This is a genomic window from Xanthobacter wiegelii, from assembly GCF_043193855.2.
Taxonomy (GTDB): Bacteria; Pseudomonadota; Alphaproteobacteria; order Rhizobiales; family Xanthobacteraceae; genus Xanthobacter; species Xanthobacter flavus_A.
Window position 1 is genome coordinate 3,840,390 of record NZ_CM195529.1, and the last position, 111,932, is coordinate 3,952,321.

At 68.1% G+C, this 111,932-nt stretch carries 105 protein-coding genes and 1 riboswitch (2 of these 106 cut by a window edge); of the genes, 70 read left to right on the forward strand and 35 right to left on the reverse strand.

What is annotated here, in order from left to right; genetic code table 11:
- Together V5F63_RS17920 and V5F63_RS17925 are read right to left on the reverse strand one after the other, a co-directional pair.
- A protein-coding gene (locus V5F63_RS17920) for a hypothetical protein (protein WP_394100706.1) crosses the window boundary here: on the reverse strand, window positions 1–38 show its 5' portion. The gene continues 448 nt to the left of window position 1, outside the view; the window shows 38 of its 486 coding nt (coding positions 1–38); its start codon is at window positions 36–38; its stop codon lies beyond the left edge, outside the window.
- 174 nt (window positions 39–212) lie between these two features.
- Entirely contained in the window at window positions 213–1,079 is an 867-nt protein-coding gene (locus V5F63_RS17925; RefSeq protein ID WP_394100705.1) for an NADPH-dependent oxidoreductase, read from the reverse strand.
- Between the two features lie 438 nt (window positions 1,080–1,517).
- Between V5F63_RS17925 and V5F63_RS17930 the strand changes: the two genes are divergently transcribed.
- The 3 genes from V5F63_RS17930 to V5F63_RS17940 all read left to right on the forward strand — a co-directional run bounded on the left by V5F63_RS17930 (window position 1,518) and on the right by V5F63_RS17940 (window position 7,374).
- The gene (locus V5F63_RS17930; RefSeq protein WP_394100704.1) at window positions 1,518–2,573 is read left to right on the forward strand and encodes an aldo/keto reductase; all 1,056 of its coding nucleotides are present in this window, start codon (window positions 1,518–1,520) and stop codon (window positions 2,571–2,573) included.
- 135 nt (window positions 2,574–2,708) lie between these two features.
- The gene (locus tag V5F63_RS17935) at window positions 2,709–4,754 is read left to right on the forward strand and encodes an NAD(+) synthase (protein ID WP_394100703.1); all 2,046 of its coding nucleotides are present in this window, start codon (window positions 2,709–2,711) and stop codon (window positions 4,752–4,754) included.
- Window positions 4,755–5,127: 373 nt separating this feature from the next.
- Window positions 5,128–7,374 (forward strand): fibronectin type III domain-containing protein, encoded by a 2,247-nt coding sequence (locus tag V5F63_RS17940; RefSeq protein ID WP_394100702.1) that lies wholly within the window; start codon window positions 5,128–5,130, stop codon window positions 7,372–7,374.
- 21 nt (window positions 7,375–7,395) lie between these two features.
- Here the strand turns inward: V5F63_RS17940 and V5F63_RS17945 are convergent, their stop codons facing one another.
- On the reverse strand, window positions 7,396–8,445 hold the full coding sequence (locus tag V5F63_RS17945; protein WP_394100701.1) for a GlxA family transcriptional regulator: 1,050 nt from the start codon (window positions 8,443–8,445) through the stop codon (window positions 7,396–7,398).
- A gap of 150 nt (window positions 8,446–8,595) precedes the next feature.
- Between V5F63_RS17945 and V5F63_RS17950 the strand changes: the two genes are divergently transcribed.
- The 6 genes from V5F63_RS17950 (at window position 8,596) to phnE (V5F63_RS17975) (ending at window position 16,039) form a co-directional block, all read left to right on the forward strand.
- Window positions 8,596–9,942, forward strand: coding sequence for an L-serine ammonia-lyase (locus V5F63_RS17950; protein ID WP_394100700.1), 1,347 nt, complete (start codon window positions 8,596–8,598; stop codon window positions 9,940–9,942).
- A gap of 156 nt (window positions 9,943–10,098) precedes the next feature.
- A complete protein-coding gene (locus V5F63_RS17955; protein ID WP_394100699.1) occupies window positions 10,099–11,373 on the forward strand; it encodes an amidase in 1,275 nt (424 codons plus the stop codon).
- Between the two features lie 753 nt (window positions 11,374–12,126).
- Window positions 12,127–12,939 carry a phosphonate ABC transporter ATP-binding protein gene (gene phnC / locus V5F63_RS17960; RefSeq protein ID WP_394027942.1) on the forward strand — a complete coding sequence of 271 codons (813 nt, stop codon included), beginning with the start codon at window positions 12,127–12,129 and terminating at the stop codon, window positions 12,937–12,939.
- A gap of 86 nt (window positions 12,940–13,025) precedes the next feature.
- The gene (gene phnD, locus V5F63_RS17965; RefSeq protein WP_209484567.1) at window positions 13,026–13,934 is read left to right on the forward strand and encodes a phosphonate ABC transporter substrate-binding protein; all 909 of its coding nucleotides are present in this window, start codon (window positions 13,026–13,028) and stop codon (window positions 13,932–13,934) included.
- Between the two features lie 363 nt (window positions 13,935–14,297).
- Entirely contained in the window at window positions 14,298–15,182 is an 885-nt protein-coding gene (phnE, locus tag V5F63_RS17970; RefSeq protein WP_209489861.1) for a phosphonate ABC transporter, permease protein PhnE, read from the forward strand.
- Entirely contained in the window at window positions 15,179–16,039 is an 861-nt protein-coding gene (gene phnE / locus V5F63_RS17975; RefSeq protein ID WP_209484569.1) for a phosphonate ABC transporter, permease protein PhnE, read from the forward strand. The genes phnE (V5F63_RS17970) and phnE (V5F63_RS17975) overlap by 4 nt, the downstream gene beginning before the upstream one ends.
- A gap of 84 nt (window positions 16,040–16,123) precedes the next feature.
- Here phnE (V5F63_RS17975) and kce read toward each other — a convergent pair whose 3' ends face one another.
- The 5 genes from kce to V5F63_RS18000 all read right to left on the reverse strand — a co-directional run bounded on the left by kce (window position 16,124) and on the right by V5F63_RS18000 (window position 23,712).
- Window positions 16,124–17,092 carry a 3,5-dioxohexanoate:acetyl-CoA acetone transferase gene (gene kce / locus V5F63_RS17980; protein ID WP_245327210.1) on the reverse strand — a complete coding sequence of 323 codons (969 nt, stop codon included), beginning with the start codon at window positions 17,090–17,092 and terminating at the stop codon, window positions 16,124–16,126.
- A 46-nt stretch (window positions 17,093–17,138) separates the two neighbouring features.
- Entirely contained in the window at window positions 17,139–18,086 is a 948-nt protein-coding gene (locus tag V5F63_RS17985; protein ID WP_394100698.1) for a 3-hydroxyacyl-CoA dehydrogenase, read from the reverse strand.
- 418 nt (window positions 18,087–18,504) lie between these two features.
- Entirely contained in the window at window positions 18,505–21,030 is a 2,526-nt protein-coding gene (locus tag V5F63_RS17990) for a branched-chain amino acid ABC transporter ATP-binding protein/permease (RefSeq protein WP_394100697.1), read from the reverse strand.
- Window positions 21,031–21,104: 74 nt separating this feature from the next.
- Complete coding sequence (locus V5F63_RS17995) at window positions 21,105–21,980, reverse strand: branched-chain amino acid ABC transporter permease (protein WP_394028244.1); 876 nt, start codon at window positions 21,978–21,980, stop codon at window positions 21,105–21,107.
- Window positions 21,981–22,431: 451 nt separating this feature from the next.
- The gene (locus tag V5F63_RS18000; protein ID WP_348634234.1) at window positions 22,432–23,712 is read right to left on the reverse strand and encodes an ABC transporter substrate-binding protein; all 1,281 of its coding nucleotides are present in this window, start codon (window positions 23,710–23,712) and stop codon (window positions 22,432–22,434) included.
- A 144-nt stretch (window positions 23,713–23,856) separates the two neighbouring features.
- On the opposite strand from V5F63_RS18000, the gene V5F63_RS18005 reads away from it, so the two are divergent.
- Together V5F63_RS18005 and V5F63_RS18010 are read left to right on the forward strand one after the other, a co-directional pair.
- A complete protein-coding gene (locus V5F63_RS18005) occupies window positions 23,857–24,600 on the forward strand; it encodes a GntR family transcriptional regulator (RefSeq protein WP_394027937.1) in 744 nt (247 codons plus the stop codon).
- A gap of 72 nt (window positions 24,601–24,672) precedes the next feature.
- Entirely contained in the window at window positions 24,673–25,449 is a 777-nt protein-coding gene (locus tag V5F63_RS18010) for an SDR family oxidoreductase (protein WP_394100696.1), read from the forward strand.
- A 66-nt stretch (window positions 25,450–25,515) separates the two neighbouring features.
- Here the strand turns inward: V5F63_RS18010 and V5F63_RS18015 are convergent, their stop codons facing one another.
- A complete protein-coding gene (locus V5F63_RS18015) occupies window positions 25,516–26,958 on the reverse strand; it encodes an NAD-dependent succinate-semialdehyde dehydrogenase (RefSeq protein ID WP_394100695.1) in 1,443 nt (480 codons plus the stop codon).
- Between the two features lie 292 nt (window positions 26,959–27,250).
- Between V5F63_RS18015 and V5F63_RS18020 the strand changes: the two genes are divergently transcribed.
- The 3 genes from V5F63_RS18020 (at window position 27,251) to V5F63_RS18030 (ending at window position 29,719) form a co-directional block, all read left to right on the forward strand.
- Window positions 27,251–27,544, forward strand: a complete 294-nt coding sequence (locus V5F63_RS18020; protein ID WP_209484580.1) for a hypothetical protein — start codon at window positions 27,251–27,253, stop codon at window positions 27,542–27,544.
- A 137-nt stretch (window positions 27,545–27,681) separates the two neighbouring features.
- Window positions 27,682–28,662: an HlyD family secretion protein gene (locus V5F63_RS18025; RefSeq protein WP_394027934.1), complete on the forward strand. Its 981-nt coding sequence runs from the start codon at window positions 27,682–27,684 to the stop codon at window positions 28,660–28,662.
- Between the two features lie 4 nt (window positions 28,663–28,666).
- A complete protein-coding gene (locus V5F63_RS18030) occupies window positions 28,667–29,719 on the forward strand; it encodes an FUSC family protein (RefSeq protein ID WP_394100694.1) in 1,053 nt (350 codons plus the stop codon).
- 97 nt (window positions 29,720–29,816) lie between these two features.
- Here the strand turns inward: V5F63_RS18030 and V5F63_RS18035 are convergent, their stop codons facing one another.
- From V5F63_RS18035 to V5F63_RS18050, 4 genes are all read right to left on the reverse strand, one after another.
- Entirely contained in the window at window positions 29,817–30,512 is a 696-nt protein-coding gene (locus V5F63_RS18035; protein WP_394100693.1) for an FkbM family methyltransferase, read from the reverse strand.
- A gap of 181 nt (window positions 30,513–30,693) precedes the next feature.
- The gene (locus V5F63_RS18040; RefSeq protein WP_394100692.1) at window positions 30,694–31,446 is read right to left on the reverse strand and encodes a response regulator; all 753 of its coding nucleotides are present in this window, start codon (window positions 31,444–31,446) and stop codon (window positions 30,694–30,696) included.
- A 365-nt stretch (window positions 31,447–31,811) separates the two neighbouring features.
- Window positions 31,812–32,714, reverse strand: a complete 903-nt coding sequence (gene rpoH / locus V5F63_RS18045) for an RNA polymerase sigma factor RpoH (RefSeq protein WP_209484591.1) — start codon at window positions 32,712–32,714, stop codon at window positions 31,812–31,814.
- Between the two features lie 160 nt (window positions 32,715–32,874).
- Window positions 32,875–33,945, reverse strand: coding sequence for an RluA family pseudouridine synthase (locus V5F63_RS18050; RefSeq protein ID WP_394100691.1), 1,071 nt, complete (start codon window positions 33,943–33,945; stop codon window positions 32,875–32,877).
- Between the two features lie 29 nt (window positions 33,946–33,974).
- Here V5F63_RS18050 and V5F63_RS18055 point away from each other — a divergent pair, with 29 nt between their 5' ends.
- Complete coding sequence (locus V5F63_RS18055) at window positions 33,975–34,322, forward strand: hypothetical protein (RefSeq protein ID WP_209484595.1); 348 nt, start codon at window positions 33,975–33,977, stop codon at window positions 34,320–34,322.
- Between the two features lies 1 nt (window position 34,323).
- On the opposite strand, the gene V5F63_RS18060 is transcribed toward V5F63_RS18055, so the two are convergent.
- The gene (locus V5F63_RS18060) at window positions 34,324–34,995 is read right to left on the reverse strand and encodes an LON peptidase substrate-binding domain-containing protein (RefSeq protein ID WP_394100690.1); all 672 of its coding nucleotides are present in this window, start codon (window positions 34,993–34,995) and stop codon (window positions 34,324–34,326) included.
- 110 nt (window positions 34,996–35,105) lie between these two features.
- Window positions 35,106–36,032 carry a thioredoxin gene (gene trxA, locus V5F63_RS18065; protein ID WP_209484599.1) on the reverse strand — a complete coding sequence of 309 codons (927 nt, stop codon included), beginning with the start codon at window positions 36,030–36,032 and terminating at the stop codon, window positions 35,106–35,108.
- Window positions 36,033–36,365: 333 nt separating this feature from the next.
- Here trxA and smc point away from each other — a divergent pair, with 333 nt between their 5' ends.
- The 10 genes from smc to V5F63_RS18115 all read left to right on the forward strand — a co-directional run bounded on the left by smc (window position 36,366) and on the right by V5F63_RS18115 (window position 46,583).
- On the forward strand, window positions 36,366–39,818 hold the full coding sequence (gene smc / locus V5F63_RS18070) for a chromosome segregation protein SMC (protein WP_394100689.1): 3,453 nt from the start codon (window positions 36,366–36,368) through the stop codon (window positions 39,816–39,818).
- 254 nt (window positions 39,819–40,072) lie between these two features.
- Window positions 40,073–40,456: an AtpZ/AtpI family protein gene (locus V5F63_RS18075; RefSeq protein WP_209484603.1), complete on the forward strand. Its 384-nt coding sequence runs from the start codon at window positions 40,073–40,075 to the stop codon at window positions 40,454–40,456.
- 172 nt (window positions 40,457–40,628) lie between these two features.
- Window positions 40,629–41,381, forward strand: coding sequence for a F0F1 ATP synthase subunit A (locus V5F63_RS18080; protein ID WP_394100688.1), 753 nt, complete (start codon window positions 40,629–40,631; stop codon window positions 41,379–41,381).
- 61 nt (window positions 41,382–41,442) lie between these two features.
- Window positions 41,443–41,670 (forward strand): F0F1 ATP synthase subunit C, encoded by a 228-nt coding sequence (locus tag V5F63_RS18085; RefSeq protein WP_209484607.1) that lies wholly within the window; start codon window positions 41,443–41,445, stop codon window positions 41,668–41,670.
- A gap of 111 nt (window positions 41,671–41,781) precedes the next feature.
- Entirely contained in the window at window positions 41,782–42,495 is a 714-nt protein-coding gene (locus V5F63_RS18090; protein ID WP_245327212.1) for a F0F1 ATP synthase subunit B, read from the forward strand.
- 143 nt (window positions 42,496–42,638) lie between these two features.
- The gene (locus tag V5F63_RS18095) at window positions 42,639–43,130 is read left to right on the forward strand and encodes a F0F1 ATP synthase subunit B family protein (protein ID WP_209484609.1); all 492 of its coding nucleotides are present in this window, start codon (window positions 42,639–42,641) and stop codon (window positions 43,128–43,130) included.
- A gap of 219 nt (window positions 43,131–43,349) precedes the next feature.
- Complete coding sequence (locus V5F63_RS18100) at window positions 43,350–44,609, forward strand: SGNH/GDSL hydrolase family protein (RefSeq protein ID WP_394100687.1); 1,260 nt, start codon at window positions 43,350–43,352, stop codon at window positions 44,607–44,609.
- 137 nt (window positions 44,610–44,746) lie between these two features.
- Complete coding sequence (locus V5F63_RS18105) at window positions 44,747–45,646, forward strand: HpcH/HpaI aldolase/citrate lyase family protein (protein ID WP_394027926.1); 900 nt, start codon at window positions 44,747–44,749, stop codon at window positions 45,644–45,646.
- A gap of 7 nt (window positions 45,647–45,653) precedes the next feature.
- Window positions 45,654–46,358 (forward strand): DJ-1/PfpI family protein, encoded by a 705-nt coding sequence (locus V5F63_RS18110; RefSeq protein WP_394100686.1) that lies wholly within the window; start codon window positions 45,654–45,656, stop codon window positions 46,356–46,358.
- A gap of 21 nt (window positions 46,359–46,379) precedes the next feature.
- Window positions 46,380–46,583: a DUF1737 domain-containing protein gene (locus V5F63_RS18115; protein WP_209484617.1), complete on the forward strand. Its 204-nt coding sequence runs from the start codon at window positions 46,380–46,382 to the stop codon at window positions 46,581–46,583.
- Between the two features lie 33 nt (window positions 46,584–46,616).
- Here the strand turns inward: V5F63_RS18115 and V5F63_RS18120 are convergent, their stop codons facing one another.
- Window positions 46,617–47,531 carry a cation diffusion facilitator family transporter gene (locus tag V5F63_RS18120; RefSeq protein ID WP_394027924.1) on the reverse strand — a complete coding sequence of 305 codons (915 nt, stop codon included), beginning with the start codon at window positions 47,529–47,531 and terminating at the stop codon, window positions 46,617–46,619.
- A 193-nt stretch (window positions 47,532–47,724) separates the two neighbouring features.
- Here V5F63_RS18120 and V5F63_RS18125 point away from each other — a divergent pair, with 193 nt between their 5' ends.
- Entirely contained in the window at window positions 47,725–48,777 is a 1,053-nt protein-coding gene (locus V5F63_RS18125; protein WP_394100685.1) for a MaoC family dehydratase, read from the forward strand.
- Here the strand turns inward: V5F63_RS18125 and V5F63_RS18130 are convergent.
- The gene (locus V5F63_RS18130; protein WP_394100684.1) at window positions 48,753–49,871 is read right to left on the reverse strand and encodes a CE1 family esterase; all 1,119 of its coding nucleotides are present in this window, start codon (window positions 49,869–49,871) and stop codon (window positions 48,753–48,755) included. The genes V5F63_RS18125 and V5F63_RS18130 overlap by 25 nt on opposite strands.
- A 366-nt stretch (window positions 49,872–50,237) precedes the next feature.
- Between V5F63_RS18130 and V5F63_RS18135 the strand changes: the two genes are divergently transcribed.
- The 6 genes from V5F63_RS18135 (at window position 50,238) to V5F63_RS18160 (ending at window position 55,332) form a co-directional block, all read left to right on the forward strand.
- Window positions 50,238–50,924, forward strand: coding sequence for an OmpW/AlkL family protein (locus tag V5F63_RS18135; protein ID WP_209484624.1), 687 nt, complete (start codon window positions 50,238–50,240; stop codon window positions 50,922–50,924).
- 304 nt (window positions 50,925–51,228) lie between these two features.
- Window positions 51,229–51,630 carry a succinate dehydrogenase, cytochrome b556 subunit gene (gene sdhC / locus V5F63_RS18140; protein WP_209484626.1) on the forward strand — a complete coding sequence of 134 codons (402 nt, stop codon included), beginning with the start codon at window positions 51,229–51,231 and terminating at the stop codon, window positions 51,628–51,630.
- Window positions 51,631–51,640: 10 nt separating this feature from the next.
- Window positions 51,641–52,045, forward strand: a complete 405-nt coding sequence (sdhD, locus tag V5F63_RS18145; protein ID WP_245327214.1) for a succinate dehydrogenase, hydrophobic membrane anchor protein — start codon at window positions 51,641–51,643, stop codon at window positions 52,043–52,045.
- 3 nt (window positions 52,046–52,048) lie between these two features.
- Window positions 52,049–53,884 carry a succinate dehydrogenase flavoprotein subunit gene (sdhA, locus tag V5F63_RS18150; RefSeq protein WP_209484628.1) on the forward strand — a complete coding sequence of 612 codons (1,836 nt, stop codon included), beginning with the start codon at window positions 52,049–52,051 and terminating at the stop codon, window positions 53,882–53,884.
- Between the two features lie 99 nt (window positions 53,885–53,983).
- Window positions 53,984–54,769: a succinate dehydrogenase iron-sulfur subunit gene (locus tag V5F63_RS18155; protein ID WP_209484630.1), complete on the forward strand. Its 786-nt coding sequence runs from the start codon at window positions 53,984–53,986 to the stop codon at window positions 54,767–54,769.
- A gap of 308 nt (window positions 54,770–55,077) precedes the next feature.
- Entirely contained in the window at window positions 55,078–55,332 is a 255-nt protein-coding gene (locus tag V5F63_RS18160) for a hypothetical protein (protein ID WP_209484631.1), read from the forward strand.
- Window positions 55,333–55,397: 65 nt separating this feature from the next.
- Here the strand turns inward: V5F63_RS18160 and V5F63_RS18165 are convergent, their stop codons facing one another.
- Window positions 55,398–55,841 (reverse strand): hypothetical protein, encoded by a 444-nt coding sequence (locus V5F63_RS18165; protein WP_209484634.1) that lies wholly within the window; start codon window positions 55,839–55,841, stop codon window positions 55,398–55,400.
- A gap of 301 nt (window positions 55,842–56,142) precedes the next feature.
- Here V5F63_RS18165 and V5F63_RS18170 point away from each other — a divergent pair, with 301 nt between their 5' ends.
- The 7 genes from V5F63_RS18170 (at window position 56,143) to V5F63_RS18200 (ending at window position 65,355) form a co-directional block, all read left to right on the forward strand.
- Window positions 56,143–57,441 (forward strand): lipopolysaccharide biosynthesis protein, encoded by a 1,299-nt coding sequence (locus V5F63_RS18170; protein WP_209484636.1) that lies wholly within the window; start codon window positions 56,143–56,145, stop codon window positions 57,439–57,441.
- A gap of 171 nt (window positions 57,442–57,612) precedes the next feature.
- Window positions 57,613–59,733, forward strand: coding sequence for a GumC family protein (locus V5F63_RS18175; protein ID WP_209484637.1), 2,121 nt, complete (start codon window positions 57,613–57,615; stop codon window positions 59,731–59,733).
- A gap of 315 nt (window positions 59,734–60,048) precedes the next feature.
- Window positions 60,049–60,864: a polysaccharide biosynthesis/export family protein gene (locus V5F63_RS18180; RefSeq protein ID WP_245327215.1), complete on the forward strand. Its 816-nt coding sequence runs from the start codon at window positions 60,049–60,051 to the stop codon at window positions 60,862–60,864.
- A gap of 73 nt (window positions 60,865–60,937) precedes the next feature.
- A complete protein-coding gene (locus V5F63_RS18185; protein ID WP_394100683.1) occupies window positions 60,938–61,747 on the forward strand; it encodes a WecB/TagA/CpsF family glycosyltransferase in 810 nt (269 codons plus the stop codon).
- Complete coding sequence (locus V5F63_RS18190; RefSeq protein WP_394100682.1) at window positions 61,747–63,231, forward strand: hypothetical protein; 1,485 nt, start codon at window positions 61,747–61,749, stop codon at window positions 63,229–63,231. Before V5F63_RS18185 ends, V5F63_RS18190 begins: the two co-directional genes overlap by 1 nt.
- A 17-nt stretch (window positions 63,232–63,248) precedes the next feature.
- Window positions 63,249–64,301, forward strand: a complete 1,053-nt coding sequence (locus V5F63_RS18195) for an acyltransferase family protein (protein ID WP_394027919.1) — start codon at window positions 63,249–63,251, stop codon at window positions 64,299–64,301.
- Between the two features lie 208 nt (window positions 64,302–64,509).
- The gene (locus V5F63_RS18200; protein WP_348634235.1) at window positions 64,510–65,355 is read left to right on the forward strand and encodes an FkbM family methyltransferase; all 846 of its coding nucleotides are present in this window, start codon (window positions 64,510–64,512) and stop codon (window positions 65,353–65,355) included.
- A 54-nt stretch (window positions 65,356–65,409) separates the two neighbouring features.
- Here V5F63_RS18200 and V5F63_RS18205 read toward each other — a convergent pair whose 3' ends face one another.
- Window positions 65,410–66,183, reverse strand: a complete 774-nt coding sequence (locus V5F63_RS18205; RefSeq protein WP_209484649.1) for an FkbM family methyltransferase — start codon at window positions 66,181–66,183, stop codon at window positions 65,410–65,412.
- Window positions 66,184–66,444: 261 nt separating this feature from the next.
- Here V5F63_RS18205 and V5F63_RS18210 point away from each other — a divergent pair, with 261 nt between their 5' ends.
- Entirely contained in the window at window positions 66,445–66,972 is a 528-nt protein-coding gene (locus V5F63_RS18210; protein ID WP_394100681.1) for an HAD family hydrolase, read from the forward strand.
- Here V5F63_RS18210 and V5F63_RS18215 read toward each other — a convergent pair whose 3' ends face one another.
- The 6 genes from V5F63_RS18215 to V5F63_RS18240 all read right to left on the reverse strand — a co-directional run bounded on the left by V5F63_RS18215 (window position 66,973) and on the right by V5F63_RS18240 (window position 72,821).
- Window positions 66,973–68,019: a glycosyl hydrolase family 18 protein gene (locus V5F63_RS18215; protein ID WP_509210805.1), complete on the reverse strand. Its 1,047-nt coding sequence runs from the start codon at window positions 68,017–68,019 to the stop codon at window positions 66,973–66,975.
- Complete coding sequence (locus V5F63_RS18220; RefSeq protein ID WP_209484656.1) at window positions 67,953–69,368, reverse strand: exopolysaccharide biosynthesis polyprenyl glycosylphosphotransferase; 1,416 nt, start codon at window positions 69,366–69,368, stop codon at window positions 67,953–67,955. Before V5F63_RS18220 ends, V5F63_RS18215 begins: the two co-directional genes overlap by 67 nt.
- Before the next feature lie 228 nt (window positions 69,369–69,596).
- Entirely contained in the window at window positions 69,597–71,003 is a 1,407-nt protein-coding gene (locus V5F63_RS18225) for an NAD(P)(+) transhydrogenase (Re/Si-specific) subunit beta (protein WP_209484658.1), read from the reverse strand.
- Window positions 71,004–71,013: 10 nt separating this feature from the next.
- Window positions 71,014–71,469, reverse strand: coding sequence for a proton-translocating transhydrogenase family protein (locus V5F63_RS18230; protein WP_209484660.1), 456 nt, complete (start codon window positions 71,467–71,469; stop codon window positions 71,014–71,016).
- A complete protein-coding gene (locus V5F63_RS18235; protein WP_209484663.1) occupies window positions 71,469–72,632 on the reverse strand; it encodes a Re/Si-specific NAD(P)(+) transhydrogenase subunit alpha in 1,164 nt (387 codons plus the stop codon). The genes V5F63_RS18230 and V5F63_RS18235 overlap by 1 nt, the downstream gene beginning before the upstream one ends.
- Window positions 72,633–72,668: 36 nt before the next feature.
- Window positions 72,669–72,821, reverse strand: coding sequence for an aa3-type cytochrome c oxidase subunit IV (locus V5F63_RS18240; protein ID WP_024280402.1), 153 nt, complete (start codon window positions 72,819–72,821; stop codon window positions 72,669–72,671).
- Between the two features lie 370 nt (window positions 72,822–73,191).
- Between V5F63_RS18240 and V5F63_RS18245 the strand changes: the two genes are divergently transcribed.
- Together V5F63_RS18245 and V5F63_RS18250 are read left to right on the forward strand one after the other, a co-directional pair.
- Complete coding sequence (locus tag V5F63_RS18245) at window positions 73,192–74,361, forward strand: PA0069 family radical SAM protein (protein ID WP_394100958.1); 1,170 nt, start codon at window positions 73,192–73,194, stop codon at window positions 74,359–74,361.
- Between the two features lie 8 nt (window positions 74,362–74,369).
- Window positions 74,370–74,819 (forward strand): VOC family protein, encoded by a 450-nt coding sequence (locus V5F63_RS18250; protein ID WP_209484669.1) that lies wholly within the window; start codon window positions 74,370–74,372, stop codon window positions 74,817–74,819.
- Window positions 74,820–74,821: 2 nt separating this feature from the next.
- Here V5F63_RS18250 and V5F63_RS18255 read toward each other — a convergent pair whose 3' ends face one another.
- Complete coding sequence (locus V5F63_RS18255; protein WP_394100680.1) at window positions 74,822–75,535, reverse strand: TetR/AcrR family transcriptional regulator; 714 nt, start codon at window positions 75,533–75,535, stop codon at window positions 74,822–74,824.
- Between the two features lie 667 nt (window positions 75,536–76,202).
- On the opposite strand from V5F63_RS18255, the gene V5F63_RS18260 reads away from it, so the two are divergent.
- The 3 genes from V5F63_RS18260 (at window position 76,203) to V5F63_RS18270 (ending at window position 78,429) form a co-directional block, all read left to right on the forward strand.
- Complete coding sequence (locus V5F63_RS18260) at window positions 76,203–77,171, forward strand: lipid kinase (protein WP_394100679.1); 969 nt, start codon at window positions 76,203–76,205, stop codon at window positions 77,169–77,171.
- Entirely contained in the window at window positions 77,172–77,915 is a 744-nt protein-coding gene (locus tag V5F63_RS18265; protein WP_394100678.1) for a TerC family protein, read from the forward strand.
- 160 nt (window positions 77,916–78,075) lie between these two features.
- Window positions 78,076–78,429, forward strand: a complete 354-nt coding sequence (locus V5F63_RS18270; protein ID WP_394027912.1) for a hypothetical protein — start codon at window positions 78,076–78,078, stop codon at window positions 78,427–78,429.
- A 43-nt stretch (window positions 78,430–78,472) separates the two neighbouring features.
- Here the strand turns inward: V5F63_RS18270 and V5F63_RS18275 are convergent, their stop codons facing one another.
- From V5F63_RS18275 to V5F63_RS18285, 3 genes are all read right to left on the reverse strand, one after another.
- The gene (locus V5F63_RS18275; RefSeq protein ID WP_394100957.1) at window positions 78,473–79,774 is read right to left on the reverse strand and encodes an NAD(P)/FAD-dependent oxidoreductase; all 1,302 of its coding nucleotides are present in this window, start codon (window positions 79,772–79,774) and stop codon (window positions 78,473–78,475) included.
- Between the two features lie 38 nt (window positions 79,775–79,812).
- Entirely contained in the window at window positions 79,813–81,216 is a 1,404-nt protein-coding gene (locus tag V5F63_RS18280) for a glutamine synthetase family protein (RefSeq protein ID WP_209484677.1), read from the reverse strand.
- Between the two features lie 266 nt (window positions 81,217–81,482).
- A complete protein-coding gene (locus tag V5F63_RS18285; RefSeq protein ID WP_394100677.1) occupies window positions 81,483–82,298 on the reverse strand; it encodes a DUF3108 domain-containing protein in 816 nt (271 codons plus the stop codon).
- 393 nt (window positions 82,299–82,691) lie between these two features.
- Here V5F63_RS18285 and infC point away from each other — a divergent pair, with 393 nt between their 5' ends.
- Window positions 82,692–83,216, forward strand: a complete 525-nt coding sequence (gene infC, locus V5F63_RS18290; protein WP_209484678.1) for a translation initiation factor IF-3 — start codon at window positions 82,692–82,694, stop codon at window positions 83,214–83,216.
- 124 nt (window positions 83,217–83,340) lie between these two features.
- On the opposite strand, the gene V5F63_RS18295 is transcribed toward infC, so the two are convergent.
- Complete coding sequence (locus V5F63_RS18295; RefSeq protein ID WP_394027910.1) at window positions 83,341–84,051, reverse strand: BA14K family protein; 711 nt, start codon at window positions 84,049–84,051, stop codon at window positions 83,341–83,343.
- A 170-nt stretch (window positions 84,052–84,221) separates the two neighbouring features.
- Between V5F63_RS18295 and V5F63_RS18300 the strand changes: the two genes are divergently transcribed.
- The 9 genes from V5F63_RS18300 to V5F63_RS18340 all read left to right on the forward strand — a co-directional run bounded on the left by V5F63_RS18300 (window position 84,222) and on the right by V5F63_RS18340 (window position 93,020).
- Entirely contained in the window at window positions 84,222–84,761 is a 540-nt protein-coding gene (locus V5F63_RS18300) for a BA14K family protein (protein ID WP_394027909.1), read from the forward strand.
- Window positions 84,762–85,019: 258 nt separating this feature from the next.
- Window positions 85,020–85,220: a 50S ribosomal protein L35 gene (gene rpmI, locus V5F63_RS18305; RefSeq protein WP_121622521.1), complete on the forward strand. Its 201-nt coding sequence runs from the start codon at window positions 85,020–85,022 to the stop codon at window positions 85,218–85,220.
- Between the two features lie 28 nt (window positions 85,221–85,248).
- Entirely contained in the window at window positions 85,249–85,611 is a 363-nt protein-coding gene (rplT, locus tag V5F63_RS18310; protein ID WP_024280414.1) for a 50S ribosomal protein L20, read from the forward strand.
- A gap of 183 nt (window positions 85,612–85,794) precedes the next feature.
- Window positions 85,795–86,907, forward strand: coding sequence for a phenylalanine--tRNA ligase subunit alpha (gene pheS / locus V5F63_RS18315; RefSeq protein WP_209484682.1), 1,113 nt, complete (start codon window positions 85,795–85,797; stop codon window positions 86,905–86,907).
- Window positions 86,908–86,919: 12 nt separating this feature from the next.
- Window positions 86,920–89,334, forward strand: coding sequence for a phenylalanine--tRNA ligase subunit beta (pheT, locus tag V5F63_RS18320; protein ID WP_394100676.1), 2,415 nt, complete (start codon window positions 86,920–86,922; stop codon window positions 89,332–89,334).
- Between the two features lie 234 nt (window positions 89,335–89,568).
- Window positions 89,569–89,703, forward strand: coding sequence for a 50S ribosomal protein L34 (gene rpmH / locus V5F63_RS18325; RefSeq protein ID WP_024280417.1), 135 nt, complete (start codon window positions 89,569–89,571; stop codon window positions 89,701–89,703).
- Window positions 89,704–89,747: 44 nt separating this feature from the next.
- Complete coding sequence (rnpA, locus tag V5F63_RS18330; protein ID WP_209484686.1) at window positions 89,748–90,287, forward strand: ribonuclease P protein component; 540 nt, start codon at window positions 89,748–89,750, stop codon at window positions 90,285–90,287.
- Entirely contained in the window at window positions 90,280–92,121 is a 1,842-nt protein-coding gene (yidC, locus tag V5F63_RS18335) for a membrane protein insertase YidC (RefSeq protein ID WP_394100675.1), read from the forward strand. Before rnpA ends, yidC begins: the two co-directional genes overlap by 8 nt.
- A gap of 116 nt (window positions 92,122–92,237) precedes the next feature.
- On the forward strand, window positions 92,238–93,020 hold the full coding sequence (locus tag V5F63_RS18340; RefSeq protein WP_394100674.1) for an ArsR/SmtB family transcription factor: 783 nt from the start codon (window positions 92,238–92,240) through the stop codon (window positions 93,018–93,020).
- Between the two features lie 67 nt (window positions 93,021–93,087).
- On the opposite strand, the gene V5F63_RS18345 is transcribed toward V5F63_RS18340, so the two are convergent.
- Entirely contained in the window at window positions 93,088–94,050 is a 963-nt protein-coding gene (locus V5F63_RS18345; protein ID WP_209484691.1) for a LysR family transcriptional regulator, read from the reverse strand.
- Window positions 94,051–94,144: 94 nt separating this feature from the next.
- Between V5F63_RS18345 and V5F63_RS18350 the strand changes: the two genes are divergently transcribed.
- The 8 genes from V5F63_RS18350 to rpe all read left to right on the forward strand — a co-directional run bounded on the left by V5F63_RS18350 (window position 94,145) and on the right by rpe (window position 103,655).
- Window positions 94,145–95,611: a form I ribulose bisphosphate carboxylase large subunit gene (locus V5F63_RS18350; protein ID WP_394027904.1), complete on the forward strand. Its 1,467-nt coding sequence runs from the start codon at window positions 94,145–94,147 to the stop codon at window positions 95,609–95,611.
- Between the two features lie 11 nt (window positions 95,612–95,622).
- Window positions 95,623–96,024: a ribulose bisphosphate carboxylase small subunit gene (locus tag V5F63_RS18355; RefSeq protein WP_209484695.1), complete on the forward strand. Its 402-nt coding sequence runs from the start codon at window positions 95,623–95,625 to the stop codon at window positions 96,022–96,024.
- Between the two features lie 70 nt (window positions 96,025–96,094).
- Window positions 96,095–97,048 (forward strand): CbbX protein, encoded by a 954-nt coding sequence (gene cbbX / locus V5F63_RS18360; protein ID WP_394100673.1) that lies wholly within the window; start codon window positions 96,095–96,097, stop codon window positions 97,046–97,048.
- An 89-nt stretch (window positions 97,049–97,137) separates the two neighbouring features.
- A complete protein-coding gene (locus tag V5F63_RS18365; protein ID WP_394100672.1) occupies window positions 97,138–98,226 on the forward strand; it encodes a class 1 fructose-bisphosphatase in 1,089 nt (362 codons plus the stop codon).
- A gap of 35 nt (window positions 98,227–98,261) precedes the next feature.
- Window positions 98,262–99,137 carry a phosphoribulokinase gene (locus tag V5F63_RS18370; protein ID WP_209484701.1) on the forward strand — a complete coding sequence of 292 codons (876 nt, stop codon included), beginning with the start codon at window positions 98,262–98,264 and terminating at the stop codon, window positions 99,135–99,137.
- Between the two features lie 242 nt (window positions 99,138–99,379).
- On the forward strand, window positions 99,380–101,443 hold the full coding sequence (tkt, locus tag V5F63_RS18375) for a transketolase (protein ID WP_394100671.1): 2,064 nt from the start codon (window positions 99,380–99,382) through the stop codon (window positions 101,441–101,443).
- 208 nt (window positions 101,444–101,651) lie between these two features.
- Window positions 101,652–102,716: a class II fructose-bisphosphate aldolase gene (gene fba / locus V5F63_RS18380; protein WP_394027901.1), complete on the forward strand. Its 1,065-nt coding sequence runs from the start codon at window positions 101,652–101,654 to the stop codon at window positions 102,714–102,716.
- Between the two features lie 246 nt (window positions 102,717–102,962).
- Window positions 102,963–103,655 carry a ribulose-phosphate 3-epimerase gene (rpe, locus tag V5F63_RS18385; RefSeq protein WP_394100670.1) on the forward strand — a complete coding sequence of 231 codons (693 nt, stop codon included), beginning with the start codon at window positions 102,963–102,965 and terminating at the stop codon, window positions 103,653–103,655.
- Window positions 103,656–103,724: 69 nt separating this feature from the next.
- On the opposite strand, the gene cysW is transcribed toward rpe, so the two are convergent.
- From cysW to V5F63_RS18400, 3 genes are all read right to left on the reverse strand, one after another.
- Window positions 103,725–104,597 carry a sulfate ABC transporter permease subunit CysW gene (gene cysW, locus V5F63_RS18390; protein WP_394100669.1) on the reverse strand — a complete coding sequence of 291 codons (873 nt, stop codon included), beginning with the start codon at window positions 104,595–104,597 and terminating at the stop codon, window positions 103,725–103,727.
- Window positions 104,597–105,463 (reverse strand): sulfate ABC transporter permease subunit CysT, encoded by an 867-nt coding sequence (gene cysT, locus V5F63_RS18395; protein ID WP_209484711.1) that lies wholly within the window; start codon window positions 105,461–105,463, stop codon window positions 104,597–104,599. Before cysT ends, cysW begins: the two co-directional genes overlap by 1 nt.
- A gap of 197 nt (window positions 105,464–105,660) precedes the next feature.
- On the reverse strand, window positions 105,661–106,014 hold the full coding sequence (locus V5F63_RS18400) for a hypothetical protein (protein WP_245327219.1): 354 nt from the start codon (window positions 106,012–106,014) through the stop codon (window positions 105,661–105,663).
- 244 nt (window positions 106,015–106,258) lie between these two features.
- Here V5F63_RS18400 and V5F63_RS18405 point away from each other — a divergent pair, with 244 nt between their 5' ends.
- Entirely contained in the window at window positions 106,259–107,293 is a 1,035-nt protein-coding gene (locus V5F63_RS18405) for an aspartate-semialdehyde dehydrogenase (protein ID WP_209484713.1), read from the forward strand.
- 61 nt (window positions 107,294–107,354) lie between these two features.
- On the opposite strand, the gene V5F63_RS18410 is transcribed toward V5F63_RS18405, so the two are convergent.
- Window positions 107,355–108,242, reverse strand: coding sequence for a DMT family transporter (locus V5F63_RS18410; RefSeq protein ID WP_209484715.1), 888 nt, complete (start codon window positions 108,240–108,242; stop codon window positions 107,355–107,357).
- 191 nt (window positions 108,243–108,433) lie between these two features.
- Here V5F63_RS18410 and V5F63_RS18415 point away from each other — a divergent pair, with 191 nt between their 5' ends.
- From V5F63_RS18415 to V5F63_RS18440, 6 genes are all read left to right on the forward strand, one after another.
- A complete protein-coding gene (locus V5F63_RS18415; RefSeq protein ID WP_024280433.1) occupies window positions 108,434–108,646 on the forward strand; it encodes a Trm112 family protein in 213 nt (70 codons plus the stop codon).
- A gap of 60 nt (window positions 108,647–108,706) precedes the next feature.
- A riboswitch (TPP riboswitch) is annotated at window positions 108,707–108,806 on the forward strand.
- Window positions 108,795–110,000, forward strand: a complete 1,206-nt coding sequence (gene thiO, locus V5F63_RS18420) for a glycine oxidase ThiO (protein ID WP_394100668.1) — start codon at window positions 108,795–108,797, stop codon at window positions 109,998–110,000. It overlaps the preceding riboswitch by 12 nt.
- 5 nt (window positions 110,001–110,005) lie before the next feature.
- Complete coding sequence (gene thiS / locus V5F63_RS18425) at window positions 110,006–110,212, forward strand: sulfur carrier protein ThiS (protein WP_209484719.1); 207 nt, start codon at window positions 110,006–110,008, stop codon at window positions 110,210–110,212.
- Between the two features lie 53 nt (window positions 110,213–110,265).
- On the forward strand, window positions 110,266–111,057 hold the full coding sequence (locus V5F63_RS18430; protein WP_209484721.1) for a thiazole synthase: 792 nt from the start codon (window positions 110,266–110,268) through the stop codon (window positions 111,055–111,057).
- Window positions 111,058–111,094: 37 nt separating this feature from the next.
- Window positions 111,095–111,694, forward strand: a complete 600-nt coding sequence (locus tag V5F63_RS18435; protein ID WP_509210837.1) for a thiamine phosphate synthase — start codon at window positions 111,095–111,097, stop codon at window positions 111,692–111,694.
- A 92-nt stretch (window positions 111,695–111,786) separates the two neighbouring features.
- A protein-coding gene (locus V5F63_RS18440) for a carbonic anhydrase (protein WP_394100667.1) crosses the window boundary here: on the forward strand, window positions 111,787–111,932 show its beginning. 607 nt of this gene lie beyond the right edge of the window; the window shows 146 of its 753 coding nt (coding positions 1–146); its start codon is at window positions 111,787–111,789; the stop codon falls past the right edge of the window.

Sequence of the window (111,932 nt, forward strand, 5' to 3'; positions counted from 1 at the left end):
GCCGTCGTTGCGGGATGGGCCGGTCGGGGTGCCGCCATGGCTTCCTCCTCGCGCTTGCATGTCTGGGCTTCTCCCCGGCGCGCCGCGCACAGACCGGGGATCAGGAGACAAGCCATGGGGGCACGAAGAGTTCCCCAACGCGGGGGCCGCCCTGGCGAGAACGACCGGCTCGCCGCTCTCGCTGCCGCCCGAACCCGCTGCGCCGAAAGCTCTCAGCGCAGGCCGAAGCCCAGCGCGGTGAGCGCATCACGGATGCGGTCGCGACCTGCGAGGGATTGCGCGCCGCGCACGCGCGGCAAGGCCGCGGCGATCCAGCCGATCTCGGGGAGTTTCTGCCCCTTCTGGAACGCCTTAAGCGCCGCCTCGTAATGGTCCAGCGCATCCTGCGGCAGGCTTGCGTCATAGCGCTCGCGGTGGAGCACGAGGCGCTGGGAAAGGCGCGGTTTCACGTCCGCCGGGCGGGCGGGGTCGGGGTGGCCGATGGCAAGGCCGAACACGCCCACCACGTTGGGCGGCAGGCCGAGCAACTCGGCGAGTTCCTCCGGCCGGTTGCGCAGCGCGCCGAGATAGACCCCGCCGAGGCCGAGGGATTCCAGCGCCACCAGCGCATTCTGCGCCCCCAGCGCCGCATCGATCATGCCGACGAACAGCGCCTCCAGGAAGGAGAGCGCGTCTGTGGGCTGGGCGTTGCGGCGGCCGATCTCCTCCAGCCGCGAAAGGTCGGCGAGCCACACCAGCACCAAACGCGCCTCGACCACATGCTTCTGCCCGCCGGCGATCTCGGCGAGGCGCGCCTTGGTGGCCGGGTTCTCCACCGCGACCACGCTGAAGGTCTGGAGGTTGGAGGAGGACGGCGCGGATTGCGCCGCCGCCACCAGCGTCTCGATCAGCCCTTCGGGCAGCGGCTCCTTGGTGAAGGCGCGCACGGTGCGGTGGTTCAGCAGGCCGGCGATGGTGTCGTTGAGAAGGATTGAGGCGGGCGCCTCGGCCGCGCCGTAGCGGGCCTCCAGCAAAGCCCGGGCGGCGGCGGCTTCATCGGGCGCGAGGGTGGCGCCGGTGGAATCGGCAGTCTCGGTCATCAGCGGGCAAACTCCATGGGACGGCGCGCGAACGCCCTCAAGCGATCAGGCCGTGGCGCGCGGCTTCTCGGCGACGGCCCCCGCAGTCCGGCGGAAGCCGGCGGCGGGGTGGGCGTCGGGCAGGAGAGGGCCACGGCGGAACAGCTTCTCGCGCAGCGTACCCTCTTCGCAGGAGGTCTTGTAGACCGGGGGAGCCGACGATGAAGCCGGGCGATGCCGTGGGCATGCCAGCCGAGCTTCGTCGCCTGCAGCGCGAGGTTGGCCCGGGCGGCACCCGAGGGAATGGCTCCGCGCCGGCACGGCGTATTGAGCGCGCCCTTCACCCGCCGCATCCTGGAGCTGATCGCCGAGCGCCACGGATTGCCCTTCCCGCATTGACGCGCCGGCCCCGCCCGGCCACCTTCCGCCCCAGCTCACCTTCCGGATTCCCATTCCCCCATGCTCGAATATCGCCCCCTCGGGCGCACCGGCATCTCGGTGCCGTCCATCGCGCTCGGCACCATGACCTTCGGCCAGCAGAACACCGAGGCCGAGGGCCACGCCCAGCTCGACGTCGCCCGCGACCGTGGCATCAATCTCATCGACGCCGCCGAACTCTATCCCATCCCGCCCAAGGCGGAGACGCAGGGGGCCACCGAGCGCATCATCGGCTCCTGGCTGAAGGCGCGCGGCGGCCGCGACAAGGTGGTGATCGCCACCAAGGTGGTGGGCCGCTCCGACGCCACCTATTTCCGCGCCGACGGCAGGCGCACGCGGCTCGACGCGAAGAACATCAACGAGGCCGTCGAGCGATCGCTCAAGAACCTCGGCACCGATTACATCGACCTCTACCAGCTCCACTGGCCCGACCGCGCCGTGCCCCTGTTCGGCCAGAGCGACACCACCCGCGCCCGCGGCGACGGCGACGGGCCGGAAGTGCCCATCGAGGAGACGCTGGCGGCCCTCGATGGGCTGGTAAAGGCCGGCAAGGTGCGCCACATCGGCCTCTCCAACGAAACCGCGTGGGGCCTCTCGGCCTTCCTCGCGGCGGCGGAAAAGGGCATCGGCCCGCGCGTCGCCTCGGTGCAGAACGCCTACAACCTCGTCAACCGGACCTATGACACGGGCCTCGCCGAATTCCACCAGCGCGAGGGCGTGGGGCTGCTGGCCTATTCGCCGCTGGCGCAGGGGTTCCTCACCGGCAAATATCTCGACGGTGCGCGTCCGCCCGGCGCCCGCCACACGCTGTTCAACCGCGGCCAGCGCTATGAGAAGCCGGGCACGGAACAGGCGGTGCGGGCCTATGTGGCGCTCGCCCGCGAAGTGGGACTCAAGCCGGCGCAGCTTGCCATCGCCTACGTCACCAGCCGCCCGTTCGTGACCGCCAACATCATCGGCGCCACCACCCTCGCGCAGCTGGAGGAGAATCTCTCCTCGCTCGACGTGACGATCACGCCCGAGATCGAGCAGCGCATCGCCGCCCTGCACCAGCTGCACGGAAACCCCGCGCCCTGAAGGGCCGGCGCGCCGGCAAAGGCGCGTCGTCGCCTTTCGCTGGCAATCGCCGGCCCGCGCCCTATTCTCCTGCCGGAGATTTCACCGGAGAGTCCGGCCCGCGCCGCCGCGCGGAGCCCGGACGACAGGGACGCGATGCGAGACTTCCGCTGCCTCTACCGCCACGACTTCCTGCGCATCGCCTCCTGCGTGCCGCGCGGGGCCGTGGCGGACCCGAGCTTCGCCGTTGCCGAAACGCTGGAGATGGCGACGCAGGGCCATGAGGCGGGCACCGCGCTGATGCTCTTTCCCGAGCTGGGCCTGTCCGCCTACGCCATCGACGATCTCCTGTTCCAGGCCCCGCTCCTCGATGCGGTGGAGGGCGCGCTCGCGACCCTCGTCGCGGCCTCGGAGGATCTCTCCCCCGTGCTGGTGGTGGGCGCGCCGCTGCGCCATCAGGGCCGGCTCTACAACACGGCGGTGGTGATCCATGCCGGCACCATCCTCGGGGTGGTGCCCAAGAGCTATCTGCCCAACTACCGCGAGTTCTACGAGCGCCGCCACTTCACCCCCGGCCTCGACGAGCACGGCGGATACATCGCGCTGCTCGGCGCCGAAGTGCCGTTTGGTGTGGACCTGCTGTTCCGCTCGGAAGGCGAGGTGCCCTTCACCTTCCATGTGGAGATCTGCGAGGACGTGTGGGTGCCCCTGCCGCCCTCCACGCGCGGCGCGCTCGCCGGCGCCGAGGTGCTGCTCAATCTCTCCGCCAGCAACATCACCATCGGCAAGGCGGAATCCCGCCGGCTCCTGTGCGGCTCGCAATCCGCCCGCTGCGTCGCGGCCTATGCCTATTCGGCGGCGGGGCCGGGGGAATCCACCACCGATCTCGCCTGGGACGGGCATGCCGCCATCTTCGAATATGGCGACACCCTCGCCGAGGCCGAGCGCTTCGCCCCCGACGCGACCATGGCGGTGGCGGACATCGACCTCGGCCGCCTGCGGCAAGAGCGGATGCGCCTCAACACGTTCGGGGAGTGCGCCCGGCTGGAGCGCGACACCGCCCCGCCCTTCCGCACCGCCCATTTCGCCTATGCGCCGCCGGCCGAGCCTGTGCCGCTGAACCGCGACGTGGCGCGCTTCCCCTTCGTGCCCAACGATCCGGCGCGGCTCAGGGAAGACTGCTACGAGGCCTACAACATCCAGGTGCAGGGCCTCGCCCAGCGCCTTGCCGCGACCGGCATGTCGCGGGTGGTCATCGGCGTCTCCGGCGGCCTCGATTCCACGCAGGCGCTGATCGTCGCCGTGCGCGCCATGGACCGCGTCGGCCATCCCCGCTCCAACGTGCTGGCCTATACCCTGCCGGGCTTCGCCACCTCCGACGAGACCAAGGGCAACGCGTGGGCGCTGATGCGCGCGCTCGGCGTGAGCGCGGAGGAGATCGACATCCGCCCCGCCGCGCGGCAGATGCTGGCGGACCTCGGCCACCCCTTCGCGGAGGGCCAGGCGACCTATGACGTGACCTTCGAGAATGTGCAGGCGGGCCTGCGGACGGACTATCTCTTCCGCCTCGCCAACCACCATCGCGGCCTCGTGGTGGGCACCGGCGACCTGTCCGAGCTGGGGCTGGGCTGGTGCACCTATGGCGTCGGGGACCAGATGTCCCATTACAACGTCAACGCCTCGGTGCCGAAGACGCTGATCCAGCACCTCATCCGCTTCGTCGCCGCCTCCGGCGACGTGAGCGAGGAGACGGCGCGCATCCTCCACGCCATCCTCGCCACCGAGATCTCGCCGGAACTGGTGCCGGCGAGCGCGGGCGGCCCCATCCAGTCCACCCAGAGCATCATCGGGCCCTACCCGCTGCAGGACTTCACGCTCTTCTATTTGACCCGCTACGGCTTTCCGCCATCCAAGATCGCCTTCCTCTCGGAGCACGCCTGGGCGGATGCGGACAAGGGCCGCTGGCCGCAGGGCATCCCGCAGGCGGAGCAGCGGGCCTATGACCTTCCCGAAATCCGCCGCTGGATGAAGGTGTTCCTCTCCCGCTTCTTCACCAGCCAGTTCAAGCGCTCGGCGCTGCCCAACGGGCCGAAGATCTCCTCCGGCGGCTCCCTCTCCCCGCGCGGCGACTGGCGCCAGCCCTCCGACAGCGGGCCGGGCGTGTGGCTGGCCGAGCTGGAGCGCAACGTTCCGGAAGCCTAAGGGCAGGCGCCGATCAGGTTTGCGTCGCAATCTGATCGGACGATGCCTCTCGTCGCGTGGCGTGGAACCCGCGCGCCATCTGCCCCGGCAAAACAACCTCCTCGCCCCTGGCTGAATCCGGCCCGACCCGGCGCGTCCCGCGGGGCTGCGCGGCATGGTGCCGGCCATCCATTCAATCAGAGGCTGCGCCCCAAGACCCGTGCCCGCGACACCCGATGGAATCCATCGTTGTTTTCGCATTTTGCGACGATTTTCCTGATATTTATCAAGCCTTTATTGCGGATTCGGCTCCATTTTCCCCTATCGCGAAACGAGCGCGGCGGTATGCTGTGAAGCTCCCGCCCTGGCGGCGGAAGACCAGGTGGAGGGCTGCATGGCAACCGTCTCGATCAACTGGTCGTGGGGCGCCCACGACACAATCGATTTCGACCCGGCCACCGACACGCTCGATTTCGGCTGGATCGGCGCGGACAGCTTCACGATCACCGAGGTCAACGGCTCGGTGGTCATCGACCTGCCCGCCAACAACCACAGCTACACGCTGACGGGCGTCACGCTCGCGGACCTCTCCCTCGCGAACATCACCGGCCATGACGCCTCCATGTTCGCGGAGTGGAGCGATGCCCTCGCCGCGAGCCACGTCATCACCGGCGGCGTCAATACCGTGATCACCGTGGCGCGCAGCACCGACACGGTGCTGGCCTTCGACCCGCAGCACGACACGCTCGACTTCTCCGGCCTGACGGCGGACGACATCGCCATCGCCGAGGCCAACGGCTCGGTCGTGATCTTCCTGCCCAAGTCGCAGCAGACCTACATCCTGGAGGGTGTCAGCCTTCAGGACCTCGCCATCGGCAACATCAAGGGGGCCGACGGCGCCCTGCTCGCCGAGTGGAATGCCGCGCTGAAGGGCGCCGGCACCCCCGCCAGCGCCAGCGCGAGCGCGGGCGCCACGGAGGGCACCACCTATACGGTGGGCTGGCAGTGGAACACCCAGCAGGTGATCGCTTTCGACCCCGCCCACGACACGCTCGATTTCGGCTGGCTCCAGCCGCAGGATTTCTCGCTGGCCGAGGTCAATGGCTCCCTCGTCATCATCCTCGCCTCCAGCCAGCAGACCATCACGCTCGCGGGCGTGACCCTCGCCGATCTGTCGCCGGACGACATCATCGGCAAGACCCGCTTCGTCACCGACGCCTGGGCCGAGGCCATCGCCGAGGCAAAAGGAGAGACGACCGGCGACACCACGGGCACGGTCCCGCCGCAGGTGATCGAGGCGCCGGACTGGTCCGCCGACACGGTCTATACGGCGGGCGATCAGGTCACGGTCGGCCATGTGGTCTACGAGGCCAAGTGGTGGACCCTCGGCAGCGATCCCGAGCACGATTACGGCCCCGCCGGCTCCGGCCATGTGTGGACCCGCGTCGGCTACTCGGACCTGACCCCGGTGGCGCCAGAGACGCCGGAAGATGTCCATGCCGCCACCACCACCGAGACCTCGGTGACGCTGACCTGGGACGCCGCCGAGGTGTTCGGCGTCGGCACGATTTCCGGATATGCCGTCTATCAGGATGGCGAGCTGATCGGCACCACCACCGACCGCAGCTTCAAGGTGGCGGGGCTGGAGGCGGATACGTCCTACAGTTTCTCCATCGTCGCGCTGGACGAGGCTGGAGCCTCGCACCCCTCCCCGGCCGTCTCCGTCACCACCGATCCGGTGGGCACCGATGCGGCGGACCATCAGGTGTTCTCGCCCTATGTGGACCTCTCCATGGTGTCGAGCGCGGCGGACCTGGTTCAGGACGTGAGCGCGGCCGGCATCGATGCCGTCACCCTCGCCTTCGTCGTGGGCACCGGGAGCAACACGATCGGCTTTGCCGGCCTCGGCTCCGGCAATACCCTCGCCGACGGCAGTTCCGTCGCCTCGGTGGTCCACGATCTTCAGGCGCAGGGCGTGGACGTGACCATCTCCTTCGGCGGCGGCCACGGGGAAGAGCCGGCGCTCTATTTCACCGACGCCACGGCCCTCACCGCCGCCTACCAGTCGGTGATCGACACCTATGGCGTGACCTCCCTCGATTTCGACGTGGAAGGCGACGCCCTCACCAACGACGCCGCCAACGCCCTGCGCAACGAGGCGCTGGTGGCGCTGGAGCAGGCCAATCCGGACCTCTCCATCTCCTTCACTTTGCCGGCGCTGACCACCGGCCTGACGCAGGACGACATCGAGCTGCTGCAGGCGGCGCATGCGGCGGGCGTGGACATCGACACCGTCAACATCATGGTGATGAACTACGGGGCGGAGAACGATTCCGGCGACATGGGCCAGGACGCCATCGACGCGGCGGAAGCCACCATCGCCCAGCTCGAAGCCCTCGGCATCGATGCCAAGGTGGGCATCACGCCCATGATCGGCATCAACGACGTGCGCAGCGAGGTGTTCACCCTCGAGGACGCGCAGCAGCTGGTGGACTATGCGGACGGCAACGACCACATCGCGTCCATCGCCATGTGGTCCCTCGGCCGCGACCATGGCGACGCGCCGGGCCATCTGACCAACGACAGCAGCGGCGTGGCCCAGCACGACTGGGACTTCGCCAAGATATTCGCGACAGTCTGATCCTCGCGAGGAACGCGCGGCCTACGGCGTCTCGAACACCCGCCCCTCGCCATCGGCCGCGCCCCGCCCGGGGCGCGGCGCCGCCGTGCGGCGGAAGGCGGCGGGGGTTGCGCCGAAGCGGGCCTTGAAGGCGCGGCCGAAATGGGAGCCGTCGGCAAAGCCGAGGTCGGCGGCGATGCGGGCGGCGGAAAAGCGCGTGTTGGCCAGCATCCAGCGCGCATGGCGCAGGCGCAGCGCCAGATAGCTCTCCTGCGGGCTCTCGCTGAGGCGATCCGCGAACAGCCGCTCCAATTGGCGCACGCTCAGCCCCAGCGCATCGGCGATGGCGGCGATGGCCAGCGGCTCGGCGAGGTTCTGCTCCATCAGCAGCAGCGCGCGGGAGACGCGGGCATCGTCCACCGTGCCTTCCGCGAGGCGCGGCGCCGGCTGGGCGCTCTCGGCCGCGCGGGGGCGGTCGATGAGGAGGATGTTGAGCGCCTTCTGGGCCGTGGCCGCGCCGAGATGCTCGGTGACGAGGCGGGCGGCAAGGTCCGCGACGCCCGCCCCGCCCGAGCAGGTGATGCGGTCGCCATCCACCACGAACAATTGGTCCGCCACCGGCACGAGGGTGGGGAATTCGTCGAGAAAATCGCGGTAGTGATACCAGCTCACGCAGCATTTGCGCTGCGCCATCAGCCCCAGCCGGCAGAGCAGGAACGAGCCGGTGCACACGCCGATGAGCGGCACGCCCGCCACCGCCGCGCGCTTCAGATAATCCCCCAGCGGATCGGCCTGCGCCGGCACCCCGCGCAGCAGGCCGCCCACCGCCACGATGTAGTCGAACTCCCGCGGGTCGAGCAGCTCGGAGGTGGGCTGGATGTCGATGCCGCAGGAGGAGCGCGCGGGCCGCAGGCGCGGGCTCATCACCTGCCACGAGCAGTCGATGGGGCGCGAGCGGTCGCCCTTGTCGGCGGCGAGGCGCAGCACGTCCACGAAGCTGGAGAAGGCCGTCAGCGTGAAGTTCGGCAGGAGCACGAACCCCACCCTGAGCTTGGCGGACGGCGTGGCGCGGGCGGAGAAAACGTGTCGCATCTGTTCCAGACGAAAGTCGCAAGGGGACGAGCGGTCGCCCTCGCCGGCCAGCATGATGGAGCTTCGCCCCGGTGCCTGAGCGGGTCAAGACGGGCGCGACAAGTCCTTGGGATACCGATAGAACAAGATCGCCGCCCCTGGAGGGACCGGATGACCAGCGTGTTCGACCTGTTCAAGATCGGCATCGGGCCGTCCTCGTCCCACACGGTCGGCCCCATGGTGGCGGCGCGCCGCTTCCGGGAGGCGCTGCCCGCCGGCACCCGTCGCATCACCGCCGAGCTGTTCGGCTCTCTGGCCTGGACCGGCAAGGGCCACGCCTCCGACCGCGCCATAGCGCTCGGCCTCATGGGCGCGCGGCCTGAGACGCTGGAGCCGGACGACGTGCCGGGGATGGTGGCGCGGCTCACCATCCGCAAGTCCATCGAGGTCAACGGCGCGCGGATCGCGTTCGACCCCGAGGCCGACCTGATCTTCGATTTCGACGCGCTGATGCCGCTGCACTCCAACGCCATGCGCTTTCGGGCCTATGGCGAAGACGGCGCCCTCATCGATGAACAGATCTTCTATTCCGTCGGCGGCGGCTTCGTGGTGGCGGAGGGTGAGGCGCGCGAGCCGGAGGCGGTTGAGGTGCCCCACCCGTTCGCGAAAGCCTCGGAGCTGCTCTCCGCCTGCGCCCGCACCGGGCTTTCCATCGCCGGCCTGCAGATGGCCAATGAATGCGCGCTGCGTCCGGCGGACGAGGTGGAGGCGCGGCTGGACGCGCTCCTCGCGGCCATGTTCGCCTCCATCGATCGCGGCCTCGCGCAGGAGGGCACCCTGCCCGGCCGGCTGCGCGTGCGGCGACGGGCCAAGGCCATCCGTGACCAGTTGGAGGCGGACCGCCTCGCCAACCGCCGGCCGCCGCACGAGATCATGGACTGGGTCTCCGTCTTCGCCATGGCGGTGAACGAGGAGAATGCGGCCGGCGGGCGCATCGTCACCGCCCCCACCAACGGCGCGGCGGGCATCGTGCCGGCGGTGCTGCGCTATGTGCGCGACATCTGCCCGGACACCACCCACGCCCAGTTGCGCGACTTCCTGCTGACGGCTGCGGCGGTGGGGGCGCTCATCAAGCGCAACGCCTCCATCTCCGGCGCGGAGGTGGGCTGCCAGGGCGAGGTGGGCTCCGCTGCCGCCATGGCTGCGGCGGGGCTCGCCTGCGTGCTCGGGGCGAGCCCGGCGCAGATCGAGAACGCCGCCGAGATCGCCATGGAGCATCATCTCGGCATGACGTGCGATCCCATCGGCGGGCTGGTGCAGATCCCCTGCATCGAGCGCAACGCCTTCGGCGCCAACAAGGCCATCGCCGCCGCCTCCCTCGCGATGCGGGGCGACGGCGTGCACCTCGTCTCGCTGGATCAGGTCATCGAGACCATGCGCCAGACGGGGGCGGACATGCAGTCCAAATACAAGGAGACCTCGCAAGGCGGCCTCGCGGTGAACGTCCCGGAGTGCTGAGGGGGGCACCGCATTCAAACGCGCTGCCGTCACCCTCCGGTCTAGCCGGAGGACGACGCGGATCGGCCGAGCATCTTCCTCACCGCGCCCCCCACCATTGCCTCCGCCGCCCGCCTTGCGCATGGTGGCGGCCCTTCGATGCCGCAGAGTGAGCGTATGAGCCTGCCGTCCCCCCTGTCCGCCCGTGATCTCGCCCACGCCATCCGCTCCGGCCGCACCACGCCGCAAGCCGTGCTCGAACAGGTCGCGGAGGCCATCGCCGCGCGGGAAGGCGAGGTGGGCGCGTTCGTCACCCTCGCGCTCGACGAGGCCCGCGCCGCCGCCCGCGCGCCGGGCCTTGCCGCGAGGCCGCTCGCCGGCCTGCCGGTGGGGGTGAAGGACATCATCGACACCCGCGACATGCCCACCACCTACGGCAGCCCCATCTATGACGGCTATCGTCCGCGCACCGACGCGCCCGTGGTGGCGATGACGCGCCGGGCCGGCGGCCTTGTCGTGGGCAAGACCGAGACCACCGAGTTCGCCTTCCTGGAGCCGGCGCGCACCCGCAACCCGCGCCACCTCGGCTTCTCACCCGGCGGCTCTTCCGCCGGGTCGGCGGCGGCGGTGGCGGCGGGGATGCTGCCGCTGGCGCTCGGCACCCAGACCGGCGGATCGGTGATCCGCCCGGCCGCCTTCTGCGGCGTCACCGGCTACAAGCCCACCTTCCGCCTGCTGCCCACGCTGGGCATGAAGACCTTCTCCTGGCATCTGGACACGATCGGCCTGTTCGGCGCGCGGGTGCGCGACGTGGCGTTCGCCGCCGATGCCATCGCCGGGCGTGGCCTCGACATCGGGGACGAGACCGCCGTCGCGCCCCGCATCGCCATCGTGCGCACCGCCCGCGCCGGCGCCGCCTCGCCCGACGCCCACGCCGCGCTGGAGACGGCTGCCCGCGCCGCCGAGGCGAAGGGCGCGCGCATCTTCGATCTGGAATTGCCCGAAGCGCTGGAGGCGGCCGACGCCATCCACGGCACGGTGCAGGATTTCGAGGCGGCGCTCGCCCTTGGCGACGAACTGACCTATGACGCCGATCGCCTCTCGCCGCTGCTGCGCGGCCATCTGGAGGCCGCGCGCACGATCCCGCCCGATCTTTATGACGGCGCCCGGCGCACCGCGAAGCGGGCGCGGCACGCGCTGGGCGACGTGTTCGCGGACGTGGACGCGCTCCTCACCTTCTCCGCCCCCGGCCCGGCGCCGGAGGGATTCGCCAGCACCGGCTCGGCCATCTTCAACCGGCTGTGGACCCTGATGGGCTGCCCGGCGATCAATGTGGCGGGCCTTTCCGCCGCCAACGGCATGCCCGTGGGCGTGCAGGTGGTAGGGCGTTTTGGCCGCGACCGGCAGGCGCTCGGCGTCGCGAACCTCGTGGAAGCCGCCATCGCGCTCTGAAATGCAGTATTCCACCGCCGCGTACCGTGCGCCGCAGCGGAAGGGAAAGCATAGAGGCAGGCTGCACTTGGCCCGTGCTGCACTGCGGAAAGTCATGCGCTGCAATAGTTTGCAGCGGCGATGCAGCACAACTTACCTCTTTTCGCAGTCTGAGAGTTTGTTAAGCTTCTCTCAAGATCGACCCTGCGAGGCACAAGGTGACATTCGGCCATCTCCTCACCGTGATCGAGACGTGCGCAGCCTTCGGCTTTGTCGGCGCTGTGCTGCTCGGTCTGGTCTGAGGTTCGGACCCGCCACCGCCCTTAGGGACCCGAGAACACAAAGAACCGAGGTCCGGTCGATCGAGGGCGCCGGGGAGCCAGACTCCCCGGCGCCGCTCGTTTCAGGGTCCGGACTCGCGGGCAGTCGCGCTACCGGATACCGTCCCCCTTCTGGCCGCCCTTCATGACACGCCTTTGACAGCACGCTTGGACCCCGTGGGGCACCGTCACAAACGGCCTGTCACACCGGCGCCCCCACCGCCGCCAGCGTGATTGCGTCCGCGCGCCCCGCATCCCCTCCTCCAAACATCGTCAATCCTTCCGCCATCGTCATATGGGTGTTGCGGAGCAACGCTATCGATCGGTCCGACGCGCCGGTGTGCGATCGGTCCGGGTCCGTCCCCCCGCTCCACCACCGGCCACTGGATCGAGACTGCGCTGTCCGGCCGGCTTGCCCTGCAAGCCGGCCGTCGCGTGCTCTGGGAGCCTGCGGATGCTGGTGATCGAGGGCCTCACCCGACGCTTCGGCGACAAGGAGGCCGTATCCAACGTGAATCTCGAGATCGGCCAGGGCGCCTTCGTGGGCGTCATCGGCCGGTCGGGCGCCGGCAAGTCCACCCTGCTGCGCATGGTGAACCGCCTGCAGGACCCCTCCTCCGGCCGGATCTCGTTCGACGGACGGGACGTGACCGCCCTCAAGGGCCGCGCGCTGCGCGAGTGGCGCGCCGAGGCGGCGATGATCTTCCAGCAGTTCAATCTGGTCGGCCGGCTGGACGTGCTGACCAACGTGCTCATGGGCCGCCTCGCCACGGTGCCCGCGTGGCGCGCCCTCACCAAGAGCTGGAGCGCGGATGACCGGGCCATCGCCCTCTCCGCCCTCGACCAGTTCGACATCGCCACCCTTGCCGCGCAGCGCGCCGACAGCCTCTCCGGCGGCCAGCAGCAGCGCGTGGCCATCGCCCGCGCGCTGGCGCAGGAGCCGGCGCTGATCCTCGCCGACGAGCCCATCGCCTCGCTCGACCCGCGCAACACCAAGATCGTGATGGATGCGCTTTTGCGCATCAACAAGCACTTCGGCATCACCGTGCTGTGCAACCTGCACTCGCTCGATCTCGCCCGCGCCTATTGCGACCGCCTCGTGGGCATGGCGCAGGGCCGCGTGGTGTTCGACGGCGCCCCGGCGGCGCTGACCAATGCGGTGGCGCACGACCTCTACGGCCTCGAGGCCGGCGAGGTGATGGACATGCCGGCCGGACGGCCCGCTGCCGTCCAGGACGGTATCCCCGAAGCGGCCGCCCTCGCCTGAGCGCGCGCCTCCCGCGCCGACCCGCGACCGCGGGCCGGCCGCATCGCCTTGTTCACGTTCGATTTCGTCCGACAGGAGCACCAGACATGCTGAACCGTCGTAGCCTGATCGCGGCCGCCGCCGCGCTCGTGATGTCCGCCGGCACCGCCGCAGCGCAGGACTGGAAGGCGAAGTATCCCGAGCTGGTGTTCGCGGTGATCCCGGCCGAGAACGCCTCGGGCGTGACCGACCGCTACCAGCCGCTCATGGACTATCTCTCCAAGGAGCTCGGCACCAAGGTGACACTGCGCGTCGCCAACGACTACGCGGCCGTCATCGAGGGCCAGCGCGCCGGCAACATCCAGATCGCCTCCTACGGCCCCTCGTCCTTCGCCCGCGCGCTGATGACCGGCGCCAAGATCGACGCCTTCGCCATCGAGGTGAACCTCGACGGCACCAAGGGCTATCACTCGGTGCTCTATGTGAAGGCCGACAGCCCCTACAAGTCCATCGAGGACCTGAAGGGCAAGAACCTCTGCCTGGTCGATCCCAACTCCACCTCCGGCAACAACGTGCCGCGCTTCGCCCTGAACAAGATGGGCGTCAAGCCCGACGACTTCTTCGGCAAGGTGGTCTACGCCGGCTCGCACGAGAACGCCGTCATCGCCGTGCAGCAGGGCACCTGCGATGCCGCCTTCAACTGGTGGAACGACGCGCAGGAATCCAACCTCAAGCGCATGGAGCGCAAGGGGATGGCGAAGTACGACGACTTCCGCATCATCTTCACGTCCGACCAGATCGTGAACTCGCCCTTCGCCTATCTCTCGGACCTGCCGGCCGACCTGAAGGCCAAGATCCGCGACGCCTTCTTCTCGATCCAGACCAAGGACAAGGCCGCCTTCGACCGCATCTATGAAGGCAAGCAGCAGCCCTGGCAGCCCATCGACAACGAGGCCTATGTGCAGATCATCGAGCTGAACAAGTTCGTCGACGAGCTGCGCAAGAAGAAGAGCTGAGGCGCGCTCTCCGCCTCTCCTCGGCCCGCGTGCCGCAGGCCCCTCTCCCTGTCGTCCTCCGGCTTGACCGGAGGACCCATGGCAGGAGCGGGCAAGCTGCCCGGGGGAGAGATGGATGCTCCGGTCAAGCCGGAGCGTGACGGCGGGTAGAAACCCCTTCCCCGGACAAGCGACGGCGCGGCCGGGGCGTAGATCCGGGGTCTCCAATCTGGGGCCCTGGATCAGGTCCGGCGAAGCCGGCAATGGCCCGCCGGCCTTTTCGTTTGAGCCGCCTCCGGCGCAGTGTTGCGCTGGGCCCCGGCTCTCCTTCCACTGCGCTCCCGCTCCGTTCCAGTCGGCCGGGGCGCGAGGGAGAACATGGTCTTGTCCCACGCCATCACCCGGCTGCCCGACGAGCAGATCGCTCCGCTGATCGCCCATTACGATGCGGCGGTGCAGGCGCGGCGGCGGCATACGCTGATCGTCGCCGGCGTGATCGCCGTGTGCATCGTGCTCGCCGCCTGGATGGGCGAGGTGAAGCCGGCGGTCTTCTTCGCCCATGCCGACCGGCTGCCCAATTACTTCTGGAGCATCACCCCGGTCCTGCGCTGGGACACCCTCGGCGCCGACCTCGCCGAGTGGTACTGGAACCTCGATCACTGGCTGAAGCTGCTGGCGGATACGATCCTGATCGCCTATCTCGGCACGCTCATGGGGGCCATCGGCGGCTTCTGCCTGTGCTTCCTCGCCAGCGCCAATCTGGTGCGGAGCCCTTGGATCCGGCTCGGCGCGCGGCGCTTTCTCGAATTCTGCCGCACGGTGCCGGAGCTGGTGTTCGCGCTGCTGTTCGTGGTGGCCTTCGGCCTCGGCCCGCTGCCGGGCGTGCTGGCCCTCGCCATCCACACCATGGGCGCGCTGGGCAAATTGTTCGCCGAGGTGGTGGAAAACATCGACATGAAGCCGGTGGAGGGCGCCACCGCCTCCGGCGCCTCCTGGCTCACCACCGTGCGCTTCGCCGTGGTGCCGCAGGTGCTCTCCAACTTCGCCTCCTACGGCCTGCTACGCTTCGAGGTCAACGTGCGGGAGGCCTCCATCATGGGCTTCGTCGGCGCCGGCGGCATCGGGCAGGATCTCGTGGAGGCCATCCGCAAGTTCTATTATTCGGATGTCTCCGCCATCCTCCTCCTCATCATCGCGACGGTGATGGTGATCGATCTCGTCACCGAGCAGGTGCGCCATCGCCTGCTCGGCTTCGGAGCGCAGCGATGAGCCGGGCGCGCATCACCCTCTCGGGCGAGGAGCGCGCGCGCCTCGCCGCCGCCCATCCGCACCTTGTCGCGCCGCCCGTCGACACGCGGGTCCGCGTGGGCGTCATCATCGCGGTGTTCGCCGGCATCGCCGCCTTCGGCTTCTGGCAGCTCGGCTTCAATTTCGACCGGCTCGGCACCGGCATCGGGCAGCTCGCCCATTTCGTCACGCTGATGATGCCGCCCGATCCCGGCACCCAGCTGCCGCTCTATATCCACGCGCTGGGCGAGACGCTGGCCATCGCCTTCCTCGGCACGCTGGGCGGGGCACTCATCGCCTTTCCCTTCGGCTTCCTCGCGGCGAAGAACGTCATCCCCAACATCTTCGCCCATTTCACTGTCCGCCGCGTGCTCGACACGGTGCGCGGCGTGGACCGGCTGATCTGGGCGCTGATCTATGTGACGGTGGTGGGCCTCGGCCCGTTCGCCGGCATCCTCGCCATCGCCACCGCGAGCTTCGCCGAGCTGGGCAAGCTGTTCTCCGAGGCCGTGGAGGCGCTGGATCGCAAGCCCGTGGAGGGCGTCGTCTCCACCGGCGGCTCGCCCGTGGAGGCGGTGCGCTTCGGCATGCTGCCGCAGGTGCTGCCGGTGCTGGCGAGCCAGCTGCTCTATTATTTCGAATCCAACGCCCGCCAGTCCACCATCGTCGGCATCGTCGGCGCGGGCGGCCTCGGCCTTCACCTCGCCGAGCAGATCCGCGTGCTGGAATGGCAGAAGGTGTCGTTTCTCATCCTGATGATGCTCATCATGGTGGCGGTGATCGACTTCATCTCCTCCCGCCTGCGCTTCGCCATCATCGGCAAATCCCGCATCGGCTGACGCGCGCATCCGCTGAAACGCATCGTGCGCCGGCGCGAAGCCGACGCACGATGGCGGAACCGCGTGGGGGCGCCCCGCGCGGCCTCAGATGTTGGTCTTGTCCGCGCCCTTCAATTCGAGGATCTCGCGTGCCTCGTCGGGGCTCGCGACTTCCAGGCCCAGGCCCTCGATGATCTTGGCGGCGAGCTTCACCTGATCGGCGTTGGAGGTGGCGAGCTTGCCGCGCCCGGCCCAGAGCGAATCCTCCAGCCCCACGCGGATGTTGCCGCCCATGGAGGCGGCCATGGCGGCGATGGGGAGCTGGTTGCGGCCGGCGCCCAGCACGGACCAGCGATACTGATCGCCGAACAGCCGGTCGCAGGTGCGCTTCATGTGCATCACGTCCTCGGGATGGGGACCGATGCCGCCGAGAAGCCCGAACACGGACTGCACGAACAGCGGCGGCTTCACCAGCCCGCGCTCCAGGAAGTGCGCGAGATTGTAGAGATGGCCGATATCGTAGCACTCGAACTCGAAGCGCGTGCCGTTATCGTAGCAGGTGGTCAGGATATATTCGATATCCTTGAAGGTGTTGCGGAAGACGAGATCGCGCGTGTTCTCAAGATGCGTCTTCTCCCACGGGTGCTTGAACTCCTTGTACTTGTCGAGCAGGTGGAACAGCCCGAAATTCATGGAGCCCATGTTGAGGGAGGCCACTTCCGGCTTGAAGGTGGCGGCGGGCAGCACGCGCTCCTCCACCTTCATGTAGGGGCTGCCGCCGGAGGTGATGTTGATGACCGCGCTCGTCGCCTGCTTGATGCGCGGCAGGAAGGGCGCGAAGGCCTCCGGCGTCTGGTCCGGCTGGCCGGTCTCGGGGTTTCGGGCATGCAGATGCAGGATGGCCGCGCCGGCCTCGGCCGCCTTCAGCGCATCGGCGACGATCTCGTCCGGCGTGATGGGCAGGTAGGGCGACATGGTGGGCGTGTGGATCGCCCCCGTGATGGCGCAGGTGATGATGACCTTGCGATTGGATTTCTTGGCGGGGGCGGCCTCGGTCATGACGGTCTCATTCATGGCGGTCTTGCCTCGTTTCTCGGGAATGTCGAAGGGTCGGAAAGGGTCAGGCGCCGATATCCTTGTCGGCCTTGCGCTTGTGGGCGGCGAGCGCCATCAGCCGGCGGTCGCGCCACACCTGCCGCTCCTGAAGCGCATCGTGGGACAGGCGCGCGCGGCGCTCCGCCAGCACGGTCTCCAGCACCGGGCCGGCCCAATCCACCCGGCGCCACTGGTCGGGCGAGATGCGCTCATAGATCTGCTGGTAGCGCGCCACATAGTCCGCGACGCCGCCGGGCGCGTTGAGATCGATGGTCTCGAACGGCCCCATGAAGGACCAGCGCAGCGCCAGCCCCTCGCGGATGCCGATGTCCACGTCCTCGACGCTGGCGTATCCATCGGCGACGAGGCGGAACGCCTCCTCCAGCAGCGCGCCCTGCATGCGGTTCATCACGAAGCCGTCCAGCTCGCGCTTCATCACGATGGGCGACTGACCGGCGGCGCGCATGAGATCGGCGGCGCGGGCCATGGTCTCGGCCGCCGTCCAAGGCGCGGGCACCACCTCCACGGCGGGGATCAGATAGGGCGGATTGATGGGGTGGCACACGCACACCCGCTCGCGATGCTTCAAGCCTTCCGAGAAGCGCGAGGGCAGGATCGCCGAGGTGGAGGAGGCGAGCACGGTCTCCGGCGCCGCCAGCGCATCGAGTTCGGCATAGAGCGCCTGCTTGAGGGCGAGGTCTTCCGGCGCATTCTCCTGCGCATGGACAGCGCCTTCCAGCGCTTCGGCATAAGAGCCGGCGGCGGAGAGGCGCGCGCGCACGGCCTCGGGGGTGTTGCCGTTGAGCAGATCGTTGGCGGCGAGGTCCGGCAGCACGCCCTCGATATAAGCGAGCGCCGCCTCGGGCGCGCCCTGCGCCTTGTCCGCCAGCGCCACGTCGAAGCCGGCGCGGGCGAAGGTGATGGCCCAGGCCCGGCCGATGAAGCCGGAGCCAATGATGGCGATCTTGGTCATGGAAGCCTCATTGCGGAGGAAAATCCCTTCTCCCCTCGCGGGAGAAGGTGGATCGCGGCATAGCCGCGAGCCGGATGAGGGGGGCTGCCCCGGACCAGCGACGGCGCAGCCGGAGCGCCGAGCCGGGGCCCAGGGGAAAAGTCGGCGCAGCTGGCGATGCCCGAAGGCCGCCGTGCGAGAGCCGGACGACCCTTCTCCCCCCGCGGGAGAAGGTGGATCGCGGCAAGGCCGCGAGACGGATGAGGGGGTGGTGTCGTTCGGCCGATGAGTGCGAGGGTGGAGAGGCCCCTCCCCCTCACCCCCGCCCCCTCTCCCGCCCGCACTCGGCAGTTGCCGAGTGCGGTTGGTGGAAGTCGAAGTCGGCAACAGCCGACTTCGAGGGGAGAGGGGAGGATCGCGGAGATCACACGGCCGCCCCTCACAGCCACAGCACTTGCCTTCTCAGATCGAGGTCGCGCGCCAGCGGGCGGGCGGGGCCTTCGTGGACCACCTCGCCGCGCTCCAGCACCACGGCGCGGTCGGCGAGGTTCAGCACCACGTCGAGATGGTGATCCACGATGACGAGCGTGAGCGCATGGCGCAGCCGGTCGAAGGCGTCGAACAGCTCTTCCGTGACCGCCGGGGACAGGCCCTCGAAGGGCTCGTCCAGCAGCAGCACGCGGGTGTCGCCCATCAGCGCGCGGGCCACCGCCACCATCTGCTGCTCGCCGCCGGAGAGGAGGTCGGCCGGCGTGTCGATGCGCTCCTTGAGGCGGGGGAAGAGGTCCAGCACCTCGTCCTCGCTGAAGTGCCGGCCGGCGCCGGTGATGCGCTTGAGGCGCCCCAGTTCGAGGTTGTGGCGCACGCTCATGCCGTGGAACAGCGCCCGGCCCTGCGGCACGTAGCCGACGCCGCGCCGGGCGATGGCGGCGGAGGAGAGGCCCATGAGTTCTTCGCCCGCCAAGGTCAGGGAGCCGTTCATGGGCTTGACGATGCCGGTGATGGCCTTGAGCAAGGTGGATTTTCCCGCCCCGTTGCGGCCGAGCAGCGCGAGGATCTCGCCCTCCTTCGCCTCCAGCGAGACGCCGGCGAGGATGCGGCTCTTGCCGTAGAAGGCGTCGATGCCGTGGAGGCGCAGCATCGTCTTCTCGGTGGCGGCGGATTCAAGGTCGCGGGCGGCGAGCGCCGCGGCACCGGAGCCGATGTAGACCTCCTGCACGCGCTTGTCGGACCGCGCATCCTCCACCGTGCCGTCCACCAGCACGGCGCCATCGGCCATCACGGTCACGGCGTCGGCCAGTTCGAACACGCGGTCGATGTCGTGCTCCACCAGCAGCACCGGCACCTCGGCGGAGATGTCCTTGATGAGGTTGGAGACGCGCGTGCGCTCCGCCGCCGCGAGGCCCGCGAGCGGCTCGTCCAGCAGCAGCACGCGCGGGCGGGAGGTGAGCGCGAGGCCCATGTCGAGCAGCCGCTGCCCGCCATAGGAGAGCGCGCCGGCCTCCGCCTTCTCCATGCCGGCGACACCGAGGAACGCCACCATCTCCGCCGTCTCGGAATTGATCTCGGGGATGGCGGCGGCATCGCGCCAGGGATTGAGCCGGCTCTTGTGGGTGGCCTGCACGCCGAGGCGCAGGTTTTCCTCCACGCTGAGCGTCGGGAACAGGTTGGTGATCTGGAAGGAGCGCGCGAGGCCCTTCATGCACACGGCGTTGGGCGCGAGCCCGTCGATGCGCTCCCCGGCGAGGCGGATCTCGCCGGCATTGGGGGCGAACATGCCGGAAATCATGTTGAAGGTGGTGGTCTTGCCCGCGCCGTTGGGGCCGATGAGGGCGTGGAGCGTCCTGTCCTTCACCGCCACCGCGCCGGCCCGCACCGCCTTGATGGCGCCGAAGCCGAGCGCCAGGTCCTTCGCCTCCAGGAGCGGCGCGGCGCTCTCCCACCGCGCGCGGGCGGTGAGGGAGGAGGGCAAGGGCCGCTTCTCGGCGGAGGAGCGCCGGCCCATGGCGGCGGCCTCGATGGTCTTCTTCCTCAGCGGCGCCAGCAGCCGGCCGGCGACGCCCACGAGCCCGGTGGGCGAGAAGACGATGAAGGCCATGAACAGGAGGCCGAAGAAGAACAGCCAGTTCGGCGTCCACATGGAGAGGAATTCGCGGAACAGCACGAAGAACAGCGCGCCCAGCGCCGGCCCGAGGAAGGAGCGCATGCCGCCGATGACCACCATGGCCAGCAACTCGCCCGAGAAGGCGATGGCGATGGGATCGGCCGAGGCGAAGCGGTGGTTGAAGGCGACGAGCGCGCCGGCGAACGCTGTCAGCCCCGCCGAGAGGGTGAAGCAGGCGATCTTGTAGGCCCGCGTGTCGTAGCCGATGAAGCGCGCCCGCTGCTCGTTCTCGCGGATGGCGACGAGCACCGTGCCCACCGGCGAGCGCACGAAGCGCTGGAGCTTGTAGATGATGACGAAGGCCACCGCCGCCACCACCCAGTAGAAGGTGGCGTTGCGGTCGAGGTCGAGGCCGAAGAAGGGTCCGCGATTGACGCCGCCGAGCCCGTTCTCGCCGCCCGTCACCGCCGTCCAGCGGAAGGCGACGGTATAGAGGAGCGCGGTCAAAGCCAGCGTCAGCAGCGAGAAATAGACGCCGCGCCGGCGCAGCACCACATAGCCCACGGGGATCGCCGCCAGCGTCACCAGCGCCGCCGCCGGCACCGCGAGGGCGACGCCCCAGTCGGGAAACAGCCGCTGCTGCAGCAGCGCCGCCGCATAGGCGCCGAGGCCGAACCACGCGCCATGGCCGAAGGAGACGAGGCCGGTGTAGCCGACGAGCAGGTTCAGCGCCATGCAGGCGAGCGCGAGGATCACCACGTCGGTGGCGGAGGTCACCGTCAGGCCGAGGGCGGACAGCAGCGCCGGCAGCACAGCCAGAGCCACCGCGGCGACGATGAGGTTGGCATTGCGAGCGAGCATCGCGGCTCCTGAAGAGGAAGGTGTCGCAGTCACGGCGGGAGCGTTGGGGGCGGCGGAGGTCTTCAGCATGGCGGTCACTCGAAGCGCAGGATGCGCTCGCCGAACAGGCCGCGCGGACGGGTGAGCAGCACCGCCAGCATGAGCACGTACATGGACGCCTCGGCCGCCGGCGGGATGAAATAGACCGTCAGCCCGCGCACGAGGCCCACCAGCAGCCCGGCCGCCACCACGCCCCAGAACGAGCCGAGGCCGCCGATGACCACCACCACGAAGGCGGCGGTGAGGATTTCCGAGCCCATGGCCGGATGCACGCCGGAGATGGGCGCGAGCATGATGCCGGCGAGGCCCGCGAGGCCGATGCCGATGGCCGCCACCGCCGTGAGATAGGGCGTGAGCGAGATGCCGAGCGCGCCCACCATGTCCGGGTTCTGCACGCCCGCCCGCACCACGCGGCCGAAGGCGGTGCGCTGGAGCAGCAGCCACAGGCCGAGCACCGCCACCGCCGCCACCACCAGGATGGCGAGGCGATAGCGCGAATAGATGAAGTCGCCGAGGAAGATCTGGCCGCGCAGGAATTCGGGGATCGAGAAGGGAATGGGCGTCGCGCCGAAGGCCATGCGCAGCGCCTGCTCGATCACCATGGCGAGGCCGAAGGTGAGCAGCAGCGAGAGGATGGGATCAGCCCGGTAGAAGCGCGAAAACAGGGTGCGCTCGATGACCATGCCGATGAGCGCCACCGACAGCGGCGCCGCGACGAAGGCGGCGGGAAAGCCGAAGCGGTTGCCGACCTCGACGCCGATATAGGCGCCGATGGCATAGAAGCCGCCATGGGCAAGGTTCACGATGCCGCCAAGGGAAAAGATGAGCGAGAGGCCCAGCGCGATCAGCAGATAGGCGACACCCACAAGAAGCCCGTTGAGCAATTGCTCGATGAGGAAGACGAGTTCCATGGGCATGAAGTCTTCTCCGGCCTGAGGCGCTTTTACTGACAGACATCGACGGCGGACCCCGCGCCGCTCGCCCCCCTCTCCCCTTGCGGGAGAGGGCTGGGGTGAGGGGTACGGCGCCGCAAGAACGGTTGGCCGGCACCTGTGGAGACATCCCCACCCCTCACCCCCGGCCCCTCTCCCGCCCGAACTCGGCTCTTGCCGAGTTCGGTTCGTGAAAGTCGAAGTCGGCAACAGCCGACTTCGAGGGAGAGGGGAGGAGAACGCAGGCGGCCCGACGTGGATGCCCGGCACACGGCCGGGCATGACGGCGGTGAAAGGAAGCCTCTCCCGATGAAAGCGGACCTCCAGACCCGAACCGGCCAAGCCCCCTCTCCCCTTGCGGGAGAGGGTTGGGGTGAGGGGTACAGCGCCGCAAGAGCCGTCGGCCGGCACTGTGGAGGTGCGCGCCCCCTCACCCCGCGGGGAAGGTGCAGGCGTTCTCTTCCGGCGTCGGGGCGATGGCCGAGAGGGCGGTTTCCGCGCCGGGCACGGCGGGGCCGAGGATCATGAGATCCCACTGGTCCTTGACCTCGGCCACCGGGCGGGCGGTCACCGTGTACATCTCCTGGATGAGCTGATGGTCCCAGGAGCGGAAATAGCCCTTGCGCGCCTTGAGGATGTCCAGCTCCGGCTCCTTCTCGAAGAAGGCGATGAGGTCGGCCGCCGCCGTGCTCTTGGTCTCGATCATGGCGCGGGCCACGCTCTTGGTGGCGACGTAATCGCCCCAGGCCTGGTTCTCCGGCGGCTTGCCGAACTTCTTCACGAAGGCCGCGACGAAGGCCTTCGAGCCGGGGGTCGGCACGTCATGGTGCCAGATCATGGGCCAGATGCCGCCGAAGGTGCCCTTGCCGGCGCCCCAGGCCACCGCCGTATCGAAGCCGAAGCCGCCGAACGGATACTTCAGGCCGAATTCCGAATACTGCTTGATGAAGTTGGTGATCTGGTTTCCGGCGAGGTTGGAGATCACCACGTCGGGACGCGACTGGCGCACCTTGAGAAGATAGGGCGAGAAGTCCGTTGCGTCAGTGGGCACCAGTTCGTCGGCGATCACCTCGCCGCCATTCTGGCCGATAAAGCGCTTGGCGACGCGCGACAGATCATGGCCGAAAGCATAGTCGGCGGTGAGGAAGAAGAGTTTCTTGCCCTTGATGAGGCCATCGCGCAGCATCGCCGCGCCCACCGCCTTCACATATTGGGTATTGGCGCCTTCCACATGGAACATGTAACGGTTGCAATCCTTGCCGCGCAGCGCATCGGAATTGCCGCCCGTGTTCACGAACACCACCTTGTTGCGCGCCACAACCTGGGCAATGGCCAGCGCAGAGGCGGACGAGATCTCGCCGATGATGACCGCCGCCTTCTCGCGCTCGATATAGCGCTCCGCCTTCGAGGAGGCGGTGGCGGGGTTCACGCTGTCTTCCATCACGAGGTTGATCTTGCGGCCGTTGATGCCGCCGGCCGCGTTCAGTTCCTCCACCGCGAGCTGCACGCCCATCTGGCCATAGGCCCCGAGCGGGCCAAGGAAGCCGGTGAGCGGCGTGAGATGGCCGAAGGTCACCGTGTCGGCCTGCGCCTTCACGATGGCCGGCATGCCGACGCCGCCGAGAAGCGCGGCCGCGCCGGCGCCCTTCAGGAGCGTGCGGCGGCCGATGGATGCGGACGCAATTCGGGCGTGAAGCGGAAAGTCAGTCACGGCGTCGTCTCCTCCCATGGATCCGGCTTGGATGTTGCGGTGGCAGGATTTTTCCCGTCCGGACCGCACCGGAATGATTGCCGAATGGCTCGGCTATCTGTTATCTGTGATCACACATAGCAGACGCGGAACATGGAACACAAGATGCGATCCGCCACCGATGGCGATGCCCCCGAGGCCCGCGGCGAGGCGCCGGCGGAAACGCTCGATGGCCGCGTCGGCCGCATCGTCCGCCAGACGCTGGCGGATCAGGTCTATGGCGATCTGAAGGAGCTGCTGCTCTCCGGCCGCGCCGCCCCGGGCGAGCGCTTCACTTTGCGCGGGCTCGCCGCCGCCATCGGCACCAGCGCCATGCCGGTGCGCGAGGCCGTGTCGCGCCTCGTCGCCGAGAACGCGCTGGAAGTGCTGCCCAACCGCGCCGTGCGCGTGCCCCTCATGCCCCGCGCCCGCTTCGCCGAATTGCGCCTCATCCGCACGAGCCTCGAAGGCCTCGCCGCCTCCACTGCCGCCCGCGAGGCGACGGCGGACGAGATCGCCGAGGTGGTCCGCTTTGAGCGCGCCTTCGCCGCCGAGCGGGGCAAGAAGAGACCGGACGGCGCCGCCGCCATGCGCCACAACAAGGACCTGCACTTCGCCCTCTACCGCGCCGCCCACCTGCCCACCCTCATGGGCATGATCGAGGGCCTCTGGCTGCAGATCGGTCCCGTCCTCAACCTCGATTTCCGCGCCGGCCCGGAGCGGGTGCGGCAGGGGGAGGCCCACCTCCACCACGCCCGCCTCGTCGCCGCCCTCAAGGCCCGCGATCCGGAGGCGGCACGCGACGCGCTGGTGGCGGATATCTGGAGCGCGGGCGACTTCATCCTCTCGCGCGACGTGCTGCCGGACTGACTCAAAGCTGAATGCGCCCGAATCGGCACCTGACAGCACCGATACCCCACTAGAAAACCTAGGGAGAACGCCATGGACCTCGGCATCGCCGGCATCCGCGTCATCATCACCGCCGGCGCCGGCGGCATCGGCCTGGAGATCGCCCGCGCCTTCCTGAAGGAGGGGGCGAAGGTCGAAGTCTGCGACGTGGACGCCGCCGCGCTGGAAGCCCTGGGCGACACCGCGCCGGGGGCCGTCGGCACCTGGTGCGACGTCTCCGACCGGGCCTCCGTCGCCGCCTTCATGGAGGGTGCGCTGGGCCGCCTCGGCGGCCTCGATGTGCTTGTGAACAATGCGGGAATCGCCGGCCCCACCGGCCGCGTGGACCAGATCTCGCCGGAGGACTGGGACCGGACCCTGGCGGTGGACATCACCGGCCATTTCAACGTCACCCGCCTTGCCGTGCCGGCCCTGAAGGAGAGCGACAACGCCTCCATCATCGGCCTCTCCTCGGCCGCCGGCCGCTTCGGCTTTCCCCTGCGCTCCCCCTATGCGGCAGCGAAGTGGGGGGTGGTCGGGTTCATCAAGTCCCTGGCCATGGAGCTGGGCGAATTCGGTATACGCGCCAATGCCATACTGCCCGGATCGGTGGACGGCCCGCGCATCCGCTCGGTGTTCGAGAACAAGGCGCGGGAGCGCAACATGTCCATGGAGGAGGTGCAGGCGATGGCCCTCTCCGCCACCTCGCTGAAGCGCCTCATCCCGCCGCAACACCTTGCCAATGTTGCAGTTTTCCTGTCGTCCCCGATGGGCTCCACCATCTCCGGCCAGGCCATCGCGGTGGACGGCGACATGCAGATGCTGGTGTAGGCGCCAATACCGCCGCCGCCCTCCAGCCCAGCCGGAGGGCGGCGAAAGTCATTTCCGGCCTGAGGGTTAGATCCCGGCCTGCGACACGAACTTGGGGTTCAGATAGGCCTCGATGGCCTCCGAGCCGCCCTCCGAGCCATAGCCGGAATCCTTGATGCCGCCGAACGGAACCTCAGGCAGCGCAAGGCCCAGGTGGTTGATGGTCATCATGCCGGCCTGCACCCGGTGCGCCACCTGCTGGGCGGTCTTGGCCGAGCGGGTATAGGCATAGGAGGCAAGGCCATAGGGCAGCCGATTGGCCTCGGTGACGGCCTCCTCGAAGTCCGAGAAGGGCAGCATCATGGCCAGCGGGCCGAACGGCTCCTCATTCATCATCCGCATGTCGCGGGTGACGCCGGTGACGACGGTCGGCTCGAAGAAATAGCCCTTGTTGCCAATGCGCGCGCCGCCGGTCGCCACCTCCGCGCCCTTCTGGCGCGCATCGGCGATGAGGGCCTCCATGGCCGGGATGCGGCGCTCGTTGGCAAGCGGCCCCATGGTGGTGCCGGCCTCAAGGCCGTTGCCCACTTTCACCCCCTTGGCGACGGTGACGAAGGCGTCCACAAACTCCTCGTAGACGTTCTCCTGAATGAGATAGCGGGTCGGCGAGACGCACACCTGACCGGCATTGCGGAACTTCGCAGCGGCGATCTGCTTGGCTGCGGCGGTCACGTCGGCATCGTCGAACACGATCACCGGCGAGTGCCCGCCCAGTTCCATGGTGGCGCGCTTCATGTGCTCGCCGGCGAGCGCCGCCAGCTTCTTGCCCACGGGCGTGGAGCCGGTGAAGGTGATCTTGCGGATGGTGGGATGCGGGATGAGATACTCGCTCACCTCAGCCGGCACGCCATAGACAAGCCCGATGACCCCGGCCGGAACGCCCACGTCCACGAAGGCGCGGATCAGCTCGGCGGGCGAGGCCGGCGTCTCCTCCGGCGCCTTCACGATGATGGAGCAGCCGGCCGCCAGGGCGCCGCACAGCTTGCGCACCACCTGGTTGATGGGGAAGTTCCACGGCGTGAAGGCCGCCACCGGCCCCACCGGCTCCTTGATGACGAGCTGGTAGACGCCGGGCGCGCGGGCCGGAATGACCCGGCCATAGGCGCGGCGGGCCTCCTCGGCGAACCAGTCAATGATGTCGGCGGCGGCCAGCGTCTCCATCCGCGCCTCGACCAGCGGCTTTCCCTGCTCCAGCGTCATCAGGCGGGCGATGCCGTCCGCGCGCTCGCGCAGCAGGTCCGCCGCCTTGCGCATGAGCTTGGACCGGTCGAACGCCGACATCTTGCTCCAGGTGGCGAATCCGCGCTCCGTCGCTTCCAGCGCCGCGTCGAGGTCGGCGCGCGAGCAATGGGCGACCGAACCGATCTCCTCCTCCGTGGCGGGATTGATGACCGGGATGCGGCGGCCACCCTCGGCATCGCGCCAGACGCCGTCGATGTGGAGCTGGACGTTCGGATAGGCATCGGACATTGGGTTTTCTCCCTGGGCGTCGCGCGGCAGAGTGCACGGGCGCCAATCGAATCGCGTCTTCGTATCGGTCTTTGCGCCCCGACGTGCCGGTGGCCGCCATCCGGCAAACCGGCTGGAGCGCTGCGGGACTGAACATCGGAACAGGGCGTGGCGGGCAGGCGCCGGGGCGGGCTGACATCCTATGCGGCAACGGTGCAATTGAGAACCTGCGGTGCGCGCGGGGAAACCGGGGGGAGGTCCGCAGCGTTGGCATGGCTGGACGGCGAAACGCCGGGCCAGTCCGGAGGACCCCATGAACACCGCGAACCTGCAATTGGAAGGCGTGCTCCTCGCCTTGTCACGCCTACTCGAGACCATGCGGCACAAGGGCCTCCTCACATCCGGCGAGATCGAGACGGCGCTCGCCGAGGCGGAGGACGCCTGCCGCCGCGATGCCGCCTGCCGCACCATCAGCCCGGGGCAGGCCGAAGGGGTGCTGTTTCCCATCCGCTTCCTGCGCGCAGCCACCAATCGCCAGGAAGGCCCGGCCCCGACCTTCACCGACATCGCCACGTCCATCGGGGAGAACAAGGACAGGAACGGCTGAGCCGGCGTAGGGCGCCGGAGCTTCTCAAGTCCGGCTCTGGCGCCGAGGGGTTCCCAAAGGGTATCAAGCGGCGGCACGCCCCAGCGCGGCGGGCGGTTGACCTCCGCGCCCTGCGGAGGTCATGTGGGGAGGCGCCTTTGCTGTCCTTTGTCGAACGCCATGTGATCGCCTCGATCCTCGGCTCCGTGGTGCTGGCGTTCCTCGTCTACGAAACCTCGGTGCGGTTCTTCGCCTACACGGGCGATGCCTATGTGGCGACGGATGTAATCTTCGTCGCGCCCGAGGTGTCGGGCCCCCTCGCCAAGGTGGCGGTGGGCGATGACGCCCAGGTCGCGGCCGGGGCGATGCTCGCCGAGATCGAGCGGGAGCCGTTCGCGCTGGCGGTCAGCGCCGCCGAGGCGCAGGTCGCGCTGGCGGCCGAGCGCATTCGCCTTGCCGAGGCGGCGATCGACGAGAGCACGGCCATGGTGTCCGCCGCCCGCGCGTCCCTCGACAACGCCCGGCGCCAGCAGACCCGCTCCGAATCCCTCTCCCAGACCGGCGACATCTCCGCCGAGGCGCTGGATATGGTGCGGCGGGACGCGGTGGTCGCCGCCGCCGACCTTCAGAAGGCGGAAAGCCTCGCCGCCGTGGCGCAGACCCTCGTCACCGTGCGGCGGGCGGAGCAGGCGACTGCCGCCCAGGCCCTCGCCAAGGCCAGCTACGAACTCTCCCGCACCCGCATCGTCAGCCCGGTCAAGGGACGCGTCGCGCCGCTCACGGTGCGCACCGGCGATTACGCCACCGCCGGCAGGCCCCTCGCGGCCGTGGTGTCGGATCTGAATTGGCACATCGTCGCGGCGGTGGACGAGCGCCATCTGGCGCGGCTGAAGCCCGGCCAGAGCGTGCTGTTCAGCATCGGCTCCGATCCCTGGCGGCCGCACTGGGGCACGGTGCGCTCCATCTCGCCGGGCATCTCCCGCACCGCCGGCGAGGATGGTGCCCTCCCCTACGTGCCCCTGAGCACCGACTGGATCCGCCTGCCCCGCCGCTTCCCCGTGCTCATCGACATGGGCGACCTGCCGGCGCGCGCGCCGCTCTACCGCGGCGCCGACGCCCGCGTGCTGATCTGGTTCTGACCCCATGGCCGCGACAGGCTGGAGCGCGCGGCAGGGCCTCATCACAGCCGCGAGCGTGGTGCTCGCACTGCTGATGGCGGCGGCGCTCGGGCTGCAGGGACTGTGGTGGGCCGCGATCTCGGCCTGGGTGGTGTCGAACCCGGATTTTTCCGCGCTCTGGCGCAAGGCCGGCATGCGCCTCGCCGGCACCGCGGTGGGGCTTTCCGCCGGCTATGTCCTTGCGGTGGCACTGGAGGGCATTCCGCTCTTCCAGGCGCTGGCCCTGTTCATCATCTGCGGGGTCGGCTCCTATTTGCGGTTCGTGAGCCGCTACGGCTATGCGTGGTTCTACGGCACCATCACGCTCATGCTGATGCTGGCGGTGAGCATCGTCGAGACCGGCGCGCTCTTTTCCTTCGCGCAGAACCGTTTCCTGGAGATCGCCTGTGGCGTGGTGGCAAGCGCCGTCATTCACGCCGCCGCCCGCCCCCGGAGCGACCGGGCCGCGACCGCGTTGCCTGCCTCATCTGGTGAACCGGCAGCGCCCGCGCAGCCGGCTGATCTCGACCTCGTGCATATCGGGCTCGTGGCGGGCACATCGGCGGTGGCGATGGTGGCGCTGTGGTCCTGGTTCGACCTGCCATCGCTGCCGCAGGCCATCGGCTCTTCGCTGGCGGTGCTGGACAAGGACTTCGGCGCCATGCGGGTGCGCGGACGCCAGCGGGTGCTCGGCTGCATCCTGGGCGCGCTTGCCGGGCTTGCCGCGCTGCTGCTCCAGCTCGACAATCTGGTCGTCTATCTGACCGTGCTGGCGGGCGGCATCTTCTATTTCTCCCGCCTGCACAATGGCGGCGGGCCCCAGAGCTATATCGGCACCCAGGGCGGCGTCGCCTTCATCACCGCACTCATCACGGACGGCGGGCCACCGGATGCGCTGATGCCGGTGCTTGAACGTCTCGCGGGGATATTCATCGGCGTCGCGCTGATGCTGGCTGCGTCGTTCGTGCTGTCCGCGCTGAAGCGCAGGCAGATCGCCCGAGAGACCGCGACCGGGCCGACGACCGGGCCGGCCGGCTAGATGTCGAAGCTATGAAGGTTGTTCATCCGGGGCTTGGGTGAGAGGCTTGGGTTGTTTCACCTTGATCGGATCAGGACCAGCGCCCCCTCGCCCAGCCTCAGGCCAAGGCGCGTCGCAACAGCCGCCGCCCGAGGCGGGCCGGCCCGTAGTGCCATGCCAGGGCCATCCGGTCCGCGAACGCCATGCCGCTGTCGGCACGGGGCACGAACCAGGCATTGTGACCGGTGCGACGCACCAGCACATAACCCTGCGCCCGGAGCAGGCGGCGGCTGCGGCCGAACTGCACCCGATCGTCAACCAGGACAAGTCGCGGCCGGAACCGCGAGGCCGTGAAGCCGGAGAGCACATCCGCCTCCGTGCCGCCCACGTCGATGGAGAGGAAGTCGAAGCCGGTCACGCCCGCATCCGTCAGGATATCGTCGAGCCGTCGGGCCTCGACCTGCATCACGCCGCTCGGCTGCTCGCCCGGAAACAGGTGCGACCGCGCCTCCCATCCCAAGAGCCAGAGCTGAAGCGTGGCCGGGCCTCCGGGACCGGCGCAGGCGACCGGGACGACCTCGGCCTTCCGCGTCGTCCTGAGGGCTCTGGCAAGCTCCGCGGAGGGCTCGATGAGCAGACCGCGCCAGCCATTCAGTTCGAGATGATAGGTCTGGCTGCCGCGAATGGGGTCACCCGCGCCGACCTCGACAAACGTCCCGATGGCATTTCCGAGCCAGGCCGCAACGAGACCTCGCTCGTGATGAGAAGGATTGATGACACGACCGCCATCATCAGCAATCACGGCTGCACGCATGGCACCCCACCCAATTAGCTGAGCGGAAAGTGCCTCTATACCTAAATTTTCACAATGGTAATCAGGTCCATATTTCTGTCGTAACATCCAGAACTGGAGCTAAATTTTTAGGCATAGCGGAACTTATTTGTAATTATCGGATATCGTGGCGAAATAATACAGACACATATTGAAATTTACTTCATACCATCGCCCGAAGTGTCTCGGCGAAGCGCCGTCCGGCCTGCCGGACGGACGCGCCGCCCTTGTGGGTGAGTTGGAGCCAGACCCTTCGCCGGTCTTCGGGGTCGGGGCGCCGCTCCACCAGCCCCTCCTGCTCGAGCGCTTCCAGGCGACGCAACGCGGTGGTGGTTGAGGTTCCGGCACCCGCACACAGTGCCGAGACGGAAACCTGCCGGCCGGCAGCCTGCGCCATGGCGAGATCGAGCAGCATTTCCCAGGCGGCATCCCCGCCGGCCACGCTGGGAAGCACGCGCTTGCGGTCCATGCGCAGGCGATCCAGCAGACGCAGCAGCGCCAGGGGATCGTCGAGCAGGGTCGCCGCCCGCCACTTCTGCAGGGAAAGATCGAGCGCCCGCCGGATGGCTGCCGCGAGACTGGCGATTTCCAACGGCTTCTGGAGAAAATCCACCGCGCCCATCCGCAGGGCGGCAATGCAACTGTCCAGCGATCCGTTCCCCGTGAGAACGATGGGCAGGATCTGCGGCGCCTGACGCAGTTCGCCCACGCGACGGATCAGTTCCAGCCCGTCGAGACCGGGCATGGAGAGGTCGGTGACCAGGACGCGGATGGCAAGATTCTGCTCGATGATGTCGAGCGCGGTCAGCGGAGACGAAGCGCAGACCACCGACAGGTTCTCAAGGGCAAGTCCTTGCCGCACCTCACCAAGGAAATCCTTGTCGTCATCGACGATAATGACCGCAACGTCCAGCATACCCGAGTGCCATCCCGCCGCCGCGGCTGACGCTCCTAACGCCAGGAAACAATCAGCAGGCACGGCGGGCCTCTGTCGAAGCCGATCAAAGTTGAGCTAGGCAGGTATCATGCTAGGTGGGACCGATCCAGATCAGATCGATCCAAACCTTGCCGTTTTGGACCGATTTTTCTTCGAGGAGCAATTACTTAGAGTTGATCGACTGCCGTATGCGTCAATTCAGGCGAACCCTGGCCGAAGCAGCCCTAATGTGACAGCGTGACCCGGCAAGGATTCTCAGCACGAACGCGACAGCCCCCAAAGGACATGGGCCGCGCTCTGCGGACCCCGCCCGGCGACGAAGACGCGACTCGCGAGGTCAAGGATCAGGCGGAGATCGCCTCCGCCTCATGGGCCTCGATCTTGCGCACCCGGTCCACGACCGCCTTTTGCACCTTCTCGAAGGCGCGCACCTCGATCTGGCGCACACGCTCGCGCGAAACGCCGAACTCGGAAGCGAGGTCCTCCAGCGTCATCGGATCATCGGAGAGGCGGCGCGCCTCAAAGATGCGGCGTTCGCGATCGTTGAGAACGGACAGGGCGCCGGACAGGGCTGTGCGGCGATTGTCCAGTTCCTCGCTCTCCGCAAGTTGCTCCTCCTGGTCGAGGCGCTCGTCCACCAGCCAGTCCTGCCACTCGCCGCCCTCCGACTCCTCGCGGATGGGGGCGTTGAGGGAGGCGTCGCCGGAGAGGCGGCGGTTCATGTCCACCACGTCCTGCTCGGTGACGCCGAGCTTGGTCGCGATCTGCTTCACCTGATCGGGGCGAAGGTCGCCCTCCTCCAGGGCGGAGATCTGGCTCTTGGCCTTGCGCAGGTTGAAGAACAGCTTCTTCTGCGCCGCCGTGGTGCCCATCTTCACGAGGCTCCACGAACGCAGGATGTATTCCTGTATGGAGGCGCGGATCCACCACATGGCATAGGTGGCGAGGCGGAAGCCCTTCTCGGGCTCGAACCGCTTCACAGCCTGCATAAGGCCCACATTGCCTTCGGAGATCACCTCGGAGATGGGGAGGCCATAACCGCGGTATCCCATGGCGATCTTGGCCACGAGGCGCAGATGACTCGTCACCAGCTTGTGAGCGGCGTCGCGGTCCCCGTGCTCGCGCCAGCTTTTCGCGAGCATATATTCCTCCTGCGGCTCCAGCATGGGGAACCGCCGGATTTCCTCCAGGTACCGCGAAAGCCCGCCCTCTGCGGAGGGAATGGACATGGACTTCTGCTGGGCCATCACGAGGCCTCCTTCTCCCGCGGCCCCCGTCCGGGCAGCCGCCTGTGCGGCCGCATGACGCCGACCGCGACGCATGATGATATAGATACGAATGGGGCGCGGATAGGTTTCATCCTCTCACGTCGCTGCGAGAGCGGATTGCGTTTCTGCACGCTCGCGATCAGTCGCGCAGCGCCCCCTCCAAATCCGCAAGATCCTGCGGCAGCGCGCTTTCAAACGACAATTCCTCGCCCGTCACCGGGTGCGCGAAGCCGAGCCGCGCCGCATGCAGCGCCTGCCGGCCGAGGGCGGCGAGGCAGGCCCGAGCCTCGTCCGGCAGCAGCGAGACCTTGGTGCGGAAGCCCTGGCCATACACTTCGTCGCCGAGGAGCGGGTGGCCGGCGTGGGCCATATGGACGCGGATCTGGTGGGTGCGCCCGGTCTCCAGACGGCATTCGATGAGGCTCGCAACCTCCGCGCCGTTCTTGCCGACGAAGGTGCCCAGCACGTCCCAATGGGTCACCGCATGGCGGCCGGACCCGCGCACCGCCATCTTCTGGCGGTGCGTGGGATGGCGGTCGATGGGCGCATCCACCCTGCCCTTCGGCTCGGGCACGCCCCAGACGAAGGCGAGATAGGCCCTCTCCAGCGGCCCGGTGCGGCCGTGGTCGGCGAACTGGGCGGCAAGGCCCTTGTGGGCGGCGTCCGACTTGGCGACCACCAGGAGACCAGACGTATCCTTGTCGATGCGATGCACGATGCCCGGACGCCGCACTCCGCCAATGCCCGACAGGCTGTCGCCGCAATGGTGCAGCAGCGCATTCACCAGAGTGCCCGAGGCATGCCCCGGCGCCGGATGCACCACCAGTCCCGCCGGCTTGTCGATGACGATGAGGTGATCGTCTTCGAAGGCGATGGTGAGAGGGAGGTCTTCGGCCACCGGCTCGGCCGGCTCGGGGGGCGGCAGGGTGAGAGTGTAGACCTCGCCGGCATTGACCCTCGCGGCCGCGTCCCCTACCACTCCCCCGCCGATGGACACCTGCCCTTCCGCAACGAGACGCTGGATGCGGGTGCGGCTGAGTTCGGGCGCGAGGCGTGCCAGGACGCGATCCAGCCGCTGGCCCGCATCCTCGGGCGCGACGGCGAGGATAAGGCTCGCGCCTGCGTCCTGACCGGTCTCGTCCGGCCCGATCTCATCGGTGAGGTCGTCGAAGCCGTCGGCAAGGGCAGCTTCGGTCGTCTTCGCGTTCATTCTTGTCCCGTCAGGAGCCCCGGCCCCTCATGTTCCACCGCCCGCCCCAGATCGACACCCCCGAAGAGGCGCTGACGCCGGAGCAGGAGCGCGTCATCCGCAAGTTCCGCCGCTTCTCCAGCATCTCCATGCTGGTCATGGTGCTGGGGGTGGCGGCCGTGTTCGGCGTGATCGGTTATCGCATGATCCGGGCGAAACCGCTCGCTTCCGGCGAAATGACCGCGCTTCTTCCCAAGGGCAGCCGCATCGTCTCCACCGCCGTCTCCGGCGACGTGGTGGTCGTGGCCATCGAGCTCAACGGCGCGACGGAGATCCGCACCTTCGACGCCCGCACGCTTGCGCCGGCCGGACGGCTGCGCTTCGCGGTGGAACCCTGAGCTACTGGAGCGAGCCTTCGCGGTCGCCCGGCATGCGGGCCAGCATCATCTGGGTGATCGCGACCAGCATGTCCGCGCGCGCCTTGAGATTGTCCGCCTCCAGCAGCGCCTGCTTCTCCAGCGCCCCATAGGGCGACATCACCGAGAGCGCATTCACCAGCGTCTCGGTGCCGGCCTGGCGGATGCCATCCCAGTCCGCCTCCAGCTTGTTCGCGTCGAGAAAGGCCGCGAGGGCGGCAAGCACGGCATCCCGGTCCACCTCCGCCTCGCCGGCCGAGACATCGAAATCTTCGGCGAACGTGCCGGTATCGATGCGGAACTGGCGGTACGGCGTCGTCACCGGCATCTCCTCGACCACCCGGAAGCGACAGATGCCGCTCAGGGTAATTAGGTAGCGCCCGTCCCCGGTCTCGCCGAACTGGGTGAGCCGCCCCACGCAGCCGACCTTATGAACAGCCGGGCCGCGCGCGCTGGCCGGCGCCGCCTCGTCCGGCTGGATCATCCCGATGAGCCGCGCGCCCCCGAGCGCATCGTCCACCATCGCCAGATAGCGCGGCTCGAAGATGTTGAGCGGCAGCTCCGCCCGCGGCAGCAGCAGCGCGCCGGTGAGCGGAAATACGGGTATCACCAGCGGAATGTCCGCCGGCGCCAGGTAATTGCGGTTGGCAGCCACGAAAAAAATCCTTTTCGATCGCCTGCGAGCGAAATTCCATCCGCATCGGGAAAGCGCATCGACCCAAACGATCGAAAGACGCGCCCGCCCCGGACAGGAAGGCCGCGCTCTCAGGCGAACATGATCGCTGACAATTTCTTACGGCCTGAAAGGGTGAGTGGATCGGTCGGGCCCCACGCCTCGAACAGCTGAACCAGCTGCTTGCGCGCCGCATCCTCGTTCCACGAGCGGTCGCGCTTGACGATGTCGAGCAGGTGGATCAGCGCGTCCTCCCGCCGGCCCTTGGCATTGAGGCCGAGCGCGAGGTCGAAGCGGGCCTGATGGTCGGCGGGGTCGAGATCGAGCTTCGCCTGAAGCGTCGCGAGGTCGCCGAGAGAGGCCGCCTGCTCTGCCACATCAAGGGCGGCGCGGGCGGCGGCGATGGACGGATCGTTCGCCTTGTCGGCGGGCGCCAGCGCCAGCGTCGCCTTCCCCTGCTCCAGCGCGCCGGCCGCCACCTGGGTACGCACGAGCCCGGCGAGCGCCTTCAGATTGTCCGGCTCTTCGCCGAGCACGCCGGCGAAAATTTCCGCGGCTGCGGTGAGGTCGCCGTCCGCCAACGCGCCCTCGGCGGCCGCGAGGGCTTCCTCAAGCCCGTCCGTGGCGGGACCGAGGAGGCGGTCGATGAACGCCTTCACCTGCCCCTCGGGCAGCGCGCCCATGAAGCCGTCCACCGGCTGGCCGTTCACGAAAGCATAGACGGTGGGCACGGACTGGATGCCGAGCTTGCCGGGGATCACCGGATGATCGTCGATATTGAGCTTGGCGAGGCGCACCTTGCCCTTGGCGGCCTTCACCACCTTCTCGATCACCGGGGTCAGCGTCTTGCACGGGCCGCACCAAGGCGCCCAGAAATCCACGAGGACCGGACGTCGCTTCGATTCCTCCATCACCTCGGCCATGAAGGTCTGGGTGGTGGTCTCGATGATGTCGCCGCCGGCGCTGTCCGAACCCGCAGCCGGTTTGGCACCCATGGCGCCTGCCTGATTGAGCAGCATGTGTCGCAATCCCCGAAAATCGTTCCCCGCGGCGCCCGAAGGCGCGCAGCCGGGGGGCTCCCCATAAATGGGGCGCCGGCGCACCGACGCAATGCGGCGCTTGCCGCCTTGTACCCCTTTCGGGCCGGGAAGGTAAGGCAGGAGGCGTCAGCGCAACCATGAGGCGCATCTGCGTGCATCTCCCGCCGCCACAGCGATGACCCTTTGTGGATCGTTGGCGGGACAAGGCTTGCGCAGGGGCGACGGCCCATGCACGCTGGTTTGACCTCCACCGGAAAGGCTGGCACACCCCGCGCCGATGACCGTCCCCGTTCCCACAGCCAAGATCGCGGCATGAAGTTCGACCGCCTGCGGCTCGTGGGCTTCAAGACCTTCGTTGAGCCCACCGATCTCCTGATCGAGCCCGGCCTCACCGGCGTCGTGGGGCCGAACGGCTGCGGCAAGTCCAACCTCGTCGAGGCGCTGCGCTGGGTGATGGGCGAAAGCTCCTACAAAGCCATGCGCGCCAACGACATGGAGGATGTCATCTTCTCCGGCACCACGGGGCGGCCGGCGCGCAATTCCGCCGAGGTGGTGCTGCACCTCGACAATTCCGACCGGACGGCCCCGGCCGCGTTCAATGAGTGGGACCAGCTGGAGATCGTCCGCCGCATCGAGCGCGGCTCCGGATCGAGCTACCGTATCAACGGTAAGGATGTGCGCGCCCGCGACGTGCAGCTCATCTTCGCTGACGCCTCCACCGGCGCCCGCTCCCCGGCCTTGGTGCGGCAGGGGCAGATCGGCGAGATCGTCGGCGCCAAGCCCAATGCCCGCCGCCGCATCCTGGAAGAGGCCGCCGGCGTCGCCGGCCTCCACGCCCGCCGCCACGAGGCGGAGACCCGGCTGAAGGCGGCAGAGCAAAATCTGCTGCGGCTGGAAGACGTGATCACCCAACTCGGCACGCAGGTGGACAGCCTGCGCCGCCAGTCGCGACAGACCGTGCGCTACAAGTCGCTGGCCGCCGAGATCCGCCAGTGCGAGGCGACCCTGCTCTGGCTGCGCTGGCAGGACGTGACGAAGGCGCTGGCCGACGCCGAGCAGGCCGTCGAAGCCGCCAGGCACGACGGCGCCGAGCACACCCGCCTTCAGGCCGAAGCCGCGCGCCTCCAGGCCCTCGCCGCCCACGCCCTGCCCGCTCTACGCCAGAAGGAGGCGGAAGCCGCCGCCGCGCTGCAGCGCCTCACCCATGCCCGCCAAGAGCTGGACGCCGAGGAGGCCCGCCTCGCCGCCCGCAAGGGAGAACTGGAGCGCCGCCTCGTCCAGCTGGCACAGGATACCGCCCGCGAGGAGGCACTCTCCCACGATGCCGAAAGCGTGCTGGAGCGTCTCGCCACCGAGGCCGAAAACCTGCGCTTCGAGCAGGAGGAGGCGGCCGAGCGCGAGGCCATCGCCACCGACATGCAGGAAGAGGCCGCCGCCTTTCTGGAGGAGGCCGAGCGCGCGCTGGAGGAGAAGACCGCGCACTTCGCCGATCTCGGCGCCCGGCGCGCCTCGCTGGAGCAGCTTCTGCGGGAGACACGCGACCGTTTGGCTCGAAACGCCGCCGAGCGCGCCTCGGTGGAGGCCGAGGAGACCCGCCTCAAGCAGCAGGCCGGCACCGACGCCCTCGAAGGCTTGCGCATGGAGGCAGAGGCCGCCCGCGACGCTTTGGCCGAGGCCGAGGAATCCAGCATCGACGCCGAAGTGGCGCACACCCTCGCCCGCCGCGCCATGGAGGAACTGCGCCCGACTTTGGCTGAGGCGCAGGCCCGCTTCGGCCGTCTGGAGACCGAGGCGCGGACGCTGGCGAAGGTGCTCCAGTCCTCCGACGCACGCTTCCCGCCGGTGGCCGACCTCGTCACCGTCGCCAAGGGCTATGAGACGGCGCTGGGTGCGGCCTTGGGCGACGATCTCGATCTGCCGGTGGACGGCGCCGCCCCCGCCCGCTGGGCCGGCGCAGCACTGGACCCGTCCGACCCCGCTTTGCCGCCGGGTGCCGAGCCCCTGTCGCGCTTCGTCTCTGGCGCCCCGGCGCTGGCGCGTCGGCTAGCACAGGTGGGCATCGTGGCCCGCGCCGACGGCCCGGCGCTGGCGGCGCGACTCAAGGCCGGGCAACGCCTCGTCTCGATGGAGGGCGACTTGTGGCGCTGGGACGGCGTGGTGGCCGCCGCCGACGCCCCCACCGCCGCCGCCCGCCGCCTCGCCGAGCGCAACCGGCTCGCCGACATCGAGGCCGAGGCGGCCGTGGCGGAAGCGCATCTCGACGAGGTGCGCGCAACCCTCGCCGATCGGGAGAGCGTGCTGCGGCAGGCCGCCGAGGCCGAAACCATGGCCCGCGAGGCCCGCCGCACCGCCCAGCGCGCCGCCGAGGCGAGCCGCGCCACGCTGGAAGCAGCCGAGCGCCGCGCCGCCCAGCATCTCGCCCGCCTTTCCGCTTTGGCCGAGGCGCGCAACCGCCTCGCCGCCGTGCGGAGCGAATCGGAAGCGGCCCTCGCGGACGCCGAGCGCCAGCTTGCCGCGCTCGACACCCCGCAGGTGCTCGAATCGGATCTGGCCCGCGCCCGTGCCGAGACGGCCGAGCGACGCGCCGCCGTGGCGGAGGCCCGCGCCCGGCTCGATGCCTTGCGGCGCGATGCCACCCAGCGCATGCGTCGCCTGGAAGCCATCGCCGCCGAAGAGCGTTCCTGGCGCCAGCGCGCCGGCGGTGCCGGGGAGCGCCTCGCCGCCGTCGCCGCCCGCGAGGCGGAGGCGCAGGCCGAGCTGGCCGAGATCGAGGAAGCGCCCTCCGAATTCATCCGCCGCCGCCGCGCCCTAATGAATGCGCTGGAAGAGGCGGAGGCCGCCCGACGCGAGGCCGCCGACCGCCTCGCCGAGGGCGAGGAGGCGCTCGCCGCTGCAGACCGGGTCGCCCGCGAGGCGCTGGAGGCCATGTCCGGCGCCCGCGCCGAGGCCGCCCGCGCCGACGCCCGGCTGGAAGGCGCCCGCCAGCGCCGCGACGATCTCCAGCGCGAGATTGCCGACATCCTTGACGGTCCGCCGGACCTCGCCCGAGAGCAGGCCGGAATCAGCGATTCGTCCCCTCCCCCGAATGTCGCGGCCATCGAGGCGACGCTGGAGCGGGCGAAGCGCGACCGGGAGCGCCTCGGCGCCGTGAACCTGCGCGCCGACGTGGAGCTGGAGGAAGCCGAAGCCCAGCACACCCGACTCACCACCGAACGCGACGACCTGAACGAGGCCATCCGCCGCCTGCGCGCCGCGATCCAGAGCCTGAATCGCGAGGCGCGGGAACGGCTTCAGGCCTCCTTCGCCGTGGTGGACGGGCATTTCCGCAAGCTGTTCGACACGCTGTTCGGCGGCGGCGAGGCGCAACTCGTCCTCACCGATGCGGACGATCCGCTGGAAGCCGGCCTCGACATCATCGCGAAGCCGCCCGGCAAGAAGCCGCAAACGCTGATGCTGCTCTCCGGCGGCGAGCAGGCGCTGACCGCCATGGCGCTCATCTTCGCGGTGTTCCTGACCAATCCCGCGCCCATCTGCGTGCTGGACGAGGTGGACGCGCCGCTCGACGACGCCAACGTCGAGCGATTCTGCACCCTGCTGGAGGAGATGACGCGCCTCACCGACACACGTTTCCTCACCATCACGCACAATCCCATCACCATGGCCCACCAGAATCGCCTGTTCGGCGTGACCATGGCGGAGCGGGGAATATCCCGTCTGGTGTCGGTGGATCTGCAGAGCGCCGAGCGCCTGCGCGAGGCCGTCTAGCAACCCCGCAGAGGCTTGAGCGCGGCCTTTCCTGCGCGGCCTGGCCGCCCATGCGGAAGGCGGTGGGCGCACGCTTTCGCCCGGAACGGCAGCACAGCGGCGAAGCACGATGTCGCAGCCACATTTTTCTCTTTTATTTTCAAAAACTTGATACCTAGTGCGGCTGCCTTGACACCCAATTTTGACGCAACTATGGTGCGCCGCGGTTCGAGGGGGAGGGCTGCTGTCCTCCACCGGAGCCAGGAACTTGCGCCATGTCCGGACCTGACGACACCTCCTCGCGAGGCAAAAGCGGACCGGACGGGGCGGCAGGCTCCCGGCCCAGCGATACCGAGCTCTCCGCGAGGCTTGAGCAGCTCAACTCTTCGTTGGGCCAGGTGCGTGCCAAAACCGAGGTGCCGGCCCCGAAAGGGCAGGATACTTCGTCCAAATCTGGCGTCGCGCTTGCCTTCCGGCTGGGTGCCGAATTTGTGTCGGGCGTTCTGGTGGGATCTCTCATCGGCTACGGAATCGACCGCTTCTTCTCGATCACGCCCTGGGGGCTGATCGTGTTCACGCTGGTCGGCTTTGCCGCGGGCGTGGTGAACATGCTGAGAGTCTCCGGCGAAGGCCGGAAGATCGGCTCCGGCAAGTCCTGACGGGCGCTCCTCGACGGAAGCGCGGGCGGGACGAGTTTTTCGGGGTGGCGCGAGCCGCCCGGGTCATTGGGGTGGGTCCGGCGACGGATTGCGTCCTGTTGATGTATTTGGCGGCTTCGGCCGTGATCTTGGGTTCAGCGGCCGAGGCCGCGATGGCAGGGGGCGTGTTCGGATGACCGTCGATCCGATCCACCAGTTCGAGATCAAGCGCTATGTCGACCTGCTGAATTTCAGCAGCGTGCAATTCTCGTTCACGAATGCCGCCGTGTTCATGTTCGGCATCGTGGCGATCATCTTCTTCTTCCTCACCTACGCCACCCGCGGCCGCACCCTCGTACCGGGCCGGGCGCAGTCGGCGGCGGAGATGAGCTACGAATTCATCGCCAAGATGGTGCGCGACAGCGCCGGCAACCAGGGCATGGTGTTCTTCCCCCTGGTGTTCTCGCTGTTCATGTTCGTGCTGGTGGCGAATGTGGTGGGCCTCATCCCCTACACCTTCACCGTCACGGCCCACCTGATCGTCACCGCCGCTCTGGCGCTGCTGGTGATCGGCACCGTGATCATCTACGGCTTCATGAAGCACGGCACCCACTTCCTGCACCTGTTCGTGCCGTCTGGCGTCCCGGGCTTCCTGCTGCCCTTCCTGGTGGTGATCGAGGTCGTCTCGTTCCTCTCCCGCCCCATCAGCCTGTCGCTGCGTCTCTTCGCCAACATGCTGGCCGGCCATATCGCCCTGAAGGTGTTCGCCTTCTTCGTGGTGGGCCTGGCCTCGGCCGGTGTCGCCGGCTGGTTCGGCGCGACCCTGCCCTTCCTGATGATCGTGGCGCTCACCGCGCTGGAACTTCTGGTGGCGGTGCTGCAGGCCTACGTGTTCGCGGTGCTCACCTCGATCTACCTCAACGACGCGATCCATCCGGGTCACTGACCCGGACGTCGCCTCGCCGTTCCGCCGTTTCCCCAACTCGAGTTTTCTGAAGGAGCAGTCCATGGATCCCGCAGCTGGTAAGTACATTGGTGCCGGTCTCGCCTGCCTCGGCATGGGTCTCGCCGGTGTCGGCGTCGGTAACATCTTCGGCAACTTCCTTTCCGGCGCCCTGCGCAACCCGTCGGCGGCCGACGGCCAGTTCGCCCGCGCGTTCATCGGCGCGGCCCTCGCGGAAGGTCTCGGCATCTTCTCGCTCGTCGTCGCCCTCGTCCTGCTGTTCGTGGCCTGATTTTCAGGCGCGCGACGGAAGAGGTCTCCCGGGCGCCAGGCGCCCGGGCGTAGTGATTGACACCATGTGCCGAGGCGCCGTTGCCTCGACAGGTGCGAAGGCGGGCAAGCCATGATGAAGTCGTGGAAAGTGACTGTCGCGCTGGCGTTTGCGGGTGCGGTCCTGATGGGCGCTCCCGTCTCGGCGGCGAGCGATCCTGCCGGCAAGCCGGCCGTGGTCGCGCAGGCGGCTCCGCCCACCGGCGCAGCCGGGCACGGAACACACGAGCCTGCCGCCGCAGTTCCCGGAGCGGGGCATGCGGATGCGGGCCATGGCAACAAGAGCCATTTTCCGCCCTTCGACGGCACCACCTTCGCCTCGCAGCTGCTGTGGCTCGCCCTGAGCTTCGGCCTGCTCTACTTCCTGATGAGCCGCATCGCCCTCCCGCGCATCGGCCGCATCCTGGAAGAGCGTCACGACCGCATCGCCGATGACCTTGAGGAGGCGGCGAAGCACAAGGCCGACAGCGAGGCCGCCCAGGCGGCCTACGAGAAGGCCCTCGCCGAGGCCCGCGCCAAGGCCAACTCCATCGCCGGTGAGACGCGCAACCGTCTCAGCGCCGAGCAGGACACCAATCGCAAGTCTCTGGAAGCGGATCTCGCCAGCAAGCTGGCCTCCGCGGAAGAGCGCATCGCCTCCACCAAGACCGAGGCCCTGACCCATGTGAAGGGCATCGCCGTGGACGCCACCGGCGCCATTGTTTCCACCCTCATCGGCACGAGCCCCGCTCAGCACGAGGTGGAGCAGGCGGTCGATGGCGCCCTCGCCAAGAAGGACGCGGCCTGAGGGCCGCGATGCCCGCGGCCGTCACGGCTGCCGGGCCTGGAATTCCGAACGCGCCGGATCGGGTTGCGTTCTTGACGAGCCCCTGACGTTTCAACGTCGCGCAGGCCGACCGGGCTGACGCAGACGGACCCGAGGACCACGTTATGAACGAGATGTCACTGGCTGAACTTTGGGTCGCCATCGCCTTCGTGGTCTTCGTCGGCATCCTCATCTATGCCGGCGCGCACCGCGCGATCGCCTCCGCGCTCGACAGCCGCGGCCAGCGTATCTCGGCCGAGCTGGAAGAAGCGCGCCGCCTCAAGGAAGAGGCGCAAAAGCTCGTCGCTGAGTTCAAGCGCAAGCAGCGCGAGGCCGAGGCCGAGGCCGAATCCATCGTCACCGCAGCCAAGGCAGAGGCCGAGCGTCTCGCCGCCGAGGCCAAGGCCAAGCTTGAGGATTTTGTGTCCCGTCGCACCAAGATGGCTGAGGACAAGATTGCCCAGGCGGAGCATCAGGCCGTGGCCGACGTGAAGGCCATCGCTGCCGAAGCCGCCGCCAAGGCCGCCGAAGTGCTTCTCGGCCGCGCTGCCACGGGCGACGTGGCCGACCGGCTGATCTCGAACGCCATCGGCGAGGTCAAGACCAAGCTGAACTGAGTTCGGCTGAAGCCATCTTCCGATTTCCAATGTTCTCGAAGGCCGCCTCTGGCGGCCTTTTTCATGTCCGCGCCGTCCAAGGCCGCGCGATAGACTCCAGCCGGGACCCCGCCTCCTTGCCTGCCGCCACCGGCCGACAAGCACGGATTGCCCCCGCCCCCGCGAGCCCCGCTTCGCGGACGCCTTGATTGAGCCGCCGCGCTGGTCCATTGCTAGGGCATGTGGCGCGCCGCAGACATTCGTTCTTTCAACCATGGCCGGGCGCGCGCCCGACTGCGCGCACGGCCGACCCGTGCCGCCCTCGTCCTCCTGGCCCTGTTCACTGGCCTGATGCTCTGCGCCGATGCCTCTCGCCCGGCCTTCGCGCAAAACGATTTCTTCTTCTTCCTGCGCCCCCCCGCCAACGTGCCGCGCGGCAATCCGCAGCCTCAGCAGCGGCAGCAGCAGCAGCAGCGGCCACCCCAGAATTCCGGCTGGTGGCCCTTCCAGCCCCAGCCCGATCTCCTTCCCCCGCCGCCCCAGCAGGCCAAGCCCCAGGCTCCGGCCGAGCCGACGGGCGTGGTCTATGGCTCCGCCGATGCCGCGAGCCAGGGCAAGCGCGTGCCGCCGAGCCAGTTCGTGCTGGTGCTGGGCGACCGCCTCGCCGGCCAGCTGGCGCAGGGCCTCGCCGATTCTTACGTGCCCGAGCGCCAACGCATCGCCATCGTCGATAATACGGTGGACGAAAGCGGCTTCCTGCCGACTCAGGTGGACTGGCTGACGCGCCTGCCCGACGCCATCGCAGCCGCCCGCCCCTCGGTAACCGTAGTGGCCCTCGGCTCGGACGATCTCCAGCCCATCAAGGACGGGGACAGCCAGGCCGAGCCGCTGACCGAGCGCTGGAACGAACTCTACGGCAAGCGCGTGGACGAGGTGCTCGCCGCCCTGCGTGAGAAGGCCGGGCGGGTCATCGTGGTCGGCCTCGCCCCCGTCGCCAGCGGCCAGCTCTCCGACGATTATGCCAAGCTGAACGAGATCCTGCGGGCCCGTGTGGCCCGAGCCGGGTTCACGTTCGCCAATGTGTGGGACGGCTTCGTCGACGAGGACGGGAAATACATGGCGAACGGCCCGGCGGTGGATGGCCAGCGCCGGCGCCTGCGATTCAATGACGGCGTGCGCTTCACCCGCGCGGGCGGGCGCAAGCTCGCTTTCTTCGTGCAGAAGGACGTCAACCGCATGCTGGAGGAGAGCGCGGGCGCCAAGGCCGCGCCGACGCCGGACGCCACCAGCGGGCCGGCACGCCCCGCCGCTCTGGCCGGCGCCCCCACGACCGGCCGCGACGCGCCGCGCCCCGATGCGGTGCAGGTATCCACCAGCGCGATGTCGGCGGCGAAGGTGCTCAAGGATGGTGTCGCACCGCCCCCCGTGCGGGGACGGGCGGACGATTTCACCTGGCCGCCGCCGGGTGCCGAGCCGCCTGTAGCGCCGCCCGCACGCTGAGCACCGGCGGGCCGGGCACCGCCAGCCGGAGCGGTGCCGCAGCGCGGCAAAATCCGCTTTTCAAAGCCCAAGCGGCGCTTTACCGATTTGCTGAGAGAAGTGCGGGCGCCGCCCGCCGCATCGGTCGAGGAGCCGTCATGTCCGAGGGAAATTCCGCCGCGTCCATCCGTCCGCGCCGCAGCGTCCTCTACATGCCCGGCTCCAACGCCCGCGCGCTGGAAAAGGCGCGCACCCTGCCCGCCGACGCGGTGATTCTCGATCTTGAGGACGCGGTTGCGCCCGACGCCAAGGTGGAAGCCCGCGGCCGCATCGTGGAGACGGTGAAGGCCGGCGGGTTCGGCCCGCGTGAGGTGGTCATCCGCATCAATGGCCTCGATACGCCGTGGGGTTCGGACGACCTCGAAGCCGCCGCCTCCGCGACGCCCGACGCCATCCTGCTGCCCAAGGTGCAGTCGGTGGAACAGCTCGTCACGGTCGGCCGCCGCCTCAAGGCGCTGGACGTGCCCGCCACCACGCGCGTGTGGGCCATGATCGAGACGCCGCTGGCGATCCTCGACATCAAGTCCATCGCCGCCGCCGCGCAGGACCCGCTGACCCGCCTGTCCGTGTTCGTGCTCGGCACCAACGATCTCGCCAAGGAAACCCGTGCCGCGCTCGTGCCCGGCCGCGCGCCCATGGTGGGCTGGCTGAGCCTGGTGGTGGCCGCCGCCCGCGTCTATGGCGTGGACGTGCTCGATGGCGTGTGGAACCAGTTCCAGGATCTCGACGGCTTCAAGGCCGAGTGCGCCCAGGGCGTCGAATTCGGCATGGACGGCAAGACGCTGATCCATCCGAGCCAGATCGAGCCCTGCAACAGCGCCTTCAGCCCGCCCGAGGCGGAAGTGGCGCGCGCCCGCGCCATCATAGCCGCCTTCGCGCTGCCGGAGAACGCCGGCAAGGGCGTCATCACGCTGGACGGCCGCATGGTGGAGCTGCTGCACGCCGAGATGGCCAAGCGCACCGTGGCGCTGGCCGACGCCATCGCCGCCCGCGGCTGACCCCGTCATGAGCACGCCTGCGGCACCCCCTCCTCCTCCGCCCCTGCGCATCGTCATGCTCGCCTATCCCGACATGACCCAGCTCGACCTCACCGGCCCGTTCGAGGTGTTCGCCCGGCTGCCGGGCGCGAAGATCGACATCGTCTGGAAAACGAGCACCACGCCGGTGAAGGACGCGGCGGGCCTCGCCATCATGCCGACGGCTGCGTTCAAGGAAATCCACGGCTGCGACGTGCTGTTCGTGCCCGGAGGACCGGGCCAGCTCGAGCTGATGGAGGATCGGGAGACCCTCGGCTTTCTCCAGGAGATGGCGGCCGGCGCGCGCTATGTGACGTCGGTCTGCACCGGCTCGCTGATCCTCGGTGCCGCCGGGCTGCTGAAGGGATACCGCGCCACCTGCCACTGGCTGTCGCTGCCGCAGCTCGCCCACCTCGGGGCGATCCCGGTGGAGGAGCGGGTGGTGGTGGACCGCAACCGCCTCACCGGCGCCGGCGTTTCCTCGGGCATCGACCTTGCGCTGGCTCTGGCGATCGAGATTGCCGGAGCGGACGAGGCGCGGCGCATCACCCTCGCCATCGAATACCAGCCCGAACCGCCCTTCCCGCCCCGCGACAAGGAGGATCCCCGCCTTGTGGAGGAGGTGCGTGGCCGGACGCAGGGCTTCCAGGACAGACGCGACGCCGTCGCCCGTCGCATCGGCGCGCGGCTCTGACACCCGAGGGGGGACTGAACCATGAAGCTCTATCGCTACCTCACCGGCCCGGACGACGCCGCCTTCTGCAAGCGCGTGTCGGCCGCCCTCAACCGGGGCTGGCAGTTGCACGGCGCGCCGACGCTGACTTTCGACAGCGTGCAGGGGCGCGTCATCTGCGGTCAGGCGATCGTCAAGGAGGTGGAGGGCGAGTGGTCGGACGCGGTGGTGCTCTCAGAGCACTGAGGCCGTGGACGCGGCTGCGGATACGGGTGGGGATCAGGCCGTCGTCGCCTCGGCCGCGGCGGCATGGCCCGGCATGAGCACGATGGACACGTCCACCTCGTCGCCCGCCTCGCGGAATTCCCGCTTCACCGACTCGGTGAGCTTGGCCACCACCGCGCGGGCGTGGGCGACCGTCCAGTCGCTCTCGAAACCGAGATGCAGCTCCACGAACATCTTGCCACCAAACTGGCGGGTACGGATGTCCCCCAGTTCGTCGAAGTCGTCGAAGTGGGTGGTCAGCACCTTGAGGATGCGCAGCTGCCCCGCCTCGTCGATGGCCTGGTCGAGCAGCGAGGCCACCGAGTTCGAGAGCATGGCGTAGATGTTGTAGATCATGAACCCGATGACCACGAACGAGCCCATCGGATCGAGGTAGTACAGGATCGGGATGTCGTTGAAGATCGACAGGATCACCGTGACGGTGAACACCGAGCCCGAGGCGATGGCCGAGACAAGGTGAACCCGCGCCTGCGCCGCCAGAACCGGCGAGTGGGTCTCGTGGGCGAGGCGGGTCGCCTTGCGGTTCAGGATCACATTGCCGATCACCGCCAGCGCCGCCACGAAGAGGCCAAGCTCGGCGCCGTCCACGCCCTCCGGATGCATCACGCGGATGATGGCGCGGGTGCCGGCGATGACCACCAGAATGGTCTGCAGCAGCGCGATCATCAGCTCGGCGAGGTTTTCGAGCTTGCCGAGGCCGTAGGCATATTTGCCGGCATGGGCATTATGGGCGAGCTTCAGCACCAGCCAGCAGGCGGTGAGCGCGGTGAGGTCGAAGGAGGTGGCGAGGAGGTCCGTGAGGATCGCCGCCGAATTGGTGAGCGTCGCGGCGAGGATGTAGAAGGGGAAGAGGCAGGCCGTGAAGATCATGGCCTGAAATGACAGCTTCTGGCTCGCCGAACCCGACACGAACGCCCCCTCTTTCCGCTTCGCCTTCCGGAGCGGCCCAGCACCTCTCCGGAACGCACCCATGAGGACCATGAGGGGGGCATGCGTCAAGCCGAACCGGCATTGCGGCCGCAATTCGGCACCTTCTCCCTTCGGCCTGTTGCGTCGCACCCACGCGCTCTGCAACATGCGCCGACAAACGGGGGGACCCTAGATGAGCAAGACCAACCGGGGCAATTTCTTCGAGGATTTCAGCGTCGGCCAGGTGATCCGCCACGCGACGCCGCGCACCGTGACGGTGGGTGATGTGAGCCTCTACAGCGCCCTGTACGGCACCCGCTTCGCGGTCCAGTCGGCCGACACTTTCGCCCAGGACATCGGCTATCCCGCCGCCCCGGTGGACGACCTGCTCGTGTTTCACACCGTGTTCGGCAAGACGGTGCCGGACATCTCGCTCAACGCCGTGGCGAACCTCGGCTATGCCGGCGGGCGCTTCCTCGCTCCCGTCTATCCCGGCGACACTCTCACAGCCGTCTCCGAGGTCATCGGCCTCAGGGAGAATTCCAACGGCCAGAGCGGCGTCGTCTATGTCCGCTCGGTGGGTTTCAACCAGGACGGCACGGAGGTGCTGGACTATGTGCGCTGGGTGATGGTGCGCAAGGCCGACCCCTCCCTCCCCGCCCCCGAGCCGGTCGTCCCCACCCTTCCGGCCGCGCTGGCGCCCGATGCGCTCGGCGGTGCCGTGCCGGTGCTCGACATCGAGGGCTGGCGGGATGACCTCTCCGGCTCCACCGCCCGCTTCTCGGACTATGCGGTGGGCGAGCGCATCGATCATGTGGACGGCATGACGGTGGAGGAGGCGGAGCACATGATCGCCACGCGCCTCTACCAGAACACGGCGAAGGTCCATTTCAACCAGTTCACCGAGGGCCAGGGCCGCTTCGGCCGCCGCCTGATCTACGGCGGGCATGTGATCTCGATCGCCCGCGCCCTGTCGTTCAACGGCCTCGCCAACGCCTTCCACATTGCCGCCATCAACGGCGGCCGGCACGTTGCGCCGCTGTTTGCGGGCCTCACCGTGCATGCATGGAGCGAGGTGCTGGACGCGCAGGAGCTGCCGGGCCGCGACGACGTGGGCGCGCTGCGCCTGCGCACTGTCGCCACCAAGGACCAGCCGACCGCCGACTTCCCCCTGAAGGCGGAGAACGGCGATTACGACCCGAGCGTGATCCTCGATCTCGACTACTGGGCGCTGATCCCGCGCTGACCGGTCGCGCCGGACGCTCCCCCGGCAGAGGCTGCGGGGGGTGCAGCGCTGGCGCCTTGTGGCTTGGCCGCGGGCGGTCTGGCTTCCGGCGGCTTGGCTGCCGGTGGCTTGCCCCCGTCGGCCGGCGTGGCGCTCGCCGGAGCCGGCTTGGCCGCCGCGCCGGACGCGGCAGGCTTCGGCTTCGGCTTGCGCGGGGGCACGACGGGTGGCGGGGCGGCGGGCAGACCGCCATAGACCGACATGAAGCGCCAGATCTCCTCGCCGGCATCGATGTCGTGACTGCGCAAGCCGAGAAACGGCGTCGCAAGGTCCGGCTTAGTCTCGACCATGGCCGGGGACTGGTGGCCGCCGCGCTCGATGGTGATAAGTTCCACGGCGCTGCCGTCCCGGCACTCATCCCAGCGGCTGACGACGGCGGTGGTGCCGTCGCCGGGCGCGAGGTCGGGCAGCTTGCTGGCCTTGGCCGGCCCGCATCCGTCCAGTGAGGCATAAAGGCGGGCGCTGTCGGGCGCCGAGAGGGTCGAGCCCAGCGGCGTCCAGAAGCCGCCATAGCCGATCACCGAATCCCCCGTGCCGTGAATGAACTGGATGGAGATCGGCCGCGAGGGCTGGCACTCTTCCCTGTAATTGGCCGGGGCGGTGGACATGATGGCCGAGTAGGCGGCGAACAGCTCGGTGTGTTCGCAGGCCATGCGCTGCACCATGAAGCCGCCGTTGGAGATGCCGGTGAGATAGATGCGGTTCGGATCGGCGATGCCGTCCGCCGCCAGCCGCCGCGCCAGCGCCACCAGGAACGCCACGTCATCGCCCGGCCGCAGCATCATCTTCAGCCGCATGGCTGCCGGCCGCCCGTCGTTCCAGGTGCGGCCCTCGCCCTCCGGATACACCGCGACAAAGCCGTGCTTCGCCGCTGCGTCGTCGAGGCCGAAATAGGCGCGGAAGCTCTCTGGGGTCTGCGCCGCGCCGTGGAGCGCGATCACCGTGGGCGCCGGCGTGGTCACGCCGTCGGGCGTCACCACCACATAGCGGCGGGTCTCGCCGTTGACCGACAGCCGCAGGTCCTTGACCGATTCCGCGAGGACGGGTGCAGACACGGACCAAATGAGGAACAAAAAGAGACTGGCGAGGAACATCCATCGACCAGCGGCGCCCCGCCGCAGCCACGATTGCCGCAGGTCTAAAGTCGGAGCTTGGCGTACGGGTGGGCCTTGAAAAGAGGCGGCAGAAACGGTCATGAGCCCAATAAGCCTCTTGAAACAAATGAACTTTATTGCGACCGCCACCCTCGTCAGCAGATGCAGGCTTGCCTTGCGAATACGGCGACGGCGGGGCGGAGGTGTGTCATCACGGACACACAGGCAGCCCCTCCGTTGTCATTTTGATCTAGATCAAACTGAACAAGGCCGCTCGGGAGGAAGTCTTTCCCATCAGTTACCTCAAAGGGTTTTTGGGAGCGGGGCATGTCGAAGCTCGGACTTGGTATCATTCTCGCGGCGGGGCTCAGCGCCCTCGTTGCCGGCAGCGCGTCCGCCGCCGATCTGTCCACCCCGGTCTACAAGGCCCCGGCGGTCGAGGAGCCCCTGAGCCCCTGGCAGATCCGCGTGCGTGCCCTTTACGTGGTGCCGGAGGCCGGCGGTTCGGTGACGGGCATTCCCGGTTCCGACCTCTCCATCTCCAACTCGGTCGTTCCCGAACTCGACATCACCTATTACTTCACGAAGAATATCGCCGCCGAACTCATTCTCGGCGTGACGCCCCACGACATCGATGGCGCGGGGACCATCGCCGGTCTCGGCCAGGTGGGCAAGGTGTGGCTGCTGCCCCCCACCCTCACCCTGCAGTACCACTTCACCGACTTCGGCCCCTTCAAGCCCTATATCGGTGCCGGTGTGAACTACACCGCCTTCTTCAGCCAGGAAGCCACCAACCCGGCCTTCGCCTCGCTGAAGGTCAACGATGCGTGGGGCTTCGCCCTGCAGGCCGGCTTCGACTGGATGTTCGATCGCCACTGGGGCATCAACGTCGACGTGAAGAAGATCTTCCTGCAGCCCGACTTCCTGCTCCAGACGGTCGGCGGCGCCTACCTGCAGGGCAGCGCGCAGATCAATCCCTGGATCTTCGGCACGGGCGTGACCTACCGCTTCTGACCGATCGATCCGATCGCATCGAGAAAACGCCGGGCCTGCCCGGCGTTTTTTTTTGCCTCCACCGAAGGGAGGTCTGCCACCCTCAGGGGTCCGTTGCCCTTCCGATAGGAGCGCGGCCTTCGGATTCTGGCTTGCGGAGCGTTGGCACCGCAACAATCGGTCGCTACAAGCGCCGCTATAGGACGATCATCCAATTGCCTGCCGCTGCGTATCGATCTTTAAAGCCACCCAAGGTGCTTTGGAATCGTTGCGAAGAGACGACGATTGAGATACCTGATCGATCGATTTTTTAGGAGGAGGCCCCATGGCCGACAGCCCTCAGCGCATTGATCGCCCCCTATCGCCACACCTACAGATCTACCGTCCGCTGTTCACGATGATGATGTCCATTGTGCATCGCATCACGGGCGTCGGCCTGTATTTCGGCATGGCGATCCTCGTCTGGTGGCTGCTTGCCGCGGCAACCTCCCCCTCGGCCTACGGTACCTTCAGCGCGGTGGCGGGTTCTCCCATCGGCCTTCTCGTGCTGTTCGGCTTCACCTGGGCTCTGCTGCACCATGCCCTCGGCGGCGTGCGGCATTTCATCTGGGACTTCATCCACGGCTTCGGCCCGCAGGAGCGCGTGCTGCTCGCCAAGGCCACGCTGGCCGGCTCGGTGGTGCTCACCGTCGTCGTCTGGATCATCGGCCTTGCGCTGAGGGGCTGAGGAGAACGCCATGAGCACCCCCCATTCCGGTCATGCCCCCATGCGCACACCGCTCGGCCGCGTCCGCGGCCTCGGCGCCGCCAAGTCGGGCACCGAGCACTTCTTCACCCAGCGTCTCACCGGCGCGGCGAACCTGCTGCTCTCCATCGCCTTCATCATCATCGTGATCTCGGTGGCGGGCCAGAGCTACGCCGCGGCCCGCGCGACGCTCGGCCAACCCCTGGTGGCCGTCATCATCCTGCTCACGCTGCTTTCCGTAACCACCCACATGCGCATCGGCATGCAGGTGGTCATTGAGGACTACGTGCACGCCGAAGGCCTCAAGGTGCTGCTCATCGTGGCCAACACCTTCTTCAGCATTGCCGTTGCCCTCGCCGGCGCCTTCGCCGTGCTCAAGATCAGCCTGGGAGGCTGACACATGGCCGATACCGCAACGAACGGGGCCGCCGCGCCCGGCATCAATGGCGCCGCCTACCCCATCGAGGATCACACCTACGACGTGCTCGTGGTCGGCGCCGGCGGCGCGGGCCTGCGTGCCGTGGTGGGCTGCTCCGAGGCCGGCCTGCGCACGGCCTGCATCACCAAGGTCTTCCCCACCCGTTCCCACACGGTCGCGGCCCAGGGTGGCGTCGCCGCCTCGCTCGGCAACATGGGCGACGACAAGTGGGAATGGCACATGTACGACACCGTCAAGGGGTCGGACTGGCTGGGCGACCAGGACGCCATCGAATACCTCGTGCGCAACGCGCCGGCCGCCGTCTACGAGCTGGAGCACTGGGGCGTGCCCTTCTCCCGCACCGAGGACGGCAAGATCTACCAGCGCCCGTTCGGCGGCATGACCACCCATTTCGGCAAGGGCACCGCCCAGCGCACCTGCGCCGCGGCGGACCGCACCGGCCACGCCATGCTGCACACGCTCTACGGCGCGGCGCTGAAGCACCAGGCGGAGTTCTTCATCGAGTATTTCGCCATCGACCTCATCATGGATGAGGAAGGCCGCTGCCGCGGCGTGGTGGCGATCAAGCTTGACGACGGCACCATCCACCGCTTCCGCGCGCACCTCACCGTGCTCGCCACCGGCGGCTACGGCCGCGCCTACTTCTCCGCCACCTCGGCCCATACCTGCACCGGCGACGGCGGCGGCATGGTGCTGCGCGCCGGCCTGCCCCTGCAGGACATGGAATTCGTGCAGTTCCACCCCACCGGCATCTACGGCTCGGGCTGCCTCATCACCGAGGGCTCCCGCGGCGAGGGCGGCTACCTGACCAATTCCGAGGGCGAGCGCTTCATGGAGCGCTATGCCCCCTCGGCCAAGGACCTGGCCTCCCGCGACGTGGTTTCGCGCTCCATGACCATGGAGATCCGCGAGGGCCGCGGCGTGGGCAAGGCCAAGGACCACATCTTCCTGCACCTCGACCACCTCGACCCCGCCATCCTCCACGAGCGCCTGCCCGGCATCTCGGAGAGCGCGAAGATCTTCGCCGGCGTCGACGTGACCCGCGAGCCGATCCCGGTGATCCCGACCGTGCACTACAACATGGGCGGCATCCCCACGAACTATTACGGCGAGGTGCTGGACAAGCGCGCCGGCGACCCGGACAAGGTGGTGCCCGGCCTGATGGCCATCGGCGAAGCCGCCTGCGTCTCCGTCCACGGTGCCAACCGCCTCGGCTCCAACTCGCTCATCGACCTCGTGGTGTTCGGCCGCGCCGCCGGCCTGCGCGCCGCGGAGCTGGTGAAGCCCGGCGAGAAGCACCGGCCCCTGCCGGACAACAGCGCCGAGCTGGCCCTCGGCCGCCTCGACAAGTACCGCCATGCCTCCGGCGGCACGCCCACCGCCGAGCTGCGTCTCAACATGCAGAAGGTGATGCAGAACAACTGCGCCGTCTTCCGCACCGGCGAGGTGCTCGAGGAGGGCCGCAAGCTCATCCACGACGTGTTCAAGGCCTCCAGCGACATCGGCGTCACCGACCGCTCGCTGGTGTGGAACTCGGATCTCATCGAGACGCTGGAGTACGAGAACCTCATCTCGCAGGCCATCGTCACCATGGAGAGCGCCGCGAACCGCCAGGAAAGCCGCGGCGCCCATGCCCGCGAGGACTTCCCGGACCGGGACGACGTGAACTGGATGAAGCACACGCTGGCCTATTTCGACACCACGGCCGGCACCGTGCGGCTCGACGACCGCCCGGTGCACACCTACACGCTGTCCAACGACATCCAGTACATCGAGCCCAAGAAGCGCGTGTACTGAGCCCCACTCGACCGCGCGCGCTGGGGCGAAGGCCCGCCGCGCGCGGCCATGGCAAGAATTCCTGCGGGCGGTCACCGCTCCAGCGCTTCAGGACGTCCCATGGTTGAGCTCACTCTTCCGAAGAACTCGCAGGTCACGACCGGCAAGACCTGGCCGAAGCCCGCCGGCGCCAAGAAGCTGACCGAGTTCCGCATCTACCGCTGGAATCCGGACGACGGGAAGAACCCGCGCATCGACACCTATTACGTCGATCGCGAGGATTGCGGCCCGATGGTGCTGGACGGCCTCATCTACATCAAGAACAAGATCGACCCGACCCTCACCTTCCGCCGCTCCTGCCGCGAAGGCGTGTGCGGCTCGTGCGCCATGAACATCGGCGGCACCAACACTCTGGCCTGCACCAAGGGCATGGACGAGGTGCTGGTGAAGGGCGTGGTCAACATCTATCCCCTGCCGCATCTGCCGGTGGTGAAGGATCTGGTGCCCGACCTCACCAATTTCTACGCCCAGCACGCCTCCATCGAGCCCTGGCTGCAGACGGACACCGCCGCTCCCGAGAAGGAGTGGCGCCAGTCCAAGGACGACCGCGAGAAGCTGGACGGCCTCTACGAGTGCATCCTGTGCGCCTGCTGCTCCACCTCCTGCCCCAGCTACTGGTGGAACGGCGACCGCTATCTCGGCCCCGCCGCCCTCCTCCAGGCCACCCGCTGGCTGAAGGACAGCCGCGACGAGCGGACGGGCGAGCGCCTCGACTATCTGGAAGACCCCTTCCGGCTCTATCGCTGCCACACCATCATGAACTGCGCCCAGGCGTGCCCGAAGAGCCTCAACCCGGCCAAGGCCATCGCCGAGATCAAGAAGATGATGGTCGAGCGCCAGATCTGACGCGCCCGACATCGCCGGCTCTTCCGGACCGCCCGCCTCACCGGCGCGGCGGTCCTTTCATTTTGGGGCTGGCGCGCTGAAGGCTGGAGGCGCCGGTCGCGGCCAGGCGCCAGCCGGACGCGGGGTCCGCGGACCTGCCAGCTCCCGTTCCCCCTTCGAATTCTCCACCGGAACTCCGCCGGCTATCCGCTCTTCAGGCGAGCGCGAGCCGCGCCAGCGCGCGCTTCTCAAAATGGTAAAATATGTGTTAACGTTAATATTATACGTGACATTTTGGCGCTGGACCGCGCCAATTCGGAGGCATCGCCATGTGGATCGTTCGTGCCGTTCTTCCGGCCCTTTTCGCCTTCGCGTTCCTGTTCGCGGTGGTCACCCACCCCTCGGAAATGTTCGTCGCGCTGGGCAGCCTTGTGCTGACGCTGAGCACCGCGAGCAGCATCATCTTCTTCGCCTTCGTCATCATGGCTGCCGTCTTCGGCTTCGAGCGGAAGTCGGGCCGTCATCTGGCCCCGGCGGCCCCGGTCCATGTCCACCGCTCGCTGCGCAGCGAGGTCAATCTCTGAGGCTTCGGCGCCCGGCGCCAATCGAAGGCAGATCTACTTGCCGCCCGGCTCACTTGCCGCCTGGATCACTTGCGGCAGGTGACCGACGGCCACGGGCTCTTGTGAAAGAACGGTTTGAGTTCGATCAGATTAATGCCCTGCCACAGGGCGCTGGTCGGCTGCGGGCATAGCTGGAGCATGGCGGAGGTGGGATTGCCCCGCCAGTTCTCCGGAATGTTGACGACGACGGTGAAGGCGCCGGCGTCGTAGACCGGGTCGCGCGCCCACCATCCGGCTGGCAGGCGCTGGCGCAGGTAGATGCGCAGCGACAGGAACGGATCGAACGGATAGGGGTCCACATCCGGGTTGATGCGCGGCCGCGCCGGCATGTCGCCGAAGCTCTGCATGGGGGCCTGCGCGCGCCCCGGGCCGCCCGTCAGCACGAAAATCAGCAGGCCGGCGAATAGGCCAATCAGGCTGCGACCTGCGAGGGTCCTCCCCCCTCGCCTGCGTCCGGTCTGTTCCGTCATCGGCCGCCTCCCGTTCCCCGTCGCCTGTGCCGCCCGTTCCCGCCCCAAAAAGCGGCAAGCCCTGCGCGACCTACCGCTTCCCTTGGGCACGCGCGCGCACTAATGCTCCCTCATAGGGCCGGATGCTGCTTTGCGGAACCGGTCCCGCACCGGCAGGTTCACGACCCCGCCGGGGCTGAATGGCGGTGACGGGGGCTCGGGTGGCGAGAACGGACGAGAGGGGCGCGGGCCGGATGCGGACACGCACCGCGCGGGGATCGGACCTCGGCATCCCGGCTCACGGCACCGGATCGATCCGTCCATGAGCGCCGCCCAGTTGCGCTCCGTCACGGGGCTCATCAACACCTACGGCATCTATCTCGCGGCCATGATGGCGCGCGGGCTCGAACTGGTCGGCAAGCTCGGCCTTTACGTGATCGGCGCGCGCGTCCTGGGCGTGCATGACTCCGGTTATTTCTTCCTCTGCCTCACCTGGGTTGGCGTTTTCGCCACCGTCTCGCGCGGCGGCTTCGAGCGGGCCGTTGTGCGCCACGTCGCCGGAGAACTCGCCATCGGCAAGGGGCGCGCCGCCCGGCACGCCCTCTTGACCGGCGGCGTGGCCGTGCTGGTTATTGGGCTGGTCGTCTCCCTCATCACCGGCGCCTTGTCGGAGCCGATCGCCACCCGCCTCTTCCGCGATCCCGAGGCGGCCCGCCCCCTGTTCCTCGCCGCCTTCATCATCCTGCCCCAGGCCATGTGCTATTTCGTCGGCAATGCGCTGATGGGCCTGCACAAGAGCGCCTGGGGGCAGCTGGTGCAGAACGGGCTCTGGCCCTGCTTCACGCTGGCGGCGCTGCTCGCCGGGGTTCACTCCCTCGAGGGCATTCTGATCGCGCTGGCTGCAGCCAACGTCGCGGCCACGCTCATCGGCCTCGTGCTGGTCTGGCGGGATCGCCACCGCTTCGTGGACACCCCCTCCGATGTGGACGGCACGGCGGAGCAACTGCCCGCCCTGTGGCGCACGGCCATGCCGCTGGCAGTGGTTGAGACGGTGCAGATCCTCCTGCCCTCCCTGCCGGTGCTTCTGCTCGCCACCTTCGGCCAACCGGCGCAGGTGGGCGCCTTCAGCGTGGCGAGCCGCATCTCCATGCTGACCTGGGTTGTGAGCGCCTCCATCGGCAGCGTGGCGGCGCCGTCCTTCGCCGCCCGCCACCGGCAGGGCCAGTGGGACGCGCTGCGCCAGCTGAACCGCAAGGTGCGCCTGGCCATCGCGGTGTTCAGCGCGCCGCTGCTGGTCGGGATGTTCTTCTTCCCTGCGATGATCCTGCATCTGGTGGGCCCGGGCTTCGAGATCGCGGCCACCGCGCTGGTCATCCTCGCGGTGGGCCAGTTGGTCTATGCCCTCCTGCCCTGCCAGGAGATCGTGCTGGCCATGGCCGGCCACGGCGGTTTGCTGCGCTGGCTCACGGTGGCGCAGACGGTGGTCTGCCTGATCCTGTGCGTGCTGCTCATCCCGCCCTTCGGCATGGTCGGCGCGGCCATCGCCACGGCCGTGTTCGCCTCCCAGCTCGCCATCGGCTCGGCGCTGGCGGTTCTGCGCACCATGCCGCGCGCCTTCTGAGACGTGAATTCGAGCGGGGGTGCATCGCTTTTCGCAACAGGTGGTTAACGCTAAAGTAATGGCGCTCCGGCAGTCTCACGGCGAGATTTCGACCGTTCTGCCGCGCCTCAGCCGAGGTGCGAAGTGATGACCAGAGAGCTGGCCGGCGCCGCGGAGCATTCAGGGGGAAGCATGTTGATGCCGCACGCGGCGCAGCCGGACGCAACGGTTTCGTCCCCAGCCGTCGCGACCGGATCCCTCGGGTTTACGGTCCGCGACTTCCTGATCGCCACCTTCTACCACATCCGCATCGTGCTGCTCGCGGCCGCGCTTCCGTTCGCCATCGCCATCGGCGCGGCAGCGACGAGCCGCACCGAATACACCGCCTCCAGCCTGCTCATGGTCATCGTGAGCCGCGAGGTCTCCAATTCCCAGAACGTGACCGATTCGGGTCCCTCCGTGCTGAGCATCGAGGGCCTCAAGCAGGTCGAATCCGAAGTGCAGATCATCGAGAGCGCGGACGTGGTGCGCGCCACGGTGGAGCAGGTGGGCGTGGACCGACTGTTCCCGCCCGGCCGCTTCTCCGCCATCACCCGCATGTTCAGCTCCGACAAGGACGCCATGGACAAGGCGGTGGAGCGCTTCCAGGCGAGCCTGAGGGCCTCGGTCCTGGCGGATTCCAACGTCATCCGCGTCAGCTTCACCAATCCCGACCGCGAGGTGGCTGTGGAGGCCGCCGATGCGCTGGTGAAGAACTATCTCTCCGTCCGGCGCCGGCTGTTCGAGAACCCCACGGCCAAGATCCTCAACCTGGAGGTGGAGCGCTTCCGCCAGGATCTCAGCTCCGTCGATGCCCAGATCGAGAAGCTCAAGGCCAAGGTCGGGATCATCGAGTTCAGCCAGGATGCCATTCTTGCGTCCAACCAGGTGGACGGCATCCTCCAGCGCCGCCGCCAGGTGGCCGAGCGCGAGGTCGCCGTCACCGCCCAGCTCACCGAGGCGGAGAAGCAGCTCGCCGCCTTGCCGGACTCGGTGTTCGACTTCTCCGAGAAGACCGACGCCCTGCCCGGCGACGAGGACAACAACACTCTCACCAAGCTCCTGCTCGAGCGTGACCGCGTGTCGTCCCAGTACGCGCCCGGAAGCCAGCTGCTGCGCGATCTCGACCGGCAGATCGCCACCATCCGCGCCCGCATCAAGAGCCGCTCGGAACGGCGCTACAACACCGATCGCGCGGTGCGCAATCCGCAGGTCAACTACATCCAGAACATGATCCTGAGCCTGCGGGTGGAGCAGGACTCGCTCTCCCGCCAGAAGGACGAGCTGGTGCAGCAGCAGCGGGTGGCCGAGGAGCGCCTCGCCGCCCTGCGCGCCGCTGAGACCCCCCTCATCGAGCTGAACCGCCGGCGCGATTCCCTCGGCGAGGGCTTCCGCGAATATCAGCGCCGCGCGGTGGCCGCCTCCATCGAGGAGGCCGCGGCCCAGTCGCGCCAGTCGTCGGTGCGGGTGGTGCAAGACGCGGGCTCCGCCGTTACCAAGCGCTCGCTGGCGCTGCCGCTGGTGGCGGCCGGCCTGTTCGCCGGCCTGCTGTTCGGCGGCGCGGCGGGCGCCATCGCCTCCACCCTGCGCACGTCCTTCATCATGCCGGGCGAGGCCGAGCGGGCGCTCGGAATGCCGGCCATCGCCGTGCTCGACGACACCGGGGAGCAGCCGGACTCCCTAGCCACGGAGCGGGCCATCAGCAGTTGCGCCACCCTCCTCCTCGACACCCGGATCGATGACCAGCCGCTCCGCGCCATCCACTTCCTGTCCCCCGAGGACGATGACGCCCTGCCGTGGTTCGCGCGCTCCCTCGCCGAGGAGTTCGCGCGCCAGCGCCAGAAGCGCACCCTCTTCGTCGATCTATGCTCGGCGACGCCCTATCCGCTCGTCGGGGCGGACAGCGCGGTGCGCGGTGGTGTCGCGGTCGCCGCCACGCCGGTTCCGCTGCTGTGGGTCGCTGCGGAGGCCGACCGCTCGCCGCTCCTCGACCTGCGCCTGCCCATCGCCGAGGCAGAGATGATGATGGCCGAGCTGAAGCAGGCGTTCGACTGCATCGTCGTCTGCTCCAACCTGCCGCGCGCCTCCCTCGTCACCCAGCGCTTCTCCCAGCTCGTGGACGGCAATGTGATGGCCGTGCAGGCCGAGCGCACCCGCAAGCCGGCCGCGATCCACCTGCGTGATTCTGTGATCGAGAGCGGCGGGCTCCTGTTCGGCTTCATCTTCCTCGGCCGCCGCTATTATCTTCCCAACTGGCTGTATAGGCGCGCCTAATCTGCACCCTGAAGCTGCAAGACACCACGACAAAGGGGCGCATTAGCGCCCCTTATGCATTTGAGCGTCAAAGGCTTCTCTGCACCGCAGCAGGCGCTGCCCCGCCAATAAGCGAACGTTAACCATGGCCCTTTAGGGTGCCTTTACCACGTTCGACGGTTCTCGCCGCAGGCTCATCTGTTGACGGTTCGCCAATGGCAGCCGACACACGGTTTGTTTGCGCGTTAACTATTCGCTTATGATTCGTTCCGGGGGTTATCGATGGTCTTGCCAAAGTGCGACGGGAGAGACACCGCGCGCGGAACGGCACCGGAGATGACCGGCGCTGCGTCCCGCCGCCGTGCCGCCGCCCCTTGGCGCATCGGGCTCGTCCTCGCGAGCCTTTGTATTCTCAACGGTTGCGCCGCCATCGCGACGTCCCAGAGCACGGGCACGGAGCCCTTCACCACCGGACACGAACTGCGCTTCACCGAGGTGAATTCCGACCGTTTCAAGCCGTGGACGGACCAGGTGCCGAGCTATCGGCTCGGTCCGGGCGACAAGATCAAGGTCAAGTATTTCATCACCCGCGAAATGGATGAGGATCTCACCGTCGGTCCCGATGGATCCATCGCGCCGCGGGCGATCGGCCAGATCCGGGTGGAAGGCAGCAGCCTGTCCAGCGTGCAGGACTACATCCGCCGCGAGTCCCGCAAGGAACTCGTCGACCAGAAGGTGGTGGTGTCGCTGGAGGAGGCGGTCTCCGCCCGCGTCTATGTGGGCGGGATGGTGGCCCACCCCGGCGCCTTCAAGCTGGCCGACATGGGCACCAGCGTGCTGCAGGGCATTCTCCAGGCCGGCGGCTTCACCGAGGAGGCGCGCACCGGACAGGTCGCCCTCATCCGCCGCGGCCCCAACAACGAGCCCATGTTGCGCCTCATCAACGTGCGCGACGTGATCCAGACCGGATTCGACGCCAACGACGTGCCGCTGGTGACCGGCGACATCATCTACGTGCCGCGCTCCTCCATCGCCGAAGTCAATCTCTGGATTGACCAGTTCATCACCAAGGTGGTGCCGTTCCAGCGTCAGTTCAGCTATACGATCGGCTCCTACACCCAGACCGGCGGCGCAAGCTCGCTTCTGCAGTAGACCTGCGCCGACGGGCTGCGGCCGCGCATCATCCGTGCCGCCAGCCGAGCGGCACCCAAAAGGCTGGACCATCATGTTCGCGGAGAGCGAGGCGGCCGGTTCCGTCCGGACACAGACCTTCCTGAAGGTGCCATTTGACTGCCTGGACGTGGCCGGCGCGGCCAAGGCCATCGCCACCCGCCCGCCGGGAGCGCCGTTCGCCTATGTGGTGACATCCAACGCCTCCCATCTGGTGCGGCTCAACGAGCGCGGCGATGCACGTTTCGCCGCCGCGCTCGAGGGCGCCGGCCTCAACACCCTCGATGGCTCGGCACCCCACTGGCTCGCCCGCAACGTCTTCGGCCTGGACATCCCGCTGTGCCCCGGCAGCGACCTGACCACCTACCTGTTCGAGCATGTCATCACGCCCGACGACGCGGTGACGGTGATCGGCGGCAATGACGAGATGAAGCGCCGCCTCATCGAGCGCTACGGCCTGCGCACCCTCCACATGCACGTGCCGCCCATGGGCTTCATCGACGATCCGCAGGCGGTGGAAGCGACCATCCGCTTCGTGGAGGAGCACCCGGCGCGCTATGTCTTCCTCGTGGTGGGCGCGCCGCGGTCGGAATATCTCGCCCACATGATCCGCACGCGCGGCAAGGCGGTCGGCACCGGCCTGTGCGTCGGCAGCGCGCTGAACTTCCTCACCGGGCTGGTGCAGCGGGCGAGCCCCGCCTTCCGCAAGCTCGGCCTCGAATGGCTCTACCGCCTGGTCCAGAGCCCCGGCACCCATATCGAACGTGTGTTCGTGGATTCGCTGCCCATCTTCCGGGTCGCGGCGAAGGCGAAGCTCGATCCCGCCGCCTATGGCATGAAGCCGGCCCCGGCGGACCGCCCCTGATGGCGGGCGGGGCGGCGGACACTCCCGGCCCGGGCGGCACCGGCACGCAAGGCAGGAGCCCCGTCACCCGTCCGCGGGTGGTGATGCCCCTGCGGCGGAATGTGGCGGCCTTCTCCGCCGCCGATGCCGGTCTCGACCACGACGCGGCGCTCGTCGCCAAGTTCGTGCTTGCCGGCACCCTGCCGCTGTTCGCGCAGGTCTTCTACTATCTGAACGAGTATCCGCCGCCTTATTTGCTGTCGAAGGCCTGGCCCTTCCTCACCCTGCCGCTCGCTTTCTATGCCGTGGCGCGGCTCAGGCTGCCGGTGAGCGGCGCCTTCCTCGCCGTGCTCGCCTACGCGCTCGGCTTCACGCCGCTGGTGTCGATGATCCAGCTCGGCAACGGCTTCCTCGACGCGCTGACCACCACAATCAAGGCGTGGCCCTTCACCTATTATTTCAGCCTTTCAGCCTTGCTCGCCCTCCTCGCCGTGAACCCCTCCAGCATCCGCAAGATCGTGCTGGCGTTCGGCGCGGCCACCTTCATCCTCATGGTGCTGATCTATCTCGCGGCACCGACCTCCTGGTATTCCGACAATCCCGCGGACAGCAAGCTGCTGCTCTACGATCTCGAGCGCGGCTATCGCGTCTACATGCCCATGTTTTTCGGCATGATCCTGGTGTTCTTCCTCGCCCGCTCCTTCATCCTGCGGCGCAACGTGCTGTTCGCGCTCGGCGTGGCCGCGTCCTTCCTGCCCATGCTGTTCATCTTCAAGCAGCGCGCCGCCATCGGCGCCGCGGTTGTGGTGGTCGCCTTCGGCATGACCATGTCCCTGCCGCCCATGCTCCGGCGCCTCGTCATCGGCGCGGCGCTGGTGGGTGCTGCCGCGGGCACGGGCCTTGTCGCCTACAAGCTCGGCCTGTTCTCGGGCTCCCTCGACGGGGCGACCAACGCGCTCGGCGCCTCGCTCTCGGTGCGGCAGAATTCGTCGGCGCTGGCGTTCGGCTTCCTTGGCGACGATCCCATGCGCTGGACCTTCGGCGTCGGCGCCACCACCCGCTTCAGCACCACTACGCTCAACGACATCTTCGGCAACGAGCAGTTCTTCATCGCCGACCTCGGCTGGATCGGCGTGATCTTCGAGTACGGGGTGATCGGCGCGGCGCTGCTCGCCGTGCTCTACGGCTGGTGCTTCGTCTATGTGTTCCGGCTGACGCGGGACCTCACCGACGCCTTCACCCTCGCCCTCGCCGACTATGTGCTTTACCTCATCGTCAGCTCGGCCGTGTATTCGGTGGTTTTCACCCCCGGAGAACTCGGCGTGGTCATGGCGCTCATCGTGTATCTCGACCGCCAGCGGCGCGCCGCGCCCGTCGCGCCGATGACGCCGCCGTCCGGCTTCAGCCGGGGCGCGGAGGCTCATTCCGTCTCGCGTCACGCCCTGCGCATCGGCGGGCGCGGTGCGCGTCATGTCACGCTCGGGCGCCCCCCGCGCGCAGGTTGAGCGGTCGGGAGGCCGGAATGCTTGAGTCGCTGCAGGTCCTGCGCGCCATCGCCGCCCTCATGGTGGTGGTGTTCCATCTCGGCGCGCCGCTTCAGCGGCTGGGCCTGGAAGCGCCATGGCCGCAATCGGGCGCGGCGGGCGTGGACATCTTCTTCGTGCTGTCGGGCTTCCTGATGCTGGTCACCACCTACGGGCGCGACGGCTATACCGGGAGCTTCTACCACAAGCGTCTCGTGCGCATCGTCCCGCTCTACTGGATCGTGACCACCGCGAGCCTCGCGCTGCTCCTTTTCGCACCACAGCTTGTGAAGAGCGGCAAGGCGGAGGCCTGGCACATCATCGCCTCCTATCTGTTCCTGCCCGCCCGCCACCCGGTGCTGGGGACGCTGGAGCCCCTCGTGGTGCCCGGCTGGACGCTGAACTACGAGATGTTCTTCTACCTGCTCTGGGGCATCGCCCTCCTGCTCCCGCAGGAACGCCGGCTGGTGGGGGTCGGCGCGGTCATCGCGGGCCTTTCCGTCCTCGGCCTCGCCCTGCCGAGCGACAACACCTTCTTCGCCTTCTACACCTCGTCCATCATGCTGGAGTTCGTCTTCGGCCTGGGCCTCGGGCTCTGGTATCTGAACGGCGCGCCCATTCCGCGCGGCTGGGGCTTCGTGCTGATCGCCTGCGGCTTCGTCTCTCTGCTGTCGCAGGGAGAGGTGCCGCCGGAGACGCGGTGGCTGCGCTGGGGCGTGCCGGCGGCCATGGTGGTGGCGGGCGCGCTGGTTCTGGAACGGGCCCGCCCGGTGCCGCGGGTCGCCGTGCTGGCGCTTTTGGGCGACGCCTCCTATTCGCTCTATCTCGTGCACGGCATGGTGCTCTCCGCCGTGGGGCAGGTGTTCGTGCGCCTCGCGCCATCCCTGCCCCTCTCCGGGCCCGCGCTTTACATCGCCTGCGGCGTCACTGCCGTGGGCGCGGCCATGGTGATCTCCGTGCTGGTCCATCTCTGGGTCGAACGGCCGCTGCTGCGGGTCATGAGCGGCCGGCGCCCGGTACCCGGCAAGGCCACGGCCGAGCGGCCGGGATGAACCGGGCGCCCGGCCCCCGGCTTTTTCGCCGCAAGTTACCTTTCCCGCCTTGCCGAACCCCGGCAAGGTCTGTCTATTCCTACATTCATGACCGATGCTGCACCGCCCAGCGGGGGGCCGGGCGGCCCGGTGTCCGGCAGGCGTTCCGGTCCGCGACCGGCGAGAAGCGTGAGGGGGTTTCAAGATGTTGAGACGAGTGAAGAAGCTCGTGAACGAACCGGCATTCCGCGAGGCCCCTCTGACGGTGACGGGACGCGCGATCTCCCTCGCCCTGCACGTGGCCCTCGGGCGCAGCCCCATCGCCGAGATCACCCCCGGCGCCCGGCTGAAGCTGCCGGCTGACCTGCGCTTCACCACCACCTCCATCTATCTGCTCCGCGACAATGTGGAGCCCGAGGTGCGCTATCTCGACAAGTTCCTGCGGCCCGGCGACGTGTTCGTGGACGTGGGCGCCAATATCGGCCTGTTCACCCTGAAGGCGGCGACCATCGTGAGCCGCGTGGTGGCGGCCGAGCCCGGCGCCGACGCGGGCCAGCAGCTCAAGCAGAACCTGGCGCTCAACGGCTTCAAGAACGTCACCATCGTGCCCAAGGCGATTTCCGACGCGGTGGGCAAGGCCGTGCTGTTCCACAATCCGCTCGGCGACGACCCGCAGGCCTTCTCGCTCATCAATGACGGGACCAGCACCGAGAGCGAGGAAGTGGAGATCACCACCCTCGACAATCTGGTGGCGGACGCAGGCGTGGCGCGCGTCGACTGCATCAAGATCGACGTGGAAGGCGCCGAGGACCGGGTGATCGGCGGCGCGGCGAAGACGCTGGATGCCTTCCATCCGACCGTCATCTTCGAGATGAACTGCCCGACCCTCGTGGCGGACGGCGGCGACACCGAGGCGGCCTGGAATGCGCTGGCCGCGCACGGCTATCGCTTCTTCCAGATGGAGGATAACGGCGCGTTGAAGCCGCTCGCGACCTGCCCCACCGCCTTCGGCAACTATGTGGCGCTGCATCCGCAGGGCCGCGTGCTCTCGGAAGGGGGCGCGCCGGCCGCCTGAGGCATCGCCCGGCGGCTTTTGGCGAACTGTATGCGCCCCGGCGGTGCCGGGGCGTCAGTCCGTCCAGTCCTTCAGCCGCGCGATGATCTCCGGCCGCGCGGCGAAAACGAAATTGTTGACGTAGACCGCATCGCGTCGCGTGCGGGACCCGTCGGGAACCAGCGCCTCGCGGTTCTGGTGGATGACGGGATCGAAGGCGGAAAGCGGCCTCATGGCGCCCCCGAGGCGGAAGAAGCCCTCATAGCCGAGCGGTGCCAGCATCCGCGCCACGTCGGCCACCGCGCCGGCCCGGTGCCGTTCCTCGGCCTCCACCAGCAGGGTCGGCCGGCTCTCCGCGAGAACGCGGGTCGCCCCCTGAAGGACGGCGCTCTCATAGCCCTCCACGTCGAGCTTGATGAAGCTCACCGGCACGTCCACGCACGCATCGAGCGGGTTGAGCGCCACCGGCACGTCGTCCACTGTCCCCGACAGGCCGTTGGCGAGATTGCCGTCGATGGTCGCGAGCGGCGACATCCCCTGCGGGATGTGCAGCACCGCCTCGCCACGGGTGCTGCCCAGCGCGGTCTCGAACAGGCGCAGCCGGCCATCGGCGAGCTCGGCGGGAAAGCGCAGGCGCAGGATGCGCGCGAGGCGCGGGTTCGGCTCGAAGGCGAGCACGCGCGCCCCGCCCTTCAGCAGCCAGTAGGTGAACAGGCCACGATTGGCGCCGATGTCGCACACCGTTTCCCCCGGCGACACCAGAAGCTTCAGCAGCCTGACCTCGCTCGCGGGATCGCGCGCAACGCGCTCGTCGATCCATGGGCAGGCCAATGCGAACAGCCGCGGCATGCGGCCTTCAAGAATGGACTTGAACGTCGTCAGAACTCACTCCCTTCCCGGTGCTCCCCACAGCTCCGGAAACGAGGTGGAAACCCGCCAGACACCGCTCCCATCGGAGCGCGTCGACGCCCAGAATGACATGGCTCCAGTGAATTTACATTGAAGATACTTCAGATATTTTCAGGCGCGCATGAATAGCCCGGAGGTTGCAGCCCGCGTGCTGCGAAACCGCACGGATACTTTCCTCGATCGGACCTGAGGCAACACGACTTGACCGGCCAGCCCCACCGCCGTCCCGCGGTCTTCCTCGATCGCGACGGCGTGCTCAACCGGGACACCGGCTATGCCCACCGGGCCGAGGATCTGGAATGGACCCCGGGCGCGCGCGAGGCCGTGCGGCGGTTCAACGATCTCGGCTATCTGGTGTTCGTGGTGACCAACCAGTCAGGGGTTGCGCGCGGCTTTTACGGCGAGGCGGACGTGGTGGCGCTTCACCGCTTCATGGCGCAAGACCTCGCTCAGGACGGCGCGCGGATCGATGACTGGCGCTACTGCCCCTTCCATCCCGAGGCGACGGTGGCGGCCTATCGCGCCGCCCACCCCTGGCGCAAGCCGGCGCCGGGCATGATCCTCGACCTCATGGCCCACTGGCCGGTCGCGGCGGAGGCGAGCCTGCTGATCGGCGACCAGCCCTCCGACATGGCGGCGGCAGCGGCGGCTGGGATCGCGGGGCACCTGTTCCCGGGCGGCAACCTGCTCGATTTCGTCGCGGCGCTCGATCTCCCGCCAGCCGGATGATCAGGGCACCAGCTGGTCGCAGCCGGGACGCTCCAGCGTGACGCAGATGGCGAGGGAGAGGCTACGATAGTCGGGATTGTCGGGGCCGGTCGGGCCGGGCGGCACGAGGCCGAGGCCGTAGAGCATGGCCCCCGCCTTGGGATCCGCCATCACCTGGGACAGCAGCCGGGCCGTGCGGTCGATGGTGAAGCGCGGGCCTCCCGCCTCGGACGGCATCACGGCGATGCCAAGGGCCAGCGGCCCCCGCCACAGGCTGCGATAGGCGCGGAATGCCTCCTCGGGGCTGTAGGTTGGCCCGGCGTCGTAGGACATGATGGAGACGAGGTCGATGCCCTGCGCCTCCGGCGCCTTCAGCATCGCGCGCATCATGCCCACGAACGGCCCGAACCGCGGCTCGGCGGAGGCGAAGCGGCCTTCGCCATAGGCGCCCACGCTCCAGCCGGCGACGCTGACCACCAAGGGTCGCGGCAGCGCGGCCCGCAAATCGGCCAGCACGGCGATGGACCGGAGATCGTCTGCGCAGGCAATGCCGCCCTCTGGCTTGCGCACGCATCCGGCATCGGCGGTCTCGTAGTCAAGGTCCACGCCGTCGGCACCGAGATCGCGCACGAGCTGCGCCAGCGCCTTAAAATCGCGGGCGTCCCAGCCGAAGTAGCCCCAGCCGCCCACGGCGAGCAGCACCCGGACCGAGGGGTGCCGGGCTTTCAGTTCAGCGATCGCGCCCTTCAGCACTACGCCCGAATAAGGAAAGGCCAGCCCGGTGCCCGAGAGGTCGAGATTTCCGGAATAGGCGAGATCGGGCTTCACGAAGCCCAGCGCCACATGGGTGTAATAGCCGGGCAGGCGCGCGAGCATTGTCTCGGCGGGCGCCTGGGTCGTCACTTCCGTCCAAGAGGCGAGGTAGGCGAGGAACGGCCGGTCGCTCGCCTGCGCCCGCGCCGCCGATGCGACGGTCAGAACCAGGGCGAGAAGCGCGATGCTCAGAACACCGAGGGGCCAGCCATGCCCTTGGTGACGGTGAGCAGCATGATTCTGATGTCGAACCATATGGACCAGTGCTCGATGTAGAAGAGGTCGAGCTCGACACCGCGCTCGGCCTTCTCCAGGGTGTTGATGCCCCCGCGCATGCCGTTGATCTGCGCCCAGCCGGTGATGCCCGGCTTCATGCGGTAGCGCGCCACATACTGGCTGATGGCCTCGTAGCGGACGTTGGTGGCGACCTTCATGTTCGGCACGTGCGGACGCGGGCCAACCACGCTCATCTCTCCGCGCAGCACATTGATGAGCTGGGGCAGTTCGTCGATGGACGTAGACCGCAGGAAATTTCCGACCTTGGTGATGCGCGGGTCGTTCTTGCTGGTGCCCTTGGAGCCGTCGTCGGTGGGGTCAACCCGCATGGTGCGCAGCTTGTAGCACTGGAACACGCGGTTGTTCAGGCCCACGCGCGGCTGGCGGAACAGGATGGGGCCGGGCGAGTCCAGCTTGATGGCGATGGCCGCGCCGATGAGGATCGGCGCGGTGATGAGCAGGCCGATGGCCGCCACCACGTAATCCTCCACCCCCTTGAGCAGGCCGAGCGAGCCCTTGAGCGGCTGCTGCTGCACCTGGAGGGCCGGCTCACCGGCGATGCGGGTGAGGTTGGCGTAGTTGAGCGTGAAGCGGTCAGGGTCCAGCTCGACGATGACGTCGGCGGCGATCTGGTACATCTGGTTGGCGATGGCGCTGATGGCCGCCGGATCGTTCCAGCTCTTGGCCACCACCACGATGTCCACCGGATTGTGCTTCACATACTCGAGCAGATCCTTCAGCCCGCCCAGCACGGGCAGACCATCGGGACCCGGCGGCGGCAGGGGCGCGCCCGGCATGTGGCCGTCGTCGAAGAGCGCGACGAAGCTGAGGAGGCCGGTGTTGCCCTCCTCCTCCTCATAGCGCCGCACGAGGTCGCGGGCGCGGCCGAGATCGCCGATGGCCACGACGTTCCGGCGCAGCACCTCGTGCGTCTGCACCAGCGACATGCCGATCCGCACCAGCACGAGGCGGCCGAAGATGAGCATGAGGGTGGTGGCGACGCCCCAGCCGAGGAGCGCCCACAGATTGGTCTGGCCGATGGGGATCAGCGCGTAATAGCAGACCGCGATGACCGCGCCCGCCGGCACGACACCGACGATGATATGGCCGATCTGCCGCAACGGGCGGACATAGTGCTCGACCCGGTAGCCGCGGCCGATCTGCAAGACTTGAACATAGACGAAAATGCCAAACGCCCAAAGGATGGCAAGTTGGCTCCAGGACAGGAAGTCCCAGCGCAGATGGGCGATGATCGCGCCAAGCGCCGCCATGACGACGTCGCACGACAGGACAAGCCGATTGACCAGTCCATGGGTCCAGCGTGTCATCGTCCCCCGATCCCCGCAGTCGCCGTTCGAATCCCAGGTTCCACGGTATGTGCTTCTGGTTAAGAAGTGGTGGGCAGTCAAGGATATGGCGCAAATTGTGGCGGGAAACGCCACGCTCAGCGCCCGCACCGGAGGGCAGCGCATCCGCCGCAATCGCCGGCAGCGCAAAGAAAAAGCCGCCGGACCTCGTGATCCGGCGGCTCCATCTCGTTCGAGATTAAGGCGTCTTTAGTGACCGAAGGCCTTCACCACGTCTTCGGTGACCTTTTTGGCGTCGCCGAAGAGCATCATGGTGTTGTCCTTGAAGAACAGCTCGTTCTCGACGCCGGCGTAGCCCGCCGACATGCCACGCTTGATGAAGAGAACGGTCTTGGCCTTCTCCACGTCGAGGATGGGCATGCCGTAGATGGGCGACTGCGGATCGGTCTTCGCCGCCGGGTTGGTCACGTCGTTGGCGCCGATCACGAAGGCCACGTCCGCCTGGGCGAACTCGGAGTTGATGTCCTCCAGTTCGAACACCTCGTCGTAAGGCACCTGGGCCTCGGCGAGCAGGACGTTCATGTGGCCCGGCATGCGGCCCGCCACCGGGTGGATGGCGTACTTGACCTCGACGCCCTCCTCCTTGAGCAGGTCCGCCATCTCGCGCAGCGCGTGCTGGGCCTGCGCCACCGCCATGCCGTAGCCGGGGACGATGATGACCTTCTCGGCATTCTTCATGATGTAGGCGGCGTCGTCGGCGGAGCCCTGCTTCACCGGGCGGGCTTCCACGTGCCCGGCGGCGCCCGCGGCGCCGGCGTCACCGCCGAAGCCGCCGAGGATCACCGAGATGAAGGACCGGTTCATGCCCTTGCACATGATGTAGGACAGGATCGCACCCGAGGAGCCCACCAGCGCGCCCGTGATGATGAGCGCGGTGTTGCCGAGGGTGAAGCCGATGCCGGCCGCCGCCCAACCCGAGTAGGAGTTCAGCATCGACACCACGACGGGCATGTCCGCGCCGCCGATGGGGATGATGAGCAGGCCGCCGAGCACCAGCGACAGCACCGTGATGATCCAGAACAGCGTGATCGAGCCGGTGAGCACGAACGCGACGATAAGGATCAGCAGCAGCAGCGCGAGGCCGCCGTTGATGAGGTGGCGCGCCGGCAGCATGATCGGCTTGCCGCTCATGTTGCCGTTGAGCTTGGCGAAGGCGATGATCGAGCCGGTGAAGGTGATCGCGCCGATGGCCACGCCCAGCGACATCTCCACGAGGCTCGCCGCGTGCAGGTGGCCGGGATCGCCGATGCCGAAGGCGCGCGGCGCATAGAGCGCGGCCGCGGCGACGAGCACGGCGGCCAAGCCCACCAGCGAGTGGAAGGCGGCGACCAGCTGCGGCATCGCCGTCATGGCGATGCGCTTGGCCACCACGGCGCCGACGCCACCGCCGATGCCGATGCCGGCGAGCACCAGCACCCAGCCGACCCCGTCGGACGGCGGGGAGAGCGCGAGCGTGGTGAGGACGGCGATGCCCATGCCCACCATGCCGAACAGGTTGCCCTGGCGCGAGGTGGTGGGATGGGAGAGGCCCCGCAGGGCCAGCACGAAGAGAATGCCTGCAACGAGGTAGAGCAGGGCGGCGAGGTTCGCGGTCATGGGCCTCGCCTCACTTCTTCTTGGAGTACATGGCGAGCATCCGGCTGGTCACCATGAACCCGCCGAAGATGTTCACCGAGGCAAAGACGAGGGCGATGAAGCCGAAGATGCGCGCGCCCCAGGCGTGGCTGGAATCGCCCACCGTGGTCACGCCGACGGCGAGCAACGCGCCCACCACGATGACCGACGAGATGGCGTTGGTGACGCTCATGAGCGGGGTGTGCAGCGCCGGGGTCACCGACCACACCACGTAATAGCCCACGAACACCGCGAGCACGAAGATGGAGAGGCGGAACACGAAGGGGTCGATGGCCCCTCCGGTCGCCGCGTGGGCGGCAGCGCCGAGGGCGGAGGCCGCCTGGTCGGCATAGAGCTGCGCGGCTTCCGCGGCCTGCCGCGCGATTTCGGCGGCGGTGCGGGCTTGAAGTGCGGCGTCCGCCGCGGACTGGGCTGTGGCGGGATTCATCAGGCCGCTCCCTCGCTGCTCGCTGCGGGATTCTTGGGTGCGAAGTTCGGATGCACGATGGCGCCGTCGCGGGTGAGGAGCGTGGCCTTCACCAGCTCGTCGTCCCACTTGACGGCCAGCGCCTTGGACGCCTTGTCGACCATCGTCTCGAAGAAGTTGAACAGGTTCTTGGCGTAGAGCGGCGACGCCGAGGCGGCGATGCGGCCCGGCACGTTGAGATGGCCGACGATTTTCACATCGCCCACCCACGTCACCTGGCCGGGCACCGCGCCCTCCACGTTGCCGCCGCGCTCGACTGCCAGGTCGACCAGCACCGAGCCCGGCTTCATGGAGGCCACCATCTCCGCCGTCACCAGGCGCGGCGCGGGCCGGCCCGGGATCAGCGCGGTGGTGATGACGATGTCCTGCTTCTTGATGTGGTCGGCGACGAGCGCGGCCTGCTTGGCCTGGTACTCCGCCGACATGGGCTTGGCGTAGCCGGCCGCTGTCTCGGCCTGCTTGAATTCCTCGTCCTCCACCGCGACGAACTTGGCGCCGAGCGAGGCAACCTGTTCCTTGGCGGCGGGCCGCACGTCCGTGGCGGTCACGATGGCGCCGAGGCGGCGAGCGGTTGCAATGGCCTGAAGGCCCGCGACGCCCGCGCCCATGATGAAGACGCGCGCGGCCGGAACGGTGCCGGCGGCGGTCATCATCTGCGGCAGGGCGCGGTTGAACTCGGCGGCCGCATCGATCACCGCGCGATAGCCGGCGAGGTTGGCCTGCGAAGAGAGCACGTCCATCACCTGCGCACGGGTGATGCGGGGCATCAGCTCCATGGCGAAGGAAGCGATCCCGGCATTGGCCATCGCGGCCAGCGCCGCGTCATTGCCGTAGGGATCCATGATGGCGAGCACGAGGGCGCCGGGCTTGTAAGACGAAAGTTCGGCTTCCGTCGGCCGGCGGACCTTGAGTACGACTTCCGCGCCGTTGAGCGCGTCCCATGCCGACGGGGCGATGGTGGCGCCTGCCGCCACGAAGTCGGAATCGAGAATGCCGGACTTCACGCCCGCGCCGCTCTCCACGGCCACGGATGCGCCGAGTGCGACGAGACGCTTCACCGTATCCGGGGTCGCGCCAACCCTCGGCTCGCCGAGATCGATCTCGGCGGGAACAGCGATTTTCATTGCTTGATCTCTCCGGTGCTCCGGCCGCTCAGCGGGTCAGAGGAGGAAAATCCACATCAGGACGAGGATGGCAGCAACGCCGATGGTGCCCCACTTGGCGAGGGCCGTGAACATGGCGTACGTGCGCTCGTGCTCGGGATAATCGTTACCGTCTGCCGTGGCATATTCGATCGTGGCGTGTTCAGCCATCTTATCCCCCTGCTCCTAAGCGTCTTCTGAGGCCTTTACCGGAGATGGGAATGTCTGGCAACTGCCTTCTGGTGTACAGTATTCCAGATTAAACGACGCGATCCGCCAGTCGATCGCCGAGTTGGCAATGTTCTTGTTATGTTCCGGTTTCGGTGCTAGCTTTTTGAGCATGAGCCCCGCACGCGATTCCCACGGCCCGCGCACCGCCGCCCCGCCCGTCCCGGGGGGACCAATTGCCGCGCCACTTCACCCGCTGACGGCCAAGGCCGCGCAGACCAATGCCACACAATCGAAGGCCGCCCAGCCTAAAGCCATGTCCGGCGGCGCGCGCATCGCCTCCCCGCCGATCAAGACGCGCGCCGAGCGGATCATGGGGCGTCTCGCAGAGGAACGGCGGGCGGCCGCCCCTGCGCTGCCAGATTCCTTGCCAGATTCCTTGCCCGCTGCTCTCGACGGCGAGACCGGGACGGGGGTGGAGGCCGAGCGGCGGCGTGGCCGGGGCGCGGTGTCCAACGCGGCCGGGCGCTTCGAGCCGGCCGCCCGTGTCTTGTTCGACGACGGCTGGCAGACGCTGGAAGACCTGCCGCCCTTCCGGACGGAAGTCACGGAGGAGCGGGCGCGCACCATCATCACCCGCAACCAGTCGCCCGACATCGCCTTCGACCGCTCCATCAACGTCTACCGGGGGTGCGAGCACGGCTGCATCTATTGCTTCGCGCGGCCGACCCACGCCTATCAGGGCCTCTCCGCCGGCCTCGATTTCGAGACCAAGCTGTTCGTGAAGCCGGACGCGGCGGAACTGCTCGCGCGGGAGCTGTCGCACCCGTCCTATAAGCCGCGCGTCATCGCCATGGGGACGAATACCGATCCCTACCAGCCCATCGAACGGCGCTATGAGCTGACCCGGCGCATCCTGGAGGTGCTGGCCGATTTCGGCCATCCGGTCGGGATCGTCACCAAGTCGGCGCTGGTGGTGCGCGACATCGATATCCTCGGGCCCATGGCGGAGAAGGGCCTCGCGAAGGTCGCCATTTCCATGACCACGCTCGACCCGCACCTGTCCCGCACGATGGAGCCGCGCGCCGCCAGCCCCCATGTCCGCCTCGGCACCATCCGTCGCCTCACCGATGCCGGCATCCCCACCGCCGTCCTCACGGCCCCGCTCATCCCGGCGCTGAACGACATGGAGATCGAGCGCATCCTCGATGCCGCCAAGGCCGCCGGGGCGTCCGAGGCCGGCTATGTGATGCTGCGCCTGCCGCTGGAGATCGCCGACCTGTTCCGCGAATGGCTCGTGGCGCATTTCCCGGACAGGGCCCGCCATGTGCTGAACCTGATCCGCCAGATGCATGGCGGGAAGGATTACGACTCAACCTTCGGCAAGAGGGGGCGCGGGGATGGTCCCTATGCGTGGACGGTGGGCCGCCGGTTCGAGATCGCGGCTCGCCGGCTCGGCCTCGCCGGACGCGGGCTGAAGCTCACCACCGATCATTTCCGCCGCCCAAAGCAGCCGGGCGAGCAGCTCGACCTCTTCGCGTAAGGAATGCCATGACCGCGCCGGACCTCAGGCTTCATCTCGTCACGCTCGGCGTATCTGACCTCGCGCGGGCCGCCGCCTTCTACCGCGCGCTCGGCCTCAGGGAGAGCGCAGCGGCAGAGGGAGAAGCGGGCAACGTCGCCTTCTTCCACGCCGGCAATGTGGTGCTGAGCCTCTTTCCCCGGGATCGCCTCGCGGCGGACGCGACGCTGGACGACACCCCGCCGCAGGCCTTCTCCGGCGTGACGCTCGCCTGCAACGTCGGTTCACCGGAAGAGGCCGGGGACCTGATCGCGCGGGCGAAAGCGGCGGGCGGGCGCGTGGTGAAGCCGGCGCAAAAGGCGTTCTGGGGTGGAACGAGCGGCTATTTCGCCGACCCCGACGGGCATCTGTGGGAGGTCGCCCACAATCCCTTCTTTCCGTTCGATGCAGAGGGCAGGCTTGTGCTGCCGGGCGCGTGAGATCAGGGCGCGGTGCGCCGGTCGCTGCCATAGGCGCGCAGGAACACCCGCACCGCGCCGCGCACCGACTTCTCCACCGCCGCCGGATCGGGCGCATCCGGCGCGCCGACGAGGACGGGAATGGTCACGCCATCCTTGCAGAGGGTGAGGAACTGGCTGGCCGCCTGATCCACGTCCTCGATGTCGAGCAGGCCCTGCTGCACCTTGATGCGCAGGAACACCGAGAGGCGCGAAATGCCTGCGCACGGGCCGGCTTCGAAGAAGCGTCGCCCCACGTCGGGAAACTTGCCGGAGATGGCGATGACGGTCCGCAGCAGGGCGATGCTGCTGGGACGCAGGATGGCCGCGACGAAAGAGCGGCCGATCTTGGTCAGCGCCGCCTCCAGATCCTCTTCATCCGGATCCACCACGAACATGCGTTCGGCGGTCTCGCAGCATTCGCTGGAGACGAGCTCGGCGAAGAGGTCGTCCTTGTTCTCGAAATAGACGTAGAGCGTGCCCTTGGAGACCCCGGCCGCGCGGGCGATGTCGCCCATGCTGGCGGCATCGAAGCCGCGGTCGAAGAACACCTGCCGCGCGCCGGCGAGGATCTGGTTGCGCTTTTCAGGATCCTGGCCCGCGCCGGACGCGCCTTCGTGCGCATCACCCGGTGCGCTCTCTTGCGAGCCGATCGCCTGTCTAGGCTCGAGGGCGATATCGCCGTCCCTGTCCATCATCCTGCGCGTCTCTTCGTCATGTCTTCGTTCTCGGTCATCGCCCATCCTGCGCGCAAGCGCATTGACGGCCCCCGAAGCGCCTTGCACCGCGGCCATGGCAACGATGCCACACGGGTCGCTTTAGTGCCGACGACAGGCCATGCGAGCGAACGCGGGGTCACCGCCCGGAAGGCCTTCGCAAGAATTTTTGTGACCGAACCGTTCAGTTCGCTGTTGCTTTGCCGAAAGCGGTGCGATATGTCAATGTTCATCGAACCAAACCGTTCGGTCAGCCCCTTGGAACCGCAACCCAGGTGCTGATTGAAATGAGGGAGGAGAGCACGCCCCCGCTCTCCTCCCTCCTTTCCCGGTTGAGGAGTTCGGTCATTTCCAGGTGCCGCAACCCTGGCGCTGACCGGATGTAGAGGGAGGAGAGCAACGCCCCCGCTCTCCTCCCTCTGATCTTCTCCTCCTGAAAGCCCGAACCGCCGATCTCTTCCCGAGACGCCGCTGGCTCGCGACATTCCGCCACACCCTCTTGGCGGCTTGCTTCCACGCCCCATTTCTCCGCTCACTGGTCCGGGCCCCTCTGGCGCAGATTTTCTGCGTGATGTCGGATCAGGCGTGATTTGCGCGCTCCGTCCAGAGGCCCCATGGTTTCCTTCCCATTGCCGAGCCCCGTGTCAGCATGACCGAGCAAGGCCCCAAGACCCGGCGGCGCGCGCTGTTCATGGTGAACCCGCACGCCCGCGGCGGCGCGCTACCGCTCGATGGCGTGCGCGCCCTGCTCGAGACCGGTCTTGATCTCCTGGAAGCCCCGCTGCCGCCAGCCGGCGAGATCTCCGACCTCCTGCGCGCCCGCGCGGACGCAGTGGACCTTGTCATCATCGGCGGCGGCGACGGAACGCTCAACGCCGCCGCCTCCGGTCTTTTCGACACCCAGCTTCCGCTCGGAGTGCTGCCGCTTGGCACGGCGAACGACTTCGCCCGCACGCTCTCCATTCCCACCGATCCCATGGCGGCGGCGCGGGTCATCCTGGCCCATCCGCCGCGCTTCATCGATCTCGGCGACGTCAACGGCCACCCCTTCCTCAATGTCGCGAGCATCGGCTTCTCCGCCGATCTCGCCCGCGCGCTCACACGCGAGGCGAAGCGCTATTTCGGCGTGGTCGGGTACGGCATCGTCGCTGCGCGCCTGCTCATCCAGTCGCGGCTGTTCACCGCCTACATCGAGCATGACGGAACGGCCGAGGCGGTGCGGACCCTTCAGGTGTCCGTGGGTAACGGCCGCCACTACGGCGGTGGCATGACGGTGGAGGCCAACGCCACCGCCGACGACGGACAGCTCGATTTCTACAGCCTGGAGGTGGACCACTGGTGGCGCCTCCTCGCCCTCCTGCCCTCCCTGCGCAACGGCACCCAGGGCCAGTGGGACGATGTGCGGGCCTTCCGCACGCGGAAGGTGGTGGTGCGCACCAGCCGTCCCCGTCCGGTCAATACCGACGGCGAGCTGGTCACCTACACACCGGCGCATTTCAGCATCCGGCCCGCCGCCATCCGCGTCCACGCGCCGCCACAGTCCGCGCCCCAGCCCGAGCGTGAAGCCGGCGGCGCGGTCCAGAATTCATCGCAACCCCTCGCTGAAGGCACCTCCTAGATGGACTACCTCCTCCAACTCGCGGCCGATCCCGCCGCGTGGGTCGCCCTGGTGACGCTGGTGGCCATGGAAGTCGTGCTCGGCATCGACAACCTGATCTTCATCTCCATCCTCACCAACAAGCTGCCGGAGCAATACCGCAGCAGGGCGCGGCGCATCGGCATCGGCCTCGCGCTCATCATGCGCCTCGGCCTCCTCGGCACCATCGCCATCATCGTGCGGCTCACTGCGCCCATCTTCGAGGTGTTCGGCCACGCCTTCTCCTGGCGCGACCTCATCCTCATCGCCGGCGGCCTGTTCCTGGTGTGGAAGGCGACCACCGAGATCCACCACAACGTGGACCCGCGCACCCACGCGGAGGACGTGAAGGACAGCAAGGTGACCATCGGCTTCACCGCCGCCATCGTGCAGATCCTGATTCTCGACCTCGTGTTCTCCATCGACAGCATCATCACCGCCGTGGGCATGACCGAGCATATCCCGATCATGATCATCGCCGTGATCGCGGCGGTGACCTGCATGCTGCTGGCCGCCGACCCGCTGGCGCGCTTCATCGAGTCGAACCCCACTGTGGTGATGCTGGCGCTGGGCTTCCTCATCATGATCGGCATGACGCTGATCGCCGAAGGCTTCGGCGCCCACGTTCCCAAGGGCTACGTCTACGCCGCCATGGGCTTTTCGACCGCCATCGAGGCGCTCAACATGCTGGTCCGCCGCCGTCGCGCGGCGGGGGAAGGGCACTGAGGCGCCATTCCCGGCGCCATTCCGGGCGCCAGCCCGTCGCAGCGCCGCATTCCAACGCGCCGTGGGCCTCGCTATGCTCGCGGCGCGGGCGGGTCGGCCCGCGACTCAAGGGGACGCTGCCGGCATGGCGGCACCCCGCTGCCTGTGGCCGAGGTCGAGAATGGCTCATGATTCCGCGTCCCGTTTCGCTGGCGCGCTGATTGCGGCGCTGGTGCTGATCGCGTTCGCCGCCCCGGCGCGCGCGCAGGCCTGCCTCGAGCAGATCGTTTCCGTCCAGGCGGCGCTCAAGGAGCGGCTGCCGCATCCCAAGAAGCCGCCGGAGCAGGAGCAGTCCATCGCGGCCCAGACCGATCAGCAGGCGACGCCAAGCTCGCTGGCTGCGGCGGGCCTGACCCAGCCGGATTCAGGCGCCTTGGGCGCGCTCAATCAGGCCATCAACCTGCAGGCGGCGGGCGACGAGGCCGGCTGCCTCAAGGCCCTCGCCGAGGCGAAGCGCCTCGGGGGATTGAACTAAGTCGAGGCGAGGCGCCTCGGCGGACTGAACTGAGACTGAGCGCTCAGAGCCGGTCACGCAGGGCGTAGTAGCTGAGGCCCGCCATCATCAGCGGGGTGCGCAGCAGGGTGCCGCCGGGAAAAGGCGGCACCGGAAGGCGGCCCAGCAGATTGAAGCGGGAAAGCTGTCCCTGCACGGCCTCGGCAAGGATCTTGCCGAACAGCGGCGCCAGCGCCACGCCCTGCCCGCTGTAGCCCGCCGAAACGAGGACGTTCGGCGACATCCGCCGCACGAAGGGCAGCCGCGACATGGTGATGGCCAGCACGCCACCCCAGGCATAGTCGATGCGCGCGTCGCCGAGTTGCGGAAAGATGCGCAGCATGAACGGCCGCACGAAGTCCGCCACATCCGGCCGCAGCCCGCGCCGATAGCTTTCGCCACCACCGAACAGAAGCCGCCCGTCGGCGGAGAGGCGGAAATAGTTGATGACGAACCGGCTGTCCGCCACCGCCGCGTCATTGGCGATGATCTCGCGGGCCCGCTCGCCCAGGGGCTCCGTGGCCGCGATGTAGTTGCAGATGGGCATGACGTGGGCGTCGACCGCCCGGTCGAGGCCGTCCATGAGGCCGTTGCCGCACTCCAGCAGCATGTCGGCCATGACGCTGCCGCCGGTATCGGTGGTCACGGTCACGCCGCCGGCATCCGCGACCTTGCTGGCGCGCGTGCCCTCGTGAATCTCAGCACCGGCCGCGACGGCGGCCGCGCCGAGGCCGAGGGCGAAATTGAGCGGATGCAGATGCCCGGCACCTTTGTCCAGGAGACCGCCGTAATAAGCGGAGGTGCCGACCATGGCGCGAATCTCGTCGCGGGACAGCGGCACCAGGGCGTCATAGCCGTAGTCCGTTGCCAGCGTGCGGGCGTAATCGTAGCTGTCCGGAACGTACCGGGCCTTGTGATCGGCGAGGATCAGCCCGTCCCGCAGGTCGCACGGAATGTCGTATCGGGCGACGAGGCTGCGCACCAGCGCCTTGCCCTCTTCCGCGAGGTCCCACAGCTTGTGGGCGTCGTCTTTCCCCACGGCCTTTTCCAGGAAGTCCTGGCCGCGGCGCTGGCCGCTGTGAAGCTGCCCCCCGTTGCGCCCGGAGGCGCCCGAGCCCACCCGCGCGGATTCCAGCACCACCACCTTGAACCCGGCCTCGGCGAGATGAAGGGCGGCGGACAGCCCCGTATAGCCGGCGCCGATGATGCACACATCCGCGCGCACCGTGCCCTTCAGCGGCGGGAAAGCGGGGAAGGCGGTGGCCGTCGCCGTGTACCAGGAGCGGGCATGGCCGGCCGGGTTGAGCGGCGCGGCGACACGGTGCATGGCGTTTTCCTTCTTCTTCTCGTTGGGCACCGTCGGCCTCATACGTTGAGCAGAAGATACTCCCGCTCCCAGGGCGAGATCACCCTCATGAAGGTTTCGAACTCGGCCTGCTTCACCGCCGCATAGGCGGAGACGAACCGGGCGCCGAGCACCTCGGCAAGCGGTTCGCTCTCCTGAAACGCCGCAACCGCCTCCAGGAGCCCGCGGGGCAGGTCGAAATCGAGATTTTTCGCGTCGCCGTCGATGGGATCGGTGGCACGCAGGTTCTCTGTCAGGCCGAGATAGCCGCAGGCGAGGGAGGCGGCGATGGCGAGATAGGGGTTGGCGTCCGATGATGGCACCCGGTTCTCCAGCCGCCGCGCCTCGGGGGTGGAAGGCGGCACGCGCAGACCGGCCGTCCGGTTGTCGTAACCCCATTGCAGGTTGATGGGCGCCATGGAGTCGCGCGTCAGCCGGCGGTAGGAATTCACGTAGGGCGCCATGATGCACATGACGGCCGGCAGATATTTCTGGTGGCCGGCGATGAAGGAGAAGAACTCCGGCGTCGGGTCGCCGTCCTCGTCGGAGAACAGGTTTCCCCCCGTGGCGGTGTTGAGCACCGACTGGTGGATGTGCATGGCGCTGCCCGGCTCGTTGGCGATGGGCTTGGCCATGAAGGTCGCGTAGATCTTGTGGGCGAGCGCCGCCTCGCGGATCGTGCGCTTGAACAGGAACACCTGGTCCGCCAGCACGAGCGGATCTCCGTGGCGCAGGTTTATCTCCATCTGCGCCGCGCCGTCCTCGTGGATCAGCGTGTCGATCTCCAGCCCCTGGGCCTCGGAATAATCGTAGATGTCCTCGAACAGGGCATCGAACTCGTTCACCGCCTGGATCGAATAGGACTGGCGGCCGATCTCCGGCCGGCCGGAACGGCCCACCGGCGGCTTTAGGGGATAATCGGGATCGGTGTTGGGCTCGACGAGATAGAACTCGATCTCCGGCGCCACCACCGGCTTCCAGCCCTTCTTCTCGTAGAGCGAGATGACGTGACGCAGCACCTGCCGGGGGGCGAGCTCCACCGGACGCCCGTCGCGGTGGTAGGCGTCATGGATCACCTGGGCGGTGGGGTCCTGCGCCCACGGCACCGAGCACAGGGTGGCAAGGTCCGGCTCCAGCACGAGGTCGCTGTCCGCGATCACCGAATCGACCAGCCCGTCATAGTCGGGATATTCGCCGGAGATGGTCTGGAAGAAGACCGACAGCGGCAGGTTCATCACGGGCGAGGAGAAGAATTTGGACGCCGGCATGATCTTGCCGCGCGCCACGCCGGCGAGATCGGGAACGGTGCATTCGATCTCGGTGATGCCCCGGCTGGCCATCCAGGCCTTGGCTTCCGTCAGCGATGACACACCCCGCGGGGCCGTTGCCTGAGCCTTCTGCGCACCCTTGCTGCGTTTCGCCATGATGTCCTCGCGCGTGAACCGCTCACGCCCGAGCAGGGAACACCTGCGCCGCTGCCGGTGTCAACGCGACCCGGTGCCGGCAACGCTCACGTTCGGGGTAGATGCGACAGCGAGGGCAGTGTCCCGGCGCGGGATTGCGGCAGGCGCCTCCTTGGAACAGCCATCGAACGAATCGCGACCGAATCGCAGTGCCCGCCGCGTTCCCCCTTCTCCCCCTACGAGATGTTGGGGTGTGGGATGAGCGGTAGCGGATTCAGGCCGGCCGCTCAGCGCGGGGCGTTCACAGGGACGGTGTTTGCCTTAACCTCAGTTTCCAGCGAGGTCGCCTCCAGCAAAGCCGTGCCGATCATGGTGGCGACGGACACGCGAAACGGCGCCATCAGGCGGGTGCCGGCAATCGGCACCAGCCACACGGAGATGTCCTTGTTCTCCGTCATGTACTTGACCGTATAGCGCGAGGGCCGGTGGCCTGCGACGGGCTGGTAGCGCACCGAGCACACCACCGCAGAGCCCGCATATCCCGCCACCTTCACCGCCTCGGTGCGCTGGTAGGTCAGGGCCAGGTCGTAGCGCTGGCGCCCGTCGAACACCGGGACCGAGCGGGCGCAGGCCGCGGCGGACAGCATGTCGCCGGTGCCGGGCACGTAGACGAAAGCGCCGCTCATGGGATCGAGGATGTTCTGCAGCACCGACTGCTCGATGGGAACGCGGTCGGCGGCCGGCTTCAGCGGCGGCTCCACCTCCATCTCCTTCAACGCGCCGGAGGCCATGGCGAGGCGCGCCGTTTCCGCCTTGCCATCGGCCTCGGCATTGAGCGCGTAGACCTTCGGCACCAGCTTTCCGCCGGAGATGGTCCCACGCGAGGCCGCGACGCCCTTGCCGGAGGAGACCGCCCGCAGCACGCCGGTGACGCGGGCCGAGCCGGAAATCTCATAGGCCTGATCGCCGGCCGCGACGGTGATGGAGCCCCGGCCCAGCTCGACGCCGCCGACGGTCAGCACATATTTGGCGTTCAGCTTCCCGTCCGCGCGGGCAGGCCCGGCGAGCGCCGTCCAGCCGGCAATCATCAGGATACCAGCCATGGCGGCAGCGGCACGGGGCCGGGAGCGAGGCAGAAGAGCAGTCATCGGGGTCGTCGTCATTGCATAGTCCGGATGGAGATGTCCGGGGGGCCGGCGGACCCTTGTCCCAGAGGCATGCACAGGGAAGGCGGCTGAACTGTGACCCCTGCCCTGACCCGCAGGCGGCACCAGCGAGCCGTCCTGCCGGCCCGATCGCGGCAGACCCTGTCGGCAGAGGCCGGGGCGACGCCGCGCGAATCCGCATGGGTCATTGACTTTACGGCGGTTTGTCACGATCTTTCCAGCCTACCCTGAGAGGCGGGTTGCGCAGACGACGGCGAGGACCGGCGCCGCGGCCCGTTTACCTCGGGGGATCGTGTTGATTGCCAAGGAGCTGAAGCCATTCGCCGCCCTATGAGACCCGTCGCGCCGGAGAAGGATGGACCGCGCGTCAATGAGGAAATCCGCATCCGCGAAGTCCAACTGATCGACCAGGACGGTCAGAACCGCGGCGTGGTAGCAATCCGCGATGCGCTCACGCTGGCGCAGGAAGCCGGGCTCGATCTCGTCGAGATTTCCCCCAATTCCGCGCCCCCCGTCTGCAAGATCCTCGATTACGGCCGCTTCAAGTACCAGAACCAGAAGAAGGCCAGCGAGGCGCGCAAGAAGCAGAAGGTGGTCGAGGTCAAGGAGATCAAGCTCCGCCCGGGCATCGACGACCACGACTACGACGTGAAGATGCGGGCCATGCAGCGCTTCTTCGAGGAAGGCGACAAGGTGAAGGTGACCTTGCGCTTCCGTGGTCGTGAGATGGCGCATCAGGACATCGGCTACAAGCTGCTCCAGAAGCTCAAGGAAGATGTGTCGCCGGTGGCCAAGGTCGAGGCCGAGCCGATGCTCGAGGGCCGGCAGATGATCATGATTCTCGCCCCCCGCTGACCCGGGCCTTGAGGACGGAATAAAGAAAAAGCCCGGCGCAGCGCGCCGGGCTTTTCTCGTTTCTGACCTCTCAGACCCATCCCTCCCGATGAGGGGCGCGGCCGCGTGAACGGCCGCGCAAGCCTCACGGGCAGGGGTGCTGGAGCCCGTCGTAGCCGGTGTAGGTACCGGTGTTCGGGTTGTACGACCGGAAGCGCGACATGCAATACGCCACCGCATCGTTCGTATAGACCGGCTCGGCATTGGCCGCCGCCACCGCGCCGAGCGCCAGTCCGCTGGCGACTCCGAGGGCGATCCACGCGCCGGTGTTGTTGTAATAGCCCCAGCCCCAGCCGGGACGATACCAGCCCCAGCCCGGACGCCACGGTCCCGGCCCCCAAGCGCCCGGCGGCGGGCGCCAGCCTGGACGGCCCCAACCCGGTCCGCCGGGTCCCCAGCCGGGACGGCCAGGACCCCAACCGGGACGGCCCGCATAGACCGGACGGCCGACATAGCCGGGACGACCGACGAAACCGGGGCGACCCACATAGCCCGGACGACCGACGAAGCCGGGACGGCCGACATAACCGGGGCGCCCCACATAGCCGGGACGGACGCCCACCCGGGGGCCGCCCATGCGCACGGCCCCGACCCGCGGTCCGCCGCCGCCGCGCCAGGCGACGGTTTCAACCGCGCCGGCATTGGCAAGCGCGGGATTGGCAAGGCCAAGGCGCAGCGCTTGTGCATTCGCGACGGGAACCGAAAGCGAAAGCATGCCGCCGGCGACCGCAGCCGCTGCAAACAATGCCACCCTTCTTGTGCCGAACATGATCTTCACTCCCTCAACACTTTCCATCTTCAGCGCTCTTTGTGTCGAATGTTTCGCGGACGTCGCGGAACTTGCGGCTGGAAAGCGGCGAAGTGGTGCATTCAATCGTTTGCGTGCCGCCGCCAATCACTCGTGCGTGACCAGAGGCATCCTTGCATCGCCCGGCGGCGTTGACCGGGAATAACAAGGAGTTCGGTATGCATCATCTGTTGCGCAAGACCTTCCGGCGGATCACCGTCGGCCTCACCTCCGCGGCCATCGTCGTTTCCAGCGTCGGTGTGGCCACTGTGGCGACGGCTCCGGCCGCATCGGCGCAGGCGTTGCGGGCCGGTGCCGCATCCATGAATGTCCAGGCCGCGGCACCCGACGAGGTGCAGGTGCGGCGTGGCGGGCCAAGGCGCGGACCGGGATACGTCAAGCGAGGGCCGGTCCGTGGACCGGGCTATGGCCGCCCCGGATACGGCCGCCCCGGCTGGCATGGGCCGCGCCCCGGCTATCACGCGCGCTGGGGACGCCCCTATTGGCGGAACGGCAGCTGGTACTACCGCAATAACAACGGCGCGTGGATCGCGGCCGGCATCGCCGGCCTCGCCCTCGGCGCGGCGGCGGGTGCGGCGGCGGCCAACTCGAACAGCGGTAGCAACGCGGTCGCCTATTGCTCGCAACGCTTCCGCTCCTACAACCCCGCCACCGGCACCTACACCGGCTATGACGGGCTGCAGCATCCCTGCCCCTGATCCCGGTCGTTCTGGTTGACGAAAAGGTCGCCGCCTTGCGCGGCGGCCTTTTTTCGTGTCCCGATGCCGGCCCACCGCCTGTTGCGCGCAGCCTGGGCGGGGCGGCACTTGCCTTTATGCCTCCTCTCCTGTAACGACTGCCGCCTTCGAACTCGCCGGCGATTAAGGGCTGCCGCGCGAGTTCATACCGCTCAACAGCAACAAGAGGCTGAGCGTCCACCGCCCTCGCGGGCGAGGACCCATGCCACGGAGAGCCAAATGCCCAAGATGAAGACCAAGTCGGGAGCGAAGAAACGCTTCCGCCTGACGGGTACGGGAAAAGTGATCGCGGGTCAGGCCGGCAAGCGCCATGGCATGATCAAGCGCACCAACAACCAGATCCGCAACCAGCGCGGCACGACCATCCTCGCCGAGTGCGATGGGCGCGTCATCCGCAAGTCGTTCCTGCCGAACGGCTGACGCCACTGCGATCTGAAGGAGCTTTCCCATGGCCCGCGTGAAACGTGGCGTTACCTCACACGCCAAGCACAAGAAGGTCTACAAAGCCGCAAAGGGCTTTTACGGCCGCCGCAAGAATACCATCCGCGCTGCGAAGTCCGCCGTCGAACGGTCGATGCAGTATGCCTACCGCGATCGCAAGGTGAAGAAGCGCAATTTCCGCGCGCTCTGGATCCAGCGCATCAACGCCGGCGTGCGCGCTCTTGATCTCGACCTGACCTATTCGCGATTTATCGATGGTCTCGGCAAGGCCGGGATCGAGGTCGACCGCAAGGTGCTCTCGGATATCGCCATCCACGAGCCCGACGCGTTCAAGGCCCTGGTGGAGAAGGCCAAGGCCGCTCTCGTCTGAGAGGCGGCCCTCGCCTGATCGCAGCGCCCGGCGCGCTGCCTTCTCCTCCCGTCTTTTCCGAGACCTTCAAGAGCCCCGTGCGGATCGTCCGTCCGGGGCTTTTGCCATTGGGCGCGGCCCGTCTATAAGCGGCGCGACCCGACGCCGGCCCCCCGCCGGCCTTTCGCTTTCCGGGATAGGCCCATGTCCGCGACACCATCCGCCACCGATCCGAGCGCCCTGGAAGACCTTCAGGAATGCCTCTCCGCCGCCATCCTGCGCGCGCAGGACGAGGCCGGCCTTGAAGAGGTCCGCATCGCGGCCCTCGGCAAGAAGGGGTCGGTCTCCGAACTGCTGAAATCGCTCGGCGGCATGAGCCCGGACGAACGCAAGGTGATGGGCCCCGCCATCAACGGCCTGCGCGACGCCGTGCAGGGCCTCCTCTCCCACCGCCGCGCCGCCCTGAAGAGCGCCGCGCTGGAGGCGCGCCTCGCCACCGAAAAGGTGGACGTGACGCTGCCCGTGCGCGAGGCCGCCGCCGAGACCGGCCGCGTCCATCCGATCGCGCAGGTGATGGAGGAATTGACCGCCATCTTCGCCGACATGGGCTTCTCGGTAGCGGAAGGGCCGGACATCGAGGACGACTTCCACAATTTCACCGCGCTGAACTTCCCCGCCGGCCATCCGGCGCGCGAGATGCACGACACCTTCTTCCTGCCCCCCGGCACGGACGGCGAGCGCAAGGTGCTGCGCACCCACACCTCCCCCGTGCAGGTGCGCACCATGCAGGCGCAGAAGCCGCCCATCCGCGTCATCTGCCCCGGCCGCACCTATCGCTGCGATTCGGACCAGACCCACACCCCCATGTTCCATCAGGTGGAGGGGCTGGTGATCGACAAGGGCGCCCACCTCGGGCACCTCAAGTGGGTGCTGGAGGAGTTCTGCAAGTCCTTCTTCGAGGTGGAGGGCGTGAAGATGCGCTTCCGCCCCTCCTTCTTCCCCTTCACCGAGCCGTCCATGGAAGTGGACATCCAGTGCGACCGCTCCCGCCCCGGCGAGATCCGCTTCGGCGAGGGCTCGGACTGGCTGGAAATCCTCGGCTGCGGGATGGTGCATCCCAACGTGCTCCGCAACTGCGGCATCGACCCGGACGAATACCAGGGCTTCGCCTGGGGCATGGGCATCGATCGCATCGCCATGCTCAAGTACGGCATGAGCGACCTGCGCGCCTTCTTCGAGGCCGATGTGCGCTGGCTCTCCCACTACGGCTTCCGCCCGCTGGATTTCCCCACCCTCGCCGGCGGCCTGAGCGCGTAAGGAGCAGGACCAATGAAATTCACCTACTCCTGGCTCAAGGATCACCTCGAGCCCACCGCCTCGTTCGACCAGATCGTGGAGCGCCTCTCCCTCATCGGCCTCGAGGTCGAGGGCGTGGAGGACAAGGCCAAGCAGCTCGCGCCCTTCGTGGTGGGCGAGGTGCTGACCGCCGAGAAGCACCCCAACGCGGACAAGCTGCGCGTATGCACCGTCTCCATCGGCAGCGGCGACCCCATCCAGGTGGTCTGCGGCGCGCCGAACGCGCGGGCGGGCCTGAAGACCGTCTTCGCCGCGCCGGGCACGGTCATCCCCACGTCGGGGCTGGAACTGAAGATCGGCAAGATCCGCGACGTGGAAAGCCGCGGCATGCTCTGCTCGGCCCGCGAGATGGGCCTTTCCGAGGAGCATGACGGCATCCTGGAGCTGCCGGCAGACGCTCCAGTGGGCGCGCCCTTCGCCGAGGTGCTGGGCCTCAATGACCCGGTGATTGAGATCGCCGTGACGCCGAACCGCGCCGACTGCCTCGGCGTCTCCGGCGTCGCCCGCGACCTCGCTGCCGCCGGCCTCGGCGAGTTGATGGCGCCGCGCGTGAAGCCGGTGGAAGGCACCTTCCCCGCCCCGCTGAAGGTGACGCTGGAGTTCGGCGAGTCCTCGCCGCTGTGCCCCGCCTTCGCGCTTCGGGTGGTGAAGGGCGTGAAGAACGGCCCCTCCCCCCAGTGGCTGCAGGATCGCCTGCGCGCCATCGGCCTGCGCCCCATCAACGCGCTGGTGGACGTCACCAATTTCATGACGTTCGACCGCAACCGCCCGCTCCACGTCTTCGACCTGAACAAGGTGACGGGCAATCTGGTGGTGCGCCGGGCCAAGGGCGGCGAGACACTGCTGGCGCTCGACGGCAAGACCTACATGCTCGACGAGAGCATGTGCGTCATCGCCGACGACACCGGCGTGGAGAGCCTCGCCGGCATCATGGGCGGCGAAGAGTCGGGCTGCGACGAGACCACCACCGACGTGGTGATCGAATCGGCGCTCTGGGACCCCATCAACATCGCCCAGACCGGCCGCAGGCTCGGCATCAATTCCGATGCCCGTTTCCGCTTCGAGCGCGGCATCGACCCGGCCTCCACTCTGCCGGGGCTCGACCTCGCCACCCACCTCATCCTTGAGCTGTGCGGCGGCGCGCCGTCCGATCTGGTGCTGGCGGGCGCCATCCCCGACACCAGCCGCTCCATCGCCTTCCCCCTCACCGAGGTGAAGCGGCTGACCGGGCTGGAAGCCTCCGAGGACGAGATTCGTGGCGTACTGGACAGGCTCGGCTTCGTCGTCACAGGCAGCGCGCCGGTGCTTGAGGTGGTGCCGCCCTCGTGGCGTGGCGACATAGAGGGCAAGGCGGACCTCGTGGAAGAAGTGGTGCGCATCCTCGGCCTCGAGCGCGTGCCCGCCACCGAGCTGCCGCGCGGCGCCGATGCCCGCAAGGCGGTGCTGACCACTCTCCAGCTGCGCAGCCGCAAGGCCCGGCGCGCGCTGGCCGCGCGGGGCATGGTGGAGGCGGTCACCTGGTCCTTCGTGTCCAAGGAGGCCGCGAAGATCTTCGGCGGCGGCGCGGACGCCCTCGCCCTTTCGAATCCCATCGCCTCGGACCTCTCGGACATGCGCCCGAGCCTCCTGCCCGGCCTGATCAAGGCGGCCGGCGCCAATGCGGCGCGCGGGGCCGGCGACGTGGCCCTGTTCGAGGTGGGCCAGATCTTCCTCGGCGACGGCCCCGGCGACCAGCGGCAGGCCGCCTCCGGCATCCGCCGTGGCACGGCCAAGCCCTCGGGCAGCGGCCGCCACTGGGCGGGCAATGCGGCGGTGGTGGATGCCTTCGACGCCAAGGCCGACGCCCTCGCGGCGCTTTCTGCCTGCGGCGCGCCTGTGGCGAATCTGCAGGTCACCACCGATGCCCCCGGCTGGTACCACCCCGGCCGCTCCGGCACGCTGCGCCTCGGCTCCAACGCCATGGCCCATTTCGGCGAGATCCATCCCGCCGTGCTGGAGGCCCTGGACGTGACGGGGCTGCTGATCGCCTTCGAGATCGTGCTCGACAAGATTCCCGAGCCCAAGGCCAAGGCGACGCGGGTGAAGCCGAATCTCGATCTCTCGCCCTTCCAGGCGGTGAAGCGCGACTTCGCCTTCCTCGTCGGCCGGGACGTCGCTGCCGCCGACATCCTCAGGGCGGCGCAGGGCGCGGACAAGAAGCTCGTCACCGGCGTCGGCGTGTTCGACCTCTACGAGGGCAAGGGAATCGATCCCGACAAGAAGTCGGTCGCGGTGGAGGTCACGCTCCAGCCGCGCGAGCGCACGCTCACCGACAAGGAGATCGAGGAGGTCGCCGGCCGCATCGTCGCGGAAGTGGCGAAGAAGACGGGCGCAACGCTGCGCGCCTGACGAGAAGCGCCGGCGACGCGTGTTGTCCCCATGCTCTGGATTGACGCGCGCCGCCGCTGCCCCTATAAGCCGAGCCCGAACTCAGGCGGCTGCGGCGGCCGGAGCCCAGCCCTCATTTCCGCTTGATCCTTATGGATCAGGTCGCGAGCCGGGCAGCAGCGAACCATCGCCGTCGCAGCGCCGCTGCTGGGGTCCGATCCGCAAGGCGGCCTCAAGACATCTGGAGATTTGACCGTGAAGCGCACCTATCAACCCAGCAAGCTCGTGCGCAAGCGCCGCCACGGCTTCCGTGCGCGCATGGAGACCCGCAACGGCCGCAAGATCATTGCCGCCCGCCGCGCCCACGGCCGCAAGCGCCTGTCCGCCTGAGGGTGGACCCTCGCGGAGCTGCCCGTCTTCGGGAGCCGTCCAACGTGGAACGCCCCTCGGATCTCAATCCGGATCGTCTCCGCCGGCTGGACCGCCTCAAGAAACGCCGTGATTTCCTCGCTGCGGCCAAGGCCGAGCGTGCCGGCGTCGCCTCCTTCCTCATGCAGGGCCGCGATCGCGGCGATGGGGAAGATGTGCGGGTCGGCTTCACCGTGACCAAGAAGACCGGCAATTCCGTTATGCGCAATCGCATCCGCCGCCGCCTCCGCGAGGCGGTGCGGCTGGTGCTGCCGGAGGCCGGACGCCCCGGCTTCGATTATGTGCTGGTGGCCCGCGAGGCCGCGCTGCGCACCCCCTTCGACAGCCTCGTATCCGAGATGGAGCGCGCCGTGCGCAAGCTGCACGCGCCAAAAGCTCCGAAGGATGCCTCCTCAAAAGACAGGTCGCGGCCCCGGCAGGGCGCGCCGCGAGTCTTAAAAGAGTCGCTGCCGGCGTCTAAGGACGCCGCACGCTCCACCGGCGCTGCCGGCCCGAACACTCCCGATTTGACGATGCCGCCGACGGAGACCCTCCGGCATGAGTGATAACCGCAACATGTTCATCGCCATCGGCCTGTCGATGGCGATCCTCATCGGCTGGCAGTTCTTCTTCGGCATTCCGCAGACGGAAAAGCAGCGCCAGGCCGCAGAGCAGCAGCGAATCGAGCAGGCCGCCCAGCAGCAGGCGCAGTCCGGCACCACGCCGACGCCCGGCGCGGCTCCGGGAACGACCCCCGCCGGCTTGCCCCAGACCGGCGTGCCCGGCGCCGGGCGGGCGCTGACCCGCGCCGAGGCGATCGCCGCCTCCCCCCGCGCGCCCATCGCCACCCAGCGCCTCAGCGGCTCGATCTCGCTGCGCGGCGCCCGGGCGGACGACCTCCTGCTGACCGAGTATCACGAGACGGTGGACCCCAAGAGCCCGAACATCGTGCTCCTGTCGCCGTCCGGCGGTCCCAATCCCTTCTATGCGGAATTCGGCTGGACCTCGGCCGCCGGCGCCGGCGTCGCCGTGCCCGGCCCCGACACCCTGTGGACCGCCCAGCCCGGCGCGACCCTGACGGAAAAGACCCCCCTCGTCCTCACCTGGGACAATGGGCAGGGCCTGACCTTCCGCCGCACCTTCACCATCGACGATCATTACATGTTCGCGGTGAAGGACGAGGTGGAGAACAAGGGCGCCGCCGCCGCCACGCTTTACCCTTATGCCCTCGTCTCGCGCCACGGCGTGCCCAAGGTCGAGGGCTTCTACATCCTGCACGAGGGCCTGATCGGCGTCCTCGGCGACAATGGCCTGCAGGAAGTCACCTATGCCAAGCTGGACAAGGAGAAGCCCCTCACCTTCTCCTCCACCGGCGGCTGGCTCGGCATAACGGACAAATACTGGGCGGCGACCGTCATTCCCGACCAGAGCGTGAAGGTGGACGCGAAGTTCTCCTCGGCCATGATCAACGGCCAGCAGACCTTCCAGACCGACTATCTCGCCCAGCCCCTGACGGTGGAGCCGGGCGGCAAGGTCGCCTCCTCCGGCCAGCTCTTCGCCGGCGCCAAGGTGGTGCAGGTGGTGGACGGCTATGCCGAGACCTACAAGATCGACCGCTTCGACCGGCTGATCGACTGGGGCTGGTTCTACTTCATCACCAAGCCGCTGTTCCTCGTCATCGACTGGATCTATCGCGTCGTCGGCAATTTCGGCGTCGCCATCCTCGTGGTGACCGTGCTGCTGAAGGGCATCTTCTTCCCGCTCGCCAACAAGTCCTACGCCTCGATGGCGAAGATGAAGGCGGTGCAGCCGGAACTCACCTCCATCCGCGAACGCTACGCCGACGACAAGGTGAAGCAGCAGCAGGCGATGATGGAGCTGTACAAGAAGGAGAAGATCAATCCGGTTGCGGGGTGCCTGCCCATCCTGATCCAGATCCCGGTGTTCTTCGCCCTCTACAAGGTGCTGTTCGTGACCATCGAGATGCGGCACGCGCCGTTCTTCGGCTGGATCCGCGACCTCTCGGCGCCCGATCCGACCACCGTGTTCAACCTGTTCGGGCTGATCCCCTGGGATCCCGGCTCCGTGCCGGTCATCGGCAGCTATCTCCTGCTCGGCGCCTGGCCGCTCATCATGGGCGTGACCATGTGGGTGCAGATGAAGCTGAACCCGGCCCCGCCGGACCCGACCCAGCAGATGATCTTCAACTGGATGCCCATCATCTTCACCTTCATGCTGGCGCACTTCGCCGCCGGACTGGTGATCTACTGGGCCTGGAACAACACCCTCTCCGTCACCCAGCAGGCGCTCATCATGCGGCGGCACGGGGTGAAGATCGAACTGTGGGACAACATCAAGAGCGCCATAGGCCTCGGCAAGAAGCAGGCGGCGAAGGGATAGCCGCACCGCTGTTTCGAACGGGATCGAAACGCCGCGCTCCTCCGAGCGCGGCGTTTCTGTTTTGCATGTATATGTAACCATATTGACACGTGACTAAATTGGAACATATTGCACCCATGGATGACGTCTTCGCCGCCCTGTCCCACCCCGTCCGGCGAACGGTGCTCGATCTGCTACGGGAGCACGATGGCCGCACGCTTGGCGAGCTGGAGCAGGCGCTGAAGCCGCACACCACCCTCACCCGCTTCGGCGTGATGAAACACCTCAAGGTGCTGGAGGAAGCACATCTCCTCCTCACCCGGAAAGTGGGCCGTGAGAAGCACCACTATCTCAACCCGGTCCCTATCCAGCTCGTCGCCGACCGCTGGATTTCCCGTTATGCCGCGCCGCATATGGCGGCGATGACCGGCCTGAAGCTTCTTTTGGAGAACAATCCAATGAGTTCCACCGCGCCGAAGCACATCTATGAGTTGTTCATCAAGGCGACGCCTCAAGCCCTTTGGGAGGTGCTGGCGGACGATGCGAAAACGCCGCTCTATGAGCACTTCAACATGACCAGCCGGACCGAATGGCGGACCGGAGGCTCGCGGAACTATTACATGGGCGACCGGCAGGTCATCGCCTGCACCATCCTGGAAATGGAGCCACCGCATCGGCTTGTCCTGTCCTTCCACGCCCAGTGGGCGCCAGACGTAGCGGCGGACAAGCCCTCGCGGGTCACATGGGAGATCGCGCCGATCGGCGCGGATGCCTGCAAGCTGACGCTCATTCACGACGATTTCGACGGAGAGACGGCAACCTCCAAGGCCGTGGTGCACGGCTGGCCGGAGGGATTGTCCCGGCTCAAGACCCTCGTTGAGACGGGCGAGCCCTTCCAGATGGCCGCGCCGGCTGCCTGACGGCCCGCAAGCGCATCAAACCAAGGATCTGGAGCCTCTCCCCGATTCCATGAAACCAGGAGACGCTCTAGACGCGAGCCTCCGGCAGATAGCAGCGCCCGCCCTCCCCGCCCGGCATCTGCGGCAGGAAGCTGCCACCCTCGCGGGCGAGGAAGTCCATCAGCGCCTGACCGGCCGGCATCAGGCGCTTGTCGCGGGCGCGCACGGCCAGCCACTGGCGCACCACCGGCAGCCCCTCCACCTCCAGCACACGCAGTCGGCCGTCCGCCACCTCCGCCGCCACCGTGTGGGCGGAGATGAAGGCGAGGCCGAGCCCCGCCATCACCGATTGCTTGATGGTCTCGTTGGAGCCGATCTCCATGGCGATGGGCGGGTTGGGCGCCCCCGCCTCCTCGAACACCCGCTCCATGAGCATGCGCGTGCCCGACCCAGGCTCGCGCACCAGAAGCGATTCGCGGGCGAGATCGGCCGGGGTGATTCGCTTGCGCCGCTTGAAAAGGGGATGGTCCACGGGCGCCACGACGATGTGCGGATGGTCGCCGATGAGCCGCGTCTCCGCCTCCAGCGCGGTGGGGGGACGGCCCATGATCGCCACGTCGAAATCGAGGCTCACCATGCCCCGGAGGATGTCCTCGCGATTGCCGATGATGAGCTTCAGCTCGATTTCCGGCCGCCGCCGGCGAAAAGCGGCAAGCGCCATGGGGGCGAAATATTTGGCGGTGGAGACCACCCCCACCACCACCGAACCCCGCTCGGGGCTCTTCATCGCCGCGATGGCCTGCTCGGCCTCGGACAAGGCCCGCGCGATGCGCTCCTGAGCCGACAGAAGCTCCTGTCCAGCGGCGGTCGGTCGCAGACGGCCGTCCACGCGCTCGAAGACGGGGACACCGATGTCCTCCTCCAGCGCCTTCATCTGGGCGGTGACCGCAGGCGGGCTCAAACCCATGTCCTGCGCGGCTTTGGCGTAGGAGCCGGAGGCCGCGGCGAGGGCCACGAGGCGGAGTTGGCGAAGGGTCCAGTGGGGCGCCAATTCAGGTTTCCTGAATGCCGAGTTCATATCATTTAAATTTACCTGAAATCGAGCCGGGGGCAAGGTCACCTCAACAAACAGGAGGGCCGCCATCATGGGTGCCGACGCCGCCATCGGGCAGATCAAGGACGCCAAGAAGAGGTACGCCGCAGGCGTGCTGAAGTATGCGCAGATGGGCTATTGGGATGGCGACTACGTCCCCAAGGACACTGACATCCTCGCGCTGTTCCGCGTCACCCCCCAGGACGGCGTCGACCCCATTGAGGCAGCTGCGGCCGTCGCCGGCGAAAGTTCCACCGCCACCTGGACCGTGGTGTGGACCGACCGCCTCACCGCCGCCGACATGTACCGCGCCAAGGCCTACAAGGTGGAGCCGGTGCCGGGCCAGCCGGGGCAGTATTTCTGCTGGGTCGCCTACGACCTCGACCTATTCGAGGAAGGCTCCATCGCCAACCTCACCGCCTCGATCATCGGCAACGTCTTCTCCTTCAAGCCGCTGAAGGCCTGCCGCCTGGAGGACATGCGCCTCCCCGTCGCCTATGTGAAGACCTTCCGCGGCCCGCCCACCGGCATCGTGGTGGAGCGCGAGCGCCTCGACAAGTTCGGCCGCCCGCTGCTGGGCGCCACCACCAAGCCGAAGCTGGGTCTGTCCGGCAAGAATTACGGCCGCGTGGTCTACGAAGGCCTCAAGGGCGGCCTCGACTTCGTGAAGGATGACGAGAACATCAACTCGCAGCCCTTCATGCACTGGCGCGACCGCTTCCTCTACTGCATGGAAGCCGTCAACAAGGCGCAGGCCGAGACCGGCGAGGTGAAGGGGCACTACCTCAACATCACCGCCGGCACCATGGAGGAGATGTACCGCCGCGCCGAATTCGCCAAGGAGCTGGGCTCCGTGGTGGTGATGGTGGACCTCATCGTCGGCTGGACCGCGATCCAGTCCATCTCCCACTGGTGCCGGGAGAACGACATGATCCTGCACATGCACCGTGCGGGCCATGGCACCTACACGCGCCAGAAGGGCCACGGCATCTCGTTCCGCGTCATCGCCAAGTGGCTGCGCCTCGCCGGCGTCGACCATCTCCACACCGGCACCGCGGTGGGCAAGCTGGAAGGCGACCCCATGACCGTGCAGGGCTACTACAACGTCTGCCGCGAGACGACGACGAAGACCGACTACACCCGTGGCATCTTCTTCGATCAGGACTGGGCGGGCCTGCGCAAGGTCATGCCGGTCGCCTCGGGCGGCATCCACGCCGGCCAGATGCACCAGCTCATCGACCTGTTCGGCGAGGACGTGGTGCTCCAGTTCGGCGGCGGCACCATCGGCCATCCGGACGGCATCCAGGCCGGCGCCATCGCCAACCGCGTCGCCCTCGAGACCATGATCCTCGCCCGCAACGAGGGCCGGGACATCAAGAACGAAGGCCCGGAAATCCTCATCGAGGCCGCCAAGTGGTGCCAGCCGCTGCGCGCCGCGCTCGATACCTGGGGCGAGGTGACCTTCAACTACGCCTCCACCGACACGTCCGACTTCGTGCCCACCGCGTCCGTCGCCTGAGGAGAAGAGACATGCGCATCACCCAAGGCACCTTCTCCTTCCTGCCCGACCTCACGGCGACCCAGGTCAAGGCCCAGATCCAGTATGCGCTGGAACAGAACTGGGCGGTCTCGGTCGAATACACGGACGATCCCCATCCCCGGAACACCTATTGGGAAATGTGGGGCCTGCCCATGTTCGACCTGCGTGACGCCGCCGGCGTCTATGGCGAGGTCGAGGCCTGCCGCGCCGCCCATCCCGGCAAATATGTGCGCGTGAACGCCTTCGACTCCACCCGTGGGTGGGAGACGATCCGCCTGTCCTTCATCGTGCAGCGCCCGGCGAAGGAAGACGGCTTCCGCCTCGACCGCACCGAGGGTCCGGGCCGCACCCAGCGCTATGCACTCCAGAACCGGGCCTACGCGGCCGGGTGACCTGACCAACCTTTTCGAGCTTCACCAGCGCGGCCGTTCCCACCGCGCCACTTAACGCCGAGGTTCGACCATGCTCGATGTCGCCACATCCGCACCGTCCGCCGCGTTGCCGGCTGAGGCTGGCGAGGGCAGGCTCGACCTCGGCGCTCTCTTCACCGAGAGCGAAGTCCCCGAATTCCTCGCCGAGCTGGACGAGGGCCTGATCGGCCTCAAGCCCGTCAAGCGGCGCATCCGCGAGATCGCCGCCCACCTCGTCATCGGCCGGGCCCGCGAAAAGCTGGGCCTCACCTCCGGCGCGCCGACGCTGCACATGGCGTTCACCGGCAATCCCGGTACCGGCAAGACCACCGTCGCCCTCAAGATGGCGCAGATCCTCCACCGCCTCGGATATGTGCGGCGGGGTCATCTTGTCTCGGTGACGCGGGATGATCTTGTGGGTCAATATATCGGCCACACGGCACCGAAGACCAAAGAGATTCTTAAGAAGGCCATGGGCGGCGTCCTGTTCATAGACGAGGCTTATTATCTGTACCGGCCCGAGAACGAGCGGGATTACGGTCAGGAAGCCATCGAGATCCTGCTCCAGGTGATGGAAAACCAGCGGGACGATCTCGTCGTGATCCTCGCCGGCTACAAGGACCGCATGGACCGCTTCTTCGAGAGCAATCCCGGCTTCCGCTCCCGCATCGCCCACCACATCGACTTCCCCGATTACGAGGACGCCGAGCTGGTGGAGATCGCCAGGACCATGGCGGCCGACGCCGACTACATCTTCAGCCCGGAGGCCGAGGTCGCCATCGAGGAATATGTGGCCAAGCGCCGGCTTCAGCCGAACTTCGCCAACGCGCGCTCCATCCGCAACGCCCTGGACCGCATGCGCCTGCGCCAGTCCCTGCGCCTGTTCGAGACCGGCGGCCTCACCGACCGCGAGGCCCTCGCCACCATCACCGAGCGGGATGTCCGCGCCAGCCGGGTGTTTGCCGGCGGCATCGACGCCCCCGACTACAAGCCCCAGGCGGAATAATCCGCCACGGGGTCAAAGACGACCAAAGAACAAAACCTGTGACGGCCCGACGAACGGGCCGCGCGGAGGAGCCCTCAGGGAGACCTGCCATGTTGGAGCCGAACGCAGACCATCGGGCCGCAGCCGCACAGGCTGTTGCTGCCTCGCGCATCACGCTCACCGTCATGCTGGACGAGTGGGCGGGTGCGGATGCCCGCCGCCGCGCCGTCGCGGATACCGTCTGCGCCCTTGCCACCGGCTGCGCGTCGCTGGCCGCCGCCATCGCCGAGGGGCCGCTCGCCGGCGATCTCGCCCGCACCCTCTCTTCCGGCGAGGCCGGCGAAGGCCAGAAGGCGCTCGACGTCATCTCCAACGACATCGTCATCGGCGCGCTTAAGGCGGCGCCGGTCGCGGCGGTGGCGTCCGAGGAGAATGACGCGCCGGTCCTGCTCGATCCTGCGGCGCCGCTCCTCGTTGCCATCGATCCGCTGGACGGCTCGTCCAACATCGACACCGACATCTCGGTGGGCACCATCTTCGCGGTCTTCCCCCGACCCGAGGGCGCCGACGCATCCGCCTCCTCGGCCTTCCTGCAGAACGGCCGGGACATGCTGGCGGCGGGCTACGTCATCTACGGCCCGCACACCGCGATGATGCTGACGCTGGGCGCCGGCACCTGGCATTTCGCCCTCGACCGCGCCGGCCTCTTCCGTCTGGTCGATGCCGAGGTGAAGGTGAAGGAGGGCGCGGCCGAGTTCGCCATCAACATGTCCAACTACCACCACTGGGACGCGCCGGTGCGCGACTATGTGGACGACTGCCTCGCCGGCAAGAAGGGCCCGCGGGAGCGCGACTTCAACATGCGCTGGGTGGCCTCCATGGTGGCGGACGCGCACCGCATCTTCCAGCGCGGCGGCATCTATCTCTATCCCGGCGATGGCCGGAAGGGCTACAGCCACGGCCGCCTGCGCCTGCTCTACGAGGCCTTCCCGGTGGCCTTCCTGATGGAACAGGCCGGCGGTTGCGCCACTGATGGCCGGGGCGCGATCCTCGACCTGACCGCCGACGCCCTGCACCAGCGCGTGCCGTTCATCTTCGGCTCGCGCGACGAGGTGGCCCGCGTCAGCCGCTATCACCTCGAGCCGAACGGCCACGGCGAGCGCTCGCCGCTGTTCGCCCGGCGCGGACTGTTCATCTGACCCGCGCCCCCTGACCTTCGGAACTCGAGCATCCCATGTCCATCAAGCACCCCATCATCGTCGTCACCGGTTCGTCGGGCGCCGGAACGACCTCCGTCAAGCGGACCTTCGAGCAGATCTTCTACCGCGAGAAGGTCAAGGCGGCCTTCGTGGAAGGCGACAGCTTCCACCGCTACGACCGCTATGAGATGCGCGAGCTGATGGCCGCCGAGGCGGCCAAGGGCAACAAGCACTTCAGCCACTTCTCGCCCGAAACCAACCGGCTCGATGATCTCGCCCAGTTGTTCAAGGACTATGGCGCCACCGGCTCCGGCCGCTTCCGCCACTATGTCCACGATGCCGGCGAGGCGAAGCTCTACAACACCGAACCTGGCCGCTTCACCGATTGGGAAGATCTGGAGCAGGGCACCGACATCCTGTTCTACGAGGGCCTGCACGGGGCGGTCGTCACGGACGAGCTGAACCTCGCCCAGCATGCCGACCTGAAGATCGGCGTGGTTCCCGTCATCAACCTCGAGTGGATTCAGAAGATCCATCGCGACAAGGCCACGCGCGGCTATTCCACCGAGGACGTGACCGACACCATCATGCGGCGCATGCCCGATTACGTGCGCTACATCTGCCCCCAGTTCACCGAGACCGACATCAACTTCCAGCGCGTGCCGACGGTGGACACCTCCAACCCGTTCATCGCCCGCTGGATTCCGACGCCGGACGAGTCGATGGTCGTGATCCGCTTCCGTGACCCACACGGCATCGATTTCCCGTACCTGCTGTCGATGATCCACAACAGCTTCATGTCGCGGGCGAATTCCATCGTCATCCCGGGCAACAAGCAGGATCTCGCCATGCAGCTCCTGCTGACCCCGCTCATCATGAAGCTCATGGACCGCAAGCGCCGCGCCGCCTGAGGCGGGCGCGACAGTCCCTCCCCCGCGCCGGGGGGAGGGCGAGGGGGAGGGTGGCACGTTCTTGAGCCCCGAAGCCCGGGCGACCTTGGACGCGTGGCTGCCGCCCTCCCCCCACCTCTTCCGGACGGAGCGTGGCCCCCTCCGGCACGAGATGGCGCGTGTTGCGTAACCGATTGAAGGCCCGCCCTCCCCGCCGACTCCGGGACGGGATCTCCGGGCGCGCGAGCCGAAGGGAGAACACCATGACCGCCCACGCCGCTGCCATTGCCGCTGCCGAAGCTCCGGCGCCCGTCGACCGTTCGCCCGGCGCGCTCGGCTGGCCTGTGACGGCGGCCCTGCGTGCGCTCGCCATGGACGGCGTGGAGCAGGCCAAATCCGGCCACCCCGGCGCGCCCATGGGCATGGCCGAGATCGCCGCCGTGCTCTGGCGCGAGCATCTGCGGCACAATCCGGCGGACCCGTCCTGGCCGGACCGCGACCGCTTCGTGCTCTCCAACGGGCACAGCTCCATGCTCATCTATGCGCTCCTGCACCTCACCGGCTACGATCTGCCGATTGCCGAGCTGAAGCGCTTCCGCCAGCTGCATTCGCGCACGCCCGGCCATCCCGAGCTGGGCATGACGCCGGGTGTTGAGACCACCACCGGCCCGCTCGGCCAGGGCCTCGCCAATGCGGTGGGCATGGCCATTGCCGAGAAGACGCTGGCGGCCCAGTTCAACCGGCCGGGCCTTTCCATCGTCGATCACCGCACCTTCGTCTTCCTCGGCGACGGCTGCCTGATGGAGGGCGTGAGCCACGAGGCCTGCTCCCTCGCCGGCCGGCTCGGCCTCGGGAAGCTCGTCGCCTTCTATGACGACAACGGCATCTCCATCGACGGCAAGGTCGAGGAGTGGTTCCCGGACGACACTCCGGCCCGCTTCGCCGCCTATGGCTGGCAGGTCGTCCGCGACGTGGACGGCCATTCCCCCGCGCAGCTGCGGGCGGCGGTCGAGGCGGCGCTTGCCGAGACCGGCAAGCCGACGCTGATCTGCTGCAAGACCACCATCGGCCGCGGCGCCCCCACCAAGGAAGGCCACCAGGACACCCACGGCGCCCCGCTCGGGCCTGAGGAGATCGCCCGTACCCGCGCCGCCATGGGCTGGGAGCATGCGCCCTTCGAGGTGCCGGACGACATCTACGCTCTGTGGAATGCGCGCAAGGACGGCGCCGCCCGCCAGTCGGCGTGGGAGGCGCGGATGGAAGCCTATGCGCGCGCCTATCCGGCGGAGGCCGCCGAATTCCGCCGCCGGCTCAAGGGCGACCTCTCTCCCGCCTTCGTGGCGACTTATGACGCAGCCCTCAAGGCAACGGTGGAGAAGGCCGAGACGGTGGCCACCCGCAAGGCCAGCCAGCTCGCGCTGGCTGCTCTCGCCCCGGCGGTACCGGAATTCCTCGGCGGCTCGGCGGACCTTGCCCATTCCAACCTCACCACCTTCCCCGGCGCCGTACCCATCACCCGCGATCCGGCCGGCAACCAGATCTTCTACGGCGTGCGCGAGTTCGGCATGTCGGCGATCGCCAACGGCATCGCCCTGCACGGCGGGTTCATCCCCTTCGTCGCCACCTTCCTCGTGTTCTCGGACTATGCCCGCAACGCCATGCGCATGAGCGCGCTGATGGGCCAGCGGGTGATCTACATCCTCACCCACGATTCCATCGGCCTCGGCGAGGACGGCCCCACCCACCAGCCGGTGGAGCATGTGGAGAGCCTGCGCCTCATCCCCAATCTCGACGTGTGGCGCCCCGCCGACACGGTGGAGACGCTGAGCGCGTGGCACGCCGCTTTGACGCGCAAGAACGGGCCGAGCGCCCTCATCCTCTCCCGTCAGAACCTGCCCTGCTGGCCGCGCGACGCCGCGCAAATCGAGGCGATCGAGGCCGGCGCCTATGTGCTGCGCGAGAGCGAGGGGCTCGCCCGCGCGGTGCTGGTCGCCACCGGTTCCGAGGTGAAGCTGGCGGCGGCGGCGGCGGACCTGCTCGATACCGCCGGCATCCCGACCCGCATCGTCTCCATGCCCTGCCGCGAGCGCTTCGAGGCGCTGACCGAAACCGAGCGTGCCACCCTGTTTCCCAAGGGTGTGCCCGTGGTGGCGGTGGAGGCGGGCGTGACCCGCGGCTGGCGCGGCCTCTCCGGCACGCGCGCCGACGCCATCACCGCCATCGGCATCGACCGCTTCGGCGAATCCGCGCCGGAAAAGGATCTCTGGCCGCTCTTCGGCTTCACGCCGGAGGCCGTGGCGGACGCCGTGCGGCGGGTGGTGGGGTGAGAAACGCCGCGTCTGTGGCCCGCTTCTACGGCCGTCATGCCCCCGGCTTGTCCGGGGCATCCACCGGCCCGCATGACCGGTGAAGGACAGCGGACACCGGCCAAACGGCATCGTGGATCCCCCGGACAAGCCGGGGGATGGCGGGACGAACGGGACCATGGCGCTCGCATTCCGAGACGCCGACTTGAACATTGAAGAGGAGAGGACAATGGCCCTCGTTTCCATGCGCCAGCTGCTCGACCATGCGGCGGAGCATTCCTACGGACTGCCAGCCTTCAACGTGAACAACATGGAGCAGGTGAAGGCGATCATGGATGCGGCGCGCGCCACGTCCTCGCCGGTCATCCTGCAAGGCTCCGCCGGCGCCCGCAAATATGCCGGCGAGCCGTTCCTGCGCCATCTCATCGCCGCCGCCGTGGAGGCCTATCCCGAAATCCCGGTGGTGATGCACCAGGACCACGGCGCCTCCCCCGCGGTCTGCATGGGCGCCATCAAGTCCGGCTTCTCCTCGGTGATGATGGACGGCTCCCTGAAGGAAGACGGCAAGACCCCCGCCGACTACGACTACAACGTCTCCGTCACCGCCAAGGTGGTGGAACTGGCCCATGCGGTGGGCGTGTCGGTGGAAGGCGAGCTTGGCTGCCTCGGCTCGCTGGAGACCGGCAAGGGAGAGGCCGAGGACGGTCACGGTGCCGAGGAGGCCCTCGACCATTCCCGCCTGCTGACCGATCCGGACGAGGCCGCGCAGTTCGTGAAGGCCACCCAGTGCGATGCACTGGCCATCGCCATCGGCACCTCCCACGGCGCCTACAAATTTACCCGCAAGCCCACCGGCGACATCCTCGCCATCGACCGCATCAAGGCGATCCACCAGCGCATCCCCACCACCCATCTGGTGATGCACGGCTCGTCCTCGGTGCCGCAGGAACTGCTTGAGGAAATCCGCACCTATGGCGGCGACATCAAGGAGACCTACGGCGTGCCGGTGGAGGAGATCCAGGAAGGCATCCGCTACGGCGTGCGCAAGGTGAACATCGACACCGACATCCGCCTCGCCATGACCGCCGCCATCCGCCGCGTCGGCGCCAAGAACAAGAGCGAGTTCGACCCGCGCAAGTTCATGGCCGCCGCCATGGACGAGGCGAAGAAGGTCTGCATCGCCCGCTTCGAGGCCTTCGGCTCCGCCGGCAAGGCGGAAATGGTGCGCCCCATCGAGCTGGACGACATGGCGCGGCGCTACGCATCCGGCGAACTCGCGCAAGTGGTGCATTGAACGGGTGCATTGAACGGGTGCATTGAGCGGACGGCTGGCGCCCACGCGGCGCCGTGCCTATAGAGTGCCTGAGGCGGCCATGGCCGCCTCTTTCCCCGGACAAGCCACAGCGAAGCTGGAGCGCTGATCCGGGATCCATGGAAGGATCCTGCGCAGCAGGCTCTTTTCAGGGACGGTCATGAAGGGAGCCGCCTTCGGCGCAGTCTTGTGCCGGACCCCGGCTCTCCAGACGTTGAGGAGATTGCCATGGCCCGCGCCTATCCCATCATCGCCCCGTCCATTCTTTCGGCGGACTTCACCCGCCTCGGTGCCGAGGTGGATGCGGTGCTCGAGGGCGGTGCCGAGTGGATCCATTTCGACGTGATGGACAACCATTACGTCCCCAACCTCACCATCGGCCCGCTGATCCTCCAGTCCCTGCGCAAGGCGACGAAGGCGTTCGTGGACGTCCACCTCATGGTGAGGCCGGTGGACGGCATGATCGAGGCCTTCGCGAGCGCCGGCGCCGACCTCATCTCCTTCCACCCGGAAGCGTCCGAGCATGTGGACCGCTCGCTCCAGCTCATCCGCTCCAAGGGCGTGAAGGCGGGCCTGGTGCTGAACCCGGCCACCCCCCTCTCTGTGCTGGACTACACGCTGGAGCAGCTCGACCTCGTGCTGGTCATGTCGGTGAATCCCGGCTTCGGCGGGCAGGCCTTCATCCCCTCGGCGCTGGACAAGCTCAAGGCCATCCGGGAGCGCATCGACGCCTCGGGCCGCGACATCCGCCTGGAGATCGACGGCGGGGTGAAGGTGGACAATATCGGCGCCATCGCGGCCGCCGGGGCGGACACCTTCGTCGCCGGCAGCGCCATCTATGGCGCCAAGGACTATGCCGCGACCATCGCCGCCATGAAGCGCGAAATCGCCGCCGCGACCGGCACCGCTGCGGCGGCGTGAGGCTATCTCAAGCGGTGCGGCTCCTGAGCGAAGACGCTCGGCACCGGTCGAAGACCGCAGCCGAGCCGATCAATGCCCCGGCCGGCGCGGCGCGATGATCTCGCCCCGTGCCCGTTCCGCCCGCTCGATCAGGTATTTTGCCACCAGCGTGAACAGTGCCACGCCGGCGAGCACGGTGGCGGCTGCGAAGGCCGCGACCGTGTGGCTGTCCTGATAGAGCAGCTCGATCTGCAGCGGCAGGGTCGAGGTCTGGCCCCGGATGTTGCCAGAGACGATGGAGACGGCGCCGAACTCGCCCATCACCCGCGCATTGCACAGGGCCGCGCCGTAGAGCAGCGCGAACTTCACGTTGGGCAGGGTGACGAGCCGCAGCACGTCAAAGCCCGAGGCGCCCAGGCTCACCGCCGCTTCCTCCTCGTCGCGCCCCTGCGCCATCATCAGCGGCACCAGCTCGCGCAGCACGAAGGGCGCGGTGACGAACAGGCTGGCGAGGATGATGGCCGGCACCGCGAACATGATCTTGATGTCGTTTGCCTGCAGGAACGGCCCGAACAGCCCCTGCGCCCCATAGACGAAGAGATAGGCGACGCCGGCCACGATGGGCGAGATGGAGAAGGGCAGCTCCGCCAGGGCCAGCAGCAGGTTGCGGCCGCGGAAGGAGAATTTCGTCACCGCCCAGGCCGCCGCGATTCCGAAGGCGGTGTTGAGCGGCACGCAGATGATGGCGGCGAGCAGCGTCAGCCCCACCGCGTGCAGCGTATCGGGCCGGGCGAGCGCTTCGAGATAGGCCGGGAGGCCGCGCGCGAAGGCCTCGGCGAAGATGACCGCCAGCGGCGCGATCAGCGCCAGCGCAGTGGTCGCCAGCACCAATGTGAGAATCACCGCGCGGGTTGCCGTGCCGTCGCCGACGCGCAGGCGGTGGCGGTTGACGGGATACGCCATCAGGCATCCCCCATCGCGAACTTCTGGTGCCACGCCTGCACGGCGTTGACGATCAGCAGCATGAGGAAGGCGAGGCCAAGCATGGTGACGGCGATGGCCGCCGCGGCGGCATAGTCATATTCCTCCAGCCGGATGAAGGTGAGCAGCGCCACGATCTCGGTGCGGAACGGCTGGTTGCCGGCGATGAACACCACCGCGCCGAACTCGCCCAAAGAGCGGGCGAAGGCCAGCGACGTGCCGGCGAGGAAGGCCGGGAAGATCGCGGGAAAGATGATGCGGCGGAAGATGGTGAGGTCGCTCGCGCCCAGCGTCGCGCCTGCCTCTTCCAGCTCCGGCTCCATGTCCTCCAGCACCGGCTGCACCGTGCGCACCACGAAGGGGATCGAGGTGAAGGCCATGGCGCAGACGATGCCGGCCGGAGCGTAAGCCACCTGAATGCCCCACTGCGCCAGCGGCGCGCCGAACCAGCCGTTCTTGGCGAACAGCGCCGTCAGCGCGAGGCCAGCCACCGCCGTGGGCAAGGCGAAGGGCACGTCGACCATGGCATCAAGCAGGCGCTTGCCGGGAAACTCGTAGCGCACCAGCACCCAGGCGAGGGCAAGGCCATAGACCGCGTTGAACAGCGCCGCCAGCGCCGCCGTGGTCAGCGTCACCTGGAAGGAGGCGAGCGTGCGCGGCGAGGTGATGATGGCGATGTAGCGCTCGAAGCCCACATCCGCCGCCTTCAGCAGCAGCGCGCCGATGGGCAGGAGCACGATGAGGCCGAGATAGAGCAGCGTGAGGCCGAGCGAGAGCCGCAGGCCCGGAATGACGCTTCGGCGCGACTGGCGGCTCAGCATCGGCAGCGCGAAGCGGGGGCGGGGCATGGGCTCTTAGGGGGCATCTTGCGCTGGAGGGTCGGGCCGACGTCGCGGCATACGGCCGTTATGGCGCGCACGGGCGGAAATGTCATGCTTGGCCGGGATAAAAATTAAACACCGCGAAATCGCTGTGATTTCACGCCACAAAAAAGGGCCGCGAGGCGGCCCCTTCCGTCTTCTTCGGTTGCTTCGGTTGCCTTGGCTCAAAACCCCGGCAGGTCGAAGGCGCCCGGCAGCGGCCAGCGCAGGCCAGTGATCGGGCCGGGCCCAGCGGCGGTGGGTCCATAGGTCGGGTAGAAGTAGCCGGGCGAAAGCGCGTAGTCGAGATAGGACTTGGAGCCGGGCTTCACCACGGTTCCGGCGTCGAGATACGAGCGGCGCTCGACGACGATACGATTGCGCTTCTTCACCGTCTGCGCCTCGGCGCTGTCGGCGGAAGCGATGGAGAAGGCACCCGTGGTCGCCGCGATGGCCGCGACCGCCAGCGACACCGAGAGCGCCGTCTTCAGGCCCGTGCGGGCAAGAGAAGCGAAGGCGGTGAACGAAGCGAAACCCATGGCATCCTCCCAGATCGGCGCAGGGCCGACCTTGACTGGATTAATAGACGTTTGTCCCCTGCGCAAGGAAACCCGCCTCCTCGGCGCCATGTTCCCGCCGTCTCGCGGCCGGCGCGTGGCGTTCACGCAACAGTCGCTTGCGCCGATGGCATGGCTGATCGCGAATCTTCGATTTGCAAGGCTAGGGGGTTCGGCCTAAAAGCACGGTCTTCGGCCGCATGGGCCGATACATCCGAGGAACATCATGGGTTACAAGGTCGCCGTCGTCGGCGCCACGGGCAACGTGGGCCGGGAGATTCTCTCGATCCTCGACGAGCGGGGCTTCCCCGCGGACGAGGTCGTTGCGCTCGCTTCGCGAAAGTCGCAGGGCGTGGAAGTCTCTTACGGCGACAAAACCCTGAAGGTGAAGGCGCTTGAGACCTACGACTTCTCCGACACCGACATCTGCCTGATGTCGGCCGGCGGGGCCGTGTCCAAGGAATGGTCGCCGAAGATCGGCGCGCAGGGCTGCGTCGTCATCGACAATTCGTCCCAGTGGCGCATGGACCCGGACGTGCCGCTGATCGTTCCCGAGGTGAATGCGGACGCCATCGTCGGCTTCTCCAAGAAGAACATCATCGCCAATCCGAACTGCTCCACGGCGCAGCTCGTGGTCGCGCTGAAGCCGCTGCATGATGCCGCGACCATCAAGCGCGTGGTGGTCTCCACCTACCAGTCCGTCTCCGGCGCCGGCAAGGACGGCATGGACGAGCTGTTCTCCCAGACGCGGGCCATCTTCGTCTCCGATCCGGTGGAGCCGAAGAAGTTTCCGAAGCGCATCGCCTTCAACCTCATCCCGCAGATCGACGTCTTCATGGACGACGGTTACACCAAGGAAGAGTGGAAGATGGTGGCCGAGACCAAGAAGATTCTCGACCCCAAGATCAAGCTCACGGCCACCTGTGTCCGCGTGCCGGTCTTCATCTCCCACTCCGAGGCGGTGAACGTGGAGTTCGAGAAGGAGCTTTCGGCCGACGACGCGCGCAAGATCCTGCGCGAGGCGCCGGGCATCCTCGTCATCGACACCCGTGAGCCGGGCGGCTACGCCACCCCCCACGAGGCAGCCGGCGAGGACGCGACCTACATCTCGCGCCTGCGCGACGACCCGACCGTGGACAACGGCATCGCCTTCTGGTGCGTGTCGGACAATCTGCGCAAGGGCGCCGCGCTGAACGCGGTGCAGATTGCCGAGGTGCTGGTGAACCGCAAGCTCATCACCGCCCGTTCCAAGGCGGCGTGAGCGTTTCAACACTTTGAGAGTGACGGACGGCCCGCTTCGGCGGGCCGTTTGCTTTTGGGGGTCAGCGCGGCCGGGAGCGGGTGCGCTGCGCCACGGCCACCACCAGCGCCACGCCTGCGGCGAAGGCGATGGTCTCGGCGTCCGGCACCTCGCCATTGATCGGCCAGGCGAGGCCCACCGTCACGAAGGTTTGCAGCAACTGCATCTGCCCGACGCGGGCGATGCCGCCTGTGGCGAGCCCGGCGTTCCAGAAAAAGAAGCCGATGAGCTGGCTGAACAGGCCGAGATAGACCAGCGCCGCCCAGGAGGCGCCCGCAACGTCCCCCGCCCCGCCCCATGGAAAGGTGAGGAGCGCGAGCGGCAGCGTCACCGGCAGGCAGAGGATCAGCATGAAGGCGATCACCTCCCACCCCGACATGGTGCGGGCGAGGCCGCCCGAGACGGCGTAGCCGATGGCGCAGGCGATGACGCCGAGGAACAGCAGGCTGTCGCCCATCCCCAGCGCACCGCCCGCGCCATTGCGCAAGGCGAAGGCCACCACCAGTCCGGCCCCCACCGCACTCGCGGCGAACAGGCCGAGGCCCGGCCGTTCCCCGGCCAGCAACATGGCGGCGATGGCCGTGCACAGGGGCAGAAGTCCAAGCACGATGCCGCCATGGGCCGCCGGCACCGTCTGGGTGGCGACGCCGATGGCCAGCGGGAACACGAAAATCAGGCAGGCGGAGGAGACAGCGAGGCGCCACAGCACCGCGCGCTGGCCGAACGGCCACGGCCGGCGCATCACCAGCACCAGCCCCAGCGCCGCGAAACCTGCGAGGGCCGCGCGGCCGAAGCTGATGAAGGAGGGGCTGAAATCGTGCAGGGCAAACCGCGTGAGGGGCAGCGTCGCGCCGAACATCACCACCGCGACGAAGCCGAGAAGAAGCCCTATGGCCAGACGTCGATCCATGCGGCTCCCGGCGCTGTTCAGGGCCGCTTCATTAGGACGTGTGCAGCTGAAAAGACAGCGAAACCGCTTGATATGACCATCAGGAACCGTGATGGCGCGAAAAACGCAGGTGAAAGGCGGCACCGTCGCCGCTATGGTGGCGCGCCGCCGAACCCGTGCCATCCCAGCGCGCGGCCCTGAAGAGCGAGAACATGATCCAGTCCCAGCGTCCCGGCCATGACGTCGACCCCAAGCTGCTCGAAATCCTGGTCTGCCCCCTCACCAAGGGGCCGTTGGAATATGATCGCGAGCGCCAGGAGCTGATCTCCCGCGCAGCGCGCCTCGCCTATCCCATCCGCGACGGGATCCCGATCATGCTCGCCGACGAGGCGCGCCAGCTGGACGAAAGCGAACTCAACCGCTGAGGTCCGCCGCGTCCCACGCGCCCGCCTCTTGCAGTTCTGCGGCCGGCATGAGTAAATAACAGATACGGCCTGGGGTGCCGCGCATCATGCGCGGCTGAGATCATACCCATCGAACCTGTCTGGATCATGCCAGCGTAGGGAGATGCCGATGAGCGAGAGCTTGTCGCAGTTTGTTTCCGCACCATCGTCGCAAGCCGGCTCCGGATCGGCAGGCAAGGCGAAGCCCCGTGTGGCGATCGTCGGCGGCGGCGTCATCGGCCTCGCCCTCGCATGGCGCCTCGCTGACGCCGGCTGCCCGGTGGACCTGTTCGATGCCGGCGAGACCGGGCAAGGCGCGAGCCGCGCCGCCGCCGGGATGCTCGCCGCCTGCGCCGAGGCCGAGCCGGGCGAGGAAGGCCTGCTCCCCCTCACCCGCGCCAGCCAGACCCTTTGGCCCGCCTTCGCCGCGGAGCTGGAGCGCATCTCCGGCGAGCCGGTGGACCTGCGCACCGAAGGCACGATCACCATCGCCCTCACGGCGGATGACCTCGCCAAGCTGCGCCACCTCTTCGCCTTCCAGCAGGGGCTGGGCCTGCCCGTCCAGTGGCTCAGCGCCGCCGAGGTCCGCCGACGCGAGCCCTATCTGGCGCCACGCCTCGCCGGCGGCGTGCTGAGCCCGCAGGACCACCAAGTCGACAACCGCAGGGTGGCGGCCGCGCTGAAAATCGCCGCGCTCAAGGCTGGCGCGAGGCTCCACGAACACACCCCGGTCAGCCGGGTGGAGACGGCCGGCGGCCGCGCCACCGGCGTCGTCACGGGCGAGACGCACCATGCCGCCGACGTGGTGGTGCTCGCGGCCGGCGCCTGGAGCCGGGGCGTGGACATCACCCCGGCGACGCCGCTGCCGGTGCGCCCCATCAAGGGCCAGATGCTCTCCCTGCGCATGGACCCGGCCGCGCCCATCCTCTCCCATGTCCTGTGGGCACCGGGCTCCTACCTCGTGCCTCGGCGCGACGGACGTCTCATCATCGGCGCCACCACCGAGGAGAAGGGGTTCGACACGGACCTGACGGCCGGCGGCCAGCTGGCGCTGCTCACCCATGCGTGGCGGGCGCTGCCGACGCTGGAGGAACTGAGCATCGTCGAGCAATGGGTCGGCTTCCGCCCCGGTAGCCGGGACGACGCGCCCATCCTCGGCCCGAGCCCGGAGGTGGACGGCCTCGTCTACGCCACCGGCCATCACCGCAACGGCATCCTCCTTCTACCCGTGACGACGCAGGTGATCGCCGACCACATCCTCGGCGGCACAATGGCGGATGTCGCCCTGCCGTTCGGCGCGGAGCGCTTCGGCCCGCCGCGCGCGGCGGCGGAGTGAGCACCATGCTGGCCCTGAAGGTGAACGGCGCCGAGGAGGCCCATCCCGTGGCCACCGTCGCCGACCTGCTCGTCGCCAAAGGGCTGGAGCCGGAGCGCAAGGGCATCGCGGTGGCGGTGAACGGCGCCGTGGTGCCCCGCCGCACCTGGACCGAGGCGCGCCTTTCCGCAGGCGACGCCGTTGAGATCATCGAGGCCAAGCAGGGCGGTTGAGCCCCGGCCCAACAAAACAGGGCGCTCCTGAATGGGCGCCGGGAAGAAGCACCATGAGCGCGTTCCAGACTCCCAACGCCGATCCCCTCGTCATCGCCGGACGCACCTTCTCGTCACGGCTGTTCCTGGGCACGGCGGGCTATCCCAACCAGAAGGTGTTCCTTGATGCGCTCGCCGCCTCGGGCAGCGAGATGGCGACGGCCTCCATCCGCCGCATCAGCCTCGCCGGCTATGAGGAGAGCCTGACGGACCTGCTCACCGGCCGCGTCCACATCCTGCCCAACACCGCCGGCTGCCAGACCGCGAAGGACGCGGTGCTCACCGCCGAGCTCGCCCGCGAGGCGCTGGAGACGGACTGGGTGAAGCTGGAGGTCATCGGCGACCGCGAGCTGCTCTATCCCAATGTGGAGGAGCTGCTGAAGGCGACGGAAGAGCTGGTCTCGCGCGGCTTCGTCGTGCTGCCCTATTGCAACGACGATCCGGTCACCTGCCAGAAGCTGGCCGATCTCGGCGCCGCCACCGTGATGCCGCTGGGCTCCATGATCGGCACCGGCCTCGGCATCGCCAACCCGCACATGATCGAGCTGATCTGCGCCCGCTCCCCGGTGCCGGTGGTACTGGATGCAGGCATCGGCACCGCCTCCGATGCGGCGCTGGCCATGGAACTGGGTTGCGCGGCGGTGCTGCTGAACACCGCCGTCTCCAAGGCGCTTGATCCGGTGCGTATGGCCACCGCCTTCCGCCACGCGGTGGAGGGCGGCCGCCTCGCCCGCCTCGCGGGGCGCATTCCGCGCAAGCTTCACGCCGAAGCCTCCAGCCCCGAATTCGGCCTCGTCGGGAGCTGACCCGCTGACCCGCCTGCCATCGCCGCCGCTGCTGCTCATCACCGACCGCAGGTTGGCGCGCGGCGATCTGGCGGACGTGGTAGGCGCGGCCTGCGCCGGCGGCGTTCGGTGGATCAGCCTGCGTGAGAAGGATCTTCCCAAAGCGGAACAGATCGCGCTTGTCGCCCGCCTGCGCATCGTCACCGCGCCATGGGGCGCGCGCCTGACGCTCCACGGGACACCGGAGCTGGCGCGCGCAGCTGGCGCCGACGGCGTGCACCTGTCCGGCGGTGGGGATGCTGCGGCGGCCCGGGCGCTGCTCGGCCCCGACGCGCTGGTGGGCCTCTCCGCCCACAGCCTCGCCGAAGCCGCTGTGGCTGCGCCAGGCGTCCTCGACTACCTCACCGCCAGCCCGGTTTTCCCTACCACCTCCAAGCCGGGGCACGGCCCGGCTCTAGGCGTGGCCGGCCTTGGAGCCTTTGCCCGCACTTCGTCGGTGCCGGTGATCGCCCTCGCGGGCATCGACGCGGATACCCTGCCGATCTGCTTCCGGGCTGGCGCGAAAGGCGTCGCCGTCATGGGCGGCATCATGCGTGCGGAAGACCCCGCGGCGATCGTCGCGACCCTCCTCGCAGGGATTCCCCCACACGCCATCTGATCCGATTCGGAGCGGACTCAGCTTTGGCGCGCACCCGCCACTTTGATAAGCCTCACCATGGCGGATCGCTGCCAGATCAAGGGGGGAAATCCATGACCATAAATCGACGCACGCTGCTTGCGGGCTTGGTTGCCTGTCCCGTTTGCGCCACTGCCGCACGCGCCTCCGAGGGCGCGCACTGGACGTACGAAGGCCTTGGCGGCCCGCAGGAATGGGGTTCGCTGGAGAAAGGCTTTTC

What these genes read in the sequence shown, in the direction of transcription:
- cysW (WP_394100669.1), bottom strand. Translation starts at nt 104,597, where the DNA reads ATGGCGTATCCCGTCAACCGCCACCGCCTGCGCGTCGGCGACGGCACG.
- V5F63_RS17940 (WP_394100702.1), top strand. Translation starts at nt 5,128, where the DNA reads ATGGCAACCGTCTCGATCAACTGGTCGTGGGGCGCCCACGACACAATC.
- fba (WP_394027901.1), top strand. Translation starts at nt 101,652, where the DNA reads ATGGCCCTCGTTTCCATGCGCCAGCTGCTCGACCATGCGGCGGAGCAT.
- V5F63_RS17930 (WP_394100704.1), top strand. Translation starts at nt 1,518, where the DNA reads ATGCTCGAATATCGCCCCCTCGGGCGCACCGGCATCTCGGTGCCGTCC.
- V5F63_RS18090 (WP_245327212.1), top strand. Translation starts at nt 41,782, where the DNA reads ATGATGAAGTCGTGGAAAGTGACTGTCGCGCTGGCGTTTGCGGGTGCG.
- V5F63_RS18215 (WP_509210805.1), bottom strand. Translation starts at nt 68,019, where the DNA reads ATGGTTCGACATCAGAATCATGCTGCTCACCGTCACCAAGGGCATGGC.
- kce (WP_245327210.1), bottom strand. Translation starts at nt 17,092, where the DNA reads ATGAATGAGACCGTCATGACCGAGGCCGCCCCCGCCAAGAAATCCAAT.
- V5F63_RS18285 (WP_394100677.1), bottom strand. Translation starts at nt 82,298, where the DNA reads ATGGCTGGTATCCTGATGATTGCCGGCTGGACGGCGCTCGCCGGGCCT.
- V5F63_RS18030 (WP_394100694.1), top strand. Translation starts at nt 28,667, where the DNA reads ATGGCCGCGACAGGCTGGAGCGCGCGGCAGGGCCTCATCACAGCCGCG.
- V5F63_RS18170 (WP_209484636.1), top strand. Translation starts at nt 56,143, where the DNA reads ATGAGCGCCGCCCAGTTGCGCTCCGTCACGGGGCTCATCAACACCTAC.
- V5F63_RS18175 (WP_209484637.1), top strand. Translation starts at nt 57,613, where the DNA reads ATGTTGATGCCGCACGCGGCGCAGCCGGACGCAACGGTTTCGTCCCCA.
- V5F63_RS18245 (WP_394100958.1), top strand. Translation starts at nt 73,192, where the DNA reads ATGGGGCGTCTCGCAGAGGAACGGCGGGCGGCCGCCCCTGCGCTGCCA.
- V5F63_RS18255 (WP_394100680.1), bottom strand. Translation starts at nt 75,535, where the DNA reads ATGATGGACAGGGACGGCGATATCGCCCTCGAGCCTAGACAGGCGATC.
- V5F63_RS18340 (WP_394100674.1), top strand. Translation starts at nt 92,238, where the DNA reads ATGGATGACGTCTTCGCCGCCCTGTCCCACCCCGTCCGGCGAACGGTG.
- rpmI (WP_121622521.1), top strand. Translation starts at nt 85,020, where the DNA reads ATGCCCAAGATGAAGACCAAGTCGGGAGCGAAGAAACGCTTCCGCCTG.
- V5F63_RS18115 (WP_209484617.1), top strand. Translation starts at nt 46,380, where the DNA reads ATGAAGCTCTATCGCTACCTCACCGGCCCGGACGACGCCGCCTTCTGC.
- V5F63_RS18005 (WP_394027937.1), top strand. Translation starts at nt 23,857, where the DNA reads ATGCGATCCGCCACCGATGGCGATGCCCCCGAGGCCCGCGGCGAGGCG.
- rpoH (WP_209484591.1), bottom strand. Translation starts at nt 32,714, where the DNA reads ATGGCCCAGCAGAAGTCCATGTCCATTCCCTCCGCAGAGGGCGGGCTT.
- V5F63_RS18295 (WP_394027910.1), bottom strand. Translation starts at nt 84,051, where the DNA reads ATGGAAAGTGTTGAGGGAGTGAAGATCATGTTCGGCACAAGAAGGGTG.
- V5F63_RS18250 (WP_209484669.1), top strand. Translation starts at nt 74,370, where the DNA reads ATGACCGCGCCGGACCTCAGGCTTCATCTCGTCACGCTCGGCGTATCT.
- trxA (WP_209484599.1), bottom strand. Translation starts at nt 36,032, where the DNA reads ATGCTGCTCAATCAGGCAGGCGCCATGGGTGCCAAACCGGCTGCGGGT.
- V5F63_RS18370 (WP_209484701.1), top strand. Translation starts at nt 98,262, where the DNA reads ATGTCCATCAAGCACCCCATCATCGTCGTCACCGGTTCGTCGGGCGCC.
- V5F63_RS18125 (WP_394100685.1), top strand. Translation starts at nt 47,725, where the DNA reads ATGAGCAAGACCAACCGGGGCAATTTCTTCGAGGATTTCAGCGTCGGC.
- V5F63_RS18160 (WP_209484631.1), top strand. Translation starts at nt 55,078, where the DNA reads ATGTGGATCGTTCGTGCCGTTCTTCCGGCCCTTTTCGCCTTCGCGTTC.
- yidC (WP_394100675.1), top strand. Translation starts at nt 90,280, where the DNA reads ATGAGTGATAACCGCAACATGTTCATCGCCATCGGCCTGTCGATGGCG.
- V5F63_RS18165 (WP_209484634.1), bottom strand. Translation starts at nt 55,841, where the DNA reads ATGACGGAACAGACCGGACGCAGGCGAGGGGGGAGGACCCTCGCAGGT.
- V5F63_RS18405 (WP_209484713.1), top strand. Translation starts at nt 106,259, where the DNA reads ATGGGTTACAAGGTCGCCGTCGTCGGCGCCACGGGCAACGTGGGCCGG.
- V5F63_RS18135 (WP_209484624.1), top strand. Translation starts at nt 50,238, where the DNA reads ATGTCGAAGCTCGGACTTGGTATCATTCTCGCGGCGGGGCTCAGCGCC.
- V5F63_RS18105 (WP_394027926.1), top strand. Translation starts at nt 44,747, where the DNA reads ATGTCCGAGGGAAATTCCGCCGCGTCCATCCGTCCGCGCCGCAGCGTC.
- V5F63_RS18235 (WP_209484663.1), bottom strand. Translation starts at nt 72,632, where the DNA reads ATGAAAATCGCTGTTCCCGCCGAGATCGATCTCGGCGAGCCGAGGGTT.
- V5F63_RS17990 (WP_394100697.1), bottom strand. Translation starts at nt 21,030, where the DNA reads ATGCTCGCTCGCAATGCCAACCTCATCGTCGCCGCGGTGGCTCTGGCT.
- V5F63_RS18100 (WP_394100687.1), top strand. Translation starts at nt 43,350, where the DNA reads ATGTGGCGCGCCGCAGACATTCGTTCTTTCAACCATGGCCGGGCGCGC.
- V5F63_RS18350 (WP_394027904.1), top strand. Translation starts at nt 94,145, where the DNA reads ATGGGTGCCGACGCCGCCATCGGGCAGATCAAGGACGCCAAGAAGAGG.
- smc (WP_394100689.1), top strand. Translation starts at nt 36,366, where the DNA reads ATGAAGTTCGACCGCCTGCGGCTCGTGGGCTTCAAGACCTTCGTTGAG.
- V5F63_RS18035 (WP_394100693.1), bottom strand. Translation starts at nt 30,512, where the DNA reads ATGCGTGCAGCCGTGATTGCTGATGATGGCGGTCGTGTCATCAATCCT.
- V5F63_RS18195 (WP_394027919.1), top strand. Translation starts at nt 63,249, where the DNA reads ATGCTTGAGTCGCTGCAGGTCCTGCGCGCCATCGCCGCCCTCATGGTG.
- V5F63_RS18190 (WP_394100682.1), top strand. Translation starts at nt 61,747, where the DNA reads ATGGCGGGCGGGGCGGCGGACACTCCCGGCCCGGGCGGCACCGGCACG.
- V5F63_RS18415 (WP_024280433.1), top strand. Translation starts at nt 108,434, where the DNA reads ATGATCCAGTCCCAGCGTCCCGGCCATGACGTCGACCCCAAGCTGCTC.
- pheS (WP_209484682.1), top strand. Translation starts at nt 85,795, where the DNA reads ATGTCCGCGACACCATCCGCCACCGATCCGAGCGCCCTGGAAGACCTT.
- V5F63_RS18280 (WP_209484677.1), bottom strand. Translation starts at nt 81,216, where the DNA reads ATGGCGAAACGCAGCAAGGGTGCGCAGAAGGCTCAGGCAACGGCCCCG.
- phnE (WP_209484569.1), top strand. Translation starts at nt 15,179, where the DNA reads ATGAGCCGGGCGCGCATCACCCTCTCGGGCGAGGAGCGCGCGCGCCTC.
- V5F63_RS18110 (WP_394100686.1), top strand. Translation starts at nt 45,654, where the DNA reads ATGAGCACGCCTGCGGCACCCCCTCCTCCTCCGCCCCTGCGCATCGTC.
- pheT (WP_394100676.1), top strand. Translation starts at nt 86,920, where the DNA reads ATGAAATTCACCTACTCCTGGCTCAAGGATCACCTCGAGCCCACCGCC.
- V5F63_RS18205 (WP_209484649.1), bottom strand. Translation starts at nt 66,183, where the DNA reads ATGCCGCGGCTGTTCGCATTGGCCTGCCCATGGATCGACGAGCGCGTT.
- V5F63_RS18075 (WP_209484603.1), top strand. Translation starts at nt 40,073, where the DNA reads ATGTCCGGACCTGACGACACCTCCTCGCGAGGCAAAAGCGGACCGGAC.
- V5F63_RS18055 (WP_209484595.1), top strand. Translation starts at nt 33,975, where the DNA reads ATGTTCCACCGCCCGCCCCAGATCGACACCCCCGAAGAGGCGCTGACG.
- V5F63_RS17950 (WP_394100700.1), top strand. Translation starts at nt 8,596, where the DNA reads ATGACCAGCGTGTTCGACCTGTTCAAGATCGGCATCGGGCCGTCCTCG.
- V5F63_RS17935 (WP_394100703.1), top strand. Translation starts at nt 2,709, where the DNA reads ATGCGAGACTTCCGCTGCCTCTACCGCCACGACTTCCTGCGCATCGCC.
- V5F63_RS18015 (WP_394100695.1), bottom strand. Translation starts at nt 26,958, where the DNA reads ATGTCCGATGCCTATCCGAACGTCCAGCTCCACATCGACGGCGTCTGG.
- rpe (WP_394100670.1), top strand. Translation starts at nt 102,963, where the DNA reads ATGGCCCGCGCCTATCCCATCATCGCCCCGTCCATTCTTTCGGCGGAC.
- V5F63_RS18040 (WP_394100692.1), bottom strand. Translation starts at nt 31,446, where the DNA reads ATGCTGGACGTTGCGGTCATTATCGTCGATGACGACAAGGATTTCCTT.
- cbbX (WP_394100673.1), top strand. Translation starts at nt 96,095, where the DNA reads ATGCTCGATGTCGCCACATCCGCACCGTCCGCCGCGTTGCCGGCTGAG.
- V5F63_RS18265 (WP_394100678.1), top strand. Translation starts at nt 77,172, where the DNA reads ATGGACTACCTCCTCCAACTCGCGGCCGATCCCGCCGCGTGGGTCGCC.
- V5F63_RS18240 (WP_024280402.1), bottom strand. Translation starts at nt 72,821, where the DNA reads ATGGCTGAACACGCCACGATCGAATATGCCACGGCAGACGGTAACGAT.
- V5F63_RS18220 (WP_209484656.1), bottom strand. Translation starts at nt 69,368, where the DNA reads ATGACACGCTGGACCCATGGACTGGTCAATCGGCTTGTCCTGTCGTGC.
- phnD (WP_209484567.1), top strand. Translation starts at nt 13,026, where the DNA reads ATGCTGAACCGTCGTAGCCTGATCGCGGCCGCCGCCGCGCTCGTGATG.
- V5F63_RS18400 (WP_245327219.1), bottom strand. Translation starts at nt 106,014, where the DNA reads ATGGGTTTCGCTTCGTTCACCGCCTTCGCTTCTCTTGCCCGCACGGGC.
- infC (WP_209484678.1), top strand. Translation starts at nt 82,692, where the DNA reads ATGAGACCCGTCGCGCCGGAGAAGGATGGACCGCGCGTCAATGAGGAA.
- sdhC (WP_209484626.1), top strand. Translation starts at nt 51,229, where the DNA reads ATGGCCGACAGCCCTCAGCGCATTGATCGCCCCCTATCGCCACACCTA.
- rplT (WP_024280414.1), top strand. Translation starts at nt 85,249, where the DNA reads ATGGCCCGCGTGAAACGTGGCGTTACCTCACACGCCAAGCACAAGAAG.
- V5F63_RS18155 (WP_209484630.1), top strand. Translation starts at nt 53,984, where the DNA reads ATGGTTGAGCTCACTCTTCCGAAGAACTCGCAGGTCACGACCGGCAAG.
- sdhD (WP_245327214.1), top strand. Translation starts at nt 51,641, where the DNA reads ATGAGCACCCCCCATTCCGGTCATGCCCCCATGCGCACACCGCTCGGC.
- V5F63_RS18010 (WP_394100696.1), top strand. Translation starts at nt 24,673, where the DNA reads ATGGACCTCGGCATCGCCGGCATCCGCGTCATCATCACCGCCGGCGCC.
- cysT (WP_209484711.1), bottom strand. Translation starts at nt 105,463, where the DNA reads ATGCCCCGCCCCCGCTTCGCGCTGCCGATGCTGAGCCGCCAGTCGCGC.
- V5F63_RS18300 (WP_394027909.1), top strand. Translation starts at nt 84,222, where the DNA reads ATGCATCATCTGTTGCGCAAGACCTTCCGGCGGATCACCGTCGGCCTC.
- V5F63_RS17955 (WP_394100699.1), top strand. Translation starts at nt 10,099, where the DNA reads ATGAGCCTGCCGTCCCCCCTGTCCGCCCGTGATCTCGCCCACGCCATC.
- thiS (WP_209484719.1), top strand. Translation starts at nt 110,006, where the DNA reads ATGCTGGCCCTGAAGGTGAACGGCGCCGAGGAGGCCCATCCCGTGGCC.
- V5F63_RS17995 (WP_394028244.1), bottom strand. Translation starts at nt 21,980, where the DNA reads ATGGAACTCGTCTTCCTCATCGAGCAATTGCTCAACGGGCTTCTTGTG.
- V5F63_RS18180 (WP_245327215.1), top strand. Translation starts at nt 60,049, where the DNA reads ATGACCGGCGCTGCGTCCCGCCGCCGTGCCGCCGCCCCTTGGCGCATC.
- V5F63_RS18095 (WP_209484609.1), top strand. Translation starts at nt 42,639, where the DNA reads ATGAACGAGATGTCACTGGCTGAACTTTGGGTCGCCATCGCCTTCGTG.
- V5F63_RS18430 (WP_209484721.1), top strand. Translation starts at nt 110,266, where the DNA reads ATGAGCGCGTTCCAGACTCCCAACGCCGATCCCCTCGTCATCGCCGGA.
- V5F63_RS18365 (WP_394100672.1), top strand. Translation starts at nt 97,138, where the DNA reads ATGTTGGAGCCGAACGCAGACCATCGGGCCGCAGCCGCACAGGCTGTT.
- V5F63_RS18020 (WP_209484580.1), top strand. Translation starts at nt 27,251, where the DNA reads ATGAACACCGCGAACCTGCAATTGGAAGGCGTGCTCCTCGCCTTGTCA.
- V5F63_RS18225 (WP_209484658.1), bottom strand. Translation starts at nt 71,003, where the DNA reads ATGACCGCGAACCTCGCCGCCCTGCTCTACCTCGTTGCAGGCATTCTC.
- thiO (WP_394100668.1), top strand. Translation starts at nt 108,795, where the DNA reads ATGAGCGAGAGCTTGTCGCAGTTTGTTTCCGCACCATCGTCGCAAGCC.
- tkt (WP_394100671.1), top strand. Translation starts at nt 99,380, where the DNA reads ATGACCGCCCACGCCGCTGCCATTGCCGCTGCCGAAGCTCCGGCGCCC.
- V5F63_RS17945 (WP_394100701.1), bottom strand. Translation starts at nt 8,445, where the DNA reads ATGCGACACGTTTTCTCCGCCCGCGCCACGCCGTCCGCCAAGCTCAGG.
- V5F63_RS18050 (WP_394100691.1), bottom strand. Translation starts at nt 33,945, where the DNA reads ATGAACGCGAAGACGACCGAAGCTGCCCTTGCCGACGGCTTCGACGAC.
- V5F63_RS18355 (WP_209484695.1), top strand. Translation starts at nt 95,623, where the DNA reads ATGCGCATCACCCAAGGCACCTTCTCCTTCCTGCCCGACCTCACGGCG.
- V5F63_RS18270 (WP_394027912.1), top strand. Translation starts at nt 78,076, where the DNA reads ATGGCTCATGATTCCGCGTCCCGTTTCGCTGGCGCGCTGATTGCGGCG.
- V5F63_RS18260 (WP_394100679.1), top strand. Translation starts at nt 76,203, where the DNA reads ATGACCGAGCAAGGCCCCAAGACCCGGCGGCGCGCGCTGTTCATGGTG.
- V5F63_RS18230 (WP_209484660.1), bottom strand. Translation starts at nt 71,469, where the DNA reads ATGAATCCCGCCACAGCCCAGTCCGCGGCGGACGCCGCACTTCAAGCC.
- phnC (WP_394027942.1), top strand. Translation starts at nt 12,127, where the DNA reads ATGCTGGTGATCGAGGGCCTCACCCGACGCTTCGGCGACAAGGAGGCC.
- V5F63_RS18080 (WP_394100688.1), top strand. Translation starts at nt 40,629, where the DNA reads ATGACCGTCGATCCGATCCACCAGTTCGAGATCAAGCGCTATGTCGAC.
- V5F63_RS18275 (WP_394100957.1), bottom strand. Translation starts at nt 79,774, where the DNA reads ATGCACCGTGTCGCCGCGCCGCTCAACCCGGCCGGCCATGCCCGCTCC.
- V5F63_RS18085 (WP_209484607.1), top strand. Translation starts at nt 41,443, where the DNA reads ATGGATCCCGCAGCTGGTAAGTACATTGGTGCCGGTCTCGCCTGCCTC.
- sdhA (WP_209484628.1), top strand. Translation starts at nt 52,049, where the DNA reads ATGGCCGATACCGCAACGAACGGGGCCGCCGCGCCCGGCATCAATGGC.
- V5F63_RS17985 (WP_394100698.1), bottom strand. Translation starts at nt 18,086, where the DNA reads ATGACCAAGATCGCCATCATTGGCTCCGGCTTCATCGGCCGGGCCTGG.
- V5F63_RS17925 (WP_394100705.1), bottom strand. Translation starts at nt 1,079, where the DNA reads ATGACCGAGACTGCCGATTCCACCGGCGCCACCCTCGCGCCCGATGAA.
- V5F63_RS18185 (WP_394100683.1), top strand. Translation starts at nt 60,938, where the DNA reads ATGTTCGCGGAGAGCGAGGCGGCCGGTTCCGTCCGGACACAGACCTTC.
- V5F63_RS18410 (WP_209484715.1), bottom strand. Translation starts at nt 108,242, where the DNA reads ATGGATCGACGTCTGGCCATAGGGCTTCTTCTCGGCTTCGTCGCGGTG.